Origin of the sequence: Pseudomonas danubii, from assembly GCF_042980055.1 — a bacterium.
GTDB classification, from domain to species: Bacteria; Pseudomonadota; Gammaproteobacteria; order Pseudomonadales; family Pseudomonadaceae; genus Aquipseudomonas; species Aquipseudomonas danubii.
This window is the reverse complement of the sequence record NZ_CP116502.1, coordinates 2,461,404-2,576,746: the sequence shown is the minus strand read 5'-3', so window position 1 is coordinate 2,576,746 and position 115,343 is coordinate 2,461,404. Positions and strand designations below refer to the sequence as shown.

General features: G+C 62.2%; 98 protein-coding genes (2 of these 98 cut by a window edge). 29 read left to right on the top strand and 69 right to left on the bottom strand.

Going from position 1 to position 115,343, the window contains the following annotated elements; all coding sequences use genetic code 11:
- The 6 genes from PFZ56_RS11855 to PFZ56_RS11830 all read right to left on the bottom strand — a co-directional run.
- Positions 1-73, bottom strand: the beginning of a protein-coding gene (locus PFZ56_RS11855) for a protein-L-isoaspartate(D-aspartate) O-methyltransferase (RefSeq protein WP_170001073.1). It extends 563 nt beyond the left edge of the window; the window shows 73 of its 636 coding nt (coding positions 1-73); its start codon is at positions 71-73; its stop codon lies beyond the left edge, outside the window.
- 41 nt (positions 74-114) lie between these two features.
- Entirely contained in the window at positions 115-864 is a 750-nt protein-coding gene (surE, locus tag PFZ56_RS11850; RefSeq protein ID WP_102861388.1) for a 5'/3'-nucleotidase SurE, read from the bottom strand.
- A complete protein-coding gene (truD, locus tag PFZ56_RS11845) occupies positions 852-1,910 on the bottom strand; it encodes a tRNA pseudouridine(13) synthase TruD (protein ID WP_170001074.1) in 1,059 nt (352 codons plus the stop codon). Before truD ends, surE begins: the two co-directional genes overlap by 13 nt.
- A complete protein-coding gene (gene ispF, locus PFZ56_RS11840; RefSeq protein WP_102878561.1) occupies positions 1,907-2,380 on the bottom strand; it encodes a 2-C-methyl-D-erythritol 2,4-cyclodiphosphate synthase in 474 nt (157 codons plus the stop codon). Before ispF ends, truD begins: the two co-directional genes overlap by 4 nt.
- Positions 2,381-2,432: 52 nt before the next feature.
- On the bottom strand, positions 2,433-3,278 hold the full coding sequence (gene fghA / locus PFZ56_RS11835) for an S-formylglutathione hydrolase (protein ID WP_110596486.1): 846 nt from the start codon (positions 3,276-3,278) through the stop codon (positions 2,433-2,435).
- A gap of 87 nt (positions 3,279-3,365) precedes the next feature.
- Complete coding sequence (locus PFZ56_RS11830; RefSeq protein WP_102861385.1) at positions 3,366-4,478, bottom strand: S-(hydroxymethyl)glutathione dehydrogenase/class III alcohol dehydrogenase; 1,113 nt, start codon at positions 4,476-4,478, stop codon at positions 3,366-3,368.
- A 104-nt stretch (positions 4,479-4,582) separates the two neighbouring features.
- On the opposite strand from PFZ56_RS11830, the gene PFZ56_RS11825 reads away from it, so the two are divergent.
- The gene (locus tag PFZ56_RS11825) at positions 4,583-5,482 is read left to right on the top strand and encodes a LysR substrate-binding domain-containing protein (protein WP_170001075.1); all 900 of its coding nucleotides are present in this window, start codon (positions 4,583-4,585) and stop codon (positions 5,480-5,482) included.
- A gap of 117 nt (positions 5,483-5,599) precedes the next feature.
- Here PFZ56_RS11825 and ispD read toward each other — a convergent pair whose 3' ends face one another.
- The 23 genes from ispD to rpsB form a co-directional block, all read right to left on the bottom strand.
- Positions 5,600-6,307, bottom strand: coding sequence for a 2-C-methyl-D-erythritol 4-phosphate cytidylyltransferase (gene ispD, locus PFZ56_RS11820; RefSeq protein WP_170001076.1), 708 nt, complete (start codon positions 6,305-6,307; stop codon positions 5,600-5,602).
- Entirely contained in the window at positions 6,304-6,582 is a 279-nt protein-coding gene (ftsB, locus tag PFZ56_RS11815) for a cell division protein FtsB (protein WP_102861382.1), read from the bottom strand. The genes ispD and ftsB overlap by 4 nt, the downstream gene beginning before the upstream one ends.
- Positions 6,583-6,755: 173 nt before the next feature.
- On the bottom strand, positions 6,756-8,045 hold the full coding sequence (gene eno, locus PFZ56_RS11810) for a phosphopyruvate hydratase (protein ID WP_102878558.1): 1,290 nt from the start codon (positions 8,043-8,045) through the stop codon (positions 6,756-6,758).
- Between the two features lie 157 nt (positions 8,046-8,202).
- Entirely contained in the window at positions 8,203-9,048 is an 846-nt protein-coding gene (kdsA, locus tag PFZ56_RS11805; RefSeq protein WP_011059542.1) for a 3-deoxy-8-phosphooctulonate synthase, read from the bottom strand.
- A gap of 5 nt (positions 9,049-9,053) precedes the next feature.
- The gene (locus PFZ56_RS11800; RefSeq protein ID WP_102878557.1) at positions 9,054-10,685 is read right to left on the bottom strand and encodes a CTP synthase; all 1,632 of its coding nucleotides are present in this window, start codon (positions 10,683-10,685) and stop codon (positions 9,054-9,056) included.
- A 274-nt stretch (positions 10,686-10,959) separates the two neighbouring features.
- Positions 10,960-12,276, bottom strand: coding sequence for a tRNA lysidine(34) synthetase TilS (gene tilS, locus PFZ56_RS11795; protein WP_170001077.1), 1,317 nt, complete (start codon positions 12,274-12,276; stop codon positions 10,960-10,962).
- 115 nt (positions 12,277-12,391) lie between these two features.
- Entirely contained in the window at positions 12,392-13,339 is a 948-nt protein-coding gene (locus PFZ56_RS11790; RefSeq protein WP_016964689.1) for an acetyl-CoA carboxylase carboxyltransferase subunit alpha, read from the bottom strand.
- 139 nt (positions 13,340-13,478) lie between these two features.
- Positions 13,479-17,000 carry a DNA polymerase III subunit alpha gene (gene dnaE / locus PFZ56_RS11785; protein WP_170001078.1) on the bottom strand — a complete coding sequence of 1,174 codons (3,522 nt, stop codon included), beginning with the start codon at positions 16,998-17,000 and terminating at the stop codon, positions 13,479-13,481.
- A 69-nt stretch (positions 17,001-17,069) separates the two neighbouring features.
- Complete coding sequence (rnhB, locus tag PFZ56_RS11780) at positions 17,070-17,702, bottom strand: ribonuclease HII (protein ID WP_102861377.1); 633 nt, start codon at positions 17,700-17,702, stop codon at positions 17,070-17,072.
- Positions 17,703-17,713: 11 nt separating this feature from the next.
- A complete protein-coding gene (gene lpxB / locus PFZ56_RS11775; protein WP_102861376.1) occupies positions 17,714-18,844 on the bottom strand; it encodes a lipid-A-disaccharide synthase in 1,131 nt (376 codons plus the stop codon).
- A 2-nt stretch (positions 18,845-18,846) separates the two neighbouring features.
- Complete coding sequence (lpxA, locus tag PFZ56_RS11770; RefSeq protein ID WP_102861375.1) at positions 18,847-19,623, bottom strand: acyl-ACP--UDP-N-acetylglucosamine O-acyltransferase; 777 nt, start codon at positions 19,621-19,623, stop codon at positions 18,847-18,849.
- A complete protein-coding gene (gene fabZ / locus PFZ56_RS11765) occupies positions 19,620-20,060 on the bottom strand; it encodes a 3-hydroxyacyl-ACP dehydratase FabZ (RefSeq protein WP_007924058.1) in 441 nt (146 codons plus the stop codon). Before fabZ ends, lpxA begins: the two co-directional genes overlap by 4 nt.
- Positions 20,061-20,169: 109 nt before the next feature.
- Positions 20,170-21,225 (bottom strand): UDP-3-O-(3-hydroxymyristoyl)glucosamine N-acyltransferase, encoded by a 1,056-nt coding sequence (gene lpxD / locus PFZ56_RS11760; protein ID WP_170001079.1) that lies wholly within the window; start codon positions 21,223-21,225, stop codon positions 20,170-20,172.
- Positions 21,226-21,228: 3 nt separating this feature from the next.
- The gene (locus tag PFZ56_RS11755; protein ID WP_102861373.1) at positions 21,229-21,732 is read right to left on the bottom strand and encodes an OmpH family outer membrane protein; all 504 of its coding nucleotides are present in this window, start codon (positions 21,730-21,732) and stop codon (positions 21,229-21,231) included.
- Between the two features lie 44 nt (positions 21,733-21,776).
- Complete coding sequence (gene bamA, locus PFZ56_RS11750) at positions 21,777-24,167, bottom strand: outer membrane protein assembly factor BamA (protein ID WP_102861372.1); 2,391 nt, start codon at positions 24,165-24,167, stop codon at positions 21,777-21,779.
- A gap of 74 nt (positions 24,168-24,241) precedes the next feature.
- On the bottom strand, positions 24,242-25,594 hold the full coding sequence (rseP, locus tag PFZ56_RS11745) for a sigma E protease regulator RseP (RefSeq protein WP_110596481.1): 1,353 nt from the start codon (positions 25,592-25,594) through the stop codon (positions 24,242-24,244).
- 48 nt (positions 25,595-25,642) lie between these two features.
- On the bottom strand, positions 25,643-26,833 hold the full coding sequence (gene ispC, locus PFZ56_RS11740) for a 1-deoxy-D-xylulose-5-phosphate reductoisomerase (protein ID WP_102878550.1): 1,191 nt from the start codon (positions 26,831-26,833) through the stop codon (positions 25,643-25,645).
- A complete protein-coding gene (locus tag PFZ56_RS11735; protein WP_102878549.1) occupies positions 26,830-27,636 on the bottom strand; it encodes a phosphatidate cytidylyltransferase in 807 nt (268 codons plus the stop codon). The genes ispC and PFZ56_RS11735 overlap by 4 nt, the downstream gene beginning before the upstream one ends.
- On the bottom strand, positions 27,636-28,391 hold the full coding sequence (uppS, locus tag PFZ56_RS11730) for a polyprenyl diphosphate synthase (protein WP_011059528.1): 756 nt from the start codon (positions 28,389-28,391) through the stop codon (positions 27,636-27,638). The genes PFZ56_RS11735 and uppS overlap by 1 nt, the downstream gene beginning before the upstream one ends.
- Before the next feature lie 15 nt (positions 28,392-28,406).
- On the bottom strand, positions 28,407-28,964 hold the full coding sequence (gene frr, locus PFZ56_RS11725; protein WP_102861367.1) for a ribosome recycling factor: 558 nt from the start codon (positions 28,962-28,964) through the stop codon (positions 28,407-28,409).
- Complete coding sequence (gene pyrH / locus PFZ56_RS11720) at positions 28,961-29,704, bottom strand: UMP kinase (RefSeq protein WP_011059526.1); 744 nt, start codon at positions 29,702-29,704, stop codon at positions 28,961-28,963. The genes frr and pyrH overlap by 4 nt, the downstream gene beginning before the upstream one ends.
- Before the next feature lie 208 nt (positions 29,705-29,912).
- On the bottom strand, positions 29,913-30,779 hold the full coding sequence (tsf, locus tag PFZ56_RS11715) for a translation elongation factor Ts (protein WP_016962579.1): 867 nt from the start codon (positions 30,777-30,779) through the stop codon (positions 29,913-29,915).
- Between the two features lie 203 nt (positions 30,780-30,982).
- Positions 30,983-31,720 (bottom strand): 30S ribosomal protein S2, encoded by a 738-nt coding sequence (rpsB, locus tag PFZ56_RS11710; protein WP_011059524.1) that lies wholly within the window; start codon positions 31,718-31,720, stop codon positions 30,983-30,985.
- A gap of 407 nt (positions 31,721-32,127) precedes the next feature.
- On the opposite strand from rpsB, the gene map reads away from it, so the two are divergent.
- From map to dapC, 3 genes are read left to right on the top strand one after another with little or no spacing between them, the layout of a single operon-like run.
- The gene (gene map / locus PFZ56_RS11705) at positions 32,128-32,910 is read left to right on the top strand and encodes a type I methionyl aminopeptidase (protein WP_102861366.1); all 783 of its coding nucleotides are present in this window, start codon (positions 32,128-32,130) and stop codon (positions 32,908-32,910) included.
- A gap of 48 nt (positions 32,911-32,958) precedes the next feature.
- Complete coding sequence (locus PFZ56_RS11700) at positions 32,959-35,661, top strand: [protein-PII] uridylyltransferase (protein WP_123393597.1); 2,703 nt, start codon at positions 32,959-32,961, stop codon at positions 35,659-35,661.
- A gap of 38 nt (positions 35,662-35,699) precedes the next feature.
- Positions 35,700-36,899 (top strand): succinyldiaminopimelate transaminase, encoded by a 1,200-nt coding sequence (gene dapC / locus PFZ56_RS11695; protein WP_110596478.1) that lies wholly within the window; start codon positions 35,700-35,702, stop codon positions 36,897-36,899.
- Between the two features lie 72 nt (positions 36,900-36,971).
- On the opposite strand, the gene PFZ56_RS11690 is transcribed toward dapC, so the two are convergent.
- Positions 36,972-38,618 (bottom strand): Na+/H+ antiporter, encoded by a 1,647-nt coding sequence (locus tag PFZ56_RS11690; RefSeq protein ID WP_102861360.1) that lies wholly within the window; start codon positions 38,616-38,618, stop codon positions 36,972-36,974.
- Between the two features lie 291 nt (positions 38,619-38,909).
- On the opposite strand from PFZ56_RS11690, the gene PFZ56_RS11685 reads away from it, so the two are divergent.
- From PFZ56_RS11685 to PFZ56_RS11670, 4 genes are all read left to right on the top strand, one after another.
- Positions 38,910-39,218 (top strand): arsenate reductase, encoded by a 309-nt coding sequence (locus PFZ56_RS11685; RefSeq protein WP_240322076.1) that lies wholly within the window; start codon positions 38,910-38,912, stop codon positions 39,216-39,218.
- 33 nt (positions 39,219-39,251) lie between these two features.
- On the top strand, positions 39,252-40,286 hold the full coding sequence (dapD, locus tag PFZ56_RS11680; protein WP_102861358.1) for a 2,3,4,5-tetrahydropyridine-2,6-dicarboxylate N-succinyltransferase: 1,035 nt from the start codon (positions 39,252-39,254) through the stop codon (positions 40,284-40,286).
- Between the two features lie 76 nt (positions 40,287-40,362).
- Positions 40,363-41,568, top strand: a complete 1,206-nt coding sequence (locus tag PFZ56_RS11675; RefSeq protein ID WP_170001080.1) for an aminotransferase class V-fold PLP-dependent enzyme — start codon at positions 40,363-40,365, stop codon at positions 41,566-41,568.
- Positions 41,565-41,975, top strand: a complete 411-nt coding sequence (locus tag PFZ56_RS11670) for a SufE family protein (protein WP_102878545.1) — start codon at positions 41,565-41,567, stop codon at positions 41,973-41,975. The genes PFZ56_RS11675 and PFZ56_RS11670 overlap by 4 nt, the downstream gene beginning before the upstream one ends.
- Positions 41,976-42,098: 123 nt before the next feature.
- Here the strand turns inward: PFZ56_RS11670 and tcdA are convergent, their stop codons facing one another.
- Complete coding sequence (tcdA, locus tag PFZ56_RS11665; protein WP_372851759.1) at positions 42,099-42,908, bottom strand: tRNA cyclic N6-threonylcarbamoyladenosine(37) synthase TcdA; 810 nt, start codon at positions 42,906-42,908, stop codon at positions 42,099-42,101.
- Positions 42,909-43,125: 217 nt separating this feature from the next.
- On the opposite strand from tcdA, the gene PFZ56_RS11660 reads away from it, so the two are divergent.
- From PFZ56_RS11660 to PFZ56_RS11645, 4 genes are all read left to right on the top strand, one after another.
- Positions 43,126-45,717 carry a glycosyltransferase gene (locus tag PFZ56_RS11660; protein ID WP_110596474.1) on the top strand — a complete coding sequence of 864 codons (2,592 nt, stop codon included), beginning with the start codon at positions 43,126-43,128 and terminating at the stop codon, positions 45,715-45,717.
- Between the two features lie 185 nt (positions 45,718-45,902).
- A complete protein-coding gene (gene dapE, locus PFZ56_RS11655; protein WP_102878542.1) occupies positions 45,903-47,054 on the top strand; it encodes a succinyl-diaminopimelate desuccinylase in 1,152 nt (383 codons plus the stop codon).
- Entirely contained in the window at positions 47,054-47,863 is an 810-nt protein-coding gene (locus PFZ56_RS11650; RefSeq protein ID WP_170001081.1) for a putative RNA methyltransferase, read from the top strand. The genes dapE and PFZ56_RS11650 overlap by 1 nt, the downstream gene beginning before the upstream one ends.
- An 88-nt stretch (positions 47,864-47,951) precedes the next feature.
- Entirely contained in the window at positions 47,952-48,329 is a 378-nt protein-coding gene (locus PFZ56_RS11645; protein ID WP_102861352.1) for a hypothetical protein, read from the top strand.
- Positions 48,330-48,429: 100 nt separating this feature from the next.
- On the opposite strand, the gene PFZ56_RS11640 is transcribed toward PFZ56_RS11645, so the two are convergent.
- Positions 48,430-48,639, bottom strand: coding sequence for a cold-shock protein (locus tag PFZ56_RS11640; RefSeq protein ID WP_011059510.1), 210 nt, complete (start codon positions 48,637-48,639; stop codon positions 48,430-48,432).
- A 253-nt stretch (positions 48,640-48,892) separates the two neighbouring features.
- Between PFZ56_RS11640 and plsB the strand changes: the two genes are divergently transcribed.
- Genes plsB through PFZ56_RS11625 form a run of 3 tightly spaced genes read left to right on the top strand, consistent with a single transcriptional unit; the run spans position 48,893 to position 52,561 of the window.
- Positions 48,893-51,397, top strand: a complete 2,505-nt coding sequence (gene plsB / locus PFZ56_RS11635; protein ID WP_102878541.1) for a glycerol-3-phosphate 1-O-acyltransferase PlsB — start codon at positions 48,893-48,895, stop codon at positions 51,395-51,397.
- Between the two features lie 51 nt (positions 51,398-51,448).
- On the top strand, positions 51,449-51,847 hold the full coding sequence (locus PFZ56_RS11630) for a YbaY family lipoprotein (RefSeq protein ID WP_102861350.1): 399 nt from the start codon (positions 51,449-51,451) through the stop codon (positions 51,845-51,847).
- Positions 51,848-51,871: 24 nt separating this feature from the next.
- Complete coding sequence (locus PFZ56_RS11625; RefSeq protein ID WP_102878539.1) at positions 51,872-52,561, top strand: DUF4197 domain-containing protein; 690 nt, start codon at positions 51,872-51,874, stop codon at positions 52,559-52,561.
- 367 nt (positions 52,562-52,928) lie between these two features.
- On the opposite strand, the gene PFZ56_RS11620 is transcribed toward PFZ56_RS11625, so the two are convergent.
- Positions 52,929-55,985, bottom strand: coding sequence for an efflux RND transporter permease subunit (locus tag PFZ56_RS11620; protein WP_110596471.1), 3,057 nt, complete (start codon positions 55,983-55,985; stop codon positions 52,929-52,931).
- A gap of 6 nt (positions 55,986-55,991) precedes the next feature.
- Positions 55,992-57,080 (bottom strand): efflux RND transporter periplasmic adaptor subunit, encoded by a 1,089-nt coding sequence (locus PFZ56_RS11615; RefSeq protein WP_102878537.1) that lies wholly within the window; start codon positions 57,078-57,080, stop codon positions 55,992-55,994.
- A gap of 94 nt (positions 57,081-57,174) precedes the next feature.
- On the opposite strand from PFZ56_RS11615, the gene PFZ56_RS11610 reads away from it, so the two are divergent.
- Positions 57,175-57,810 (top strand): TetR/AcrR family transcriptional regulator, encoded by a 636-nt coding sequence (locus tag PFZ56_RS11610; protein WP_102861347.1) that lies wholly within the window; start codon positions 57,175-57,177, stop codon positions 57,808-57,810.
- Between the two features lie 148 nt (positions 57,811-57,958).
- Here the strand turns inward: PFZ56_RS11610 and PFZ56_RS11605 are convergent, their stop codons facing one another.
- Positions 57,959-58,741, bottom strand: coding sequence for a class I SAM-dependent methyltransferase (locus PFZ56_RS11605; protein WP_102861346.1), 783 nt, complete (start codon positions 58,739-58,741; stop codon positions 57,959-57,961).
- A gap of 93 nt (positions 58,742-58,834) precedes the next feature.
- Between PFZ56_RS11605 and PFZ56_RS11600 the strand changes: the two genes are divergently transcribed.
- Positions 58,835-59,452: an energy transducer TonB gene (locus tag PFZ56_RS11600; protein WP_110652338.1), complete on the top strand. Its 618-nt coding sequence runs from the start codon at positions 58,835-58,837 to the stop codon at positions 59,450-59,452.
- Between the two features lie 9 nt (positions 59,453-59,461).
- On the opposite strand, the gene PFZ56_RS11595 is transcribed toward PFZ56_RS11600, so the two are convergent.
- The 7 genes from PFZ56_RS11595 to ppc all read right to left on the bottom strand — a co-directional run bounded on the left by PFZ56_RS11595 (position 59,462) and on the right by ppc (position 66,716).
- Positions 59,462-60,160, bottom strand: a complete 699-nt coding sequence (locus tag PFZ56_RS11595) for an extensin family protein (RefSeq protein ID WP_102878534.1) — start codon at positions 60,158-60,160, stop codon at positions 59,462-59,464.
- Positions 60,161-60,173: 13 nt separating this feature from the next.
- Positions 60,174-61,004 carry an oxaloacetate decarboxylase gene (locus PFZ56_RS11590; protein ID WP_102878533.1) on the bottom strand — a complete coding sequence of 277 codons (831 nt, stop codon included), beginning with the start codon at positions 61,002-61,004 and terminating at the stop codon, positions 60,174-60,176.
- 33 nt (positions 61,005-61,037) lie between these two features.
- A complete protein-coding gene (locus PFZ56_RS11585; protein WP_170001234.1) occupies positions 61,038-61,898 on the bottom strand; it encodes a DUF72 domain-containing protein in 861 nt (286 codons plus the stop codon).
- Complete coding sequence (locus PFZ56_RS11580) at positions 61,895-62,197, bottom strand: hypothetical protein (protein ID WP_102878532.1); 303 nt, start codon at positions 62,195-62,197, stop codon at positions 61,895-61,897. Before PFZ56_RS11580 ends, PFZ56_RS11585 begins: the two co-directional genes overlap by 4 nt.
- Positions 62,198-62,383: 186 nt before the next feature.
- Positions 62,384-63,058: a tRNA (adenosine(37)-N6)-threonylcarbamoyltransferase complex dimerization subunit type 1 TsaB gene (gene tsaB / locus PFZ56_RS11575; RefSeq protein WP_102878531.1), complete on the bottom strand. Its 675-nt coding sequence runs from the start codon at positions 63,056-63,058 to the stop codon at positions 62,384-62,386.
- A 90-nt stretch (positions 63,059-63,148) separates the two neighbouring features.
- Entirely contained in the window at positions 63,149-63,796 is a 648-nt protein-coding gene (gene adk / locus PFZ56_RS11570; RefSeq protein ID WP_102861340.1) for an adenylate kinase, read from the bottom strand.
- A 289-nt stretch (positions 63,797-64,085) separates the two neighbouring features.
- Complete coding sequence (ppc, locus tag PFZ56_RS11565; RefSeq protein WP_102861339.1) at positions 64,086-66,716, bottom strand: phosphoenolpyruvate carboxylase; 2,631 nt, start codon at positions 66,714-66,716, stop codon at positions 64,086-64,088.
- Between the two features lie 204 nt (positions 66,717-66,920).
- Here ppc and PFZ56_RS11560 point away from each other — a divergent pair, with 204 nt between their 5' ends.
- The 3 genes from PFZ56_RS11560 to PFZ56_RS11550 all read left to right on the top strand — a co-directional run bounded on the left by PFZ56_RS11560 (position 66,921) and on the right by PFZ56_RS11550 (position 68,803).
- Positions 66,921-67,265 carry a pilin assembly protein gene (locus PFZ56_RS11560; protein WP_102878530.1) on the top strand — a complete coding sequence of 115 codons (345 nt, stop codon included), beginning with the start codon at positions 66,921-66,923 and terminating at the stop codon, positions 67,263-67,265.
- 285 nt (positions 67,266-67,550) lie between these two features.
- Positions 67,551-67,964: a DUF4398 domain-containing protein gene (locus PFZ56_RS11555; RefSeq protein ID WP_016967758.1), complete on the top strand. Its 414-nt coding sequence runs from the start codon at positions 67,551-67,553 to the stop codon at positions 67,962-67,964.
- A gap of 50 nt (positions 67,965-68,014) precedes the next feature.
- A complete protein-coding gene (locus tag PFZ56_RS11550; RefSeq protein ID WP_110596467.1) occupies positions 68,015-68,803 on the top strand; it encodes an OmpA family protein in 789 nt (262 codons plus the stop codon).
- A gap of 127 nt (positions 68,804-68,930) precedes the next feature.
- Here PFZ56_RS11550 and PFZ56_RS11545 read toward each other — a convergent pair whose 3' ends face one another.
- The 14 genes from PFZ56_RS11545 to PFZ56_RS11480 all read right to left on the bottom strand — a co-directional run bounded on the left by PFZ56_RS11545 (position 68,931) and on the right by PFZ56_RS11480 (position 84,920).
- Positions 68,931-69,257: a hypothetical protein gene (locus PFZ56_RS11545; RefSeq protein WP_102878528.1), complete on the bottom strand. Its 327-nt coding sequence runs from the start codon at positions 69,255-69,257 to the stop codon at positions 68,931-68,933.
- Entirely contained in the window at positions 69,254-70,168 is a 915-nt protein-coding gene (locus tag PFZ56_RS11540; protein WP_170001235.1) for an alpha/beta hydrolase, read from the bottom strand. Before PFZ56_RS11540 ends, PFZ56_RS11545 begins: the two co-directional genes overlap by 4 nt.
- Before the next feature lie 53 nt (positions 70,169-70,221).
- Positions 70,222-71,499, bottom strand: a complete 1,278-nt coding sequence (locus PFZ56_RS11535) for a flavohemoglobin expression-modulating QEGLA motif protein (protein WP_102878527.1) — start codon at positions 71,497-71,499, stop codon at positions 70,222-70,224.
- 243 nt (positions 71,500-71,742) lie between these two features.
- A complete protein-coding gene (locus tag PFZ56_RS11530) occupies positions 71,743-72,459 on the bottom strand; it encodes a TetR/AcrR family transcriptional regulator (RefSeq protein ID WP_102878526.1) in 717 nt (238 codons plus the stop codon).
- 105 nt (positions 72,460-72,564) lie between these two features.
- A complete protein-coding gene (gene lysS / locus PFZ56_RS11525) occupies positions 72,565-74,067 on the bottom strand; it encodes a lysine--tRNA ligase (protein ID WP_102861335.1) in 1,503 nt (500 codons plus the stop codon).
- A 92-nt stretch (positions 74,068-74,159) separates the two neighbouring features.
- A protein-coding gene (prfB, locus tag PFZ56_RS11520) for a peptide chain release factor 2 (protein ID WP_102861334.1) occupies positions 74,160-75,255 on the bottom strand; the annotation gives its coding sequence in 2 pieces (ribosomal slippage) (positions 74,160-75,182 and positions 75,184-75,255; 1,095 coding nt in all).
- 237 nt (positions 75,256-75,492) lie between these two features.
- Positions 75,493-76,494, bottom strand: coding sequence for a PleD family two-component system response regulator (locus tag PFZ56_RS11515; RefSeq protein ID WP_102861333.1), 1,002 nt, complete (start codon positions 76,492-76,494; stop codon positions 75,493-75,495).
- Positions 76,495-76,542: 48 nt separating this feature from the next.
- On the bottom strand, positions 76,543-77,553 hold the full coding sequence (locus PFZ56_RS11510; protein WP_102878525.1) for a chemotaxis response regulator protein-glutamate methylesterase: 1,011 nt from the start codon (positions 77,551-77,553) through the stop codon (positions 76,543-76,545).
- Positions 77,550-79,868 carry a hybrid sensor histidine kinase/response regulator gene (locus tag PFZ56_RS11505; RefSeq protein ID WP_102878524.1) on the bottom strand — a complete coding sequence of 773 codons (2,319 nt, stop codon included), beginning with the start codon at positions 79,866-79,868 and terminating at the stop codon, positions 77,550-77,552. Before PFZ56_RS11505 ends, PFZ56_RS11510 begins: the two co-directional genes overlap by 4 nt.
- On the bottom strand, positions 79,865-80,551 hold the full coding sequence (locus PFZ56_RS11500) for a chemotaxis protein CheW (protein WP_102878523.1): 687 nt from the start codon (positions 80,549-80,551) through the stop codon (positions 79,865-79,867). The genes PFZ56_RS11505 and PFZ56_RS11500 overlap by 4 nt, the downstream gene beginning before the upstream one ends.
- Positions 80,548-81,825 (bottom strand): protein-glutamate O-methyltransferase CheR, encoded by a 1,278-nt coding sequence (locus PFZ56_RS11495; protein ID WP_110596465.1) that lies wholly within the window; start codon positions 81,823-81,825, stop codon positions 80,548-80,550. The genes PFZ56_RS11500 and PFZ56_RS11495 overlap by 4 nt, the downstream gene beginning before the upstream one ends.
- Positions 81,822-82,358: a chemotaxis protein CheW gene (locus PFZ56_RS11490; RefSeq protein WP_110652332.1), complete on the bottom strand. Its 537-nt coding sequence runs from the start codon at positions 82,356-82,358 to the stop codon at positions 81,822-81,824. The genes PFZ56_RS11495 and PFZ56_RS11490 overlap by 4 nt, the downstream gene beginning before the upstream one ends.
- Positions 82,358-83,980: a methyl-accepting chemotaxis protein gene (locus tag PFZ56_RS11485; RefSeq protein WP_110596463.1), complete on the bottom strand. Its 1,623-nt coding sequence runs from the start codon at positions 83,978-83,980 to the stop codon at positions 82,358-82,360. The genes PFZ56_RS11490 and PFZ56_RS11485 overlap by 1 nt, the downstream gene beginning before the upstream one ends.
- 214 nt (positions 83,981-84,194) lie before the next feature.
- Positions 84,195-84,920, bottom strand: a complete 726-nt coding sequence (locus PFZ56_RS11480; RefSeq protein ID WP_102861326.1) for a tellurite resistance TerB family protein — start codon at positions 84,918-84,920, stop codon at positions 84,195-84,197.
- 402 nt (positions 84,921-85,322) lie between these two features.
- Between PFZ56_RS11480 and PFZ56_RS11475 the strand changes: the two genes are divergently transcribed.
- The 3 genes from PFZ56_RS11475 (at position 85,323) to PFZ56_RS11465 (ending at position 88,169) form a co-directional block, all read left to right on the top strand.
- Positions 85,323-85,733: a hypothetical protein gene (locus PFZ56_RS11475; protein ID WP_170001083.1), complete on the top strand. Its 411-nt coding sequence runs from the start codon at positions 85,323-85,325 to the stop codon at positions 85,731-85,733.
- Positions 85,734-85,768: 35 nt separating this feature from the next.
- A complete protein-coding gene (locus PFZ56_RS11470; protein ID WP_262379200.1) occupies positions 85,769-86,791 on the top strand; it encodes a hypothetical protein in 1,023 nt (340 codons plus the stop codon).
- A gap of 184 nt (positions 86,792-86,975) precedes the next feature.
- Positions 86,976-88,169 (top strand): DUF418 domain-containing protein, encoded by a 1,194-nt coding sequence (locus PFZ56_RS11465; protein WP_170001084.1) that lies wholly within the window; start codon positions 86,976-86,978, stop codon positions 88,167-88,169.
- On the opposite strand, the gene PFZ56_RS11460 is transcribed toward PFZ56_RS11465, so the two are convergent.
- Positions 88,166-88,699, bottom strand: coding sequence for a GNAT family N-acetyltransferase (locus PFZ56_RS11460; RefSeq protein WP_102861323.1), 534 nt, complete (start codon positions 88,697-88,699; stop codon positions 88,166-88,168). The two genes, PFZ56_RS11465 and PFZ56_RS11460, sit on opposite strands and share 4 nt — an antisense overlap.
- A 199-nt stretch (positions 88,700-88,898) precedes the next feature.
- Between PFZ56_RS11460 and PFZ56_RS11455 the strand changes: the two genes are divergently transcribed.
- Positions 88,899-90,518 (top strand): glucan biosynthesis protein D, encoded by a 1,620-nt coding sequence (locus PFZ56_RS11455; protein ID WP_102878516.1) that lies wholly within the window; start codon positions 88,899-88,901, stop codon positions 90,516-90,518.
- 164 nt (positions 90,519-90,682) lie between these two features.
- On the opposite strand, the gene PFZ56_RS11450 is transcribed toward PFZ56_RS11455, so the two are convergent.
- From PFZ56_RS11450 to PFZ56_RS11440, 3 genes are all read right to left on the bottom strand, one after another.
- On the bottom strand, positions 90,683-91,789 hold the full coding sequence (locus PFZ56_RS11450) for an NADH:flavin oxidoreductase/NADH oxidase (protein ID WP_102878515.1): 1,107 nt from the start codon (positions 91,787-91,789) through the stop codon (positions 90,683-90,685).
- A gap of 394 nt (positions 91,790-92,183) precedes the next feature.
- Positions 92,184-93,893 (bottom strand): single-stranded-DNA-specific exonuclease RecJ, encoded by a 1,710-nt coding sequence (gene recJ, locus PFZ56_RS11445; protein ID WP_110596457.1) that lies wholly within the window; start codon positions 93,891-93,893, stop codon positions 92,184-92,186.
- Positions 93,894-93,950: 57 nt separating this feature from the next.
- Positions 93,951-94,493, bottom strand: a complete 543-nt coding sequence (locus PFZ56_RS11440) for a YaeQ family protein (protein ID WP_011059467.1) — start codon at positions 94,491-94,493, stop codon at positions 93,951-93,953.
- Positions 94,494-94,712: 219 nt separating this feature from the next.
- On the opposite strand from PFZ56_RS11440, the gene PFZ56_RS11435 reads away from it, so the two are divergent.
- Positions 94,713-96,449, top strand: coding sequence for a hypothetical protein (locus PFZ56_RS11435; protein WP_123393623.1), 1,737 nt, complete (start codon positions 94,713-94,715; stop codon positions 96,447-96,449).
- Between the two features lie 139 nt (positions 96,450-96,588).
- Positions 96,589-98,319 carry a hypothetical protein gene (locus PFZ56_RS11430; RefSeq protein ID WP_170001085.1) on the top strand — a complete coding sequence of 577 codons (1,731 nt, stop codon included), beginning with the start codon at positions 96,589-96,591 and terminating at the stop codon, positions 98,317-98,319.
- Positions 98,320-98,348: 29 nt separating this feature from the next.
- Here PFZ56_RS11430 and PFZ56_RS11425 read toward each other — a convergent pair whose 3' ends face one another.
- From PFZ56_RS11425 to PFZ56_RS11400, 6 genes are all read right to left on the bottom strand, one after another.
- Positions 98,349-99,038 (bottom strand): phospholipase D-like domain-containing protein, encoded by a 690-nt coding sequence (locus PFZ56_RS11425; protein ID WP_102878510.1) that lies wholly within the window; start codon positions 99,036-99,038, stop codon positions 98,349-98,351.
- A 39-nt stretch (positions 99,039-99,077) separates the two neighbouring features.
- Positions 99,078-104,222: a DNA repair ATPase gene (locus PFZ56_RS11420; RefSeq protein WP_170001086.1), complete on the bottom strand. Its 5,145-nt coding sequence runs from the start codon at positions 104,220-104,222 to the stop codon at positions 99,078-99,080.
- A 192-nt stretch (positions 104,223-104,414) separates the two neighbouring features.
- Entirely contained in the window at positions 104,415-106,490 is a 2,076-nt protein-coding gene (locus tag PFZ56_RS11415; RefSeq protein WP_170001087.1) for a flotillin family protein, read from the bottom strand.
- 36 nt (positions 106,491-106,526) lie between these two features.
- Entirely contained in the window at positions 106,527-107,168 is a 642-nt protein-coding gene (locus PFZ56_RS11410) for an OB-fold-containig protein (protein WP_102878508.1), read from the bottom strand.
- 66 nt (positions 107,169-107,234) lie between these two features.
- Positions 107,235-107,930: a PspA/IM30 family protein gene (locus tag PFZ56_RS11405; protein ID WP_102861313.1), complete on the bottom strand. Its 696-nt coding sequence runs from the start codon at positions 107,928-107,930 to the stop codon at positions 107,235-107,237.
- Positions 107,931-107,945: 15 nt separating this feature from the next.
- Positions 107,946-108,566, bottom strand: coding sequence for a YjfI family protein (locus tag PFZ56_RS11400; protein WP_123393630.1), 621 nt, complete (start codon positions 108,564-108,566; stop codon positions 107,946-107,948).
- A 318-nt stretch (positions 108,567-108,884) separates the two neighbouring features.
- Here PFZ56_RS11400 and PFZ56_RS11395 point away from each other — a divergent pair, with 318 nt between their 5' ends.
- Both PFZ56_RS11395 and PFZ56_RS11390 read left to right on the top strand, forming a co-directional pair.
- Entirely contained in the window at positions 108,885-110,084 is a 1,200-nt protein-coding gene (locus PFZ56_RS11395; protein WP_102861311.1) for a CaiB/BaiF CoA-transferase family protein, read from the top strand.
- Positions 110,085-110,160: 76 nt separating this feature from the next.
- Positions 110,161-111,012, top strand: coding sequence for a TIGR02285 family protein (locus PFZ56_RS11390; RefSeq protein ID WP_372820911.1), 852 nt, complete (start codon positions 110,161-110,163; stop codon positions 111,010-111,012).
- Between the two features lie 168 nt (positions 111,013-111,180).
- Here the strand turns inward: PFZ56_RS11390 and PFZ56_RS11385 are convergent, their stop codons facing one another.
- Entirely contained in the window at positions 111,181-111,468 is a 288-nt protein-coding gene (locus tag PFZ56_RS11385; RefSeq protein ID WP_102861309.1) for a DUF3509 domain-containing protein, read from the bottom strand.
- Between the two features lie 218 nt (positions 111,469-111,686).
- Between PFZ56_RS11385 and PFZ56_RS11380 the strand changes: the two genes are divergently transcribed.
- Positions 111,687-112,340, top strand: coding sequence for a response regulator transcription factor (locus PFZ56_RS11380; RefSeq protein ID WP_170001088.1), 654 nt, complete (start codon positions 111,687-111,689; stop codon positions 112,338-112,340).
- An 18-nt stretch (positions 112,341-112,358) separates the two neighbouring features.
- Here the strand turns inward: PFZ56_RS11380 and PFZ56_RS11375 are convergent, their stop codons facing one another.
- On the bottom strand, positions 112,359-113,624 hold the full coding sequence (locus tag PFZ56_RS11375; RefSeq protein WP_102878504.1) for an EAL domain-containing protein: 1,266 nt from the start codon (positions 113,622-113,624) through the stop codon (positions 112,359-112,361).
- Positions 113,625-113,714: 90 nt separating this feature from the next.
- Positions 113,715-115,343 carry the final stretch of an ATP-binding protein gene (locus PFZ56_RS11370; protein ID WP_170001089.1) on the bottom strand. 1,986 nt of this gene lie beyond the right edge of the window, so 1,629 of the gene's 3,615 nt are visible here — the last part of the coding sequence; its start codon lies beyond the right edge, outside the window; it ends in the stop codon at positions 113,715-113,717.

The following is a 115,343-nucleotide window of genomic DNA, read 5'->3' as shown; positions in this document are numbered from 1 at the left end:
ATACCTGGGGATTGGACAGGCCCTCATCGTAAAGCCGTTGGATCAGGCGCTCGCGGGTTCGCTGGGAAGTCATGCCTATTCCCCGTCGTAGCAAATCGTCCTGCTCACGAGCCATCAGCGCAGCCCCTCCAACCAACCATCCAGACTCCTGAACGCCTCATTGAAGGTGCGATCGAGCTGCAACGGCGTGATCGACACATAACCTTGCATGACAGCATGGAAGTCAGTACCCGGACCGCCATCTTCGGCGTCCCCTGCGGCGGCAATCCAGTAACCCGACTTGCCACGGGGATCGACGACCTTCATGGGCGCCGCTGCGCGCGCGCGATGGCCCAACCGGGTCAGCTGTATGCCACGGATATGATCAAGCGGGAGGTTGGGAATATTCACGTTCAACACCGTCCGTGGTGGCAAATCCAGCAAGCCCTGAGCCTGTACCAGCTTGCGCGCGAAATGGGCAGCAGTGGCGAGGTTTTCTACCTGCCTCGACACCAGCGAAAAGGCAATCGCCGGGCGCTGCAGGAAACGTCCTTCAAGCGCAGCGGCGACGGTTCCGGAATACAGCACGTCATCACCGAGGTTGGCCCCCAGGTTGATTCCCGACACCACCATGTCCGGCTCATGCTCCAACAGGCCGTTAAGCCCCAGGTGAACGCAGTCGGTCGGTGTGCCATTGATACTGATGAAACCATTGCCGAGGGTATGCGGATGCAACGGACGGTCGAGCGTCAGCGAACTGCTGGCGCCGCTTTTGTCTTGATCCGGTGCGATAACCACACACTCGGCGTAATCCGCCAACGCAGCATGCAGCGCGGCGATACCGGGTGCAGTTACCCCATCATCGTTAGAAATCAGAATACGCATGAGCTGTCCGTCTGCCCCACCGGCACCAGATCGACGAGTTCACGCACCAATGCGGTGGCGAAACACCCGGCCGGCAGGACGAATTCCAGTTGCAGAATGTCAGGCTCGGGATAATGCCACGTCAAACCGCCAATGGGCAGCCGCAGGATGCGTCGTTCGTGGCTCATGCCGGCTTTAATCAGCCAATCGCACAGTGCCGCCTCACGACCGGCAATCTGTTGCTCAAGCTCATGGGATACACCGCCCGCCGGAGAAACACCCTCCCCCCACAGCGGACCGGTGGGGTGCAGGTCGAGAATCGCCAGGCGTGGGTCCGAGCATTCATCAGGCCCGGCCATGAAAAAGCTGCGACTGTCGGTAAACGCCAGCAGGTCACCTATCTGCGCCTGCTGCCAACTACCGTTCGCCACCCGTGCTGCCAGCACCTGGTTGAACAAGTAGCTGCGGGCCGTAGACAACAACCGCGAACGCACATTGCGCTGCTCTGGTAGTGCCTGGCGCGCGGCCCAGCCGCGGGCATCCACTAGATTGCCGCCGTCGTGGCCAAAACGCTGGGCGCCAAAATAGTTGGGAATCCCAAACTGGGCAATCTGCCGCAAACGCTCATCAATGGCCGAATGGTCCGCCGTAAGCTCTGTCAGACGCAGGGTAAAACCGTTGGCCGCATGGGCTCCACGCTGTAGCTTGCGCTTGTGGCGGGTGGCCTTGAGGATTTTCAGGGTGTGGTTTTCCGCCGCGCCAAGATCCGGATCAGCCTTGCCCGGCAGTTGCACACTGAACCATTGGCGAGTCAGCGCCTGGCGATCCTTGAGCCCGGCGTAGCTCACGGTGCGCAACGACACTCCGGCGGCCTTGGCAATCCGCCGCGCGGCCTCTTCGGTATTCAAGCCACGCTTTTCCACCCACAGCCACAGGTGCTCGCCTTCACCGCTCAGCGGGATATCGAGCACTTCATCGACCTGGAAATCTTCGGCAGTGGCCTTGAGCACCGCACTGCCCAGGGCATCGCCATAGGCCCGCGGGCCCAACAGTTGCAGTTCATTCATGGGCGCAGCAACAAGGCCACGGAGTGCACCGCGATACCTTCCTCGCGACCGACGAAACCGAGTTTTTCGGTGGTGGTGGCCTTCACGTTCACTTGATCCAGTTCGACTTGCAGGTCCTCGGCAATCAAGGCCCGCATGGTTTCAATATGAGGCGCCATTTTTGGGGCCTGGGCGACGATGGTGTTGTCGACGTTGCCGACCTTCCAGCCTTTGGCATGGATCAGCGCGACAACATGACGCAGCAGGACGCGGCTGTCGGCACCTTTGAACTGCGGATCGGTGTCCGGAAAATGCTTGCCGATATCCCCCAGCGCCGCGGCGCCCAGCAGGGCATCACTGAGTGCGTGCAACAACACATCACCGTCGGAGTGGGCGAGCAACCCAGAATGATGGGCGATACGCACACCGCCCAAAGTAATGAAGTCGCCCTCAGCGAAACGGTGCACATCGTAGCCGTGGCCAATACGCATAAAAAAACGCCCCGAAAAAGTCAGGGCGTGATTCTACCTGCTTTGGCGGGTATTAGGCGTTAAGAGCACGTGCATGGTGCTGCAAGTGATCGTCTATAAAGCTGGCGATAAAGAAGTAGCTGTGGTCATAACCGGGCTGCATGCGCAGCGTCAGCTCATGCCCGGCATTCTTTGCCGCTTGCTGCAGAACTTCAGGCTTGAGCTGGCCGGCGAGGAAATCGTCGCGATCCCCCTGATCCACTAGCAACGGCAGCTTCTGCGTGGCCTCGGCGATCAATACGCTGGCATCCCACTCGCGCCAGCGTGAGCGCTCTTCCCCCAGATACCGGGAAAACGCTTTCTGCCCCCAAGGACAATCCATGGGATTACTGATAGGAGCGAACGCCGAAACCGACTGATAGCGACCGGGATTACGCAACGCGCAGACCAACGCCCCATGACCGCCCATGGAGTGGCCGCTGATCCCACGTTTCTGCGACGCGGGAAAGTGCGCCTCCACCAACTCCGGCAGTTCGTTCACCACATAGTCATGCATCCGATAATGCTGGGCCCAGGGCTCCTGTGTCGCGTTCAGATAGAACCCCGCGCCCAGGCCAAAGTCCCAAGCGCCCTCCGGGTCACCGGGCACGCCTGCGCCGCGAGGGCTGGTGTCCGGAGCGACGATGATCAGGCCCAGTTCCGCCGCCAGGCGCTGGGCGCCGGCCTTTTGCATGAAGTTCTCGTCGGTGCAGGTCAGGCCGGACAACCAGTAAAGCACCGGCAGCTTGCCCCCCTGCTCCGCCTGGGGCGGCAAGTACACGGCGAACACCATGTCACAGCCCAACACCTGGGAATGATGCTTATAGCGTTTGTGCCAGCCGCCGAAGCTCTTCTGGCAGGAAAGGTTTTCCAGACTCATGGCAGACCTCCAGCCACAAGCCGCAAGCTACGAGCCGCAAGTGGGAATCCCTTCTTGGTGCTTGTGGCTTGCCGCTTGCCGCTACTCTTAGAAATGAATGACCGAACGAATGCTCTTGCCTTCGTGCATCAGGTCGAAAGCCTTGTTGATATCTTCCAGGCCCATGGTGTGAGTAATGAAGGTATCCAGCGGGATTTCGCCGGTCTGGGACATTTCCACGTAGCTTGGCAGCTCGCTGCGACCACGCACGCCACCGAATGCCGAACCGCGCCAAACGCGGCCAGTCACCAGCTGGAAGGGACGGGTCGAAATTTCCTGGCCGGCACCGGCCACACCGATGATCACCGATTCGCCCCAGCCCTTGTGGCAGCATTCCAGCGCGGCGCGCATCAGTTGCACGTTGCCGATGCATTCGAAGGAGAAATCCACGCCGCCGTCGGTCATGTCGACGATGACCTCCTGGATCGGACGGTCGAAATCCTTGGGGTTGACGCAATCGGTGGCGCCCAGTTGCTTGGCGATCTCGAACTTGGCCGGATTGATATCGATAGCAATAATGCGCCCGGCCTTGGCCTTGACCGCACCGATTACCGCCGACAGACCAATGCCGCCCAGGCCGAAGATAGCCACGGTATCACCGGCCTTGACCTTGGCGGTGTTGATCACCGCGCCAATGCCTGTGGTCACGCCGCAACCCAGCAGGCAGACCTTCTCCAGAGGCGCGTCCTTGGGAATCTTGGCCACGGAGATTTCCGGCAGAACGGTGTACTCGGAGAATGTCGAGGTACCCATATAGTGGAAAATGGGCTGACCCTTGTAGGAAAAACGGGTAGTACCATCAGGCATCAGGCCTTTGCCCTGGGTAGCGCGAATGGCCTGACAGAGGTTGGTCTTGCCCGACAGACAGAATTTGCACTTGCCACATTCCGGGGTGTAGAGCGGGATCACATGATCGCCGACGGCCACCGAGGTCACGCCCTCGCCCACCGCTTCCACCACTGCACCACCTTCATGGCCGAGGATCGCCGGAAAGATACCTTCCGGGTCAGCACCGGACAGGGTGTAGGCGTCGGTGTGGCAGACGCCGGAAGCGACAACCCGCAACAGCACTTCGCCGGCCTTGGGCATGGCAACATCCACTTCGACGATTTCCAGGGGCTTCTTGGCCTCGAAGGCTACGGCAGCACGTGACTTGATCATCCTGACTCTCCAGCGAATAAAAACGAGGCAGTGAGTGTAAAACAGCGCAAGGCGATGAATAATCCAGGCAAAAGCAAAACATTATTGCCATGCAGGGATAATCAATGAGCGAAAACCGTTGGGAAGGCATCGACGAATTTGTCGCAGTCGCCGAATGCAGCCAGTTCACTGCCGCTGCGGAACGCTTGGGGGTGTCCTCATCTCATATCAGCCGCCAGGTGGTGCGCCTGGAAGAGCGCTTGCAGACCCGCCTGCTGTATCGCAGTACCCGCCGCGTCACCCTGACCGAGGCCGGGCAGACCTTTCTCCAGCATTGCCAACGCTTGCAGGACGGGCGCGAGGAAGCGTTGCGAGCCGTGGGGGACCTGACCAGTGAGCCCAAGGGCATGCTGCGCATGACTTGCGCAGTGGCCTATGGCGAGCGTTTTATCGTGCCGCTGGTCACGCGTTTCATGGGCCTCTACCCGCAATTGCGGGTGGACATCGAATTGAGCAATCGTCCCCTGGACCTGGTGCACGAGGGGCTCGACCTGGCCATTCGCCTGGGACGCCTGCAGGACTCACGCCTGGTCGCCACTCGCCTGGCACCACGCCGCATGTACCTATGTGCATCGCCGTCCTATCTGGAACGCTATGGCCGCCCTCACAGCCTTTCGGAATTGAGCCGGCACAACTGTCTGATCGGCAGCTCGGATATCTGGCAGTTGGAGGTCGACGGGCGCGAATTTTCGCAAAGGGTGCAGGGCAACTGGCGCTGCAACAGCGGACAGGCAGTGCTGGACGCGGCGTTACAAGGCGTCGGACTCTGCCAACTGCCGGACTACTACGTTCTGGAGCACCTGCAGGACGGTACGCTGGTTTCCTTGCTGGAAGCTCACCAGCCGCCCAACACCGCAGTCTGGGCGCTCTATCCACAGCAACGGCATCTGTCGCCGAAAGTGCGCAAGCTGGTGGATTATCTCAAGCACGGCTTGGCCGAACGTCCGGAATACCGCGATGTGTAGCCGCTGCCGCAGGCTGCGACAAGGCCCACAAGGCCTTCGGGGTTTCAGGAGCGGCGCCTCCTTCGGAGTCGTTCGCAGCCTGCGGCAGCGGCTACAAGGTTCAGCGCCCGCCCGCGATCAGCGCCGATTGGACCAACGCTGGCGCAGCCACTCAAGATCCTCGGGGCGAGTGACCTTGAGGTTGTCGGAACGGCCTTCGATCAGGCGTGGCGCCTGCCCGGCCCATTCCATGGCCGAAGCCTCATCGGTGATCGCCACATCGGCCACCAGGCTGTCGGCCAAGGCGCGGTGCAGCGCGCCAAGACGGAACATCTGCGGTGTGTAGGCTTGCCAGATCAGGCTGCGATCCACGGTTTCCAAAACCCTTCCGTGCTTGTCGATCCGCTTCAGGGTGTCCCGGGCCGGCACCGCCAGCAGCCCGCCCACCGGGTCATGCGCCAATTCACTCAGCAGCTTGTCCAGGTCATCTCGGGAAAGATTGGGGCGTGCGGCATCGTGAACCAGAACCCAATCCTCATCGGCCGCGCCCTGAGCATGCAGATGAAGCAAGGCATTGAGTACCGACCCGGAACGCTCAACGCCGCCTTCGACCCGCTGAATCCGCGAGTCATGGGCACAGGCCAGGGTTGGCCAGTAAGGATCGTCCAGCGCCAGGCTGACCACCAGCCCCTTGAGGCCAGGATGGTCGAGGAAACAGCCGAGGCTGTGTTCGAGAATTGTGCGTCCGCCCAGTTGCAGGTACTGCTTGGGACGATCCGCGGCCATGCGGGCACCGACGCCCGCGGCAGGAATCACGGCCCAGAAGGCCGGCAATCTATCGCTCATTGGGCCAACTGGTAGAGGGTTTCACCCTCCTTGACCATGCCCAACTCGTGGCGAGCCCGTTCTTCAACGGTCTCCATGCCCTTCTTCAGTTCCATGACTTCCGCATCGAGTACACGATTTCGCTCCAGCAAACGCTCGTTTTCAGCGTGCTGGTCGGCAATCTGCTGAGTCAGGTCAGCTACCTGGGCCAAGCTGCCGCTCCCCACCCACAGGCGGTACTGCAAGCCAGCCAGCAGCAAGAGCAAGACCAGGAACAACCAATTGGGACTGCGCATCGAATATCGGGTATCCAGTGAAAAAAGACAGCCATGCCAACAACTTCGGACCTACTGATAGCACGAAGCCTGGAAGAACCAGGCTTCGTGCTCTTAAGGCATCAGATTAGTGGCAAAAAACTCGCTGTAGCGATTTTCCCGACACAATCCGGTGTCTTTTTACCATCTACGGCTTAGCCGCGAAACTCGCTGCGACCGTTGTACTTGGCCTTGCCGTTCAATTGCTCTTCGATACGCAGCAATTGGTTGTACTTGGATACGCGGTCGGAACGGCACAGGGAGCCGGTCTTGATCTGGCCAGCCGAGGTGCCCACAGCCAGGTCGGCGATGGTCGAGTCTTCGGTTTCGCCGGAACGGTGCGAAATCACGGCGGTGTAACCGGCAGCCTTGGCCATCTGAATGGCTTCCAGGGTTTCGGTCAGGGTGCCGATCTGGTTGAACTTGATCAGAATCGAGTTGGCGATCTTCTTGTCGATGCCTTCTTTCAGGATCTTGGTGTTGGTCACGAACAGGTCGTCACCGACCAGTTGCACCTTGTCGCCGATCTTGTCGGTGAGGATCTTCCAGCCAGCCCAGTCGGACTCGTCCAGGCCGTCTTCGATGGAGATGATCGGGTAGCGCTGAGTCAGGCCTTTGAGGTACTCGGCAAAACCTTCGGCGGTGAACACCTGGCCTTCGCCGGACAGGTTGTACTTACCGTCTTCGTAGAACTCGCTGGCGGCGCAGTCCAGAGCCAGGGTCACGTCGGTGCCCAGGGTGTAACCGGCATTGGCCACGGCCTCGGAGATGACTTTCAGTGCATCTTCGTTGGAAGCCAGGTTGGGCGCAAAACCACCTTCATCGCCCACAGCGGTGTTCAGGCCACGGGCCTTCAGCACGGCTTTGAGGTGATGGAAAATCTCGGTGCCCATGCGCAGACCTTCCGAGAAGGACTTGGCGCCAACCGGCTGCACCATGAACTCCTGAATGTCGACGTTGTTATCGGCGTGCTCGCCACCGTTGATGATGTTCATCATCGGAACCGGCATCGAGTAGACGCCTGGAGTACCGTTGAGGTTGGCGATGTGAGCGTACAGCGGCAGGTCCTGGTCCTGGGCGGCAGCCTTGGCCGCGGCCAGGGACACGGCGAGGATGGCGTTGGCGCCCAGGGTGGCCTTGTTCTCGGTACCGTCGAGCTTGATCATCGCCTGATCCAGCGCTTTCTGGTCGATCGGGTCTTTACCCAGCAACAGGTCGCGGATCGGACCGTTGATGTTGGCTACCGCCTTGAGCACGCCCTTGCCCAGGTAACGGCTCTTGTCGCCATCACGCAGCTCCAGCGCTTCGCGCGAGCCGGTGGAGGCACCGGACGGCGCGCAAGCACTGCCGATGATGCCGTTGTCGAGAAGCACGTCCGCTTCGACAGTGGGGTTGCCACGGGAGTCGAGAACTTCACGACCTTTGATGTCGACGATTTTTGCCATTGTTGTAAACACTCCAAAGTTGACGAAAACGCTGAGTACCGCTCGATTTATAACTTGTGGGTCAAATTGCATTCTTGTAGGAGCCGGCTGGCTGGCGAACGGGCCCGCGAGGACACCTTCGCCGGCCAGCCGGCTCCTACAGAGGAAGTCGCCGGTTTTACGCGGTTTCTACCGTGGGGAAACTCTTGACCAGCTCGTCCAGAGCCTTGAGCTGAGCCAGGAACGGCTCAAGCTTGTCCAGGCGCAAAGCACAAGGGCCGTCGCACTTGGCGTTGTCAGGATCCGGGTGGGCTTCCAGGAACAGGCCGGCCAGGGACTGGCTCATGCCGGCCTTGGCCAAGTCGGTGACCTGAGCCCGACGACCACCCGCGGAGTCGGCGCGACCGCCCGGCATCTGCAGGGCATGGGTCACGTCAAAGAACACCGGGTACTCGAACTGCTTCATGATGCCAAAGCCGAGCATGTCCACCACCAGGTTGTTGTAACCGAAGCTGGAACCGCGTTCGCAGAGGATCAACTGATCATTACCCGCCTCTTCGCACTTGCTCAGGATGTGTTTCATTTCCTGAGGCGCGAGAAACTGGGCCTTCTTGATGTTGATCACCGCGCCGGTCTTGGCCATGGCCACCACCAGGTCGGTCTGCCGCGAGAGAAACGCCGGCAACTGGATGATGTCGCAGACTTCGGCGACCACGGCGGCCTGGGCCGGCTCATGGACATCGGTGATGATCGGCACGCCGAAGGCCTGCTTCACGTCTTCGAAAATCCGCATGCCCTCTTCAAGGCCAGGACCACGATAAGAAGTCACCGACGAACGGTTGGCCTTGTCGAAGCTGGCCTTGAACACGTACGGAATACCGAGCTTCTCGGTAACCCGTACGTACTCTTCACAGACCTGCATCGCCATGTCGCGGCTTTCCAGCACGTTCATGCCGCCGAACAGCACCATCGGCTTGTCGTTGGCGATCTCGATGTTGCCTACGCGGATGATCTTCTGCGCCATCAGGTTCAAGCCTTCTTCTGGTGTTGAGCCAATGCTGCTTTGACGAAACCGCTGAACAGTGGGTGACCGTCACGTGGCGTCGAGGTGAACTCAGGGTGGAACTGGCAAGCGACGAACCATGGATGATCCGCAGCTTCGACCACTTCAACCAGCGCGCCGTCGCCCGAGCGACCAGAGATCTTCAGGCCAGCCTCGATCAGCTGTGGCAGCAGCTTGTTGTTCACTTCGTAACGGTGACGGTGACGCTCGATGATCACGTCCTTGGCGTAGCAGTCGTGGACCTTGGAGCCCGCTTCCAGCAAGCATTCCTGGGCGCCCAGACGCATGGTGCCACCCAGATCGGACGCTTCGTTACGCACTTCGACAGCGCCGGTGGCGTCTTCCCATTCGGTGATCAGACCGACGACCGGGTGACCGCTGGTGCGATCGAATTCGGTGGAGTTGGCATCTTTCCAGCCCATGACGTTACGGGCGAACTCGATGACCGCCACTTGCATGCCCAGGCAGATACCCAGGTACGGCACCTTGTTCTCGCGAGCGTATTGCACTGCAGTGATCTTGCCTTCCACGCCACGCAGGCCGAAACCGCCCGGGACCAGGATCGCATCAACGCCTTCCAGCAGCGCGGTGCCTTGGTTCTCGATGTCTTCGGAATCGATATAGCGCAGGTTGACCTTGGTGCGGTTGGTGATGCCGGCGTGACTCATCGCTTCGATCAGCGACTTGTAGGCATCCAGCAGTTCCATGTACTTGCCGACCATGGCGATGGTGACTTCATGCTCAGGGTTGAGCTTGGCGTCTACCACCTTTTCCCACTCGGACAGATCGGCGCCGTTGCATTGCAGGCCGAAACGCTCGACGACGAAATCGTCCAGACCCTGGGCGTGCAGTACGGCCGGGATCTTGTAGATGGTGTCGACGTCTTCCAGGGAGATCACCGCACGCTCTTCAACGTTGGTGAACAGCGCGATCTTGCGACGCGAGGACACATCCACCGGATGGTCGGAGCGGCAGATCAGCACGTCAGGCTGCAGACCGATGGAGCGCAGTTCCTTCACCGAGTGTTGGGTCGGCTTGGTCTTGGTCTCGCCAGCGGTGGCGATGTACGGAACCAGGGTCAGGTGCATCAGCATCGCGCGCTTGGAGCCGACTTCGACCCGCAGTTGGCGGATGGCTTCGAGGAACGGTTGCGACTCGATGTCGCCCACAGTACCGCCGATTTCCACCAGGGCCACGTCGGCATCGCCGGCGCCCTTGATGATGCGACGCTTGATCTCGTCGGTGATGTGCGGAATCACCTGGATGGTGGCGCCCAGGTAATCACCACGGCGCTCCTTGCGCAGCACGTGCTCGTACACGCGGCCGGTGGTGAAGTTGTTGTTCTGGGTCATGGTGGTGCGGATGAACCGCTCATAGTGGCCCAGGTCCAGGTCGGTCTCGGCGCCGTCGTGGGTGACGAACACTTCACCGTGCTGGAACGGGCTCATGGTGCCCGGGTCGACGTTGATGTACGGGTCCAGCTTGAGCATGGTGACCTTAAGCCCCCGCGCCTCCAGGATGGCCGCCAATGAAGCCGAGGCAATGCCTTTCCCCAATGAAGAAACAACACCGCCCGTGACGAATATGTAGCGCGTCATGAAAAACCCTAGAAGTCTGCGTTAAAGCGGTCAGTGCCGCCGGGGAAAGCGAAGGAAGGCCGAAGCCCCCGATCACCTGCATTAATCACAGTGCACCTTTCAAAAAAACCGCCGCGTGGTGACAGACCGGATGCAAAAACACCGGTAGGTTGCTCGCTACACATTTTTTGGAATCGCCCAGCAAAGACTGCTTGGTAATCGGCAACTCCTGCAATTCAGGCGAATCCACAGAAGTTGTATCAAGAAGGGAGCGTAGTCTACCGGAAAGCCCCTTTCAGCTCAAACCTTGATCGCTGGTCAGTGGTCGCCAATACAATTGCCAGCCTGCCTGGGGATTTGCCGCAAGCGCCGGCAGGTTTGCCACTGCCAGCAACCGCTCATCCTGGTACAGCAGCGGCAATCTGCCACGGACGAAGCTCGGTAGTCCGGCCTCGTTGAGCAGACGCTTCAGGTCACGATGACCACGTCCGGCCACTTGCATGACTTCCCCACCCTGCCGATAACGGATGTGCAACGGGCCCTGGGGCACCGAGCCGACGAAAAACACCTGGCCATTGTTCGGCAACTGCAACGGACTGCCCGGATCCTGCCATTCGATCCCGCTTTTCACCTGCTGCAACCAGGCACCAGACAGCCACCAGATTCGCCCTCCCGCGCGATGCACTTCGCCGTCGGCCAGACGCCATTGCGGGCGCGCCTCGGCGCCGGCATCCCGCAGGTTTTCCCAGCCGGTCCAATGATCGGTATCCGGCAAACGGCCAAGTTTGCTCAGCCAGTGGCTCAAGGCATTGCGCTGCCGGGCCGGGGACAACTGCTGCAGAGGAGCAAGGGCCAGTGACGGCAAGTCCAGCCAGGGAAAGTCGCTCTCCCCCTCGGCTGTCGCCAGATCCATCATCGCCAGTTCATCGAGCAGCCCCTGTGCTTCTCTCAGGTGGGCGGCGCTGCGACTTATGCTGGTCGCGGCCTGAGGCCAGCGAGCAATCAACGACGGCATCACCTGATGCCGCAGATAATTGCGCGAATATTGATGATCGGCATTTGAAGGGTCCTGGACCCAGCTCAGGCAATGCTCGGCGGCGTAACGTTCAAGTTCGGCACGGGACACGCCAAGCAAAGGCCGCATCAGGTGCCCTGCGCCCAAAGGTCGGCTTTCCGGCATTGCCGATAGCCCCCTGACGCCAGCACCGCGCAACAGTCGAAACAACAGGGTTTCGGCCTGATCATCACGATGCTGCGCTGTCAGCAGCAACTCATTGGCTGCGGTCAAGCGCTCGAATGCCCCATAACGCGCCTCCCGGGCAGCCCCTTCGAGACTGGAACCGGCCCGCACCTGGACATGAATCACCTGCAACGGCACACCCAGGGCAGCACAGATCGCCTGACAGTGGGCCGGCCAAGCATCCGCCGCCGCTTGCAGCCCATGATGAACATGCACAGCCGTGAGCCGTGGAAGGCCATGTTGATGCGCCAGATCGACAAGGAGATGCAGCAGGACAGTGGAATCAAGTCCACCGGAGAAAGCGATGCGCCAATGAGCGGCTTCACGCCAGGGCGCCAGGCTTTTTAGGAGTTTGGCGGAGAGAGAGTTCATGAAGCTTCAAGCCCCGCAGGAGCATGTGCTCGAGAAAGGACGACGCCGCAATCTGATCGATTGCGGCGCCTGGGTCGCGAGCAAGCGTACCCCTACAAGGGGGAACAGTGCTCGATCAGAGACCGTAGCTCATCAGGCGGTCATAACGACGGGCCAGCAGGGTGTCGTTATCCATTTCCTTGAGCATTGCCAGCTGCGAGCTGAGTTCGGCACGGATCGAGGCAGCCGCGGCGGCTGGATCACGATGGGCGCCACCCAGCGGCTCGCTGATGACCTTGTCGACAATGCCCAGGCCTTTCAGACGCTCGGCGGTGATGCCCATGGCCTCGGCTGCATCGGCGGCCTTTTCCGAGGTTTTCCACAGGATCGAGGCGCAGCCTTCCGGCGAGATCACCGCATAAGTGGAATATTGCAGCATGTTCAACTGGTCGCAGACACCGATGGCCAATGCGCCGCCGGAACCACCCTCACCGATCACGGTGGCGATGATCGGGGTCTTCAGGCGTGCCATGACCCGCAGGTTCCAGGCAATCGCCTCGCTCTGGTTGCGCTCTTCAGCGTCGATGCCCGGGTAGGCGCCCGGGGTGTCGATGAAGGTCAGGATCGGCATCTTGAAGCGCTCGGCCATTTCCATCAGGCGGCAGGCCTTGCGGTAGCCTTCCGGACGCGGCATGCCGAAGTTGCGGCGTACCTTCTCACGCACTTCACGGCCTTTCTGATGACCGATGATCATCACCGGCTGCTCGTCAAGGCGAGCAACGCCGCCGACGATCGCGGCGTCGTCAGAGAAGTGGCGATCGCCATGCAGCTCGTCGAACTCGGTGAAGATGTGCTGGATGTAATCCAGGGTGTACGGACGACGCGGGTGCCGCGCCAGACGTGCGATCTGCCAGCTGGTGAGCTTGCCGAAGATGTCTTCGGTCAGGGTATTGCTCTTGTCCTGCAGGCGGGAAATCTCATCGCCGATATTCAGCGAATTGTCATTACCGACCAAGCGCAACTCTTCGATCTTGGCTTGCAGGTCGGCGATCGGCTGTTCGAAATCAAGAAAATTCGGGTTCATAGGCGTCCGTCTGGGCTCGACGTCCAAGGGGGCTTGGGCCGGCCGGTTGTCTATTCGCGCCCTACCTTAAGGGACGGACGCGTTGAGGTCGAGATTAAAAATTCATGTGGCGATGAGGCGCAATGATGGCACCTCACCGTCAACGGTATTGGAGGAAGACGTTGTCTCGCCCGAACTGGTCACGCAGGGCTTGAATCAAGCTGTCTGCCGGGTCGATCCGCCAGCTCTCGCCAAACTGCAGCAAGGCCTTGGCGTCGTTACGGGTGTACTCCATGGTGATCGGGCACGCACCGCGGTGACGTTTGAACAAGTCCCCCAGCCAGCGTAGCTGATCGCCCTTGAGGGCATCGGTATGGACTTTCAGGCGCAGGCTTTCCGCCAGGTTGGTCCGCGCGTCTTCCATGCTCATCACCCGCTTGACCCGCAAACGCAGTCCGCCGGAGAAGTCGTCGTTGCTCACCTCGCCTTCCACCACCACCATGGCGTCGGTCTGCAACAGCGACTGGGCCGAATGGAAGGCATCGGCAAACAAGGAGGCCTCGATCCGCCCCGAACGGTCGTCGAGGGTGATGAAACCCATCTTGTCGCCCTTTTTGTTCTTCATCACCCGCAGGGCAATGATCATGCCCGCCACCGTCTGGGTATCCCGGGCCGGTTTCAGGTCAATGATGCGCTGACGGGCGAAGCGGCGGATCTCGCCTTCATACTCATCAATCGGGTGCCCGGTCAGGTACAGGCCGAGGGTATCTTTCTCGCCTTTAAGGCGCTCCTTGAGGGTCAGCTCCTTGGCCTTGCGATGGTTGGCGTAGACATCCGCGTCCTCATCGACGAACACCCCGCCAAACAGGTCGGCGTGGCCGCTGTCGTGGGTACGAGCAGTTTGCTCCGCCGCCTTGATCGCCTCTTCCATGGCTGCCAGCAGTACCGCGCGGTTCTGGTCGATGTTGGCCTGGTAGGCCTTGGGCTCGTCGAAGAAGTGCGGGCCGAGACGGTCCAGGGCACCACTGCGAATCAGACCATCCAGGGTCCGCTTGTTAATGCGCTTGAGGTCGACCCGGGCACAGAAATCGAACAGGTCCTTGAACGGCCCCTCAGCACGGGCTTCGGTGATGGCTTCCACCGGTCCCTCGCCCACCCCTTTGATAGCGCCAAGGCCATAAACGATACGACCTTCATCGTTCACCGTGAACTTGAATTCGGAAGTGTTCACGTCTGGCGCATCGAGGCGCAGTTTCATGGTCCGCACTTCCTCGATCAAGGTCACGACCTTGTCGGTGTTGTGCATATCCGCAGACAGTACCGCCGCCATGAATGGCGCCGGGTAGTGAGCCTTGAGCCAGGCGGTCTGGTAAGACACCAGGCCGTAGGCCGCGGAGTGAGATTTGTTGAAACCGTAACCGGCGAATTTTTCCACCAGGTCGAAGATGTTGCCCGCCAGGTCCGCATCGATGTTGTTGCTGGCGCAACCCTCAATGAAACCGCCACGCTGTTTGGCCATTTCCTCGGGCTTTTTCTTACCCATGGCCCGACGCAGCATGTCTGCACCACCGAGGGTGTAACCGGCCATGACCTGGGCAATCTGCATCACCTGTTCCTGATACAGGATGATGCCGTAGGTCGGCGCCAGAACCGGGCGCAGGCCATCGTACTGATAGTCGGGGTGCGGGTAGGCCAGTTCGGCGCGACCGTGCTTACGGTTGATGAAGTCATCCACCATGCCCGATTGCAGCGGCCCCGGACGGAACAGGGCCACCAGTGCAATCAAGTCTTCCAGGCAGTCGGGCTTGAGCTTCTTGATCAGCTCCTTCATGCCCCGGGATTCAAGCTGGAATACCGCAGTGGTTTCAGCTTTCTGCAACAGGCTATAGGTCGGCTTGTCGTCCAGCGGGATAAAGGCGATATCCAGCGGTTCCTCGCCGACCTTGGCGCGGTCGCGGTTAATGGTTTTCAGCGCCCAATCGATAATGGTCAAGGTCCGCAGACCGAGGAAGTCGAACTTCACCAGGCCAGCAGCCTCGACGTCATCCTTGTCGAACTGGGTCACCAGGCCGCCGCCTTCTTCGTCGCAGTAGATCGGCGAGAAGTCGGTGAGCTTGGTCGGCGCGATCACCACACCACCGGCGTGTTTACCGACGTTACGCACCACGCCTTCAAGCTTGCGCGCCATTTCCCAGATTTCCGCCGCTTCTTCATCGACCTTGATGAAGTCCCGCAGGATCTCTTCCTGCTCGTAGGCTTTTTCCAGGGTCATGCCGACTTCGAAGGGGATCATCTTCGACAGACGGTCGGCCAGGCCATAGGACTTGCCCTGAACCCGCGCCACGTCGCGAACCACCGCCTTGGCCGCCATGGAACCGAAAGTGATGATCTGGCTTACCGCGTTGCGGCCGTACTTCTCGGCCACGTAATCGATCACCCGGTCGCGACCGTCCATGCAGAAGTCAACGTCGAAGTCGGGCATGGAAACCCGTTCCGGGTTAAGGAAACGTTCGAACAGCAGGTCGTATTCCAGCGGGTCGAGGTCGGTGATCTTCTGCACGTAGGCCACCAGAGAACCGGCACCCGAGCCACGGCCCGGACCCACCGGCACGCCGTTGCTCTTGGCCCACTGGATAAAGTCCATAACGATCAGGAAGTAACCGGGGAATCCCATCTGGATGATGATATCCAGCTCGAAATTCAGCCGGTCGACGTAGACCTGGCGCTTGGCTTCATAGTCCTCGGTGGTGTCCTTGGGCAGCAGCACGCTGAGGCGCTCTTCCAGCCCGTCGAAGGAAACCTTGCGGAAATACTCATCGATGGTCATGCCATCAGGAATGGGGTAGTCGGGCAGGAAGTGCTTGCCCAGCTTGACTTCGATATTGCAGCGCTTGGCGATCTCGACCGTGTTTTCCAGCGCCTCGGGCAGGTCGCTGAACAGCTCGGCCATTTCCTCGGCGCTTTTCAGGTACTGCTGATCGCTGTAGTTCTTCGAACGGCGCGGATCGTCCAGGGCCCGACCTTCACCGATGCAGACTCGGGTTTCGTGGGCTTCGAAGTCTTCCTGCTTGATAAAGCGCACATCGTTGGTGGCCACCAGCGGCGCACCGATCTTGTCGGCCAGGGCCACGGCAGCGTGCAGTTGCTCTTCATCATTGGGCCGGTTGGTGCGCTGCACTTCCAGGTAGAAACGGTCCGGGAACACCGCCATCCACTCCCGGGCCAGGGTTTCGGCGACCTCCAGGTCACCGGCGATCAGCGCCATGCCAATCTCGCCCTCCTTGGCCGCCGAGAGCATGATCAGGCCTTCTGCGGCCTCTGCTACCCACTCGCGCTCGATGATGATCTGGCCATTGCGCTGACCATCGATGAAGCCGCGGGAAATCAGCTCGGTCAGGTTGCGGTAACCCACGGCGTTCATCACCAGCAGGCTGATGCGGCTCAGGGGGTTATCCGGGTCCTTGTTCGACAGCCAGAGGTCGGCGCCGCAGATCGGCTTGATCCCCGCACCCATGCTGTTTTTGTAGAACTTGACCAGGGAACACATGTTGTTCTGGTCGGTGACCGCCACCGCAGGCATGCCCATGCCGGTGAGAGCCTTGACCAGCGGCTTGATCCGCACCAGACCGTCGACCAGGGAGTATTCAGTGTGCAGGCGCAGGTGAACGAATGAAGCCGGCATAGTGATCCTGTAATAAGCGCGAAAACAACAAGGCCCGGATTGTACCGGGCCTCGACTAAAACATCAGCCTCAGGACTGAATCTCGCCCTGCGCCTCACGGGCTTCATAGGCCTGCCGTACCGGGGCGAAGGAACGCCGGTGAATCGGCGTCGGCCCCAGGCGGGCCAGGGCCTCCAGGTGCACTGGGGTCGGATAACCCTTGTGGCCACCGATACCGTAACCCGGGTAGATCAGCTCGAAAGCGGCCATTTCCCGGTCGCGGCTGACCTTGGCTAGAATCGACGCTGCAGCGATTGCCGGAACCTTGCTATCGCCCTTGACCACCGCCTCGGCCGGCATCGCCAGCTTCGGGCAACGGTTGCCGTCGATCATCGCCAGCTTAGGCGTCACGCTCAGGCCTTCCACCGCTCGCTGCATCGCCAGCATGGTGGCGTGGAGGATGTTCAGCTCGTCGATCTCTTCGACTTCAGCCCGAGCAATGCACCAGCTCAGGGCCTTCTCACAGATTTCATCGAACAGCTTCTCGCGACGGGCCTCAGTGAGTTTCTTCGAGTCGTTGAGGCCGAGAATCGGCCGTTGCGGATCAAGAATAACCGCAGCAGTGACAACCGCCCCGCACAACGGGCCACGGCCAACTTCGTCGACACCGGCCACCAGGTCCTCAGCATCGGCCACCAGGGTGAAATCCAGGCCCATCTGCATCTTTGAATTACTCACAGGGTTTTGCCGATCAACCCAAGCACCGCTTGCGCGGCCTGGTTGGACGCATCACGGCGCAAGGTTCGGTGGATCTCGTCAAAGCCACGGGTCTGCTCTTCACCGCCATCGATCAGCGGCGACAGCGTCTGAGCCAGGGCCTCGGCAGTAGCGTCGTCCTGCAGCAACTCGGGCACCAGCAAACGCTGAGCCAGCAGGTTCGGCAAGGAAATATACGGACTCTTGACCATACGCTTGAGAATCCAGAAGGTCAGCGGCGCCAGGCGATAGGCCACCACCATCGGCCGCTTGTAGAGTAAGGCTTCCAGAGTCGCGGTACCGGAGGCGATCAGCACCGCATCACAAGCGGCCAGGGCCTTGTGGGACTGACCATCGAGCAAGGTCAGCGGCAGGTCGCGACTGGCCAGCAGCTCTTCCAGCTGGACCCGACGCTCCGGGCTCGCGCACGGCATGATGAAGCGCACGCCGGGGCGCATGGCTCGCAAACGCTGGGCCGCATCGAGGAACAAGGCACCCAGGCGCCCTACTTCGCCGCCGCGGCTGCCGGGCATCAAGGCCACCAGCGGACCATCGGGCAAGCCCAGCTCGGCACGCGCTGCAGCGCGATCGGCTTGCAGCGGAATGGCATCGGCCAGGGAGTGACCGACGAACTTCACCGGTACACCCTGCTCTTCATAGAAGCGAGCCTCGAAGGGAAACAGGGTCAGCATCAGATCGCAGCCTTCGCGGATCTTCAGTACCCGCTTCTGCCGCCATGCCCAGACCGACGGACTGACGTAGTGCACCGTCTTGATCCCGGCCTGACGCAACTTGAGTTCGATATTCAGGGTGAAATCCGGGGCATCGATCCCGATGAACACATCCGGCTTTTCAGCAATCAGGGTCTGGATCAGCTTCTTGCGTCGAGCCAGCAACTCACGCAGCCGCCCAAGCACCTCCACCAACCCCATGACCGCCAAGCGCTCCATGGGAAAGTAGGAAGTGAGGCCTTCGGCCTCCATCAGCGGACCGCCGACGCCAATGAATTCAACGGCCGGGTGCTGAGCCTTGAAGGCTCGCATCAAACCGGCGCCGAGAATGTCGCCGGAGGCTTCGCCAGCCACCAGCGCAATACGCAGAGTGTTCATGATTAACGGGTGATGCCGCGAGTCGAAGACTGGATCGAGTCACGAAACACCGCGACTTCGGGGAACTGTGCAGCCGGCTCGGCCAGTTCGGCTAGGGCCTGATCCACCGTCAGCCCTTGGCGATAGACCGTCTTGTAGGCGCGACGCAGTGCATGGATTGCATCTTCGCTGAAGCCACGACGGCGCATGCCTTCGAAGTTCATGCTGCGGGCTTCGGCAGGGTTGCCGAACACCGTGACGAATGCCGGCACATCCTTGCCGATGGCGGTGCCCATGCCGGAGAAGCTGTGAGCGCCGATATGGCAGTACTGATGCACCAGGGTGAAACCGGAGAGAATCGCCCAGTCATCCACGTGCACATGCCCGGCCAACGCAGTGTTGTTGACCAGGATGCAGTGGTTGCCAATGACACTGTCATGGCCGATATGGGCATAGGCCATGATCAGGTTGTGATCGCCCAGAGTGGTTTCGGAACGGTCCTGGACGGTGCCACGGTGAATGGTCACGCCTTCGCGGATCACGTTGTGGTCGCCAATAACCAGGCGGGTTTCCTCGCCTTTGTACTTCAGATCAGGCGTGTCTTCACCTACCGAGGAAAACTGGTAGATGCGGTTGTGCTTACCGATCCGGGTAGGGCCCTTGAGAATCACATGGGGCCCGATCACTGTACCCTCGCCGATTTCCACACCAGCGCCGATGATCGACCACGGGCCAACCTCAACGTCGTCGGCCAGGATGGCCGTCGGATCGATGATTGCGCGAGGGTCAATCAAACTCATAGTTTGCGTTCCGCACAGATGATTTCAGCGGAGCAGACAGGCTTGCCGTCTACCGACGCCTGGCACTCGAACTTCCAGATCTGACGCTTGCAGCTGATGAACTTGGCTTCAAGAATCAGTTGGTCGCCCGGCAGTACTGGCTGACGGAAGCGCAGCTTGTCGGAACCGACGAAGTAATAAAGGGTGCCGTCGGCTGGCTTCACGTCGAGCATCTTGAAACCGAGAATGCCCGCAGCCTGAGCCATGGCCTCGATGATCAACACGCCCGGCATGATCGGATGCGCCGGGAAGTGGCCATTGAAGAACGGCTCGTTGATGCTGACATTCTTGTAGGCACGAATGCACTTGCCCTCGACATCCAGGTCCACTACCCGATCCACCAACAGGAAAGGGTAACGGTGAGGCAAGTATTCGCGAATCTCGTTGATGTCCATCATTTCGGGGGGAAGCCTGTAGTAAAGAGTGGGAGCGCGCGACTAACGCACGCCCCTCTAGCAAATCAAGGAGGCAGTCTAGCGGCTGTGCACACTTGATATGGAAATGGTATCAGCCATCTGATGAAGCATTGCCGTCAGGGGTCACGTCCCCAACGCGCTTTTCCAACTGGCGCAAACGCCGCGCAAGGTCATCGAGCTGACGGATGCGTGCCGCGCTTTTGCGCCACTCGGCAGCAGGTTGCATGGCCGTACCGGAAGAGTAAGCGCCCGGCTCGGTAATCGAGTGGGTCACCATGGTCATTCCAGTGAGGAATACGTTGTCACAAATCTCGATGTGCCCTACCAGACCCACACCGCCGGCGAGCATACAGTGCTTGCCGATCTTGGTGCTGCCGGAAATCCCCACACAAGCCGCCATCGCCGTGTGATCGCCGACCTGGACGTTGTGGGCAATCTGAATCTGGTTATCCAGCTTCACACCGTTGCCGATGACGGTATCGGCCAGAGCGCCGCGGTCAATCGCCGTATTGACGCCGATTTCCACATCGTCACCGATGGTCACACCGCCAATCTGCGCGATCTTCTGCCAGATGCCTTTTTCATTGGCAAAGCCGAAACCTTCACCACCGAGCACAGCCCCCGACTGGATGACCACACGCTGACCAATGCGCACATCGTGGTACAAGGTCACCCGCGGGGCCAGCCAGCCGCCTTCGCCGATTTCGCAGCGAGCGCCGATAAAGCAGTGGGCACCGATGGTCACTCCAGCCGCAATCCGCACACCAGACTCGATCACTGCAAACGGGCCAATGCTGGCCTCAGGGTGCACCAGCGCATCGGCGGCAATCACCGCTGACGAATGGATACCCGCTGGCGCCTTGGGCTTGGGATCGAACAGATGGGAAATACGGGCGTAGGACAGATAAGGATCAGCCACCACCAGTGCATCGCCGGCATAAGCCTCGGCATCAGCGGCCTTCAGCAATACCGCGCCGGCCTGGCAGTCCACCAGGTACTTGCGATATTGCGGATTTGCCAAAAAGCTCAACTGAGCTGGGCCAGCCTCCTGCAAGGTGGCTAGCCCAGTGATTTCCTTCTCCGCGTCGCCACGCAAGGTGGCGCCGAGGAACTCGGCCAATTGGCCGAGTTTTATGGTCGCGGTCATGGCTTACTTCAGCTGATTCATGCGCTCGATAACTTGGCGGGTGATGTCGTACTGAGGTTTGACATCGATCACTGCGCCACGCTCGAAAACCAGGTCGAAAGCACCTTTCTTGATGACTTCTTCAACGGCGCTGTCCAGCTTCGGCTTCAATTGCTTGAGCATTTCACGGTCAGCAACAGCCTTGGCTTCGTTCAGTTCCTTGGACTGGAACTGGAAGTCCCGAGCCTTTTGCTTGAACTCGAGCTCCAGACGCTCACGCTCGCCTTGCTGCATCTTGTCGCCACCCGCAACCAAGCGATCCTGGATGCCCTTGGCACTGCTTTCCAGAGTCTTCAGCTTGGTCAGTTGCGGGCCGAATTTCTTCTCGGCATCCACTGCGTACTTCTTGGCCGCGTCTGATTCCAGCAGAGCCATCTGATAGTTCAGAACAGCGATTTTCATTTCGGCAAACGCCGGGCTCGCGACCAGTACGGAGGCCAGGAGAACCAATTGAGTCAACTTACGCACGATGCACTCCTACAAAATCCATTGTCGTTATCTTGGGTAGACTATTAGAAAGTCTGACCGAGAGAGAATTGGAACACCTGAGTTTCAGCGTCATCCGGTTTCTTGATCGGCATCGCCAGGGCAAAGCTCAATGGCCCCAAAGCAGTGACCCAAGTCACACCAACACCCACCGAACTGGCCAGATTGCTCAAGCTGATATCGTTGCACTGCGTTTTCACATTCGACGCCGCAATGGTGTTGGACGTGCTTTCACAGCGAGAGTTGAAGACGTTACCCACATCCCAGAACAACGAAGTGCGCAGGGAACGCTGATCTTTGACGAACGGCAGCGGGAACAGCAACTCGGCACCGCCCTGGATCAATACGTTACCGCCGAATGGCAGTGGATCCTGGTCTGGGTCGGCAGCTGTACCGGCGTTACCGGTTACACCAGCACCACGACTCGGAGTACTGCGCGGCCCCAGGGTACTGTCCTTGAAGCCACGTACCGAGTTGAAACCACCAGCATAGTAGTTCTCGTAGAACGGCAAGCCCTTGGTGTCACCAAAGCCGTCGCCATAACCCAGTTCGGTATGGAAGCGCATGGTGTAGTTCTCACTCAGCGGAGTGAACAACTGACCACGGTAGTCGAGCTTGAAGAACGACAGGTCGCTACCTGGAGTAGTGGTTTCCAGAACCAGGCTTTGCGAATGGCCGCGAGTGGCCAGCACACCTTTGTTCAGGGTCGACTCGGACCAGCCGGCCGACGCCTTGAAGTTGAGGTAGCTGTCGCCCTGTTTGTTCACGAAGTCGAAGATTTCATCGACGGTGTACAGGCCGGTCTTGATCTTGTCCTGCTGCGCGGTCAGGCCGAAGGTCAGACGCGAAGTCTCACTGATCGGGTAGCCCACGCTAACGCCGGCACCGAGGCTGTCCACCGCATAGCTGGCCACGTCGACGTCGAGGTCTTTGTAGTCAGTGGTGCGATAGAAAGCGTTGTAACCCAGGCTCACGCCGTCGGCGGTCCAGTAGGGGTCAACGTAGCCGAAGTTGTAGCGGCTCTGGTATTCGCTGCGGGTCAGACCGATGCTGACCTTGTTACCGGTACCCAGGAAGTTGTTCTGGGTAATGGAACCACCGAGGATCAGACCAGCGCTCTGGGCGAAACCGACACTGGCGGTGATCGAACCGGATGCTTGCTCTTCAACCGCGTAGTTCACGTCGACCTGGTCATCAACACCCGGTACAGCCGGTGTCTCGACGTTGACTTCCTTGAAGAAGCCCAGGCGCTCAAGACGGGTCTTGGACTGGTCGATCAGGTAGGTCGAAGCCCAGCCGCCTTCCATCTGACGCATTTCGCGACGCAGCACTTCGTCCTCGGACTTGGTGTTGCCACGGAAGTTGATACGGTTGACGTAGGCACGTTTACCCGGGTCTACCACGAAGGTGATGTCCACGGTGTGGTCTTCATCATGAGGCTGAGGCACGCCGTTGACGTTGGCGAAGGTGTAGCCCTCGTTACCCAGACGGCGGGTAATCAGTTCGGAAGTGGTGGTCATCAGCTTGCGCGAGAACACCTGGCCCTTCTCCACCAGCAACAGTGCCTTGACCTGGTCTTCAGGTACTTTCAGGTCGCCGCTGAGCTTCACGTCACGAACGCTGTACTTCTCGCCTTCGTTGACGTTGACGGTAATGTAGACGTGCTTTTTGTCCGGGGTGATGGACACCTGGGTCGAAGCAATATCCATATTGATATAGCCACGGTCCAGATAGTAGGAACGCAGACGCTCCAGGTCACCGGAGAGCTTTTCACGGGCGTACTTGTCGTCGTTCTTGAAGAACGACAGCCAGTTGGTGGTCTTGAGCTCGAACAGGCCGATCAGGTCTTCGTCTGGAAAGACAGTGTTGCCCACCACGTTGATGTGCTGGATGGCTGCGACCGTACCTTCGTTGATATTAACCTTCAGGCCGACACGGTTGCGTGGCTGCGGAACCACTTCAGTCTCAACGGTGGCCGAGTAACGGCCCTGGGCGACATATTGGCGCTGCAACTCGTTACGAACGCCTTCGAGTGTCGCACGCTGGAAGATCTCACCTTCGGCCAGACCGGACTGTTTCAGGCCCTTCATCAAGTCTTCGGTGGAGATCGCCTTGTTGCCTTCGATCTCGATACTGGCAACCGACGGCCGCTCGACTACCGTAATGACCAGGACGTTGCCATCGCGGCCCAGTTGGATGTCTTGAAAGAAACCGGTTTTGAACAGCGCACGAGTGGATTCCACCAGGCGACGGTCGTCCGCCTGCTCGCCGACGTTCAACGGCAAGGCACCAAAGACGCTACCCGCGGAAACGCGCTGAAGGCCGTTGACGCGGATATCGGAGATAGTGAAGGACTCGGCGTGAACTTCGGCGATCATCAATACGGTGAGAACCGCAGTTAGCAGCAGACGTTTCATGAAGTCCTTTCTTATTCCAACTGGCAATAAACAAACTGCCGCAAAATGCGGCAGATTCGCAATTCAGCGAAGCGTTACAGACGACCCAGATCGTTGACCAGAGCAAGCAGCATGACTCCGACCACCAAGCTGATACCGATCTGTATCCCCCAACCTTGCACCCGATCCGACAAGGGACGACCACGCGCCCACTCGATCAGATAAAACAACAAATGCCCCCCATCCAGTACCGGGATGGGCAACAAATTCAGAACACCCAGGCTAATACTCAGATAAGCAAGGAAATTCAAGAAATCAGCAATGCCCGACTGGGCAGAAGCGCCCGCCACTTTAGCAATGGTTATCGGTCCACTCAAGTTTTTTACCGAGAGCTCGCCGAACAACATTTTCTTCAGTGATTCGAGGGTCAGGACACTCATGGTCCAGGTCCGTCGAGCCCCTTCGCCAATCGCCTCCAGCGGGCCATAACTGACCTCGCGAAGCATCTCCGCAGGCCAGTCGACAGCTTTCACCCCAGCCCCCAGGTAGCCATTGGGCGCTTTGTTTTCGCCACGGCTGGCCAAGGTCACGGGGACGTCGATTTGAGCACCATCGCGCTCGACTTGCAGCACAATTTTCGTATCAGGGTGCACACGGACCCAATCAACCACCTGCTGCCAGTCACTGAGCGATTGCCCATCGAGCGCCAGCAGACGGTCGCCGGTTTTCAGGCCGGCAGCCTGGGCTGGGCCTTTCGGATCGAGTTCAGCCAGCACGGGGGGCAATGCCGGGCGCCATGGGCGAATCCCCAGGGAGCGGATCGGGTCCGGCTCGTCGGCGCCCTTGAGCCATTTGTCCAGCACCAACTGGCGAGAGGAGTCAACCGTCGCACCCTGCTCGCGCACCTGCACCTGCAGCGTTCCACTTTCACCCAGACGGCGCACCAGTTGCAGATTCACCGCCGCCCAACCGGAAGTTGGCTCACCATCGATGGCAACGATTTCCTCGCCGGCACCGAGGCCGGCCTTGGCGGCTATGCTCCCCGCCTCCACGCCACCGATGACCGGTCGCACCTGCTGACTGCCCAGCATCGCCAGGGCCCAGAAGAACACCAGGGCGAGTAGGAAGTTGGCGATCGGGCCGGCGGCAACAATGGCGATACGCTGGCGTACGGACTTGCGATTGAAGGACTGGTCGAGCTCATCGGGGGCCACTTCGCCTTCACGCTCGTCGAGCATCTTCACGTAGCCACCCAGGGGAATGGCGGCGATCACAAACTCGGTACCGCGACGATCGTGCCAGCGCAGCAACGGCATACCAAAGCCCACGGAGAAACGCAGCACCTTGACGCCACAGCGACGCGCGACCCAGAAGTGACCGAATTCATGGAAGGTGACCAGCACACCCAGGGCTACCAGGGTGCCGACAATCATATAGAGCGCGCTCATCTACTTTCTCCGCAATCCTATTCGCCGCCACTCGCCCGGTCGCAAATCCTATCGCCCGTTACGCTGCAACCATTGTTCTGCCAGGCTTCGGGCCTTGGCATCCGCCGCAAACACTGCATCGAGCTCATTGACTGCAACTACAGGCTCAAGGACCAAAACTTCTTCGATGATACTCGCGATCTCCGGGTAACGGATGCGCCGATCAAGAAAGGCCGAAACAGCCACTTCATTGGCCGCATTGAGCATCGCCGGAGCGCTGCCCCCCGCCTCGGCAGCTTGACGCGCCAGACGCAGGCAAGGGAACCGCTGCTCGTCGGGTGCCTGGAAGTCCAGACGGGCGATCGCGAACAGATCCAACGGGGCTACACCGGAGTCGATACGCTCCGGCCAGGCCAGGGCGTTGGCGATAGGCGTGCGCATATCCGGATTGCCCAACTGGGCAAGCACCGAGCCGTCGACATAATCCACCAGGGAATGGATCACGCTCTGCGGATGCACCACCACCTCGACCTGGGAAGGCTTGGCATCGAACAGCCAGCAGGCCTCGATCAACTCCAACCCCTTGTTCATCATGCTCGCCGAATCCACGGAGATCTTGCGCCCCATGGACCAGTTCGGATGGGCACAGGCCTGTTCCGGCGAAACATGTTCGAGCTCGGCCAGAGGCGTCTGACGGAATGGACCGCCCGAGGCGGTCAACAGAATCCGTCGCACCCCGACCTGACTCAAGCCCCGAGAAAAATCCCCAGGCATGCATTGGAAAATCGCGTTGTGCTCACTGTCGATAGGCAGCAGCACCGAGCCACTCTTGCCTACCGCCTGCATGAACAGTGCGCCGGACATCACCAGCGCTTCTTTATTGGCCAGGAGGATCTTTTTGCCGGCCTCCACCGCCGCGAGGGTCGGACGCAGGCCCGCCGCCCCGACAATAGCCGCCATCACCGCATCGACTTCAGGCGCCGAGGCGACTTCACACAACCCCTGCTCCCCCACCAGCACCCGAGTCGACAGGCCAGCGGCTCGCAGATCGTCCTGCAAAGTCCTCGCCGCAGCGACCTCAGGCACCACGGCAAAACGCGGCACATGGCGTACGCACAACGCCAGCAACTCGGCCAGACGGCTGAACCCGCTAAGGGCAAACACCTGATAGCGATCCGGATGACGAGCAATCACATCCAGCGTACTCAGGCCAATGGAGCCCGTAGCCCCCAGAACCGTGATCTGTTGCACACGACTCACAGCGCAGCCATCCACAGCAGTACCGCAAACACCGGAATCGCCGCCGTCAGACTGTCGATCCGATCGAGCACACCGCCGTGCCCCGGCAACAGATTACTGCTGTCCTTGATGCCGGACTGACGCTTGAACATGCTCTCGGTCAGGTCACCGACCACCGAAATGAAGACCACAATGGCCGCACCCAACAGCCCCAACAGGATCTGTCCGAAGGACCAATCACGCACCAGCCCGACCACTGCCGTGATCACCAGGCTCAATGCCAGGCCGCCATAGACGCCCTCCCAGCTCTTGCCAGGACTCACCTGTGGCGCCAACTTGCGCTTGCCGAAGGCCTTGCCGGAGAAGTAGGCACCGATATCTGCCCCCCAAACCAGCACCATTACCGCCATGATCAACCAGTTGCCCAGCGGCAGCTGCTTGATGAACACCAAGCCCTGCCAGGCCGGCAACAGGATCAATAGACCGATCAGCAGCTTGGGGGCCGCCCCGGACCATTGCTCACTGGTGCGCGGATAGGTCAGCACCAGGAAAGTCGCCAACCCCCACCACAACACCGCGGCACCCAGCACCCAAGGCGCAACACCCGGGACCAGATGCATCAAGAACAGCAGCGCCGCCACTACCAGCGCGTAAGCCACCCGAGCCGGCTGCGCCTCGAAACCCGCCAGACGCGCCCACTCCCAGGCCCCCAGGCTCACCACCAAACCGATGAACAGGGCAAACCCTGAACCTTCGAGCAGGAAAAACCCGCACAAGGCGATCGGCAGCAGGATCAGCGCAGTAATGATTCGTTGTTTAAGCATTAAACCCGGGCTCCAGCCTCGACCTGCTCGCTCGTTTTACCGAAGCGCCGCTGTCGAGATGCGTAATCGGCCAGCGCGTTGCGCATGGCTTCGTGTTTGAAGTCCGGCCAGAACAGGTCGGAGAAATACAGCTCGGCATAGGCCAGCTGCCACAGCAGGAAATTACTGATGCGATGCTCACCACCGGTGCGGATGCAGAGGTCCGGCAACGGCAAGTCGCCGGTTGCCAGACAGGTCTGCAACAGGCCCGGAGTGATGTCCTCGGGTCGTAGATGACCGGCCTGAACCTCACGCGCCAGGCGCTGGGCAGCCTGGGCGATATCCCATTGACCGCCGTAGTTGGCAGCGATCTGCAGAATGAAACGATCACTGCCCGCGGTAATCGCTTCCGCCTCGCGCATCGCCGCCTGCAACTCGGGATGGAAACGCGAACGGTCGCCAATGATCCGCAGACTGATGTTGTTCTCGTTAAGACGCTTGGCCTCACGCCGCAGCGCCTTGAAGAACAGATCCATCAAGGCACTGACTTCGTCGGCCGGGCGCTGCCAGTTTTCACTGGAAAAGGCAAACAGGGTCAGGACTTCAACCTTGGCCTCAGCGCACACTTCGATCACTGCACGTACCGCGTCAACGCCCGCTTTATGCCCGGCAACACCCGGCATAAAGCGCTTTTTTGCCCAGCGGTTATTACCGTCCATGATGATCGCCACATGGCGCGGCACCGAGGACAACACGGACTGCTTGGTCTTTTCCATGAAAACGCCTGACCCTTATACGGCCATCAAGTCCTTTTCTTTTTCCTCAGTCGCCTTGGCGATCTGAGCTTCAAAGTCCTTGATCAACTTGTCGATTTCGGCGCTGCCACGACGCTCTTCGTCTTCGCTGATTTCCTTGTCCTTGGTCAGCTTCTTCAACTCGCCCAAGGCATCGCGGCGAATGTTGCGTACAGCAACCCGCGCATCCTCGGCGGCGGCACGCGCCTGCTTGGTGAAGCCCTTGCGGGTTTCCTCGGTCAGCGGCGCCATCTTGATCAGCAGCAACTCGCCCAGGTTGGTCGGATTGAGGTTAAGACCGGCACTGCCAATGGCCTTGTCGATGGCTCCGAGCATGTTGCGCTCGAACGGCACGACCTGCAGGGTCTGGGAGTCCTTCACGGTCACGTTGGCAACGCCGCTCAACGGCGTGTCGGTACCGTAGTAAGGCACCATCACGCTGCCCAGAATGCTGGGGTGCGCCTTGCCGGTGCGGATCTGGCCGAATGCATGCGCCAGAGACTCCAGGGTTTTCTTCATGCGCTCTTGAGCGTCTTTCTTGATTTCGTTGATCATTGCTCGCCTTCCTCGATCAGGGTTCCTTCAGCGCCACCATGCACGATATTCAGCAGGGCGCCGGGCTTGTTCATGTTGAATACCCGCAGCGGCATCTTGTGGTCGCGGCACAGGCAAATGGCCGTCAGGTCCATCACTCCCAGCTTGCGATCCAGCACTTCATCGTAAGTCAGATGATCGAACTTCTCGGCATGCGGGTCTTTGAACGGGTCTGCAGTGTAAACACCGTCGACCTTGGTTGCCTTGAGCACGACATCGGCATCGATCTCGATGGCGCGCAGACAGGCTGCGGAGTCGGTAGTGAAGAACGGGTTGCCGGTACCGGCCGCGAAAATCACCACTTCTTTGGAGTTCAGGTGGCGCATGGCCTTGCGACGGTCATAGTGATCGGTCACACCCACCATGGAAATAGCGGACATCACGATGGCCGAGATATTCGCACGTTCCAGCGCGTCGCGCATGGCCAGGGCGTTCATCACAGTGGCCAGCATGCCCATGTGGTCGCCTGTGACCCGATCCATCCCGGCAGCGCTCAAGGCGGCGCCACGGAACAGGTTGCCACCACCGATCACCAAACCTACCTGGACACCGATGCCAACCAGTTGGCCGACTTCCAGCGCCATGCGGTCCAGCACCTTGGGGTCGATCCCGAACTCTTCCGAGCCCATCAGGGCCTCGCCGCTAAGCTTGAGTAGAATGCGTTTATAGCGAGCTTGATAACCACTGCCCTGCTGAGCCATTGCGAATCTCTCCTGCGGCGTATTTTAAAAATTCTTTGCGGGCTGTTTGCAGCCTGCGTTCACTCTAGCTTGACGCTGTCACAGCGCCATCAGAACACGACTTTGTAAACCGGTTCCGAGGTAAAGCAACAAAATTGCCCTGCCCATTTGAAAAGAGGCTGCGCGCGTGAGCGGGCAGCCTCTTCTGGGCGACAGTTGAAAAACCGTCTTACTGTTGCTTGGCAGCAGCCAGTTGTGCAGCAACTTCTTCAGCGAAGTTGTCTTCTTTCTTCTCGATGCCTTCACCTACTGCGAAACGAGTGAAGGAAACGATTTCAGCGCCGCCTTTCTTGGCCAGAGCACCTACGGTGACTTCTGGATCCTTGACGAACGCTTGCTCAACCAGGCTGGCTTCAGCCAGGAACTTGCTGATACGGCCAGCGATCATTTTCTCGACGATTTCGGCTGGCTTGCCTTTCATCTTGTCTTCGTTCAGCTGCAGGAACACAGCTTTTTCGCGCTCGATGGCTTCGGCAGAAACCTGCGAAGGCAGCAGGAACTCAGGGTTGCTTGCCGCTACGTGCATGGCGATGTCTTTGGCCAGCTCAACGGAGCCGCCCTTCAGGACAACCGCAACACCGATCTTGTTACCGTGCAGGTAAGTACCGACCACGTCACCTTCAACGCGAGCCAGACGACGGATGTTGACGTTCTCACCGGTCTTGCCCACCAGGATCAGACGGTCAGCTTCTTGAGCTTCGATCAGTGGAGCGGCGTCGGTCAGTTTGTCAGCGAACGCTTTTTCAACGCTGGCAGCAACGAATGCCTTGAAGTCGTCCTGCAGAGCCAGGAAGTCGGTCTGCGAGTTCACTTCCAGCAGGACAGCGGCTTTACCGTCGTCCTTGATGGCGATAGCGCCTTCAGCAGCCACGTTGCCTGCTTTCTTGGCAGCCTTGATGGCGCCGGAAGCACGCATGTCATCAATGGCTTTTTCGATGTCGCCGCCGGCCTTGGTCAAGGCCTTTTTGCAATCCATCATGCCTTCGCCGGTACGCTCGCGCAGTTCTTTGACCAACGCTGCAGTAATCTCTGCCATTTTCAAAATCCTCTTGGATAGGTTTTCAACCATTCCACCCGATCGAACGGGCGTTCAATTCTTGGGCGCTGCCCCGAATTCACTTCATAACAGCCCCGCATTACAGAAACTGTCGGGGCGCAACGACGAAATGATTTTCGAGTTGGCAAAAAGGGGGCCAAGCCCCCTTTTTGCGTACTGAGTAAACGCTAAGCGTCAGTTACTCAGGCTTCAGCCGCCGGTGCTGCAGCTTCTTCGAACACTTCGGTGCCGCCAGCAACGTTGTTGCGACCACGGATCACAGCGTCAGCCATCGAACCCATGTACAGCTGGATGGCGCGAATGGCGTCATCGTTGCCTGGGATGATGTAGTCAACGCCTTCCGGGCTGCTGTTGGTATCGACAACGCCGATGACCGGGATGCCCAGCTTGTTGGCTTCGGTGATCGCGATGCGCTCGTGATCAACGTCGATCACGAACAGTGCGTCAGGCAGGCCGCCCATGTCCTTGATACCACCCAGGGAACGATCCAGCTTTTCCAGGTCGCGAGTGCGCATCAGCGCCTCTTTCTTGGTCAGCTTGGCGAAGGTGCCGTCTTCTGCTTGCACTTCAAGGTCACGCAGACGCTTGATGGAAGCACGGATGGTTTTGTAGTTGGTCAGCATGCCGCCCAACCAGCGGTGATCGACGTACGGCGAACCGCAACGTGCTGCTTCTTCAGCAACGATCTTGCCAGCGGAACGCTTGGTGCCGACGAACAGAATCTTGTTTTTGCCCTGGGCCAGACGCTCTACGAAAGTCAGAGCTTCGTTGAACATTGGCAGGGTTTTTTCAAGGTTGATGATGTGAATCTTGTTACGCGCACCAAAAATGTACTTACCCATTTTCGGGTTCCAGTAACGGGTTTGGTGACCGAAGTGCACACCGGCCTTCAGCATATCGCGCATGTTGACTTGGGACATGATAGTTCCTTAATAAGTCGGGTTAGGCCTCCACGTATCCCAATGACCAACCAACAGCATGTGCTGAGGGCACCCAGGTCATCGTGTCGACACGTGTGTGGGTTTGAGCTTTTCGGGGCATCCCCGGAAAGCGGCGCATTTTATACCACAGCAAGGGCCAAAACGGAACCCGGATTCACATCCGTCGATCCTTGCAGTTTTCGCCCTGACCTTGGAAACAGCCCAGAATGCACCATTGTATGGAGACAAGCGCCAGCAGAACCTCAGATTTACGCTGAGCCTCTGTTAGAATCGCACCTTTGCGGCTTCCGAAAACCTCACCGGTTCCATCCCGGTTCCAGCCTTGCAGGGGCAGGTTTTCAAGCCATTCCGTGTATATCGCGCCATTGAGCGTCAAGAGAGCCTGTATGACCGTCACCCTCAAAACTCCCGAGGACATCGCCAAAATGCGTGTCGCCGGCAAACTGGCCGCCGAAGTCCTGGAAATGATTGCCGAGCATGTCAAACCCGGTGTCACCACCGAAGAACTGGACCGCATCTGCCATGACTACATCGTCAACGTGCAGGGCGCTATCCCGGCCCCGCTGAACTACAAGGGTTTCCCCAAGTCCATCTGCACCTCGATCAATCACGTGGTGTGCCACGGCATTCCCAACGAGAAGCCCCTGAAGGACGGCGACACCCTGAACATCGACGTCACCGTCATCAAGGACGGCTACCACGGCGACACCAGCCGCATGTTCCACGTCGGCACCGTGCCAGTCTGGGCCGAGCGCCTGTCGCAGATCACCCAGGAATGCATGTACAAGGCCATCGAACTGGTGAAGCCGGGCTGCCGCCTGGGCGACATCGGCGAAGTGATCCAGAAGCACGCGGAAAAGAACGGCTTCTCGGTGGTTCGCGAGTTCTGTGGTCACGGCATCGGCAAGGTGTTCCACGAAGAGCCGCAGATCCTGCACTACGGCCGCGCCGGCACCGGCATGGAACTCAAGGCCGGCATGACCTTCACCATCGAGCCGATGATCAACCAGGGCAAGGCCGACACTAAGGTACTGGGCGACGGTTGGACCGCCATCACCAAGGACCGCAAGCTCTCGGCACAGTGGGAACACACCCTGCTGGTGACCGAAACCGGCTACGAGATCTTTACCCTGCGCAGCGATGACACCATCCCCCGGGTATCTGCCTGATCCACAACGCCGCGTCCCGACCTTATAGATAGAAAGGAAAGCCAATCGATGCCGCAGGTGGATCCCGAACTCTTCGACCGTGGCCAGTTCCAGGCGGAACTGGCACTGAAGGCCAGCCCCATCGCCGCCTTCAAGAAAGCCATCCGTCAGGCACGGGAAGTGCTCGACAACCGCTTTCGCAGCGGACGGGAAATCCGCCGGCTGATCGAGGACCGCGCCTGGTTCATCGATAACATCCTGCAAAAGGCCTGGGACCAGTTCACCTGGAGCAACGAAGCCGACATCGCCCTGGTGGCGGTCGGCGGCTACGGCCGCGGCGAGCTTCACCCCTATTCCGATATCGACCTGCTGATCCTCCTGGACAGCGCCGATCATGAGATCTTTCGCGACTCCATCGAACGCTTTCTCACCCTGCTCTGGGACATCGGCTTGGAAGTCGGGCAAAGCGTGCGTTCGGTGGATGAATGCGCCGAGGAGGCCCGGGCCGACCTGACGGTCATCACCAACCTGATGGAAAGCCGCACCATCGCCGGCCCCGAGCGCCTGCGCCAGCGCATGCTGGACGTCACCAGCACCGCACATATGTGGCCGAGCAAGGACTTCTTCCTGGCCAAGCACGCCGAGCAGAAGGCCCGCCACCACAAGTACAACGACACCGAATACAACCTGGAGCCCAACGTCAAAGGCTCCCCAGGCGGCCTGCGGGATATCCAGACCATTCTCTGGGTCGCCCGCCGCCAGTACGGCACCCTGAATCTGCGAGCCCTGGCCGGCGAAGGCTTCCTGGTGGAAAGCGAAAACGCCCTGCTGGCCTCCTCCCAGGAGTTCCTGTGGAAGGTCCGCTACGCCCTGCACATGCTCGCCGGCCGCGCCGAAGACCGCCTGCTGCTGGATCACCAACGCTCCATCGCCGAGCTGCTGGGTTTCAGCGGTGAAGACGTCAAGCAGTCGATTGAAAGCTTCATGCAGCAGTACTACCGGGTGGTGATGAGCATCGCCCAGTTGAGCGACCTGATCATCCAGCACTTCGAAGAGGTGATCCTCGCCCCCGAGGACGAAGCCCCGCCACAGCCGATCAACGCCCGCTTCCAACTGCACGACGGCTACATCGAGGCAATCAACGACAACGTGTTCAAACGCACGCCGTTCGCCATGCTGGAAATCTTTGTGCTGATGGCCCAGCACCCGGAGATCAAGGGCGTACGCGCCGACACCATCCGCCTGCTGCGCGAGCACCGGCACCTGATCGACGACGACTTCCGCCACGACATCCGCAACACCAGCCTGTTCATCGAGCTGTTCAAATGCGAGATCGGCATCCACCGCAACCTGCGGCGGATGAACCGCTACGGCATCCTCGGCCGCTACCTGCCGGAGTTCGGCTTCATCGTCGGACAGATGCAGCACGACCTGTTCCACATCTATACCGTGGACGCCCACACGCTGAATCTGATCAAGCACCTGCGCAAGATGCAGTACACGCCGATCTCCGAAAAATTCCCCCTGGCCAGCAAGCTCATGGGCAAGCTGCCCAAGCCCGAGCTGATCTACCTGGCCGGCCTGTATCACGACATCGGCAAGGGCCGCCACGGCGACCACTCGGAGATCGGCGCGGTGGATGCCGAAGCCTTCTGCGTGCGCCACCAGCTGCCTCTGTGGGACACCCGGCTGATCGTCTGGCTGGTGCAGAACCACCTGGTGATGTCCACCACCGCCCAGCGCAAGGACCTGTCCGACCCACAGGTGATCCACGATTTCGCCCAGACTGTGGTCGACCAGACCCGCCTCGACTACCTCTACGTACTCACGGTCGCCGACATCTACGCCACCAACCCGACCCTGTGGAACTCCTGGCGCGCCAGCCTGTTGCGCCAGCTCTACACCGAGACCAAGCGCGCCCTGCGCCGCGGCCTGGAAAACCCGGTGGACCGCGAAGAGCAGATCCGCCAGACCCAGAGCGCCGCCCTGGACATCCTGGTGCGCAACGGCACCGATCCGGACGAGGTCGAGCAGCTCTGGTCGCAACTGGGAGACGACTACTTTCTGCGTCACACCGCTGGCGATGTGGCCTGGCACAGCGACGCGATCCTCCAGCAGCCGGCCGATGGCGGGCCACTGGTGCTGATCAAGGAAATCACCCAGCGCGAGTTCGAGGGTGGCACCCAAATCTTCATCTACGCCCCGGACCAGCACGACTTCTTTGCGGTGACCGTGGCCGCCATGGACCAGCTCAACCTCAACATCCATGACGCGCGGATCATTACCTCCAGCAGCCAGTTCACCCTCGACACCTACATCGTCCTGGACAACGACGGCGAATCCATCGGCAACAACCCGCAGCGGGTCGAGCAGATCCGCAAGGGCCTGACCGACGCCCTGCGCAACCCCGACGATTACCCGACCATCATCCAGCGCCGAGTGCCGCGCCAGCTCAAGCATTTTGCCTTCGAGCCCGAGGTGACCATCCACAACGACGCCCAGCGCCCGGTCACCGTGCTGGAACTCAGCGCCCCGGATCGCCCGGGCCTGCTGGCGCGGATCGGCAAGATCTTCCTGGAGTTCGACCTGTCGCTGCAGAACGCCAAAATCGCCACCTTGGGCGAGCGCGTGGAAGACGTGTTCTTCATCACCGACGCGCACAACCACCCTCTTTCCGACCCACAGCTGTGCAGCCGCTTGCAGGATGCGATCGTCGAACAGTTGAGTGTCAGCCATGAACCAACTATCGAAATGACCCGCCTGAGCATCTGAAGGGTCCGAACCGCCGCTTTGAGTGAGAAAACGCACCGATGAACAACGCTCTGAACCAGTTGCAGCCCTACCCGTTCGAAAAGCTGCGGGCCCTGCTCGGCACCGTGACCCCCAACCCGGACAAGCGCCCGATCGCCCTGTCCATCGGCGAACCCAAGCACCGCTCGCCGAGCTTTGTCGCCGAAGCCCTGGCCAGCAACCTCGATCAGATGGCGGTGTACCCCACCACCCTGGGTATCCCGGCCCTGCGTGAAGCCATCGCTGGCTGGTGCGAGCGACGCTTCGGCGTGCCGACCGGCTGGATCGACCCGGCGCGCAACGTCCTGCCGGTCAACGGCACCCGTGAAGCCCTGTTCGCCTTCACCCAGACCGTAGTCAACCGCGGTGACGACGCCCTGGTGGTCAGCCCCAACCCCTTCTATCAGATCTACGAAGGCGCAGCCTTCCTTGCCGGGGCCAAGCCGCACTACCTGCCGTGCCTGGATGAAAACGGCTTCAACCCGGATTTCGACGCCGTACCGGCCGAGATCTGGCAGCGCTGCCAGATCCTCTTCCTGTGCTCCCCGGGCAACCCCACCGGCGCGCTGATCCCGCTGGACACCCTGAAGAAACTGATCGCCCTGGCCGACGAACACGACTTCGTGATCGCCGCCGACGAGTGCTACAGCGAGCTGTACTTCGACGAACAGACCCCGCCGCCGGGGCTGCTCAGCGCCTGCGTCGAACTGGGCCGCAAGGACTTCAAGCGTTGCGTGGTATTCCACAGCCTGTCCAAGCGCTCCAACCTGCCGGGCCTGCGCTCCGGCTTCGTGGCCGGCGACGCCGACATCCTCAAGGGTTTCCTGCTGTACCGCACCTACCACGGCTGCGCCATGCCGGTGCAGACCCAACTGGCCAGCATCGCCGCCTGGAACGATGAAGTGCACGTGCGCGCCAACCGCGCCCTGTACCGCGAGAAGTTCGACGCGGTGCTGGCAATCCTCGCGCCAGTAATGGACGTGCAGCGCCCGGACGGCAGCTTCTACCTGTGGCCCAACGTGGCCGGGGATGACGCCGCCTTCTGCCGCGACCTGTTCGAGCAGGAGCACGTGACCGTGGTTCCGGGTTCCTACCTGTCGCGGGATGTGGACGGCACCAACCCGGGCGCCGGACGGGTGCGCATGGCGCTGGTCGCGCCGCTGGCGGAGTGCGTGGAAGCCGCCGAGCGGATTCGCGATTTCGTTCTGCGTCGCGCGTGAGCCCCTTCGCCGGCAAGCCGGCTCCTACACCCTCCCAGTAGGAGCCGGCTTGCCGGCGAAAGCGTTATTCGCTCACTTCACCTGCCCCAAATTCGCCTCGCTCAAATCCAGGTCCGCCAACACCTCTCGCAGCACATCGTCACCGATCTGGTGATGCCGGCTCAGGCGGTACAGCTCAAGCCGTTGCGCGCGCAGGGCCTTGAGCCGCAGGCGGCGTTCCAGCAAGTCCATCTGCAATGCCAGGGCCTGGGCCTCCGCGGAATCGTTGTAGACCTCCAACTGATGCCGGTACTCAGCCATCAAACGGCCCTTGAGCTCGGTGGCCAGTGCCGCCTGGGCCGCATCGGGGGCCTCACTGGTTTCAGCCACTTCCTCGGCTTCCAGGGCATGGATCGCCGCCTCGGCGGTCTTGCGCCAGGCATCGCGGACTTCTCCACGGCGTTTGTCGTCGGGGCTTTTGACGATACCGCGCAACAGCAGCGGCAGGGCAATGCAGGCCGCCACCAGGGACAGCAGGATCACTCCAGCGGCGATAAAAATCAGCAGATCACGTTCGGGGAAGGCCTCCCCGGCGCCCAGGAACAAGGGCACCGACATCACGCCGGCCAGGGTCACCGCCCCACGCACCCCGCCCACCGTCAGCAGCCAGCAGGAGCGCGCCGTGGGCACCAGGGTCAGCTCGCCCTTGCCGCGCCAGCGCCGCAGCAGCCCGGACAGGCGCCAGATGCTCTGCACCCAGATAAAGCGCAACACCAGCAGCACCAGGAAGATCGCCAACACATCCAGGCAGCGGTAGAACAGGGTCGGCCAGAGTGAAGTTTCATGACTGACCACGGCCTTGATGATGTCAGGCAATTGCAGCCCCAACAGTAGGAAGATCAGGCCATTGAAGGCGAACTCCAGCAGCGACCAGACACTGCGATTGAGCAGTCGGGTGCTGGTCTGGCGCGGCAGCAGGTCGAGCCAGCTCTGCATCATTCCCGCCGCCACCGCCGAGAGAATGCCCGAAGCCCCCAGGCGCTCGGCCAGGACGTAAGCCGCGAACGGCAATAGCAACATGAACACCACATGGGTCGCCGGATCGTCCCAGCCGCGGGCGATCATCCAGGCCCGCAGGCGCCCGACCAGCCAGCTCAGGGCCACGCCGACCGCCAAGCCACCCACCGCCACCAGGACAAAGGTCAGGCTGGCATTGGCCAGGGAGAACACCCCGGTAACGGCGGCCACCAGGGCGAACTTGAAAGTCACCAGGCCCGAGGCATCGTTCATCAGCGCCTCGCCCTGGAGCATGTGCATCAGCGGGGTTGGCAGGCGGTTCTGGGAAATGGCCGACACCGCCACGGCGTCAGTGGGCGACAGCACCGCAGCCAGGGCGAAAGCCACCGGCAACGGGATAGTCGGCAACAGCCAGTGAATGAAATAACCGGCCCCGACCACGGTGAACAACACCAGACCCACCGCCAAGGTCAGGATCGGGCCACGCAAGCGCCAGAACTCGCGCTTGGGCATGCGCCAACCGTCGGAAAACAGCAACGGCGGCAGGAACAGGAAAAGGAACAATTCCGGGTCCAGGGCCACATGCAAACCCAGGGTCGGCCAGGCCAACAGGGCTCCGGCGGCGATCTGTACCAGAGGCAAGGGCAGCGGAATCACCCGTCCGACCAGTCGCGAAAGACTCACCAGCATCAGCAGGATGAGGACGGTATAGGCGGTTTGCATAAAGCGAAAATCCAAGGCTCAACAGGAAAAATCGTACGCATCTCAGCTGAGAATCGCCGACGAAGTGCCATATTAGCCGCTTAAACTCGGTACTGACCGCTGCACAAAAGTCGCAAGCCCCATGACCTGCCATGCAACAACCTGCGACAAAGCCGATTTCAGGCCGACGCTGAAGCGCTGCGGTCGTGGCATAATCCGTGACCTTTCATCTCCAGCATCTCCAAAGGGGGCAATTCCTTGACCGCTTCAAGCAAAACGTTGCACCTTTTCGGCATCAAAGCCTGTGACACCATGAAAAAGGCGCGCACCTGGCTCGATGAACACGCTGTCAGCTATGACTTCCATGATTACAAAACCTCCGGCATTGACCGTGAGCACCTGAATCAGTGGTGCAACGAGCACGGCTGGCAGGTGGTGTTGAACCGCGCGGGCACGACCTTTCGCAAACTCGATGACGAAAGCAAAGCCGATCTCGACCAGGCGAAAGCCGTTGAACTGATGCTCGCGCAACCTTCGATGATCAAGCGCCCGGTGCTCGACCTCGGAGACAAGACCCTGATTGGCTTCAAGCCAGACCTTTACGCAGCGGCGCTCAAGTAAGCCTGCTCACTCTATTTCGCAAGAGGTAACTGCATGTCCACTACTCTGTTCAGCCTGGCATTCGGTGTCGGCACCCAAAATCGTCAAGGCGCCTGGCTGGAAGTGTTCTACGCATCGCCACTGCTCAATCCTGCCGCCGAAATCGTTGCCGCTGTCGCACCGATCCTCGGCTACAGCGAAGGCAACCAGGCCATCACCTTCACCACCGCCCAGGCCGCGCAAATGGCCGACGCGCTGAAAGGCATCGACGCCACCCAGGCTGCCCTGTTGACCCGCCTGGCCGAAAGCCACAAGCCGCTGGTAGCCACCCTGCTGGCCGAAGACGCTCAATTGACCTCCACCCCAGAGGCTTACCTGAAGCTGCACCTGCTGTCCCACCGCTTGGTCAAGCCGCACGGCCTGAGCCTGGCCGGGGTGTTCCCACTGCTGCCGAACGTAGCCTGGACCAGCCAGGGCGCCATCGATCTGGGCGAGTTGGCCGAGCGGCAACTGGAAGCCCGCCTGCGCGGCGAGCTGCTGGAAGTGTTCTCCGTGGACAAGTTCCCGAAAATGACCGACTACGTGGTGCCGAGCGGCGTGCGTATCGCTGACAGCGCGCGGATTCGCCTGGGCGCCTACATCGGCGAAGGCACCACCGTGATGCACGAAGGCTTCGTCAACTTCAACGCCGGCACCGAAGGCCCGGGCATGATCGAAGGCCGTGTATCGGCTGGCGTGTTCGTCGGCAAGGGTTCGGACCTGGGCGGTGGCTGCTCCACCATGGGCACCCTGTCGGGTGGCGGCAACATCGTGATCAAGGTCGGCGAAGGCTGCCTGATCGGCGCCAATGCCGGTATCGGCATTCCCCTGGGCGACCGCAACACCGTGGAGTCGGGTCTGTACGTGACCGCTGGCACCAAGGTGGCGCTGCTGGACGAAAACAACCAGTTGGTCAAAGTGCTCAAGGCCCGTGAACTGGCCGGCCAGCCGGACCTGCTGTTCCGCCGCAACTCGGAAACCGGCGCCGTGGAGTGCAAGACCCACAAGTCGGCCATCGAGCTGAACGAAGCGCTGCACGCTCACAACTAAGCAGCGATTCGGTTTCACTGGAACCGGCCGGGCGCTTATCATCGGCGCCCGGCCTGTTCAAACGAGTTCTGCCACCATGCTTGTAGCCTCCCCCTGGCGCGCCGACTTCCCGGCCATCGCCGCCCTGCATCGCCAGGACCAGACGTACCTGGACAACGCCGCCACCACGCAAAAACCCCAAGCCCTGCTGGACGCCCTGGCCCACTACTACGCCAATGGCGCGGCCAATGTGCATCGCGCGCAGCACCTGCCCGGCGCCCATGCCACCCAGGCCTTCGAGGACAGTCGCCGCAAGGTCGGCCAATGGCTGAATGCCGGTGACAGCGGACAGATCATCTTCACCCACGGCGCCACCAGTGCGCTGAATCTCCTGGCTTATGGCCTGGAGCAGCAATTTGAAAGCGGCGATGAGATCGTCATCAGCGCCCTTGAACACCATGCCAACCTGCTGCCCTGGCAACAGTTGGCCCAACGTCGTGACCTCAAGCTGCTGATCCTGCCCCTGGATGCCGACGGACTGATCGATATTGATGCGGCAAGCCGTCTGATTGGCCCGCGCACTCGCCTGCTGGCAGTGAGCCAGTTGTCCAATGTGCTCGGCGCCTGGCAACCCTTGACGCCACTGCTGGCCATGGCCAAGGCCCAGGGCGCACTGACGGTGATCGACGGCGCCCAGGGCGTGGTCCATGGCCGTCACGATGTGCAGGCCCTGGGCTGCGACTTCTATGTGTTCTCCAGCCATAAACTCTATGGTCCGGACGGCGTCGGCGTGCTGTTCGGCCGTCATGCCGCGCTCAAGCACCTGCGTCATTGGCAGTTCGGCGGAGAAATGGTCCAGGACGCCGACTACCAGCACGCCAGCTTTCGCCCGGCGCCCCTGGGATTCGAGGCCGGCACCCCGCCGATTGCCGGAGTCATTGGCCTGGGGGCGACCCTGGATTACCTCGCTGGCCTGGATCAGCAGGCAGTGGCCACGCACGAAGCCGCGCTGCATGCCTATCTGCTGCAGGGCTTGCAGGCACGCAATGGCATCCGCCTGCTGGGCACGCCGCAACTGGCCCTGGTCAGCTTCGTCGTGGACGGCGTGCACAACGCCGACCTGGCCCACCTGCTGACCGAACAGGGCATTGCCGTGCGGGCCGGTCATCATTGCGCCATGCCGCTGATGAAAAGCTTCGGCCTCGTCGGGGCGATTCGCGTATCCCTGGCGCTGTACAACGACTCCGAGGACTTGGAGCGTTTCTTCGAAGCCCTGGATCAGGCCCTGGAGTTGCTGCGATGAGCCTGCCGGCGGACGCCGTGGCCGCCCTTGAAGTTTTCCAGGGGGCTGCCGGCTGGGAACAGCGGGCCCGCCTGCTGATGCAATGGGGCGAGCGCCTGCCGCCCCTGAGCGAGGACGACAAGGTAGACGCCAATCGAGTCCATGGCTGTGAAAGCCAGGTCTGGCTGGTGGCGGCCCTGGAAAATGGTCATTGGCAGTTTGCCGCCGCCAGCGACGCACGGCTGATTCGCGGTTTGGTGGCCTTGCTGCTGGCCCGGGTCAACGGCCTGACGGTGCAGCAATTGCAGGAAGTGGACCTGGCGGACTGGTTCAACCAGCTGGGCCTGTCGCGCCAGCTCTCGCCGTCGCGCAGCAATGGCCTGAACGCCGTCTTGCAACGCATGAACGAACTGGCCGGCGCACTGTAGCCGCTGCCAAGCCTGCGAGGCTGCGAAAAGGTCCGCAGGACCTTGCTTGGCGATCTCCCGCCAGACCTCTAGCGGCCTCAAGCCCCCACGGCCCGCCGGGCCGCTCGCAGCCTGCGGCAGCGGCTACAGGGGCTTGCTGCGTTCAGATGGGCGACGCACGCCGGCAACGATCTTGTCCACCGCCTTGGTCGCCGCCACCATGCCAAAGGTCGCGGTCACCATCATCACCGCGCCAAAACCGCCGGCACAGTCGAGCTTGACCCCGTCGCCGACAAAGCTCTTCTGCAGGCAGATGCTGCCATCGGGTTTCGGATAACGCAGTTGCTCAGTAGAAAACACACAGGGCACGCTGTAATGGCGGGTCACGGTGCGCGAGAAGCCATAATCGCGGCGCAAAGTGGAACGCACCTTGGAGGCCAGTGGGTCATTAAAGGTGCGATTCAGGTCGCAGACCTGGATCAGCGTCGGGTCGATCTGCCCGCCGGCACCGCCAGTGGTGATGATCTGGATCTTGCGCCGCTTGCACCAGGCAATCAGCGCCGCCTTGGCATTCACGCTGTCGATGCAATCGATCACGCAGTCGATGTCGGGGGTAATGTATTCGGCCATGGTGTCGCGGGTGACGAAATCCGCTACCGCGTGCACCTTACAGTCTGGGTTGATGCCCCGCAGGCGCTCGGCCATGACCTCGACCTTGGGCTTGCCCACGGTGCTGTCCAGGGCGTGCAACTGACGGTTGCTGTTGCTGACGCAGACATCGTCGAGGTCGAACAGCGAGATCTCCCCGACCCCGCAACGGGCGATGGCTTCCGCCGCCCAGGAACCGACTCCGCCGACGCCAACGATCGCCACATGGGCCGCCCGCAGCCGCTCCAGGCCTTCAATGCCATACAAACGGGCGACGCCGGCAAACCGTGGATCTTCTGTACTCATGACCATCACCTAAAAAACCGGCGCGCATTATAGAGCTGGGAAGCGACAAGTTTTAAGCCGCCAGCTACAAGTAAAGAACTTAAACGCAATTACAGTGCCCAAGGTCTGGCTTTCCTCTGTGCGCTGTACGCTCAGTTGAGGGCCGGTGTAGGATGCCCGCCGTTTGGCGCCTGCCAACCCTTCCCTCGTTCCACACCTTTTGGAACCCGAAATAGCTATGTCATCGCGTAAATTTGGACTCAATCTGGTGATAGTGCTGGCCATTGCCGCGCTGTTCACCGGTTTCTGGGCGCTGATCAATCGCCCGGTCTCGGCCCCCGACTGGCCGGAACAGATCTCCGGTTTTTCCTACTCGCCTTTCCAGCAGGGCCAGTTCCCGCAGAAGGAGCAGTACCCGTCCGACGATGAAATGCGTCGTGACCTGGAGATCATGAGCAAGCTGACCGACAACATCCGTACCTATTCGGTGGACGGCAGCCTGCAGGATATTCCCAAGCTGGCGGAAGAGTTCGGCCTGCGAGTGACCCTGGGGATCTGGATCAGCCCGGACCTGGAGCGCAACGAGCGGGAAATCATGCGCGCCATCGAGCTGGCCAACAGCTCACGCAGCGTCGTCCGCGTAGTGGTGGGCAACGAAGCGATCTTCCGCAAGGAAATCACCGCCGACCAGTTATCGGTGCTTCTCGACCGGGTCCGCGCTGCGGTGAAAGTTCCGGTGACCACTTCAGAACAGTGGCACGTCTGGGAAGAACACCCAGAACTGGCCAAACACGTCGATCTGATCGCCGCGCACATCCTGCCCTACTGGGAATTCATCCCGATGGACAAGGCCGGGCAGTTTGTCCTCGACCGCGCCCGGGACCTGAAGAAGATGTTCCCGAAAAAGCCGCTGCTGCTGTCCGAGGTGGGCTGGCCGAGCAACGGCCGCATGCGCGGTGGCGCTGACGCCAGCCCCGCGGACCAGGCGATCTACCTGCGGACCCTGGTCAACAAGCTCAATCGCCAGGGCTACAACTACTTTGTCATCGAAGCCTTCGACCAACCGTGGAAGGCCAGCGACGAGGGTTCGGTAGGCGCCTACTGGGGCGTGTTCAACGCTGCGCGCCAACAGAAATTCAACTTCGAAGGCCCTGTGGTGGCGATCCCACAATGGCGGGTGCTGGCCATCGGTTCGGTGGTGCTGGCGCTGCTGTCGCTGACCCTGCTGATGATCGACGGCTCGGCCCTGCGCCAGCGCGGCCGCACCTTCCTGACCTTCATCGCCTTCCTCTGTGGTTCAGTGCTGGTGTGGATCGGCTACGACTACAGCCAGCAATACAGCACCTGGTTCAGCCTGACGGTGGGCTTCCTGCTGGCCCTCGGCGCGCTGGGGGTGTTTATCGTGCTGCTGACCGAGGCCCATGAACTGGCCGAGGCGGTGTGGGTCCGCAAACGCCGGCGCGAGTTCCTGCCGGTGGAAGGAGACTCCAGCTACCGGCCGAAAGTCTCGATCCACGTGCCCTGCTACAACGAGCCGCCGGAGATGGTCAAACAGACCCTCAACGCCCTGGCCAACCTCGATTACCCGGACTTCGAAGTCCTGATCATCGACAACAACACCAAGGACCCGGCGGTCTGGGAGCCGGTGCAGGCCTATTGCGAGACCCTGGGTCCACGCTTCAAGTTCTTCCACGTCGCGCCCTTGGCCGGTTTCAAGGGCGGCGCCCTGAACTACCTGCTGCCGCACACCGCCAAGGATGCCGAAGTGATCGCGGTGATCGACTCCGACTACTGCGTCGACCGCAACTGGCTCAAGCACATGGTGCCGCACTTCGCCGATCCGAAGATCGCCATCGTGCAATCGCCCCAGGACTACCGCGACCAGAACGAAAGTACCTTCAAGAAGCTCTGCTATGCGGAATACAAGGGCTTCTTCCATATCGGCATGGTCACCCGCAACGACCGTGACGCGATCATCCAGCACGGCACCATGACCATGACCCGGCGTTCGGTGCTGGAAGAATTGGGCTGGGCCGACTGGTGCATCTGCGAAGACGCCGAGCTGGGCCTGCGAGTGTTCGAGAAAGGCCTGTCGGCGGCCTACCATCACGAAAGCTACGGCAAGGGCCTGATGCCCGACACCTTCATCGACTTCAAGAAGCAGCGCTTCCGCTGGGCCTATGGCGCGATCCAGATCATCAAGCGCCACACCGCCAGCCTGCTGCGTGGCAAGGACACCGAACTGACCCGTGGCCAGCGCTACCACTTCCTGGCGGGTTGGCTGCCGTGGGTCGCAGACGGCATGAACATTTTCTTCACCGTCGGCGCCCTGCTGTGGTCGGCGGCGATGATCATCGTGCCGCAACGGGTCGACCCGCCGCTGCTGATCTTCGCGATCCCGCCGCTCGCGCTGTTCGTGTTCAAGGTGGGCAAGATCATCTTCCTCTACCGCCGGGCAGTGGGGGTCAACCTCAAGGATGCGTTCTGCGCGGCCCTGGCCGGCCTGGCCTTGTCCCACACCATCGCCAAGGCGGTGCTGTACGGCTTCTTCACCAGCAGCATCCCGTTCTTCCGCACCCCGAAGAACGCCGACAACCACGGCTTCTGGGTAGCCATCTCGGAAGCCCGGGAAGAGTTGTTCATCATGCTGCTGTTGTGGGGCGCGGCGCTGGGGATCTTCCTGGTACAGGGGCTGCCCAGCAACGACATGCGCTTCTGGGTGACCATGCTTCTGGTGCAGTCGCTGCCCTATGTGGCGGCACTGATCATGGCGTTCCTGTCGTCACTGCCAAAACCTGCGGAACACCCCGAGCCGGCTCCAGCCGCCTAAATCGATGCAAAGCACTAAACGGCGGCCTCAGGCCGCCGTTTTGCTTTAAGATATCCGCCATTTTGCGCGCCCCGCCCAACCCTGTAGGCGCTGGCTGACCAGCAAACCACGCGACGCGGTGTAACCAGTAAACCGCCATCGCCGGCCAGCCGGCTCCTACACAATGCCTTGCACCGGAGTTCCCCATGACGGCCCCTGCCGAGCTTTCGCCGACCCTGCAACTTGCCTGTGATCTGATCCGTCGCCCCTCGGTGACACCGGTCGACGCCGACTGCCAGAAGCTGATGATGCAGCGCCTGGGGGATGCCGGCTTCAAGCTGGAACCGATGCGCATCGAGGACGTGGACAACTTCTGGGCCACCCATGGCCAGCATGAAGGCCCGGTGCTGTGCTTCGCCGGCCACACTGACGTGGTGCCCACCGGCCCGGTCCAGGCCTGGCAGAACGACCCGTTCGAAGCCCTGATCGACGAGCACGGCATGCTGTGTGGCCGTGGCGCGGCGGACATGAAAGGCAGCCTGGCCGCCATGCTGGTGGCCGCCGAGCGCTTTGTCGCCGATTACCCGGACCACAAGGGCTCGGTAGCCTTCCTGATCACCAGCGACGAAGAAGGCCCGGCGCACCACGGCACCAAGGCAGTGGTGGAACGCCTGGCGGCACGCAAGGAGCGCCTGGACTGGTGCATCGTCGGTGAACCTTCGAGCACCAGCCTGGTGGGCGATGTGGTCAAGAACGGCCGCCGCGGCTCCCTCGGCGCCAAGCTCACGGTGCGTGGAGTGCAAGGCCACGTGGCCTACCCGCACCTGGCCAAGAACCCGATCCACCTGGCGGCTCCGGCCTTGGCGGAACTGGCGGCCGAACACTGGGACGACGGCAATGCCTTCTTCCCGCCCACCAGCTTCCAGATTTCCAACCTCAATTCAGGGACCGGCGCCACCAATGTGATCCCCGGTGATCTGGTGGCGGTGTTCAACTTCCGCTTCTCCACCGAATCCACCGTTGAAGGCCTGCAACAACGGGTTGCAGCGATCCTCGACAAGCACGGCCTGGACTGGCACGTGGACTGGGCCCTGTCCGGCCTGCCGTTCCTCACCGAACCCGGCGCCCTGCTGGACGCGGTCTCGGCCAGCATCAAGCAAGTCACTGGCCGCGAGACCCAGGCATCCACCAGCGGCGGCACGTCCGACGGTCGCTTCATCGCCACCCTGGGCACCCAGGTGGTGGAATTGGGCCCGGTCAACGCCACCATCCACCAGGTCAACGAGCGGATCCTGGCCAGCGACCTGGATGTGCTGACCGAGATCTACTATCAGACTCTCGTCAAGTTGCTTGCCTGATGCTTGCCTGTCCTCTTTGCAGCGCCCCGCTGAATGCCGTGGACAACGGCGTGGTCTGCCCGGCCGGGCATCGCTTCGACCGTGCCCGCCAGGGCTACCTGAACCTGCTGCCGGTGCAGCACAAGAACAGCCGTGACCCGGGCGACAACCAGGCCATGGTCGAGGCCCGCCGCGACTTTCTCAACGCCGGGCACTACGCCCCGGTGGCCCGGCGCCTGGCAGAGCTGGCGGCAGAACGCACGCCCCAGCGCTGGGTCGACATCGGCTGCGGCGAGGGTTACTACACCGCGCAGTTGGCCGACGCCCTGCCCGACGCCGACGGCTACGCCCTGGATATTTCCCGGGAGGCCGTGAAACGCGCCTGTCGTCGCGCGCCGCAACTGACCTGGATGGTCGCCAGCATGGCGCGCATCCCGTTGGCCGATGCCAGCTGCCAGTTTCTCGCCAGCGTCTTCAGCCCCCTCGACTGGCAAGAGGCCAAGCGCCTGTTGAGCCCGGGTGGCGGCCTGATGAAAGTCGGCCCTACCAGCGGCCACCTGATGGAGCTGCGCGAACGCCTGTACGACGAAGTGCGTGAATACACCGACGACAAGCACCTGGCCCTGGTGCCGGAGGGCATGGCCCTGGCCCACAGCGAAACCCTGGAGTTCAGGCTGCGCCTGGAACGCCCGGAAGATCGCGCCAACCTGTTGGCCATGACGCCCCACGGCTGGCGCGCCAGCGCCGAACGCCGGGCCGCAGTGATCGAGCAGGCCGAGCCTTTCGAGGTCAGCGTGTCGATGCGCTACGATTACTTCGTGCTGCAGTAACCCCCCACTTAACCCAACGACCGCGGGCATGGGCCCGAGGTCGAAGAAATCCGCGAATGGATTTTTCAGACCGGCAATGAGGACATCCATGCGCCAGCCCGATATCGAGATTTACCTGAAAGACGCCGACGTCGACTACAAGGCCATCGCCACCTGGCTCGGCGCCGTGCTCGGCCCGTGCAGCGACTGGGTGCAAAAGGGCCAGACCTACAAATGCACCGCAGGCTCAGTACCCGTGACCTGGCTGCCCAAGGCCGTGGGCAAGTGGAACAGCCTGTACCTGGAAAGCGACCAGACTCCGTGGGATGACGACATTGCCTGTGCCCGCGCCGCCTTTGCCGCGCTGAATGTGGAAGTGCGCTGCGCACCGGGCAGTTGGGTCGAGGAAGAAGGTGAAGAGACCGCCGATCGCTGGATTCGCATCAGCACCGACGGCGAAGAAGAGATTACCTGGCGCACTGCCTGAACAGCGCAATCCGGTAGGAGCCGGCTTGCCGGCGAAAAGGCCCCTGAGCCTTGCATCGCCAGCGCCCCGTTCGCTGGCAAGCCAGCTCCTGCAGGGTTGGTTACAGGCCGACGACGTCTTCGGCTTGCAGACCTTTCTGACCTTCGACCACGGCGTATTCCACCTGCTGGCCTTCGGTCAGCGAACGGTGGCCTTCGCCACGGATCGCTCGGTAATGGACAAACACGTCCGCCCCACCTTCACGCTGGATAAAGCCGTAGCCCTTGGCGTCGTTGAACCACTTCACGTTGCCGGTCTCACGAGTAGTCATGAATCCACACCTCATTTTTTTATTATTGGCTGGGCGCACTGCCACCCTGCCTTGAGAACTTTCCCTCGAGCTGCCTCTCTATGACTGGAGGCAATACGACCGCGGGAGAGTCGGCCGAGTATATGACAGGCGTAAAAACTCTCAACTCAATCTTGTTTGGGTGCTTTTTTGCCGATTTTCGGCGAATCCGGCACACTACCGGCCCCGAGCAGGTGCTCGGTTTTGATTTCTTATTCACTCACGCAGAAGCCGTATGACCCGCTCCCCGATCCGTCGTCTTGTGTTTGGCACCTTGCGCCGCCTGCTGTACCTCTGGGTGCGCTCGGAAACCATCAACCAGTCGTCCTTCACCCTCGACCTCGACCGCAGCCGGCCGGTGTTCTACGTCCTGCAAAACCCATCCCTGACTGACCTCGCCGTGGTCGATACCGAATGCACCAAGGCCGGCTTGCCACGCCCGGTACTGCCGGTGTCGGTGGGCAACCTGCTGGAGCCCGCGGCGTTCTTCTACCTGACCCCGGAACCCGACTGGCTCGGTCGCCAGGACAAACGCGGCGCACCGCCAACCCTGACCCGACTGGTCAGCGCCCTGACCCAGAACGCTGCCGAAGATGCGCAAATCATTCCGGTCAGCGTGTTCTGGGGCCAGTCCCCGGACAGCGAGTCCAGCCCCTGGAAGCTGCTGTTCGCCGACAGTTGGGCGGTCACCGGACGCCTGCGCCGGCTGCTGAGCATCATGATCCTGGGGCGCAAGACCCGGGTGCAGTTCTCGGCCCCGATCAACCTGCGCGAACTGATCGAGCACAACAAGGGTCACGAGCGCACCGTGCGCATGGCCCAGCGCATCCTGCGGGTGCACTTTCGCAACCTCAAGGCCGCGGTCATCGGCCCGGACATTTCCCACCGGCGCAACCTGGTCAAGGGCCTGCTCAACCAGCCCTTGGTGAAACAGGCGATCCTCGACGAAGCCGAGCGCGAGAAGATCTCCCCGGAAAAGGCCAAGGCCCAGGCCCTGCGCTACGGCAATGAGATCGCCTCGGACTACACCTACACTGCAATTCGCTTCCTGGAAGTGGTGCTGAGCTGGTTCTGGAACAAGATCTACGACGGGATCAAGGTCAACCACCTCGAAGGCGTGCAGAAAATCGCCCAGGGCCACGAAGTGATCTACGTGCCCTGCCACCGCAGCCATATCGACTACCTGCTGCTGTCCTACCTGCTGTTCCGCAATGGCCTGACCCCGCCGCACATCGCCGCCGGGATCAACCTCAACATGCCGGTGATCGGCAGCCTGTTGCGCCGCGGCGGGGCCTTCTTCATGCGCCGCACCTTCAAGGGCAACCCGCTGTACACCTCGGTGTTCAACGAGTACCTGCACACCCTGTTCACCAAGGGTTTCCCGGTGGAGTACTTCGTCGAAGGCGGCCGCTCGCGCACCGGGCGCATGCTGCAGCCCAAGACCGGTATGCTGGCCATCACCCTGCGCAGCTTCCTGCGTTCCTCACGCATGCCCATCGTTTTCGTACCGGTGTACATCGGCTACGAGCGGGTTCTGGAAGGCCGCACCTACCTGGGCGAACTGCGCGGCGCGAGCAAGAAGAAGGAGTCGATCTTCGACATCTTCAAAGTCATCGGCGCCCTCAAACAGCGCTTTGGCCAGGTGGCGGTGAACTTCGGCGAACCGATCAAACTGGCGGAATTCCTCGACCAGGAACAACCGGACTGGCGCACCCAGGAACTGGGCCCGCAATACCGCCCGGCCTGGCTCAACGAAACCACCAACCGCCTGGGCGAGCGGGTGGCTCAGCACCTCAATGAAGCCGCGGCGATCAACCCGGTGAACCTGGTGGCCCTGGCCCTGCTGTCCACCAGCCGCCTGGCCCTGGACGACCGAGCCATGGCCCGGGTCCTGGACCTGTACCTGGCGCTGTTGCGCCGCGTGCCCTACTCGCCCCACACCACCTTGCCGGAAGGCGACGGCCAGGCGCTGATCCAGCACGTCAAGGACATGAACCTGCTGGCCGAGCAGAACGACGCCCTGGGCAAGATCCTCTACCTGGACGAGCAGAACGCCGTCCTGATGACCTATTACCGCAACAACGTGCTGCACATCTTCGCCCTGCCGGCACTGCTGGCGAGCTTCTTCCAGAGTTCGTCGCGCATGAGCCGCGAACAGATACTGCGCTACACCCGCGCGCTGTATCCCTACCTGCAGTCGGAGCTGTTCATTCGCTGGTCCCTGGAAGAACTGGACGGCGTGGTGGATCAATGGCTGGAGGCCTTCGTCGAACAGGGCCTGCTGCGCTTCGAGAAAGACCTGTACCTGCGCCCGGCGCCCAGCTCGCGGCATTTTGTTCTGCTGACCCTGCTGTCCAAGAGCATCGCCCAGACCCTGCAGCGCTTCTACATGGCCATTTCCCTGTTGCTCAACAGCGGGCAGAACAGTATCAGCGCCGAAGAACTGGAAGACCTGTGCACGGTCATGGCCCAGCGCCTGTCGATCCTGCATGGCCTCAATGCCCCGGAGTTCTTCGACAAGAGCCTGTTCCGCCACTTCATCCAGACCCTGCTGGATCAGGGCGTACTGCGCCGCGACGAAGCCGGCAAGCTGAGCTATCACCCACTGCTGGGGGAACTGGCCGAGGGCGCGGCCAAACGGGTGCTGCCGGCGGAGATTCGCCTGTCGATCCGCCAGGTCGCCCTGCACCGCAGCGAAGATGCCGCCGACCAGCTCGCGGCACCGGCGCAAAGCGACTAGATTCTTATCGGCGCCGCAGAACCTGCGGCGCCCTCGATACGGAGATCCGTCATGAAAAAACTCACCCTGCTGGCAGCCACTGCGCTGCTTGGAGCCTGCCAGGCCATGCAACCCGCAGCCAAGGCCAGCCTCGATGGCGAAGTCTTCTATCTGCAACGCATCGCCCTGCCGCCTGCCGCCACCTTGAGCGTGAGCCTGCAGGACGTCTCCCTGGCGGACGCTCCGGCGGTGGTCCTGGCCGAGCAGAGTGGCCCGGTCAAAGGCCAGGTGCCGCTGCCCTTCCACCTCAGCTACGACCCGGCCCAGGTCAAGCCCGGCCACCGCTACGCGGTCAGTGCGCGGATCGAACTGGACGGCAAGCTGATGTTCATCACCACCGAACACAACGGGGTCAACCTCGACGGCAAAGATCCCCAGCCGTTGAAACTCCGTGTCGACGCTGTACGTTAATTTTCATTGCCCAAGGAAGCCGCCATGCTCCGTACCTCGCTCCGTTTCACCAGCCTGTGCGCTGGCCTGCTGATCTCCGCCAGTGCCCTGGCCCTGTCCCTGAGCGACCTGTCCCAGGGTGACGCCAGCGGTGGCCTCAAGGACGCCCTGACCCAAGGCGCACAGATCGCCGTCAAACAGCTGGGAACACCCGGCGGGTTCAGCAACAACCCCGATGTGCGTATCGAACTGCCGGGCAACCTCGGCAAAGTCGCGAAGAAGATGAAACAGTTCGGCATGGGTGATCAGGTCGATCAACTGGAAACCAGCATGAACAAGGCCGCTGAGGCCGCCGTGCCGCAAGCGCAGGCTCTGCTGGTGGACGCGGTGAAGAAGATGACCGTGGCCGACGCCAAGGGCATTCTCGCCGGTGGCAAGGACTCCGCCACCCAGTATCTGGACAAAAGCAGCCGCGAACAGATCCGCGCCAAGTTCCTGCCTATCGTCAAGCAAGCCACCGATCAGGTCGGCCTGGCCAAGCAGTACAACTCCTTCGCCGGCCAGGCCGCGACCCTGGGTGTGCTGGATGCCAAGAGTGCCAACATCGAAGGCTACGTGACCGAGCAAGCCCTCAATGGTCTGTTCGAAATGATCGGCAAGCAGGAAGAAACCATTCGCCAGAACCCGGCGGCTGCGGCCACCAGCCTGGCCAAGAAAGTCTTCGGCACCCTCTGATCCGCCCTACGGCCTTGCCCACTGTTTAGCGGGCAAGGCCGCGAGTGCCGGCGAAAGTACAGCAGGTTGCCCTGACGGTGCAGGTCCCATTGGCTCTTGGGCAAGCCCCGCAGCTCCTACTGAAGGCAGACTCCCTGGCTAGAGGGCAGCCCCCGGATGAAATGCCAGAGCTGGCGGTCCGGTCATGCCCCCCCCCTGCGGACTGCTGTCCATTGACGACCTTGCGGTCCTGGCCTGCTCCCCCTAAGTCCCAGGCAGCAAATGTTCGAAGAGCACGCTGCCCAATTGCTGGAAAACCTGCACTGCGGAAAAACCAGGCCGGGTAATCTCTACCCGGCCCAGGTTGATGCCTTGCGAGTTGCCCGGATCAGTCCTTCCTGACCCGGAACCAGGCCGCATACAGCGCTGGCAGAAACAGCAGGGTCAAGACCGTGGCGATAATCAGGCCGCCCATGATGGCCACCGCCATCGGCCCGAAGAACACACTGCGCGACAACGGAATCATCGCCAGTACTGCCGCCAGGGCAGTCAGCACGATGGGACGGAAACGCCGCACAGTGGCTTCGATGATCGCATCCCAGGGACGCAGGCCAGCCTTGATGTCCTGTTCGATCTGGTCCACCAGGATCACCGAGTTGCGCATGATCATCCCGGACAGGGCAATGGTGCCGAGCATGGCCACAAAGCCGAAGGGCTGGCGGAACACCAGGAGGAACAGGGTGACCCCGATCAGCCCCAGGGGCGCAGTGAGGAACACCATGGCGGTGCGCGAAAAACTGCGCAGCTGAATCATCAGCAAGGTCAGCACTACCACGATGAACAGCGGCACGCCGGCCTTCACCGAGTTCTGGCCACGGGCCGAATCCTCGACAGTGCCGCCCACCTCCAGCAAGAAGCCGTCCGGCAGTTCGGCGCGAATCGGCTCCAGGGTCGGCAGAATCTGCTGCACCAACGTCGCCGGTTGTTCCTTGCCGTAGATATCGGCACGCACGGTGACGTTGGGCAAGCGGTTACGGTGCCAGATCACCCCTTCCTCGAAGCCGTACTCCAGGGTCGCGACCTGGGACAGCGACACGCTCTGGCCGTTGTCGGTGGGCACTGCCAGGCTTGGCAACAAGGCCAGCTCAGTGCGTTCCTGCTGGGTTCCGCGCAGGAGAATCTCGATCAGTTCGTTGTCCTCACGGTACTGGCTGACGGTGGAACCGATCAGCGAGCTCTGCAGGAACTTCGACAGGTTGGCGGTGCTGACACCCAGCGCCCGGGCCCGGTCCTGATCGATATTCAGGTAGACCACCTTGCTCGGCTCCTCCCAGTCCAGGTGAACGTTGACCACATGGGGGTTCTCCCGCACCTTGGCCGCCACCTTGCGCGCCAGGGCGCGAACCTCCTCGATGTGCTCGCCTGTGACCCGGAACTGCACCGGGTAACCCACTGGCGGACCGTTCTCCAGGCGCGTGACCCGAGAGCGCAAGGCCGGGAACTGTTCATTGAGGGTCGCGATCAGCCAACTGCGCAGGCTCTCCCGCTCCTCGATGGTCTTGGCCAGCACCACGAACTGGGCAAAGCTGGTGGCCGGCAGTTGCTGGTCCAGCGGCAGGTAGAAACGCGGTGAACCGGTCCCCACATAAGCCACGTAGTTGTCGATGCCTGGGTGGTCCTTGAGCATCGCCTCCAGGCGCTTGACCTCATCGGCGGTGTTGCTCAGGGAAGCACCTTCCGCCAGTTTCAGGTCGACCATCAATTCCAGGCGGCCCGAGGCCGGGAAGAACTGCTGCGGGACAAAACGGAACAGCATCACCGAACCGACGAACGCCAGGATGGTCAGGACGATCACGGTCTTGCGCCGCTCCACGCACCAGCCCACCACCCGGCGCACGCGCTGGTAGAAAGGCGTGCCGTGGGGATTGGACTCGGCGCCGTGCTTGGCGGCGTGGATCTTGGCCAGGTCCGGCAGGAGCTTTTCCCCCAGGTAGGGAACGAAGACCACGGCGGCAATCCACGAAGCCACCAGGGCGATGGTCACCACCTGGAAGATCGAGCGGGTGTACTCGCCGGTGCCGGACTGGGCCGTGGCAATCGGCAAAAAGCCCGCTGCGGTAATCAGGGTGCCGGTGAGCATGGGAAAGGCGGTACTGGTCCAGGCAAAGCTGGCGGCCTTGATCCGGTCGAACCCCTGCTCCATCTTGATCGCCATCATCTCCACCGCAATGATCGCGTCATCCACCAACAGCCCCAACGCCAGCACCAGGGCGCCCAGGGAAATCTTGTGCAGGCCTATCCCCAGGTAGTACATGGTGGCGAACGTGATCGCCAGCACCAAGGGAATCGCCAGGGCTACCACCATGCCGGTGCGCACACCCAGGGAGAAGAAGCTCACCAGCAGGACAATGATCAGGGCCTCGGCCAGCACCCGGACAAACTCGCCGACCCCGGTTTTCACCGCCGCCGGCTGATCGGACACCTTGCGCAACTCCATCCCCGCCGGCAGGCTTTTCTGCAGGCGGGAGAACTCGCCTTCCAGGGCCTTGCCCAACACCAGGATGTCGCCGCCGTCCTTCATCGCCACGGCCAGGCCAATGGCGTCTTCCCCCATGAAACGCATGCGCGGTGCCGGTGGATCATTAAAGCCGCGACGCACATCCGCCACATCACCAATGCGGAAGGTGCGATCGGCGACCCGGATCGGGAAATTGCGAATCTGCTCCACCGTCTGGAAGTTGCCGGATACCCGCAATTGCACCCGCTCGCTGGGGGTCTCGAAGAACCCCGCAGTAGACACCGCGTTCTGCTCCTCCAGCGCCTTTTGCACCGCTGCCAGGGGCAGGCCCAGGGTTGCCAGCTTGACGTTGGATAGCTCGATCCAGATCTTTTCGTCCTGCAGGCCCAGCAGATCGACCTTGCCCACGTCCTTGACCCGCTGCAGCTGGATCTGGATACGGTCGGCATAGTCCTTGAGCACGGCGTAGTCGAAGCCCTGCCCTGTCAGCGCATAGATATTGCCGAAGGTCGTACCGAATTCATCGTTGAAGAACGGTCCCTGGATGCCCGGCGGCAGGGACTGGCGAATGTCGCTGATCTTCTTGCGAACCTGATACCAGAGTTCGGGAATCTCGTTGGAGTGCATCGAATCCCGGGCAATGAAGGTCACCTGGGATTCCCCGGGGCGGGAGAAGGAAACGATGCGATCGTACTCGCCGGTTTCCATGAGTTTCTTTTCAATGCGCTCGGTGACCTGGCGCGACACTTCCTGGGCCGTGGCCCCCGGCCAGTTGGTGCGGATCACCATGGCCTTGAAGGTGAAAGGCGGGTCTTCGCTCTGGCCCAGCTTGGTGTAGGACAGCGCACCGACAATGGCCAGCAACAGCATCAGGAACAGGACGATCTGGCGATTGCGCAACGCCCATGCAGAAAGGTTGAAACCCATCGGGGACTACTCCTTGACCGCCAGATTGACCACACGGTTGGAGCGATCCACCGGGCGCACCTGCAAGCCCTCATGGAGCACATGCACCCCGGCTGCCACCACCCAATCGCTGGCGCTCAAACCTTCGAGCACCGGCACTGTCTTCTCACCGAAGGCACCGACCCGTACCGGCGTCTTGTGCAAGGTGTTGTTGGCATCGACTCGCCAAACGTAGGTCGCGCCCCCTTCGGCAGTCAGCGCCGACAACGGCACCGACAGCGACAGCGCATCAGCGCTCTGGATGAACACCCTGGCGCTCTGGCCCAACTCCGCCGGAACCTTGCCGGCACTGAAGGCAATGCGTGCGGCAAAGGTCCGGGACTTGGGATCGGCAGCCGGGGACAGCTCGCGGATGCGCCCGTCGAAACGTTGGCCCGGCTGGGTCCAGAGTTCCACCGAGACTGGCTGGCCGACCTTGAAGCGACCGTAGTTCTGCTCGGGGAAGCTGATCAGCACCTCACGCTCACCGTCAGTGGCCAGGGTAAAGACTGTCTGCCCGGCCGCCACCACTTGCCCCACTTCCACTGCGCGCTTGGCCACCACGCCATCCTGCGGGGCACGCAGCACGGCATAACCGGCCTGGTTGTTGGCCACGTCAAACTCGGCCTTGATCTGCTTCAGGCGTGCTTCACCAGCACGGTAGAGGTTTTCGGCGTTGTCGTATTGGGAATGGCTGACCATCTGCCGCTCCAGCAGGGTCTTGTAGCGATCACGCTCGGCGCGCACCAGATTGAGGTTGGCAGTGGCCGCCGTGACCTGGGCCCGAGTGGCCTCCAGTTGCAGGCGAACATCCTGGGGATCGAGTTCGGCCAGGGGCTGATTGGCCTTGACCCGCTCGCCTTCTTCCACCAGTCGTCGACTGACCTTGCCACCGATACGGAACGCCAGGTCGGGTTCGTAGCGGGCTCGCACCTCGCCCGGATAACTGTCCGAAACCCGCGCCGAAGGCTCTGGCTGGACCACCATGGCCGGTCGGACGCCAATTTGAACGGGCTCTTCGTGCCCACAAGCAGACAGAAAAAAAGCCAGGCTGACTGGCAAGGCATAGCGGAACATGGCGGCGACCTTTCGCTAATGGTGCTTGGAATAATTATACTGGCCGGTATGTTATTAATAGCAAACTCACCAGTCCAGTATTAACAGCGAAAAAATGTCCGACAATCACTCCGCAAACGTTGGGCCAGGCAGGCCCAAGGATCTGGCCAAGCGCCAGGCCATTCTCGAAGCAGCGAAAAACCTGTTTCTGAGCAATGGCTACGCCAGTACCAGCATGGATGCGGTCGCCGCCGAAGCCGGCGTTTCAAAACTCACGGTCTATAGCCATTTCAACGACAAAGAGACCCTGTTCACCGCCGCCGTGGTGGCCAAGTGCGAAGAGCAGCTGCCCACGCTGATCTACGAACTGACGCCCGACACACCGGTGCGAGGCGTCCTGTTGAACATCGCACGAGGCTTTCATCAGCTGATCAACAGCGACGAGTCGGTGAACCTGCATCGCTTGATCATGGCCCTAGGCAATCAGGATCCCAAGCTCTCGCAAATGTTCATTGAGGCCGGCCCCGAACGCGTACTGCAGGGTATGGAGCGGCTGCTGGGGCGAATCAATCAGTTGGGCACCTTGCACATCGACAAGCCGCGCAATGCCGCCGAGCATTTCTTCTGCATGCTCAAGGGCGGGGCGAACTTCCGCCTGCTCTATGGTTGCGGCGAGCCCTTGAGAGGCCCCGCTGCGGAAGAGCACGTGCAAGAAGTGGTGGATCTGTTCATGCGCGCCTACCGGCCATAGAAACCGGCATGTGCGGGAGCAGGCTGTTGTAGGAGCTGGCTTGCCAGCGAAGAGGCCCTGAGATCGCCTTCGCCGGCAAGCCGGCTCCTACAACCAGGAGCCCTCCCCTGAAACCGCTTTTGCCAGCAAGCCGGCGCCTACATCGGGTTCAGGCCTTGAGGGCCTTCTTCGGGTAGATATCGTAGCGACTGGATTTGCCTTCCAGTCCGTGGCTTGGCTTCGGCCCTTCAATGCACGGTGCCTTGCGCGGGCGCTTGACCACCACTCGATGGCTGGCCAGGGCCAGGGCTGCGGCCAGCAGTGCCGGAGCGTCATTGTCGTCCCCCACCAACGGCCGGAACAGACGCATTTCCTTTTTCACCAAGGCGCTTTTCTCCCGATGGGGAAACATCGGATCGAGGTAAATCACCTGAGGCGGCTCGCCCTCCCAGTTGCGCATCAGCTCGATAGAGTTGCCCTTGAGCAAGTGCATGCGGGCAACGATAGGCGCCACCTCGGCGTCCAGCGCCCCCCGGGCCAACCCGTCCTCCAGCAGCGCACCAATCAATGGCTGGCGCTCGATCAGACTCATTTCACAGCCGAGGGTAGCCAGGACAAACCCGTCCTTGCCCAAGCCTGCCGTGGCATCCAGCACCCGTGGCCGCACGCCCTGAGCAACGCCCACCGCCTTGGCAATCATCTGCCCGCTGCCACCACCGTACAGCCGCCGATGGGCCGCTCCGCCTTCAACAAAGTCCACCCGCACCGGCCCTGGTGCATCGGCGCCCAGCTGTTGCAATTGCAGCCCCTGCTCACCCACCTGCAGGGCAAACTCGGCCTCGTCGATCTGCAACGGCAGTCCCAGGCGTTGTGCCCATTGCTGAGCCTGCGGCGCGAATCCAGCGTCCAGGGCCTCGACTTTGATGCGGCAGGCCGCGGGTTGCTCATTCATCTGAAAACACACTCAAAAAATTAATGATCGGCAAAAACTGCCGATAACAGAACTATCGGCCATTTTGCCAGAGCTCAGCGTCGACCGAGAGCAATGTCAGACATTCAACGCACATCGATAGGTTATATCTCTCGCCACGGCGACTATGGCCTACGCAACTCCCAGGCACTGAGCGGCGTCAGCCATCTGTGGCAGGACTTCTTTGCCCAGGCCCTGGCCGAGCAACAGGGAGAAGGCGCGAGCGTTGACGGGCTACCCGCGGTGGCCATTGATGGTCCCGTGGAACCGGTTGGCGGCACCGATGTTCTGACGCAGATCGTCAACCAGCGCCATTGCGATGTTCAGGACACCGAGATTCGCCCCCCTGAGCCGCTGTTCCTGCCGATCGCCGAATTCGAAATGGAACTGCTGGACAAGCCGGCTCCGCCCTTCCCGCCGGAAGAAATCGTTGCCCAGCAACGTCAGCAGGACTTTGAGAGTGGCTGGGTCCGCCCGATCGTGCTCAATGCCGGTCAGCCGCTGCCGGCCCCCGGCCCGGCACCGGAACCACGTCCGCTGCACCTGCCCATCGCCGAATTCGAACTGGACCTGCTGGATAAACCGGCCGAACCGTTCCCGCCGCAGGAGCTTATCGAGCAACAGCGGCAGATGGACTTCGACATCGGCTGGGCACGCCCACTGATTCTGCAGAACCTGCGCATCGCCGCCTGAGCCGGCTCCTCAGCGACATATCCACCAAGGCCCTACATCCAGATGAAAATGGTTGCGATGGGCGCTGTTGTAATCCGGCCCCAGTACCACATTGAATGCATCGCAGGCACCGTCCCGGGCCAGTCGCAAAAAACGTCCCGCATCGCTGTCCTTCGGCCAATCCTTGAGCACACTGATGCTGCGCCCGTCCGCCAGTCGAAAACCGGCAATATCCAGGGCGTTGGCACTGGCGTGCTGACTGCGAGCACCATTCTCACGACTGTACATATTGCGGCAGGCAAAACTGCCCAGATGATCGACCCGCGCCACGCGCTGCCCATACACCGCCTGTGCCGCGGGCTGCAGCCCGTGGCGCTCATAAAGGGCAAAGGCCACCGCCAGTGGGCAACTGGCAAGGAAGCTGCTGCTCAAGGCGACATCGCCACCTTGCACGCGCAAGGTATTGCTCAATGGGCAGGCCACATCACCACGACTGTCGGGCTGGCGACTGGTGCGCAAGCCGGAACGGCCAAGCACCTCGTCGCACAGTTGCGGATCGTCCCGCAGCCGCGCCAGCTTGAAGCGGGTCAACAGATTCGGCTTGGCCCTTACATCCAGCGGCGCCCAAGGGTTCCAGGCATCCGCCAGCGGCACCCAGCCCAGGCGTATACCAATCAACAACAAGGCGCCCAGCAACAACAGGACGCCCAGAATTCTCACCACCCGCACAGAATGTCCCGCTTTATGGCTGTTTGAACAATTGATTGATCTGCCGAAACGGCATCGCACGATCGGCAAAATCAAAGCGACCATGCTCGCGGATATCCTCCGCAGCCCGGTAGAAAGCACCATAGGCGGCCCGGGCCAGGGCCGAACCGACACTGATGCGCTTGACCCCCAGCTCCGCCAGTTGCGCCACGCTCAGGTTGAGGCCACCAGACATCAGCACGTTCACCGGCTTGGGCGCCACAGCCCGCACCACCTGCACAATCTCCTCGGCGCTGCGCAGGGCCGGAGCATAGAGTACATCGGCACCGGCTTCGGCAAAGGCCTGCAAGCGGCGAATGGTGTCTGGCAGATCATCACGACCGTGGAGCAGGTTCTCCGCCCGGGCAGTCAGGATGAACGGGAATGGCAAGCTGCGCACGGCGGCAGCACATGCCTCGATACGCTCCACCGCCAGGTTGAAGTCATAGATAGGGTCGTCGGCGCGACCGCTGGCGTCCTCGATCGAGCCTCCAACCACACCACTGGCTGCCGCCAACAACAGGGCTTGGGCGCAACCTTCAGGACTGTCGGAAAAGCCGTTTTCCAAGTCCACCGCCACCGGCAGGCTGCTGGCACCGACTATGACCCGCACATTGTCCAGGGTGTCTTCCAGGCTGACGGCGCCCTCGGCATCCGGACGCCCCAGGGAGAAGGCATAACCGGCGCTGGTGGTGGCCAGGGCCTCGAACCCGAGACCGGCCAGCATCTTCGCGGAACCGGCATCCCAGGGGTTGGGAATGACAAAGGCGCCGGCACGTTCATGCAGGGCTTTGAAGGCATTGGCTCGAAGGGTTTGCGCGTCCATTTGCTCGCTCCGGAAGAAGGCAATGAAGACGCCTCAGAGCAAGCCGAGCTGCTCCGCGGCGGGCTCTCTGTATAACTCAGGCAACGCGGGCAAGCCAGGCAAACGTTGCATCAGCTGGCTATGAAAACGGCGGGCCAGTTCAGCGGCCAGTCGGTTGTCCGAGGTATGCAGGAAGACATAAGGGGTACGCCCCTCTTCGATCCAGCCGGCGACCTTGTCGATCCAGGGCACGAGAAATGGATCGTTGGCCTCAAGCTCCGGATGACCGATGAAGCGCACTTGCGGAAACTGGGTGAACGCCGCAGGTCGCGGCGGCACCTTGGGCTTTTTCGACTGGGCGTGCAGCACCGCGGGAGCAGTGGACGTGCAACTGAACAGGGCCCGTGGATCAAGGCAGATACGCTCGACGCCACGCTCACGCAACAGTCGGTTGAGCATGCGCTCCGCATCGCCCTTGGCAAAGAACTCCGGATGCCGGACCTCCACCGCCAGCGGCCGCTCCAGACCCTCGATAAAGCCCGCCAATTCCCCCAGACGCTGCGGTGCGAAGCTGGCCGGCAATTGCAGCCACAAGGGCGACACACGTTCCCCCAGGGGGCTGAGCAACTGGATAAAGGTCTGGGCAGCGCTCAGTTGTTCGCGCAGGTCACCGCCGTGGCTGATGTCACCGGGAAACTTGGCGGTGAAACGAAAGTGCTCGGGCATGATCTGGGCCCAGCGCTGCACAGTGCCGGGCGCGGGCCGTGCATAGAAGGTGGTGTTGCCTTCAACGGCATTGAAGACCTGGGAATACAGGCCAAGGAAATCAGTGGGTCGCGCATCCTCCGGGTACAGGTACTCACGCCAGGCGTTTTCGCTCCAGGAAGGACAACCCAGGAAATAAGGCAGCATCAGATGTACAGGTCGAGCCCCACCACTTCCAGATCCCAATCGACAAAGCCGGCGGTGGTCAGGTAGCTGGCCAGGGCATTGGCCACGCTCTTTTTCATCGCGCGCTGAAAGATCATGTCCTGAGGACGGGCGGGGAGATTACCGGTGCGAGGGGCAGATGCCTGGGAACGGCTTTGAGTCGCAGGTTCGGACTGGACTTCAATGGCGTCGTCATCATCCAGAGACTCGTCTACCAGCGCCAGGCCTTTACGAGGCTTGCGCTTGATGGGGTAGGACTGAGAGGAGATGCCGTCTATGCGCATACTGAAAAGCCCGGGGTCAATGATGGCAATTTAGCGGCACCGCTTCGACTTAGCAAATGCCCAAGTGATAACTAGAACACAGAAAAGCCAAAAGGTTTAAACCCGAGCAGAATCGACTCCGAAAACCAGACGATTGGCCGGTTTACACCGGAAAAATCTGAACCCCCGCAAACACTTGGACCACCCTCAACGGGCTTTGGGCGTGGCCACCTTGTCGCGCAGATAGACCGGTTGTGCGTCATCGGCAACTATCGCTTCGCCCCGCTCCCAGGCAAATTTCGCCAGGGTCAGCAGGTCTTCGGCGTGGGGCAGCATGCCCGCGTCCTGACCACTGAGAGGGACCGCGATGCGCTCGCCATAACCCCAGCCGGTGCCCGCGCCGAACCAGTCGCCGCTGGCCCCCTCCGGCAAGGCCGCGACTTCCGGCGGCAGCACCGCTTCGGCGCCCACCAGACGCATCTCGCCAGCCGTTTCCCGGTAGCAGCCCCAATAGACTTCATCCATGCGCGCATCGATGGCCGAGGCCACCTGGGTCGCACCGTGCTCACGCAAGGCGCGCTGGGCCAGCACCGCCAGGTTGGACACCGGCAGCACCGGACGCTCCAGGGCGAAGGCCAGCCCTTGCACCACGCCAATGGCGATCCGCACGCCGGTGAAAGCGCCGGGGCCACGGCCAAAGGCAATCGCATCCACCGCCTGCAAGGTGGTGCCGGCATTGGCCAGCAGCTCCTGGATCATCGGCAACAGCTTCTGTGCATGCAGGCGGGGGATCACCTCGTAATGGCTCGTAACCTTGCCGTCATGCAGCAAAGCAACGGAGCAAGCTTCAGTCGCGGTGTCCAGGGCCAGCAAGGTGCTCATCGGGGGTTCCATCGGCATTGAAAAAAGTGACGCATTATAAACAGCAACGGCCCGCAAGCGGGCCGTTGAACGATCAAACGATCAGGCAACTCAGCTCAGGGCTTCGAGCACCTTGGCGGTGATCACTTCCACCGAACCCACGCCAGGGATATGGCTGTACTTCGGTTTGCCTTGAGCCGCGGCCAGTTGCTGGTAGAACTCCACCAGCGGCTTGGTCTGGGAGTGATAGACCGACAGGCGATGACGCACGGTTTCTTCGGTGTCGTCCTTGCGCTGCACCAGGTCTTCACCGGTGATGTCGTCCTTGCCGGCAATCTTCGGCGGGTTGTAAACGGTGTGGTAGACCCGGCCCGAAGCTTCGTGCACCCGGCGGCCGGCAATACGCTGGACGATCTCTTCGTCGTCAACAGCGATTTCTACTACGTTGTCCAGCTCAACACCGGCTTTGACCAGCGCTTCGGCCTGAGGAATGGTGCGCGGGAAGCCGTCGAACAGGAAGCCATTAACGCAGTCGGCCTGGCTGATGCGTTCCTTGACCAGGTTGATGATCAGGTCATCGGACACCAGGCCACCGCTGTCCATCACGCTCTTGGCCTTCAGGCCCAGCTCGGTGCCGGCCTTGACCGCAGCACGCAGCATGTCGCCGGTGGAGATCTGTGGAATGCCGAACTTTTCGGTGATGAACTTTGCCTGAGTACCTTTACCGGCCCCGGGAGCTCCCAGCAGAATTACGCGCATCGATGTGCTCCTCAATTTTTTATTTAGAAACGCTCGGATTCGCCTCGTGGGGCCAATCTCAAAAATAGGATAGTGGCCGCCCAAACGGCCAAAGGCTGATCAAGATACACAGCCGACACAGCGCACACAAGCAGTCGAAAGTCGGAGGAACCCGGCCCTTTTGTGCCCCATCGGCACGGTAGAACAAGTCGCAACCCCATAACAAAGTGTCGCCAGATGAATCTGAGCGACACCTTGGGATTGTCCCGATCAGGGCCGTGCCAAAGCAGGCCGACAGCCCTCTGCAACCTCAGCCGGTATTGCGCAAACCGGCGGCGATACCCGCTACGGAGACCAGCAGCGCCTGTTCCAGGGGGCTTCCTTGCGGCGCCTCCTGTTTGCGCGAGCGTGCCAGCAACTCCGCCTGCAACAGATGCAGCGGGTCGAGGTAGGTATTGCGCAGGCGGATGAACTCCAGGGTGTCGGGGCTGTGGGCCAGCAGTTGCGACTGCCCGGTCAGGCCCAGGACCACCGCGCAGGCCTGCGACAATAGGTCGCGTAAATGCGCACCCAATGGCAGCAGTTCCGCTTCCACCAGGCGCTCGTCATAAGAACGGGCAATGTCGGCATCGGCCTTGGCCAGGACCATCTCCAGCATGTCGATGCGAGTGCGGAAAAACGGCCATTGCTCACGCATCTGCCCCAGCAACTCACCCTCGCCTCGGGCCAGCGCCTTGCTCAAGGCCGCTTCCCAGCCGAGCCACGCCGGCAGCATCAGGCGCGTCTGAGTCCAGCCGAAGATCCATGGGATAGCCCGCAGGCTTTCAATGCCACCGGCACGGCGCTTGGCTGGCCGACTGCCCAGGGGCAGGCGGCCCAGCTCCTGCTCCGGGGTGGACTGGCGGAAGTACTCGACAAACTGCGGGTTGTCCCGCACCACCGCGCGATAGGCCTGGACCCCGTCGCTGGCCAGCTCGTCCATCAGGTGACGCCAGGCTGGCTCCGGAGGCGGCGGCGGCAGCAAGGTGGCTTCCAGTACCGCAGCCAGATAAAGGTTGAGGTTCTGCTCGGCAATGTCCGGCAGGCCAAATTTGAAACGGATCATTTCCCCTTGCTCGGTGGTGCGGAAGCGCCCCGCCACCGAACCCGGAGGCTGCGACAGAATCGCCGCGTGGGCCGGACCGCCGCCGCGCCCCACAGTACCGCCGCGGCCATGGAACAACAGCAGTTCCACCTGCTGTTCACGGCAGATATCCACCAGCCGTTCCTGAGCCCGATATTGCGCCCAGGCCGCAGCGGTGGTCCCGGCATCCTTGGCCGAGTCGGAATAACCGATCATCACTTCCTGAGGCCCTTGCAGGCGTGAGCGATAGCCCGGCATGTGCAGCAGTTTTTCCATCACCGGCCCGGCGTTGTCCAGGTCCGCCAGGGTTTCGAACAAGGGCACCACACGCATCGGCCGCAGCACCCCAGACTCCTTGAGCAGCAACTGCACCGCCAGTACATCGGAGGCCGCGCCCGCCATGGAAATCACGTAGGAACCCAAGGAAGCCGCCGGGGCGACGGCGATCTCGCGACAGGTAGCGAGCACCTCCGCCGTGTCAGCCGAGGGTTTGAAATAACCCGGCAGCAAGGGACGGCGACTGCTCAGCTCGCGCATCAGGAAGCTGATGCGATCTTCCTCGCTCCAGTCCTCATAGCGGCCCAGGCCCAGATAGTCGGTGATTTCGGTCATGGCCGAGGTGTGCCGACTGGAGTCCTGACGCACATCGAGACGCACCAGGAACAGGCCGAACGTCACCGCCCGCCGCAAGCAATCGAGCAATGGGCCATCGGCGATCACCCCCATACCGCATTCATGCAGCGACTGGTAGCACAGCTGCAGCGGCTCCAGCAGGTCGCGGTTGTTCTGCAATACCTCGGCACCCGCCGGCACCGGAGCGCCAAGCGCTGCATGCGCCCAGTTACGGGTGGCCCGCAGACGCTCGCGCAATTGCTTGAGCAGCGCCCGATACGGCTCGGCACTGTCCCCGGCCCTGGCCAGCAAGGCCGCGTTGGCCTGCTGCATGGACAGTTCGGCGGCCAGGTGATCGACGTCCCGCAGGTACAGGTCGGCAGCCATCCAGCGCGCCAGCAACAGTACCTCCCGGGTCACGCTGGCGGTGACATTGGGGTTGCCGTCCCGGTCGCCGCCCATCCACGAAGCGAAGCGGATCGGTGCCGATTCCAACGGCAGGTGCAGCCCGGTAGCCTCGAACAACGCCTTGTCGGCCTTGCGCAGGTAGTTGGGAATGGCCTGCCACAAGGAGTGCTCGATCACCGCGAAACCCCATTTGGCCTCATCCACCGGCGTCGGCCGAGTACGGCGGATTTCCTCGGTGTGCCAGGCTTCGGCAATCAAGCGCTGCAGGCGTTCCTGGATCTGCCCGCGCTCGGCGCTGGTGAGATCGCGATGGTCCTGGGCCGCCAGTTGCCCGGCGATGGCATCGTATTTCTGAATCAGGGTGCGGCGCGCCACTTCGGTGGGGTGAGCGGTGAGCACCAGCTCAATCTCCAGGCGCCCCAACTGCCGGGCCAGAGCATCGGCAGAATGCCCAGCAGCCCGCAGCCGAGCCAGCAGCTCCGGTAGTACCCGGGCCTCGAACGGCGCCGGCTGCGACTCGTCGCGGCGGTGGATCAACTGATACTGCTCGGCGATGTTCGCCAGGTTGAGGAACTGGTTGAAGGCCCTGGCCACCGGAAGCAGTTCGTCCTCGCTCAACTGGTCGAGGCTGGCACTCAATTCGACCCCGGGCGAGCCCCGTCGATCGGCCTTGGCGCCCTTGCGAATCTGCTCGATCTTGTCGAGGAAAGCCTCCCCGTACTGATCACGGATGGTATTGCCCAACAGTTCTCCCAAGAGGTGAACGTCTTCGCGCAAGCGCGCATCAATATCGGTCATCGAGGTGTTCTCCAGCAGACTCAAGGCGGCACGGAAGGCTCAAGAGTGCCGCTTGCAGGCATCCCTTAGCAAGCACGTGGCAAACCGGCGCCCAACCTTCGGCGATGGAGCTAGTCTCAACAGTAGACCGCACAAGGGCCACGCACCGGCCCGTGCCGGTCACTCAACCCAACTTGCCACAAGCAGGTGTTCATTGAGGTCATCATGAAAATCCGTGAACTTGCGCAACACTGGGAAGAAAACGCCAAGGGTCGCCTGACCAAGACCGGCTACCGGATTCACCTGGATGTGGAAGCCGCCGCGCGCCTGGCCGCACTCTCCGAGATGTACCCCAAACGCCAGACCGAGGAACTGCTCGGCGAACTGATCGGCGCCGCCCTGGAAGAGCTGGAAGCCAGCTTCCCCTACATCCAGGGTCAGCACGTAGTGGCCACCGACGAGGAAGGTGATCCGCTGTACGAAGATGTCGGCCCCACCCCACGCTTTCTGGCCCTGTCACGTCAACATCTGCAGTTGATCTCAAGCCAGGCCGACAAGCCCAAACACTGAGTCCACCGTCTCTCGTTTCCCTTGAGAAAACCATCGCTCCCGGTCCTGAAAAGGGCCGGGGATACCCCTGCGCACAGCAAAAGTTCCCGATTTAGAGCCCTGACCAAGGCGTCAGATTTTTTTCCGGCCAATCGCCATCTTTCTCTGAACTATTCAAAAAAGCCTCGGGTCACACCCATTAGCCATCACTGGAACGGCCGTTTCAAATTTTGCCATCAGCGCCCGTCACTCAGCGTCACGGCGCCAGGACCGGGATGGATATTGATGTTTTTCAGGAGTTACCCAATGGAGTTGAAGACCATGAAGATCAGCACTGCCAAATCCTCGTTCACCTCTCTGCGCGGGCTGAAACTGGCCGCGCTGGCCCTCGGTAGCAGCATGGTACTGGCCGGTTGTGCCGGTAACCCGCCTTCCGAGCAGTACGCGGTCACGCAATCTGCGGTCAACAGCGCAGTGAGCGCAGGCGGCACCGAATTCGCCGCCGTGGAAATGAAATCGGCCCAGGACAAGCTCAAGCAAGCCGAGATTGCCATGCACGACAAGAAGTACGACGAAGCCCGTCGCCTGGCTGAACAAGCCGAGTGGGATGCCCGTGTCGCCGAACGCAAGGCCCAGGCCGCCAAGGCCGAACAGGCGCTGAAAGATTCGCAGAAAGGCGTTCAGGAACTGCGTCAGGAAGGTATGCGCAGCGTGCAGTAAGCCGCCGCCGATTCCCACGTACTCGTATTTGATTGAAAGGACGAACCATTATGCGCAAACAACTGATGATCCCTGCCCTGTTGGCCATGAGCGTAGCCCTGGCGGCCTGCTCCACCCCGCCTAACGCCAACCTGGAAAACGCCCGGACCAACTTCTCCGGCCTGCAAGCCAACCCGCAGGCGAGCAAAATCGCGGCCCTGGAAACCAAGGATGCCGCCGACTGGATGGACAAGGCCGACAAGGCTTACCTGAACAAGGAAGACGAGAAGAAAGTCGACCAACTGGCCTACCTGACCAACCAGCGGGTTGAAGTGGCCAAGGAAACCATTGCCCTGCGCACTGCCGAAGCCAAGCTCAAGGACGCCGGCGACCAGCGCGCCCGCGCCATCCTCGATGCCCGTAACGCGCAGATCAAGCAACTGCAGGACAGCCTCAACGCCAAGCAGACCGATCGCGGCACCCTGGTGACTTTCGGTGACGTGCTGTTCGCCACCAACAAGTCCGACCTGAAATCCAATGGTCTGGTGAACATCAACAAGTTGTCGCAATTCCTCCAGGAGAACCCGGACCGCAAGGTGATCGTCGAAGGCTACACCGACAGCACCGGTAGCGACTCCTACAACCAGTCCCTGTCCGAGCGCCGTGCCGGCTCGGTGCAGATGGCCCTGATCCGCATGGGCGTCGATCCGGCGCGGATCGTCAGCCAGGGTTACGGCAAGGAGTATCCGGTGGCCGATAACGGCAGCGTTTCCGGTCGTGCCATGAACCGTCGTGTGGAAGTGACCATTTCCAACGACAACCAGCCGGTAGCGCCACGCTCGGCCATCAGCCGCAACTGATGGAGCGCCCTGCTTATATAGGCAGGTAAAACTATAGGCAGGTAAAACCAAACACCGCCGACCTCTTCAGGTCGGCGGCGTTTTTTATGCGGTTATCCAGACGGGAACCGGCTGGCCGGCAAATCGATCACTGCTGCAGTTGCGGCGTCTCTTGCCCCATGCAGCGCACGGCCTGCTTCTTCTTGTTCACCAGCACCCCGGTCAAGCCCTTCTGCTGGGTGTCGAACAACACCAGCACGCCATCGATGCACTGGGCCACTTCATCGGCCGGTTGCAGGGAGATCTTGTAGTCCTCGCCGGGCACGGTCTTGAGCATGGTGAAGTCGCTGAGCAGCAGCGCGTCCTCCGGTTTGGCGAAGTGCAGGTAACCGTAGTACCACAGGCAGGCCACGGTGCCGATGATGCTGCAGATACCGGTGATGATCATTGGAATGGCGTTACGTTCTTCACTCATTGCGGACTCTCTGGAGGTTCAACTGCTGAATTCGGCGTCGCCGGATAGTTGGGGATTTCCCCCAGGCGGCGCAACCCGTCGAAATGCTGCGGATCATCGAGGTAGCGCAGCATCACGCGGCGCCAGGTCGGATCGGCAAAGGTTTGCACATGGCCGCCGCGGGTCAGTTGCAGGACCCGCGGCGGCGGCGCAGCTTGATACACCCGGATGCCATTGGAAAGGGGCACGATCGGATCATCGATGCTGTGATAGATCAATTTCGGCACCCCGGTCAGACGCGGCAGCAGGTGAACCGCGCTGTCGGTGTCCGGCACCAGCCACGACAAAGGCACCTGCAACGGCCAGGTCAGCCAGGACGTGCTCAGGGCATAACGCCCGACATCACGGTAGCTGGCCGGCACGCCGTCGAGGACGATGGCCTTGAGCTGGGCCTGACGCTCGGGGTGCTCCACCAGATAATGAATAGCCAGGGCGCCGCCAAGGCTTTGTCCGAGGACGATCAAGGGTTTGCCTTGAACCTCAGGGGCCTGGTCCAACCACTTGAACGCGGCATCGACGTCCTGGTAGATCGCCGGCAGGCTCGGCGCACCTTCGGACAAGCCATAGCCGCGATAGTCCACCAGCAGCACCTGATAGCCCTGCTCCGGCAACCACCAACTGCCCCCCAGGTGCCAGGCCAGGTTGCCGCCGTTGCCGTGCAGGTGCAGCACCGTGCCCTTGACGGCCACCCCCGGTTTGGCCGGCAGCCACCAGCCGTGCAGCTTGAGGCCATCGGCGCTGGTCAGGGTAATGTCACGGTATTCGAGCTTGGCCCGTTCGGGGGTAAAGGGCAGCCCGGGCTCGGGATAGAACAGCAACGAGCTGCAGCCGGTGAGGCACAGCAGCAACGTCAGTGCGGCCAACAAACGCATCATCGGCCACCCCGTGTATCTATGAATACGTCCATGTGCGCCCCCGGAAAAATTCAAAGGATATTGGAGTAGTCCGCCTCGATCCGATCCAGGCTCAGGTGGTTGAGGAAGTTGGAGAAACACATCCACGCCGACAGCGCATTCATGTCGCGGAACTGGTCGGGCAGGTACTTGGGCGGCACCACCAGGCCTTCATCCACCAGTTGGCGCAAGGTGCGCATGTCTTCCAGGGTGGTCTTGCCGCAGAACAGCAAGGGGATCTGTTCCAGCTTGCCCTTGCGCACAGCCAGCTGAATGTAGTTGTAAACCATGATGAAGCCCTTGAGATAGGACAAGTCTTTGGTAAACGGCAGCCCGTTGGGCACCGAACCGCGGAACACCCGGCTGGCGTTGCCGTAGCTCTCGGCCATCTCGAAACCCTGCTCACGGAAGAACTCGAACACCTGCAGAAAGTCCGCGCCCTCCTCCACCATGTGGATGGCTCGGGTGCGGTTGGTCAGCTTGCGCAGGCGGCTCGGGTAGGAGGCGAAGGTGATGATCTCCATCAGGATCGCCAGGCCTTCCTGGGTCACCGTGGACGAGGGCGGGCCCTTGGCCAGGAAGGTGCAGATGGGCTGGTTCAACCCGTTGAGGGTGGTGCCCACATGCACCAACCCCTCATGGACTTCCAGCGCCCGCACGTCCCGGTTGTTGAACATCGCATCGCTGCGGATCTTGATGTAGTCGGCACCCGCCGCCGCGTCGGCGACAATGCCGTCGGACTCGAATACGCGGATGGTTTCCTCGGCCTCGCCGAACACTTTGTTCAACCGGCTTTGCAGCAGGCTCACCGCCTCCTTGGCGCTGAGAATCTTGGGTTCGTCCTTGAGATCGCCACGCCCGTCGATGTTGTTCAGGTAGTCGGACATCATCAGCCCGAGGTCTGCCAGAGTCGGATCACCGGCGTGGAAGGCATCGGACGCGGCGCCATAAAGCTCCTGGGAAATCAGCCCGAAATCAGCGGTCCCCCGGGCTTCGAGCATGCGCACCACCATGCGGTATTCCTTGCACATCCGGCGCATGATCTGCCCCACCGGGTTGAACTGGCCCAACTGGCGGGTGATGTCGCGCTCAATGTTCTGGAACTCCAGTTTCACCGCGCCAGAGTCGAAGGACAGCGGCCGCCCTTCGTAATAGGCGCGGTCCACCGCCGGCATTTCCTTGCCCTTGGCCTTGAGAAAGCCCTTGCGGATGTTCTCGTCCCACTTCACCGCATCCAGCACCCGGATCGGTGTCTGGGCCAGCACTATGCGATCGGACAAAGTGCGTATCGTCTGCTGGTAATCGTCCACCCGAAACTCCTATTGAATGGGTCTGTAGCGCGGGGTCACTTGCCCAGCAATTGGGTAGGCGCCGCCTGTTTAGCCGGCAGCGGGTCCTTGAAGAGCATCTGGCAACCGCTGAGCAGCGGGAACGACGGGGCAATCAGAATGCGCCAGGCTTGCATGCAACTCTCCTTTGAACACCAGAATGACTGTAGCCGCTGGCGTGGGCCTCGGCCGACAGGCCGCAGCCGGTCAGCCGTGTGGGGCGCGTCAGACCGAAGCCAGAACCAGATGCATGTAGCGCGTGAGGATACCGAGCATCTCTTCCTCCGCCAGCGGCTCAGCGCCGTTGAGCAGGCCCTGATACTCCATCCGGCCGATTATAGACGTCAACACCTTGGCATCCTGCTGCGGCTCCCGCGAGCCCAAGACCTGAAAGAACTGACAGGTGCCGTGGAGCAGGATCTGCTGGTGCGAGCGCACCAACTGCGCCAGGCGCGGGTTGAGCAAGGCTTCCTGGCGGAAGGCCTGCTCGGCCATCAGGTGCTCACGGCGGGTGCTCAACTGGCGCTGCACATAGTCGGCGGTCAGCCGAGCGATGTCGTCGGCCAGCTGCGAGCGAGACGCCGGACTGCCATCACCGTAGGCGACCATTTCCCGCAGCAACCCTTCGTTGTTGGCCCACAGCTTGCCCATGAACGCCGCGCTGCGTTCCACATACTGAGCGAAGGTATCGGTGAGCAAGTCATCGATATCCTTGAAGTAATAGGTGGTGGCCGACAAGGGCACGCCGGCTTCGGCGGCCACCGCGCGATGGCGCACGGCCCGCACACCGTCACGTACCACAATGCGCATGGCGGCATCAAGAATGTCCTGTCTACGCTGCTCACTGCCCTGCCGGCTGGCCTTGCGCCCCTGGTACTGAACACTTTCAGCCACCGCAGTGGCGATGCCGGCTGCACCTTCTTGAGCAATTGCGCGGTTCACGACAGATATTCCCTCTTGAAAATCACACAGAATTAGAAGCGGTACGTCAGTTCCAACCAGACAATAAAAAGCCGCCTGTTAAAGGCGGCTTCTTATTCACAACACTTAAGCTTGCGGCCGCATGTGCGGGAACAGGATCACGTCGCGAATCGACGGCGAGTTGGTCAGCAGCATCACCAGACGGTCGATACCGATACCTTCACCGGCGGTGGGCGGCATGCCGTATTCCAGGGCACGGACGAAGTCGGCGTCGTAGTGCATGGCTTCGTCGTCACCGGCGTCCTTGTCGGCCACCTGGGCCATGAAGCGCTCGGCCTGATCTTCCGCGTCATTGAGCTCGGAGTAGGCGTTGGCGATCTCGCGGCCGCCGATGAACAGCTCGAAACGGTCGGTGACGTTGGGGTTCTCGTCGTTGCGACGGGCCAGTGGCGACACCTCGAACGGGTACTGGGTGATGAAGTGCGGCTGCTCCAGCTTGTGCTCCACCAGCTCTTCGAAAATCATCACCTGCAGCTTGCCCAGACCTTCGAAACCCAGCACCTTGGCGCCGGCCTTCTTGGCGATGGCGCGAGCCTTGTCGATGTCATTCAGGTCATCGGCCGTCAGCTCAGGGTTGTACTTGAGGATCGAATCGAACACCGAGAGACGGGCGAACGGCTCGCCGAAGTGGAACACCTTGTCGCCGTAAGGCACGTCGGTGCTGCCCAGCACCAGCTGCGCCAGTTCACGGAACAGTTCTTCGGTCAGGTCCATGTTGTCTTCGTAGTCGGCGTAGGCCTGGTAGAACTCCAACATGGTGAATTCAGGGTTGTGACGAGTCGAAACGCCTTCGTTACGGAAGTTGCGGTTGATCTCGAACACTTTTTCAAACCCGCCAACCACCAGCCGCTTGAGGTACAGCTCGGGCGCGATACGCAGGAACATTTCCATGTCCAGGGCGTTGTGGTGAGTCTCGAACGGCTTGGCCGCGGCGCCGCCAGGAATGGTCTGCAGCATCGGCGTTTCGACTTCGAGGAAGTCACGCTTCATCAGGAAGCTGCGGATGTGGGCAATGACTTGCGAACGCACGCGGAAGGTCTGACGCACGTCTTCGTTGACGATCAGGTCAACGTAGCGCTGGCGGTAGCGCTGCTCGGTGTCGGTCAGGCCGTGGTGCTTGTCCGGCAGCGGACGCAGCGACTTGGTCAGCAGGCGCACGTGGGTCATTTCAACGTACAGGTCACCCTTACCGGAACGGGCCAGGGTGCCTTCGGCGGCAATGATGTCGCCCATGTCCCAGGTTTTCACCGCGGCCAGGGTTTCTTCGGACAGGGTCTTGCGGTTGACGTAGACCTGGATGCGACCGGTCATGTCCTGGATCACCATGAACGAGCCACGGTTGAGCATGATGCGACCAGCAACCTTGACCGGGATCGCCGCCTCTGCCAGCTCTTCCTTGGTCTTGTCGGCGTACTTTTTCTGCAGATCTTCGCAGTAGTTTTCGCGGCGGAAGTCGTTCGGGAAGGCATTGCCCTTGGCGCGCTCGGCAGCAAGCTTTTCCTTGCGCAGGGCGATCAGGGAGTTTTCTTCCTGTTGCAGGGCTTGCGGGTCGAGTTGTTGGTCGCTCATGTCTTTAAATTTTCCATCAGGTTCGTTGCCCCCGGCCTGCGGCCGGGGGGCGCCGGGCAAGGACTCGTCGTCCCCCCGGCTCCTACAGGGTTTTACAGGCCGGACTTCAGGCTGGCTTCCAGGTACTCGTCGATGTCGCCGTCGAGCACCTTGTCGCAGTCGCTGCGTTCGATGTTGGTGCGCAGGTCCTTGATCCGCGACGCGTCGAGCACGTACGAGCGAATCTGATGACCCCAGCCGATGTCCGACTTGGTGTCTTCCAGGGCCTGGGAAGCCGCGTTGCGCTTCTGCATTTCCTGCTCGTACAACTTGGCCCGCAGCATTTTCATGGCGGTGTCCTTGTTGGCGTGCTGGGAGCGTTCGTTCTGGCAGCTGACCACGGTGTTGGTCGGTACGTGGGTAATACGCACGGCCGAGTCGGTGGTGTTTACGTGCTGACCACCGGCACCGGAGGAGCGATAGGTATCGATCCGCAGGTCGGCCGGGTTGATCTCGATTTCCACCTTGTCATCGATCTCTGGCGAGACGAACACTGCCGAGAACGAGGTGTGGCGACGGTTGCCGGAGTCGAACGGGCTCTTGCGCACCAGGCGGTGCACGCCGATCTCGGTGCGCAGCCAGCCGAAGGCATATTCGCCCTTGATGTGCACGGTCGCGCCCTTGATCCCGGCGACTTCACCGGCCGACAGCTCCATGATGGTCGCCTCGAAACCGCGCTTGTCGGCCCAGCGCAGGTACATGCGCAGCAGGATGTTGGCCCAGTCCTGGGCCTCGGTGCCGCCGGAGCCGGCCTGGATGTCCAGGTAGGCGTTGTTCGGGTCCATTTCGTGGCTGAACATGCGGCGGAATTCTAGCTTGGCGAGGTTTTCCTCGAGACGGGCCAGCTCGGCGACGACATCGCCCACTGCACCTTCGTCGTTTTCTTCGACGGCCATGTCCAGCAGGTCGCGGCAATCGGCCAGACCGCCGTTCAGCTCGTCCAGAGTCTCGACGATCTGTGCCAGCGCAGCGCGCTCGCGGCCCAGTTCCTGGGCGTATTCGGGTTTGTTCCAGACACTCGGATCTTCAAGCTCGCGATTGACCTCGGTCAGACGCTCATGCTTTTGATCGTAGTCAAAGATACCCCCGAATAGTTTCGGAGCGCTCGGACAGGTCCTTGATGGTGTTAAGGATCGGGTTGATTTCCATGGGGGGCGGCACTCGTTGGCGAACTTTTGAAAGCCGGAGATTATAACGGAATCACCGAATCACGGCAGCCCGCTTAGCGGCTTTAGCGGCCAATCGGCCATCTAATTTCAGTGAGCGAACCACTGAGATTCGCGCGCAGGCGCCATTTTACCGCCCTGATCCATCTGCGCCCGGGTCCGAAAGGCAGCCGGGGCCAACCCGCTACCCGCAGGCCATGAGCCGCCCCCCCCAGAGCCGCTACTCGATCCCTACCTGGTTGCGACCATTGTTTTTTGCCAGGTACAGCCCCTTGTCCGCCGCCGAAATCAACTGTCGACAATGGCTGTTGGGCTGCGGCGTTACGGTGGAAAGACCGATGCTGATGGTCAGGCTGGCGCCCTCCACCGGCACGATATGAGGGATTTTCAGGGCTTCCACGGTCTGGCGCAGCTTCTCCGCCACCAGTCGCGCCCCGCCCGGCGAAGTATTGGGCAGCACCAGCACGAACTCTTCGCCGCCGTAACGCGCCGGCAGGTCGGAAGGCCGGCTGCTGGCCTCGCGTATCGCCGTGGCCACCTTGCGCAGGGCTTCATCCCCTTCCAGGTGGCCGAAGGTATCGTTGTAGGTCTTGAAGTAGTCGACGTCGATCATCAACAACGACAGCTGGCTCTGCTCTCGCATCGCCCGACGCCATTCCAGTTCCAGGTATTCGTCGAAGTGCCGACGGTTGGACAGCCCGGTCAGGCCGTCGGAGTTCATCAGTCGCTGCAGCACCAGGTTGGTGTCCAGCAATTGCTGCTGGCTGACCCGCAACGCACGGTAGGCCGCATCGCGCTGCAACAGGGTCATGTAGGAGCGCGAGTGATAGCGGATGCGCGCCACCAGCTCGATGTTGTCCGGCAGCTTGACCAGGTAGTCGTTGGCCCCGGCGGCAAAGGCCGCACTCTTGATCAGCGGGTCTTCCTTGGTCGAGAGGACAATGATCGGGATGTTCTGGGTCGCCGGATGATTACGGTACTCGCGCACCAGGGTCAGGCCATCCAGCCCTGGCATCACCAGGTCCTGGAGGATCACCGTGGGCTTGATGCGGATGGCCTGGGCGATGGCCTGGTGAGGATCGGCGCAGAAGTGGAAGTCGATGTTTTCCTCATTCGCCAACCCACGCCGAACGGCCTCGCCGATCATGGCCTGGTCATCCACCAGCAACACCATCGCGGCGTTTTCGTCGGTCTTGAATTCGTCGAGCTGTAAATCATTCATGGGTTGTCACCTGAGTTGCTACCTGGCCAGGACAGCTGCGTTTTTCAGTCATTTGGCAAATATCTCCAGCAAACGTGGAGCAATCTTGTCCAGTGGGCGAATCTCTGCGGCGGCATCGATGGCAGCGGCCGCCTTGGGCATGCCATACACCGCGCTACTGTTCTGGTCCTGAGCGATGGTCAAATAACCCTGATCGCGCATCAACTTCAAGCCCTGGGCACCATCGCGACCCATGCCGGTCAGCAGCACCCCCACCGCATCGCCATTCCAATAGCTGGCGACACTCTCGAAAAACACGTCGATGGAGGGCCGGTAGATTTCATTCACCGGTTCGGCGGTGTAGGCCAGGGTGCCGTTCTTCAACAAGCGGATATGGTGGTTGGTGCCTGCCAGCAATACGGTGCCGCTTTGCGGCGGCTCGCCTTCCCGGGCCAGCCGTACCTGCAAGCCGGACGCGCTGCTGAGCCACTCGGCCATGCCGGCGGCGAACACTTGGTCAACATGCTGGACCAGCACGATGGCGGCGGGAAAGTCCTTTGGCAAGCCCTTGAGCAGCACTTCCAGGGCCGCCGGGCCACCGGCGGAAGAGCCAATGGCCACCAGGCTCTGGCGTGGCGCCCCACTGCGCAGCGGCACCGGCGCCGAGCGCACCCGACTGCCGCGCTGGCCGATCAGCCAGCCGATATTGAGGATCTTGCGCAGCAGCGGTGCCGCCGCCTCCTGGGCATTGCCCGCGCCCAGGGCCGGGGTGTCCACCACGTCCAGGGCGCCATGGCCCATGGCCTCGAACACTCGGTGCACATTCTGCTGGCGGTCGACGGTGACGATCACGATGGCGCAAGGCGACTCGGCCATGATCCGCCGCGTGGCCTCGACACCATCCATGACCGGCATGATCAGGTCCATGAGAATCAGGTCCGGCGTCAGTTCGGCGCAGTATTTCACCGCCTCGGCGCCATTGGTGGCGACCCACACCACCTCGTGGCTGGGGTCGAAGGCCAGGGCCCGGCGCAACGCCTCCACGGCCATGGGCATGTCGTTGACTATCGCTATCTTCATGCCCGCGCTCCTCCAATCAGCTCAACCACTGCGTCGAGCAGGGCGTCGTCATGGAAACTGGCTTTGGCTAGATAGTAGTCGGCGCCGGCATCCAGTCCACGACGCCGGTCTTCCTCACGATCCTTGTAGGACACCACCATCACCGGCAGGGACTGCAGGCGATTGTCGCGACGCAAGAGTGTGACCAATTCAATTCCATCCATTCGCGGCATATCGATATCGGTGATCAGCAAGTCGAAGCTTTCCGAACGCAAGGCATTCCAGCCATCCATGCCGTCCACTGCAACGGCCACATCGTAGCCGCGATTGATCAATAGCTTGCGCTGCAACTCTCGCACCGTCAGTGAGTCGTCCACCACCAGAATACGCTTGCGCGCAGCCTGTGCATGCTGCTGGTGATGACGTGCGATGCGCTCCAGGCGGCCGGTATTGAGCAGTTTGTCCACCGAACGCAGCATGTCCTCGACATCCACGATCAGCGCCACCCGACCATCATCGAGCAGGGCCCCGGCGGAAATATCCTGGATCTTGCCCAGGCGGTCATCCAGCGGCAGCACCACCAGGGTGCGCTCGCCGATAAAGCGTTCCACGGCGATCCCGTACACCGCATCACGCTCGCGAATCACCACCACCTTGAGAGTCGGCGCGTTGGTCTCGGTCGCCGGCCGCTGCAACAGCTGACTGGCGGCCACCAGCCCCACATGCCGCCCCTCGTGCCAGAAATGCTGGCGCCCCTCCACCTGGACGATGGACTCAGGCTCCAGGTCGCACATGCGTTCGATATGGGCCAGCGGAAAGGCGTAGGCCTCGTCGCCGACCTCCACCACCAGGCTGCGCACTACCGACAGGGTCAAGGGCACTTCCAGGTGGAAACGGCTGCCCTGGCCGCTGGTCTGCTCCAGCTCCACCGCGCCACGCAGCTGCCGCACCATATGCTGCACGGCATCCAGGCCGACGCCGCGTCCGGAAACCTCGGTGACTTTGTCCCGCAGGCTGAAACCCGGCAGGAACAGGAAAGTCAGGAGTTCTTCCTCGCTGAGCTGGGCGGCGGTCTGGGCCGGCGACAGCTGACGCTCGACAATGCTCTGGCGCAAGCGCTCAAGATCCACGCCGTTGCCGTCATCACTGAGTTCCAGCACCAGAAGACCGGCCTGGTGCGAGGCCCGCAGACGAATCACCCCTTCGGCCGGCTTGCCCGCCAGCAGGCGCTGCTCGGGCAGCTCGATACCGTGGTCAACGGCATTGCGCAGCAGGTGAGTCAGCGGTGCTTCGAGTTTCTCCAACACATCGCGGTCGACCTGGGTTTTCTCGCCTTCGACTTCCAGGCGTACCTGTTTACCCAGGCTGCGCCCCAGATCGCGGACCATGCGCACCTGACCGGTGAGGACATCGGCAAAGGGCCGCATGCGACAGGCCAGGGCCGTGTCATAAAGCACCTGGGCCCGTTGACTGGCCTGCCAGCCGAACTCATCGAGCTCGGCGGTCTGCAGCGCCAACAGTTGCTGGGACTCGGCCAGCAAGCGTCGCGCGTCGGCCAGTGCTTCCTGGGCCTCCAGGCTCAGCGCATGCTCCTTAAGGTGCAGGTTGAGGTTTTCCAGGGCGGCCAGGCTGTTGCTCTGAATCCGTTTGAGGCGCTGCATCGTGACCAGGTAGGGCTTGAGCCGCTGGGTTTCCACCAGGGATTTGCTCGACAGGTCCAGCAAGCTGTTGAGGCGCTCGGCGGTCACCCGCAGCACCCGCTCGCCGCCCTCGGTCATGCGCTTGCCTGGGCGCCCGCTGCTCACTGCCGGCTCCAGGGCCGGATCGCTCGGTGGCGGCAAGGGCTCCAGTTCCTTCGGCAACTGCGCCATGGGCGCCACTGGTGCTTCCAATTGCGGCTCTGGCGGGGCGCTGGCCTGGGCCGGCACGCTTGGCGTTCCCGGTCCTTGAGTCAGCAGGCGCTCCATCAAGGCCACATAGATCGGAATATCCGGCGCCACGGTCTCGGCGCCCCCGGGACTGGCAATCCGCATCAACAGGTCGGTGCCCTGCAACAGGGCGTCGATATGCTCGGGCTGCAAGTACAGTCGCCCTTCCTGGGCACTGACCAGGCAATCCTCCATCACATGGGCAACGCTGACCCCGGCATCGACCCCGACAATCCGCGCCGCGCCCTTGAGCGAGTGGGCGGCGCGCATGCAGGCTTCCAACTGGTCGGCCTGGGTCGGATTGCGCTCCAGGGCCAGCAGCCCGGTACTGAGTACCTGGGTCTGGGCCTCGGCTTCCAGGCTGAACAGTTCCAGCAACGAGGCATCGCGCATTTGATCGGGGGTCATGTCAGGCTCCGGGTCACGGCCAAGAGCAGTTGCTCTTCATCCAGCAAGCGCAGGCTGCGTCCCTGCCATTGCAACACGCCACGGGTGTACTTGGCATTGGCCTGTTCTCCGGAGAGCGAGGCAGCGTTGAGAAGGCGTTCGTCGATGGCATGGATACCGTGCACCTCATCCACCGGCACCACCACCGGGCCGCCCTCGGCCCCAATGATCAGCATCCGCGGCATGACCCGCCCCGCGGCAGCGACCACCGGTGTGCCATCCAGGCCCAGCAGTTCGGTCAATGACAGACAGGCCACCAGGGCCCCGCGCACGTTGGCCACCCCCAGCAACGCCCGGGAACGCTGGTGAGGCAAGGAATGGATTTCCTGCAGCGGTGCCACCTCCAGCAGGCACCGGGTCGCCAGTCCCAGCCACTCCTCGCCGAGACGGAACATCAGCAGCGAACGGGTGACCACATCGCTGTCGGCCTCCAGGTTCAGCGCGTGTTCCCGGTCCTCCTGACGCAACGAATAGCGGTCCAGCAGGCGCGTAGCAGCGGCGGAGTAGACCGCGCAGTTACGACAATGGATATGCTCGGCGAGCAAAGGGCAGGACTTGTCGCCGTGGATGCCGATGCGGTTCCAGCAATCGTCGATGGCCTGCGCATCTTCACGGGTCACGTCCAATGAGTAGGAATGGCTCATCGTTTCAACTCACTGTCGGCAGTGCGAGTGCTGCGGGCAGCGCGCTCCTGCAATCGTTGGGCTCCGGCGACATCGCCCTGGGATGCCAGCAGCGCCGCCAGGTGCGCCAGGGCTTCAGGGTGCTGGGGAGCCAGGTACAGGGCCTTGCGGTAGAAACCCTGGGCTTCCATGGCGTTGCCGGCCACATCGCTGAGCAGCCCCAGCCAATAGAACACCTGGGCCACAGGTTCATGCTGCTGCAGATAGCGCTCGCAGGCGGCACGGGCTTGCGCGCTCTTGCCCTCATTGGCCAAAGCGGCAATGTTGGCCAGCAGGCTCGCGGCATCGCTGTCCGGCGGCGTGCTCTCGGCCACCGGGGCCGGGGCTGCACGGACGGCAAAGGGGCGCTGGCGCGGCGCCGCAGGCACCGAGCTGCGCGGCGGCAGGGGCAAGGACAAGGGCTGAGGCAAGGCCACGGGAGCCGGTGCAGGCTCGGGCTCGCTGTGCCGGCTGAAGGCAAAGGACTGGGGAATGCCAATCGAACGCATGCCCAGCCGCCCCAGCAGGCTGCCCTCGGCAGGCCCGATGAACAGCACCCCCTCTTCATGGGTCAGGCGCTTGAGCACCTCGAACACCTGACGCTGGGTCGGCTGGTCGAAATAGATCAGCAGGTTGCGACAGAAGACAAAGTCGAAAGGCGGCTCGCTGGCCAGCAAGCCCGGGTCCAGGACATTGCCCACCTGCAGCCGTACCTGCTCGCGAACCCGCTCGCTCAAGCGATAACGATCACCCTCGGCGCAAAAGTGCAGCTCGCGGAACTCGGTGTTCTGGCCACGAAAGGAATTCTTGCCATAGACCGCCCCCCGGGCCCGCTCCACTGACAACGGGCTGACGTCCAGGCCGTCGACCTTGAACTGATGGGGAGCCAGGCCGCCATCCAGCAGAGCCATGGCAATCGAGTAAGGCTCCTCACCGGTGGAACAGGGCAGGCTCAACAGGCGCAAGGCGCGCATGCCCTTGATCTGTGACAGACGTTCCTTGGCCAGCTTGACCAGGGTGGCAAAGGATTCCGGATAACGGAAAAACCAGGTTTCCGGAACGATCACCGCCTCGATCAGGGCCTGCTGTTCGTCCCGCGAGCCTTGCAGCTTTTGCCAGTATTCATCGCTGCTGCGGGCATACAGGGCATTGCTGCGCTGGCGCACCGCGCGTTCGATGATCGCCGGGCCCACCGAGGCGACGTCCAGGCCGATTCGCTCTTTGAGAAAGTCGAAAAACCGTTGTTCGTCGCTCATCGAAGCTCCTCAAGCGACGCCGGGTCCAGAGGCTCGGCCGGAAACAGCAACTCCCGCACCTGCGCGCTCAGCAAGTCATCGACCCGCACCCATTGCAAAAGCCCCTGGGCGTCTTCACGCACCGGCCCCAGATACGGCGCCTGGCGGTTGTCCAGGCCATAGGGCTGGAATTCCTGGGGGTCGCAGCGCAACGTGTCGTTGGCCTGCTCCAGCAACAAACCCAGCACTCGGGGTGGCTGGGAGCCGTCGCCACGGTAGTGCACCAGCACCAACCGGGTACTGGTACGCAACTGCGCCGCACGCCCGAACGTCAGCTCGCACAGGTCGATGACCGGCACCACCACCCCGCGATAGGCAAAGACCCCGGCGACCCAGGACGGTGCCTGGGCAATGGGCTTGAGCTGCAGGCGCGGCAACACCTCCACCACGTCAACGGCCTGTAGTGCATAGCGCTCCTGACCGATGCGGAACACCAGGAACAGAGCACTGCGCGCCCCGGCTGCGGCGCTGCGCTTGTGCGCGAACTCATCCATCAGACTTTGAAACGCGAGACGCCGCTGCGCAGGCCCACGGCCACCTGGCTCAGCTCATCAATGGCAAAGCTGGCCTGGCGCAGGGACTCGACGGTCTGGCTGCTGGCATCCCCCAGTTGCACCAGGGCATGGTTGATCTGCTCGGCGCCGGTGGCCTGGGCCTGCATCCCTTCATTGACCATCAGCACCCGAGGCGCCAGCGCCTGGACCTGATGGATGATCTGCGACAGCTGCTCACCCACCTGCTGCACCTCGGCCATGCCGCGACGCACCTCTTCGGAAAACTTGTCCATGCCCATCACCCCCGCCGACACCGCCGACTGGATCTCGCGGACCATCTGTTCAATGTCGTAGGTGGCGACGGCGGTCTGATCCGCCAGACGTCGCACTTCAGTGGCCACCACGGCAAAGCCGCGACCGTACTCGCCGGCTTTCTCCGCCTCGATGGCGGCGTTCAGCGACAGCAGGTTGGTCTGGTCGGCAACCTTGACGATGGTCACCACCACCTGATTGATGTTGCCGGCCTTCTCATTGAGGATCGCCAGCTTGGCGTTCACCAGGTCCGCGGCGCCCATCACCGAATGCATGGTGTCTTCCATGCGCGCCAGGCCCTGCTGGCCGGAACCGGCAAGCACCGAAGCCTGATCGGCGGCGCTGGATACTTCAGTCATGGTGCGCACCAGATCCCGGGATGTAGCGGCGATTTCCCGCGAAGTGGCACCAATTTCCGTGGTGGTGGCGGCGGTCTCGGTGGCGGTGGCCTGTTGCTGCTTGGAGGTGGCGGCAATCTCGGTCACCGATGTGGTGACCTGCACCGACGAACGCTGGGCCTGCGATACCAGGGCGGTGAGCTCGGTCATCATGTCGTTGAAGCCGGTTTCCACCGCGCCGAACTCGTCCTTGCGCTCCAGGTTCAAACGGCCGCTGAGGTCACCGGTGCGCATGATTTCAAGAATGCTCACGATGCGATTCATCGGCGCCATGATCGCCCGCATCAACAGCAGGCCACATAGACCAGCGACGAAAATCGCCACCAGCAACGACACGCCCATCCCAACCTTGGCTGCGGCCACGGCATCGTCGATGGCATGGGTGGCAGAATCAGCTATGCGCTTGTTGAAACTGATGAGCTCGTTGAGCTTGATGCGGCCCTTGATCCAGAGCGGGGTCAGTTGCTCGTTGAACAAGCGGATCGCCTCAGCACTCTGGTTCCGCAGGTGCAGGTCCAGCACCTGGGCCATGACGCGATTGAACTCTTGATGGTCTTTCTCGAAGGCCGCGAACGCAATCCGATCCTCCTCAGTGGTGATGGACTTCTGGTAACCGGCCATCTGAGTCTGCAGGTTTTCTTCATATTTCTTGAAGTTTTCCTGGTCTTGGGCGCTGATGCCCTGGTCCCGCTTGAGCCCGATGATTTCCATCGTCTGTCGGTAGCTGTCGACCCAGGCTCCGCGAATCATCGAACTGAAATAAACCCCGGGCACTGCGTCATTGCGCATGCGCTCTTCACCGGCTTCGATCTTCAACAGGCGCGAGTACGAGACGACGACCATCAACAACATGATGGCAATAATCACCGCAAAGCTCGCCAAAATGCGTTGGCGCAACGTCCAGTTCTTCACAGTCAGTCCTCGAAGCCATTCAAAAATGGAAGGAGTATAGCCGAGGACGATGCAGGTTTTATGGGTGGTTTAAGAACCCGAATGGCACTTTCGGCATCTTTGTGCGCCCGCTCTGGATGGTGGCTTAGCGGGCACTTCCAGGCTTGCAGAAGGTATTTCGGCAATACCTTCCGGCAGAACCGCCATCCTTGGCAAACGACAGGTCCCAGGTGCTTCAGAGAACGCTCTGGCGCACCTGGCTTTCCAGTTCGGCCTTGAGCCCCGGCGCCAGTTTTAACTGACGCGCCAGTTCGTCCAGGTAGGCCTTTTCCATGAAGTGTTCTTCATCCACCAGCATCACGCTGGCCAGGTACATCTCGGCCGCCATCTCCGGGGTGCTGGCAGCACGGGCCACGTCCGCCGGGTCCAGGGGTTTGTTCAACTCGCTGTGCAGCCAGTTCTGCAATTGCGGATCGTTGTCCAGCTTGCGGAACTCGCCTTCGATCAGTGCCCGCTCACGCTCGTCCACGTGACCATCGGCCTTGGCTGCCGCCACCAGGGCCTTGAGGATCGCCTGGCTGTGCTGCTCCACCTGCTGCGCCGGCAGCCGGTCAAGGGTCTGCGGCTCGTTGCGAGGAGCAGTGCCCTGTTGCGCTTGCCAGTTGCCGTAGGCTTTGTAGGCCAGCACTCCGAGAGCCGCCAGGCCGCCATAGGTCAGGGCCTTGCCGCCAAACTTGCGGGCCTTCTTGTTGCCCAGCAGCAAGCCCATGGCGCCGGCCGCCAGGGCCCCGCCGCCCGCTCCGGACAGCAGTCCGCCCAGGCCGCCTGCCTTGCCGCCGAGCAAACCGCCAAGACCACTGGAATCGGGCCTGGCCTTGTCCGTTGGCGCCGCGCCTGCCTTGTTCTGCAGCAACTCCTGACCGGACCTGAGTAATTGATCGAGCAATCCACGGGTGTTCATCTGCCGCCTCCGGAAAATTGGGTGTCACATCGACACATAAGGCCGTAAGCCTAGAGAGAAGTGCCCAGGTTCAGGGGGACGATAGTGCTTCTGAATGTTGCTTTCCCAGGAACCGGACAAAGGACCGGACAACGGGCCAGACACATGACCTGCACCACGACCAAGATCCCCTTGCAGGAGCCGGCTTGCCAACGAAGCCCCCCACGCGCGCGAAATGCCTGCATCAAGGGTCCTCGATCAGCACCCACCCTGGCTGCCAGACTGGATTAGCGCCCCGAGTTACGGCACTATCGCCCGCCTGAAAAAACCCGGCGCCACCGACCGGAATCGCTGAAGACCTTCCGGCAGCAAGGATGCGCCCATGCCCCGACAGAACTGCGCCACCGCCCACGAGTGCCGCCCATGAGCCTGGACGCCGTAGGCCGTTATCACCTGATACGCATCATCACCGGCCTCGTGCCCCTTTCGCTGCCGGCGCCGCTGTTCTATCTGGCACATGTCTGGGGCATATCGGTGTATCGCAGCCACTTCGGTTCCATCGCCAAGGGCTTCGGCCTGGGAATGATGGTGGAATTCCTGCTCCAATTGCTGATCCTCGTCAGCGTGCTGGTGGCCCTGGTGCCCAACCTGAAGGCCAAGCTGGGCCTGGTCGGCGCCCTGGTGCTGTTCACCGCCTGGGCGATGTTTCCCGACCATCCGATACGTGGCTACGTCTATTGCTTCCTGATGAGCGTGCCGCTGCTGCTGGCAATCTGGCTGGCGCAGTGGCTGTGCCGCTGCTGCGTGCCGACACCCCCGCCGGACACGCCATGAACCGCGCTCCGCCTCCAACCTCGATGAGTTCGCCGATGCCCGCCCTTCGTCATCTCTTGCGCCCGTTGCTCGCCGCCCTGTTGCTTGGCGCCGCCACCCAGGCGGCCCAGGCCGCTGCCCCCGCCTGCCCGTCCAGCGACCTGCCGACCTTCCTCAAGGCCTTTGCCAGCAGCCCGGAGCTGCAGCAGGCGTTCACCGATTCGCCGCTGATCGAACAGCGCCCGAGCCATGACGAGTACGGCCGCGAGATCACCACCCGGCACAAGCTGACGGGCGATACCCGCCACCTGCTGACCCTGCTCGATCCACAGGCCCAGGCTCGGGCCGGACTGCAAGCCTTCTGGGAGAGCCAGACCCTGGTGGTGCATGATCCGCTGGGCGACGTGGTCCAGGCCTTCGTCTTTCAACAGGGCGCCTGCTGGCAACTGGTGCGGGTGGAGCAGTGGTCCATGGACGGCCTGCTCAACCAGGACGCCCCGGCCAATGAAACCGCCCTGCAGCGACAGATGCGCAAGGCCGATCTGTTCCTGGGCTACGGCGGTCGCGAGCAGTACCTGTTGACCCAGTACTTCTTCGAGCTGGGCCAGCAGCTTCTGCTGGACGCCGCCCGGCATGGCTCGGCCACGGCGGCGGTGCGGGCAGTGAGCCTGGGTTACTCGGGCATGGCACCGGAGCTCAAGCCCGGGGAGCCGGAAGAACTGCTGCTGCCTTACGCCCAGGCCGATGCCGAGGCGGCGTTGATGCTGTCGATGTACTACTGCGACCCCCGCGGCGATGGCTCCGTCAATGAGTGCCAGCAACCGCGCAAGTCCGAAGAGCTGGTGCAGCGCACCGCCCGGGAACTGGACTCGGCCGACGCCTACTACTACCTGGGCAGCGGCTACGCCGAGGGCAAGTGGGGCACCACCGATGGCCCCCGGGCCCTGGCCTGCTATCGGGAAGCGATCAAGCGCGGCGACCTGAACAGCCTCCGGCCCCTGACCTGGTGGACGAAAAAAGGCCAAACACCCGCCGGTGAAGCCCAGTGCCTGCCAGCCACGGCGCCGGCGGGGAGCTGACCCCGGAGCGGCGTGCCGGCCCCGGGGCGGACACGGCGCCGCAGGTTTGTTGACTTTTTTTCACAAGAGTTTGATTGCCCGCACACCGCCTGATCGCGTTAATTGAGCCTTCACTCCATTCACCGACAGGCCCGCCCATGCACCTCGCCGCTCTGGAACACGCCCCGCAGCCCAGGTCCCGGAAATGAACGCGCCGTTGCCGCGCCAGGCGTCACGCCTGCAGCAGGTCGACGCCCTGCGCGGCTTCGCTCTGCTGGGCATCCTGGCGGTGAACATCTGGTCTTTCGCCGACCCCTACTACGCCTCGCCGGTCAGCAACCCGGCCTACGCCAGCGACCTCGACCACCTGATCCGCTGGCTGGTGTCGGTGCTGTTCGAGGCCAAGTTCTACCTGCTGTTCTCCTTCCTGTTTGGCTACAGCTTCACCCTGCAGATGGCCTCCGCCGAGCGGGCGGGCGAACGCTTCGTGCCGCGCATGCTGCGGCGGCAACTGGCCTTGCTGGCCATCGGCCTGGTGCACGGCGCACTGCTGTTCTACGGCGAGATCCTCTCGCTGTACGCCCTGCTGGGCCTGGTGCTGCTGGCGCTGCGCGGGTTGTCGGCAAGGTGGGCCGCGACCCTGGCGCTGGTGCTGATCACGGGAACCGCCGGGCTGATCCTGCTGTTGGGTGTCCAACTGCTGAGCGCCGGTCTCTACACCGGCGCCGCCGACGGCGCAGCGCTGCTCAAGGACATGGCCCTGGGTGGCGATGCCCTGGATACCCTGGCCTACAACGCCTCTCACCTGCTGGAGACCGCTTCTGCCCTGTGGCTACTGCAGGGCCCCAGCACCCTGGCGATGTTCCTGCTGGGCTATGTCGCCGGGCGCAAAGGCCTGCTAGTGGCGCCTTACCGCTTTGAACGCAGGCTGCCAGGGCTGCTGGCCCTGACCCTGCCCCTGGGCCTGGGTGGCGCCCTGCTTTACGGATACTGGGCAGCCTACGCCCCCGGTGGTGGTCTGGAAGTCATCGGCTACGGCATCAGCCAACTGACCGCGCCACTGCTCTCGGCCAGTTACGCCATGCTGCTGCTCAGGGCCTTTCATTCCCCTCTGGGCCAGCGTCTGTGCCAACGCCTGGCCCCTCTGGGCCGGATGTCCCTGAGCAACTACCTGCTGCAATCACTGATCCTCTGCCTGCTGTTCACCGGCTACGGACTGGGGCTGATCAACCATCTGTCGCCGCTGTGGATGCCCGTCCTGGTAATCGCCATCTACTTGTTGCAGATGCAACTCAGCGCCCTGTGGCTGCGTTCTCATCAGTACGGCCCTTGCGAGTGGCTGCTGCGGGCGCTGACCATCGGTGCCTGGCCGAGCTGGCGCAAGCCCCTCCAGGCTTAAACCAGACGCAGATAGAGGTGGATATCCTCGGGCTCCAGGCGCAGCAGCTCGGGGTCCGGGATGGCCAGCAGCTCACAGCCCAGGCCGGTGTAAAAATCCACGGTGTGCCGCGACGGCGTGGCCGACACGTACAAGCCCTGGGCGCCCATGAACAGGGCCTGCTCCCGAGCCAGGGCGAAGAGTTGCCGGCCCAGGCCAAGGCCGCGATAAGCCCGGCTCACATGCAGGAACTTCAACTGCCGCAAGTCCAGCCCAGCAGCCTCGATAGGCAGGCAATCCACCACCGCCGCGGCCACCAGAGCCGGGCCATCGAACACCCCGTACAACCAGCCGCCGCGTTGGTAACACTGCTGCAAGATCAGCGCGTCATGCTCGGCCTCGCCCTCCGGCCAGCCCTCCACCACTTCATGCTGGGCATAACGCAGCAGAACCCCCTCCTGCAGGCGGTAGAACTCATCGATGACCTCGGCACGGTCGATCAATTTGAGCCGTTGGATATCGTCTTCGCTGAGCAGGCGCGGGTGCAGCATGGGACAGGTTCCTGGAGCTGATCAGTGGTTACCAATGGACACAAGCTAATCATTTTTCTGCCCCTGGCGAACCGTTTATTCTATCCGCCGTCTGTTTACATTCAGTTGCGTTTGGCCGATGGCTTGACCGAACCTCACCTCGCGATCCCCTCATACAGCCAGGAACGGCTGGGGATCTTTCCCCGTATAAGGTTCATCTATGCACCGCAGGAATCTCCTCAAAGCCTCCATGGCCCTGGCGGCCTACACCGGCCTCTCGGCCAGCGGTCTGCTGGCAGCCAGGGCCTGGGCCGGCGCCGCTGATGGCCAAGCCCAGGCATTCGACTTCGAGCGTCTCAAGGCCCAGGCCAAGCAACTGGCCGGCCAGCGATACGTGGACACCAAGCAGGTGCTGCCACCGACCCTGGCGCAGATGACGCCGCAGAACTTCAACGCCATCCAGTACGACAGCCAGCACTCGCTGTGGAATGACCTGAACGGCCAGCTGGATGTGCAGTTCTTCCATGTGGGCATGGGCTTCAAGCAACCGGTGCGCATGCACAGCGTCGATCCCAAGACCCGCCAGGCGCGGGAAGTGCACTTCCGTCCCGCGCTGTTCAACTACCAGAACACCAGCGTCGACACCGCCCAGCTCAAGGGCGACCTGGGCTTTGCCGGCTTCAAGCTGTTCAAGGCTCCGGAACTGGACAGGCATGACGTGGTGTCCTTCCTCGGCGCCAGCTATTTCCGTGCAGTGGACGCCACCGGCCAGTACGGCCTGTCGGCCCGGGGCCTGGCCATCGACACCTACGCCAAACGCCGCGAGGAATTCCCCGACTTCACCCAGTTCTGGTTCGAGACTCCGGACAAGGACAGCACCCGCTTCGTGGTCTACGCCCTGCTGGATTCGCCAAGCGCCACCGGTGCCTACCGCTTCGACATCGACTGCCAGGCCGAGCGCGTGGTGATGGAGATCGACGCCCACATCAATGCCCGTACCGCCATCGAACAACTGGGCATCGCACCGATGACCAGCATGTTCAGCTGCGGCACCCATGAACGGCGCATGTGCGACACCATCCACCCGCAGATCCACGACTCCGACCGCCTGGCCATGTGGCGCGGCAATGGCGAATGGATCTGCCGCCCGTTGAACAACCCGGCCAACCTGCAGTTCAACGCTTTCGCCGACAAGGACCCGAAGGGCTTCGGCCTGGTGCAGACCGACCACGAGTTCGCCAGCTACCAGGACACCGTGGACTGGTACAGCCGTCGTCCGAGCCTGTGGGTCGAGCCCACCACCGCCTGGGGCGAAGGCAGCATCGACCTGCTGGAAATCCCCACCACCGGCGAAACCATGGACAACATCGTGGCCTTCTGGACCCCGAAAAAACCCGTGGCCGCCGGCGACTCCCTGAACTACGGCTACAAGCTCTACTGGAGCGCCCTGCCGCCGGTAGGCACGCCACTGGCCCGGGTCCACGCCACCCGTTCCGGCATGGGCGGCTTCGTCGAAGGCTGGGCCCCGGGCGAGCACTACCCGCCAGTCTGGGCCCGACGCTTTGCCGTGGACTTCACCGGCGGCGGCCTCGATCGTCTGCCCGCCGGCACTGGCATCGAACCGGTGGTCACCGCCTCCAACGGCGAGGTCAAGGACTTCAGCATCCTGGTGCTGGACGAGATCAAGGGCTACCGCATCCTCTTCGACTGGTACCCGACCAACGACAGCGTCGACCCGGTGGAACTGCGGCTGTTCATCCGCACCCAGGACCGCACCCTGAGCGAAACCTGGCTGTACCAGTACTTCCCCCCGGCGCCGGACAAGCGCAAATACCCCTGATCGGCTGACAGCCCCCGGCACGCCCTAGGGGCCTCTTCGCCGGCAAGCCGGCTCCTACAGATCGCACCGCCTCCGTAGGAGCGGGCTTGCCCGCGAAGGCAGCCAGCAGTCAGACACAAAAAAAACCGGCCTACACGGGCCGGTTTTTTTACATCGGCACAACCTTAATCGCGCAAGTCCGACTCATGAATCGGCTGGTCCCTGTGGGTCGCCCGCTGATACTGCGCCGGCCAGATTGCCTTGCGCCCGCCCAGGTCATCATCGGCATGCAGCGGCCAGTAAGGATCGCGCAGCAGCTCCCGGGCGAGGAAGATGATGTCCGCCTGACAGGTGCGCAGAATGTGCTCGGCCTGGGCCGGCTCAGTGATCAGCCCCACGGTGCCGGTGGCCATGCCCGACTCCTTGCGCACCCGCTCGGCAAAACGCGTCTGATAACCCGGCCCGGTGGGAATCTCGGCATTGGCCGCGGTGCCCCCGGACGACACATCGATCAAATCCACCCCCAGATCCTTGAGGCGCCGCGCCAACTCCACGGTCTCATCCGGGTTCCAGCCATCTTCCACCCAATCGGTGGCCGACACCCGCACGAACAGCGGCAGCTCTTCGGGCCAGACTTTTCGTACCGCCTCGGTCACTTGCAACACCAGGCGAATGCGATTTTCGAACGAGCCGCCGTACAGGTCCTGACGCTGATTGCTCAGGGGCGAGAGGAACTGGTGCAGCAGGTAGCCGTGGGCGGCATGCACTTCCACCACCTTGAAACCAGCTTCCAGGGCGCGTTTGGCGGCCGCGACGAAGGCCTGGATGATTTCGTCGATCTGCCCTTGGTCCAGTTGGGTGGGCGGCGTGTGCTGCGGATCGAAGGCAATCCGCGATGGCCCCACCGGCACCCAGCCGCCGTCCTCGGGCTTGACGCTGCCAGACTTGCCCAGCCAGGGCCGATGGGTACTGGCCTTGCGCCCGGCATGGGCCAGCTGGATACCCGCCACCGCGCCCTGGGCGGTAATGAAACGGGTGATGCGCTGCAAGGGTTCGATCTGCGCGTCGTTCCACAGGCCCAGGTCCTGGGCGGTGATCCGGCCCTCGGCGGTGACCGCCGTGGCCTCGGTGAAGATCAACCCGGCGCCGCCGACGGCGCGGCTGCCCAGGTGCACCAGATGCCAGTCGTTGGCCAGCCCGTCCACCGACGAGTACTGGCACATGGGCGACACGGCGATGCGGTTGAGCAGGGTCAGTTGACGCAAGGTATAGGGTTCAAGCAGCAGACTCATGGGGCACCTCTCGATCAATGGTCAGGCTCCAGGGTTCTGTTTGAACGGTCGACGAGTGACTGCGAAGTGAAGCGCCCGCCCCCGCGGGTAGAAGAATGACAAAAGGTCACAAGGCCAATCAGACAGTGCTTAGAGACTAGTCGACAACACTGCCGCCGACAGAGTGCCCGAGCAAAAAACTGCCCCACCGGCCCTTGTAGCCGCTGCCGCAGGCTGCGACCGGCTTGGGCGGCATTCCGACGCAGCAGACGCGGGATTTGAAGTCTGCCAGAGGTTCGGCGGGAGATCGCCAGGCAAGGCCCTGCGGGCCTTTTCGCAGCCTCGCCATAGGCTCGACAGCGGCTACAGGGGCAGCGGGAGGGCGCCGGGCACGGCTCGGCGGCCCTTTCGCAGGTTAGCGCGGTTCGATATGGGCAATCATCAACTGCACGGTTTCCTGGCCACGGAACTCGTTGAGGTCGAGCTTGTAGGCCAGCTCCACCCAGCGGATGGTCGGGTTGGGCCAGACTTCGCGGTCGATGCCGAAGGCGATGCCGTCCAGCTTCAGTGAGCCGCATTCGCTGCGCAGCACCACTTTCAGATGACGCTCGCCAACGATGCGTTGCTCCACCAGTTCGAACACCCCGTGGAACATCGGCTCGGGGAAGTGCTGGCCCCAGGGACCGGCGTGGCGCAGGGCGCGGGCCAGTTCCAGGTGGAACTCTTCCACCGCCAGGGTGCCGTCCGACAGCAGGCGCCCGGTGAGGTCTTCTTCGCGCAGCTGGCGCCGCACCTCTTCGTCGAAGGCCTCGGCAAAGGCCGGGAAGTTCTGCTCCGGCAGCGACAGGCCGGCGGCCATGGCGTGGCCGCCGAACTTGCTGATCAGTTGCGGATGGCGCGCGGCCACGGCGTCCAGGGCGTCGCGGATATGGAAACCCGGCACCGAACGCGCCGAGCCTTTGAGCATGCCCTCGCCAGCGTCGGCAAAGGCGATGGTCGGGCGGTGGTAACGCTCTTTCAGGCGCGAGGCGAGAATCCCGATCACCCCCTGGTGCCACTCGGCGTCGAACAGGCACAGGCCGAACGGCATGGATTCCACCGGCAGCTCCTTGAGCTGGGCCAACGCTTCGCGCTGCATGCCCTGCTCGATGGACTTGCGGTCCTGATTCAGCTCGTCGAGCTGGGCGGCCATGGCCCGGGCGGCGGAAACGTCGTCGCTGAGCAGGCATTCGATGCCCAGGCTCATGTCGTCCAGGCGTCCGGCGGCGTTGAGCCGCGGGCCGAGGATAAAGCCCAGGTCGGTGGAGGTGATGCGCGAGTGATCGCGCTTGGCCACTTCGAGAATCGCCTTGAGCCCCGGCCGCGCGCGACCGGCGCGAATCCGCTCCAGGCCCTGGTGCACCAGGATGCGGTTGTTGGCGTCCAGGGGCACCACGTCTGCCACGCTGCCCAGGGCCACCAGATCCAGCAGCTCGCCGATGTTCGGCTGCGGCCGGGTTTCATAGCGACCCAGGCTGCGCAGGCGCGCACGCAGGGCCATCAGCACATAGAAGATCACCCCGACCCCGGCCAGGGCCTTGCTGGGGAACTCGCAGCCCGGCTGGTTGGGGTTGACGATGGCGTCCGCCGCCGGCAGTTCATGGCCGGGCAAGTGGTGGTCGGTGACCAGCACTTGCAAGCCTGCTGCCTTGGCTGCGGCCACGCCTTCGACGCTGGAGATGCCGTTGTCCACGGTGATCAGCAGCTGCGGCTCGCGCTGCAGGGCCACGGCGACGATTTCCGGGGTCAGGCCGTAGCCGTATTCGAAGCGGTTGGGCACCAGGTAATCGACGTGGGCCGCGCCCAGCAGGCGCAGGCCCAGCACGCCCACGGTGCTGGCGGTGGCGCCGTCAGCGTCGAAGTCGCCGACAATGAGGATGCGCTGGCGTTGGTCCAGGGCGGTCACCAGCAGGTCCACCGCGGCGTCGATGCCCTTGAGCTGCTGATACGGGATCAGCCGCGCCAGGCTCTTGTCCAACTCCTCCACCGATTGCACGCCACGGGCGGCATAAAGGCGGGTCAGCAGTGGCGGCAGATCGCCAAGAAAGGGCAGGACGGCGGGCAACTCACGGGGTTCGATACGCATGGGCTAACAGCAACTTCTCTTGGAGGACGGTGGATCGTTCAGGGGCAGAGCAGGCGATCAGCCGCGCTCCCCCAGCAGCCATTCCAGCTGCACTTCGTGCTGGCCGCGATCGTCGGTGACGAAGATCGTGCCTTCGCTGATCATCACGTCCCACTTGATGACGCGTGGCATGTCCTTGGCCAGGGTCTCAAGGACCTCCTGGGGCACGCCGGCGATGTTGAGGTTCTTCAGGTTCTTCACCGCGTCCAGCACCCGGGTCTGCCAGACCCGCAGGCTGCCGTAGGCCAGCAGGCTGGTGCGCTCGGTGCGGCGCGAGCACCAGGTCAGGCGATCGGCGTCCGGCTGGCCGACTTCGATCCAGTGCAGGACGCGGTCATCCAGGCTCTTTTCCCACAGGGCGGGTTCATCCACATCCGACAGACCCCGACCGAACGACAGGTGCTCGTTGTACCAGAAGGCGTAGGCCAGCAGCCGCACTGTCATGCGCTCTTCAGTTTCCGAAGGGTGACGGGCGATGGTCTGCTTGACGCTTTCATAGACCCCGCGGTCGAGGTCGGTCAGGTTCAGTTCGAATTTGTAGGTGGTGGACGGCTGGGCCATGTGCGGGCTTCTTGAGTGTGCGAAAAGGCGGCAAGTCTAACCCGAAACCTGCCGCCCTGCCCGACCACTGACCGGGCCAACCCTGCTCTGGATGACATCCGCTGAAACGCATTGGCTGGGTAAAGTCGGTTGCCAGCCTGTAGCCATGGCTTTATAACCCCGCGCAAACCGGCTGGCGCGTAACGCGCCAGAGCCGCAGTTCAATAGAAAAGGACGTCCATGACCCTCTTTGTCATCCTGCTTGTCATCGCACTGGTGTTCATCGCACTGATTCTGTACTCCCGCCGGAAAATCGCCGAACAGAGCGAGGGTCTGGTAATGACCAGCAACCTCACCGCCCAGATCAATCAGACCCTGCTGCTGAGCAAGGCCGAGCCGCTGCTGGCGCTGAAACTGGCAGAGACGCTACCCGGCGAGGCCCGGGAACTGGCCTTGCAACTGGTGGCCAGCGAGCTCTACCTGGCAGGACACAAGGCCCAGGCCCTGGCGATCTACCAGCAACTGCCGCCCCACGCCCGGGACTACGTGCTCAATACCCTGATCGAAACACTGCTCGACACCGACGATACCCAAGCCTGCCTGGAACTCCTGGAGAACTGGGGTGAAGCCCTGCCCAGCTGGCCGCTGCTGCAAGTGCGTATCCTTCAGGCCCGCGGCGAACAGGACCAGGCCCTGGCCGTACTGGGCGAACTGAGCGACCCGCGCCAAGCGGCCGCCCAGGAACGCCAGAGCATCGGCAACCTGCTGATCCTGGCGCGCCTGCAGCATCAGGCCGGGATGCAGGATGCGGCGCTGGCCAGCGTCGAGCAGGCGTGGTCGGCGTTTGAAGAAACCGAAGAGGGCCATCGCCAGTCGACGCTGCGCAGCCTGTTCGAAGCCTGCGCAACCCTGGGTCAGTTCGACACGATCCTGACCCGGGCCGCGCCATTGCCGGCAGAAGAACAGGCCCAGGCAGTCGCCGCCCTGATCAAGGCCGCTCAGCTGGACTCAGCCCTCAACCTGCTGGCCCCCATCAACGAGGCGCTCTACTCCACCACGTACAGCGAACTGATGGACCTGACCCTGGCCCTGCCGCCGATCGATAACGCCCTGCGCCTGCTGGACAAAGCCCCCGACCGGGATCGCTACAGCCTGCTGCTGAGCCTGCTGAACCATCTGGCAGCACAAGGCCAGACCGCAGAAGCCGAAGCACTGCTGCTGACTCTGGAACCTGAACCGAGCCAGCATCCCGGCCTGATGCTCAGCCTCTGTGAGCAGCACCACGCCACGCAGCCGCAATGGGCCGAGGCACTGCTGGCCAAGGCGCTGCAACAGATCGACGGTTACAAGAATGACCATGAGTTCTGGAGCGGCATACGCATGCAGGCCCTGCGCACCCAGCTCCAGCTGCAAAGCCGGCTGCCGGCCCATCGCCGGGACAGCTGGCTGGTACGCAGCAGCCTTGAGGAGTTGCACCGCCTGCACCAGCAGCAAGACGGCGAACAGCAATTGCTGTGCATTCGCGAGCAGACCACGTTGCTGCACGACCTGGGTCAGACCGCCCAGGCCAGGACCCTGTTGGAGCAGGCCCTGGCATTGCTGGACAGCGACAGCCTGCCGGAGGTCGATGAGATGGACACAACCTTCTACCTGGAGGACATCGCCAGCGCCTACCTGAGCATCGACGAAGCAGAGCAGGCCCAGGCCCTGCAGGATCGATTGCACAGCCTGGAGGCCGGTAGTCGCGACCTGGAAGAGGACCTGCTGCTCAATCACATCGAGCACCAGCGTTACGCCCAGGCCATCGAGGCCCTGACCCTGAGCGTCTTGCTCAGCAACAAGAAGCCTCTGTCACGCCTGTATCAGGCCCTGGAGGAGCTGCAGCAACGGGCCCCCGAGCGGGCCAGCGAACTCCAGCAACAGCTGCTGGAGCGGTTTAGCAGCGGGATGGCCTGGCGCGCCTTCCAGGCGAACTGACCCAGCGGCCTTTTGCGCGCCCCCAACGGGGCGCTATTGGCGTCCAAGGGCTTGACCATCGGCTCCAGCCGTTTCAATGCCGGCAGCACATTGCCGCGGTCCGCCAGGCTCAGTTCTCGCCCCCAAGGAAAACCGAATCATGGAAGTGTTTATCATCCTGCTGCTCATCACCGGCGTGATCTCGCTGCTGGTGGTCTATGCCCACAAGGGCAGCGGCAATGACCAGGGCACCAGCCTGGGCATCAACCTGGACGAGGAGGCGCAGATCTATCGCTCGGCGTACCTGAGCGCCGTCGAACCGCAGGTGGCCCTGCAACTGGCCCAGCGCCTGACGGGCAAAGCCCGGCAACAGGGGCTGCTGCAGATACCCGCCGCGCTGTACCGGCAAGGCAACCAGGCCCAGGCCCTGGAAGTCCTGGCCGAGCTCGATGAAACCTACCAGCCCATGGCGCTGTACCGACTGCTCGAAACCCTGCTCGACAAGGACGGCCCGCAGGCGGTGCTGAGCCTGTTGGAGCGCCTGCATCAGCCCCTGCCGTCAGCGCCCCTGCTGCGCATCCCGCTGTTGGTGGCCCGCGGTGAACTTGAGCAGGCCCGCGCCTTGCTGGTGACCTTCGGTGTCGAGCAGTTGAACCAGGGCTGTGCCAGTGAGCACCGAAAGTTGGCGACCCTGCAACGCAGTGTGGGCCTGGCCGAGCAGGCCGCCATCAGCCTCGGCCTGGCCTGGCAACTGCTGCTCAAACAGCCGGCCGACGAACTGGACCCGTATGAAGTGGAACAGACCCTGCGCGAGTTCCGTGCCCAGGGGCAGGACGCGCAGTTCCCGGCCATGGCCGCGCAATTGCCCGCGTCGGCCCAGATCATCGTTGTGGTCTTGCTGATACAAGCCGGGGAATTCGACGCCGGATTCGAACTGCTGGCGCAGAACCCCGAGCCCGATGACTACTGCGGCTACCCACCGCTGCTCAAGCTGATCCTGGACGCCAGCCGCCCGGATCTGGCGGCACCGCTGATCGCCCAGGTGCCAGTGAGACACGCCAGCGAGATGCTGCTGAGCCTGTTGCACTGGCATGTCGCGCGCCATGAGCTGGCCGAGGCCGAGGCGGCCTTGCAGGCCTGCGCGATCGCGCCCTCGCAGCGTCTCTGGTGCCTGCTCTCTCTGTGGCGCACCTACCTCGAGGAGCACCCGCATTGGTGCGCCCACCTGCTGGAGCAGGCCCTGCTGACACTGGAGACCTGGCGTGGCGCTGAGCAATGGCCGTGGCATCGCCTGCTGATCGTGGAAACCCAGTTGTGGGTGCAGGCTGCCCTGGCGCCCCAGCGCCGCGACAGCGAGCTGATCCGCAACGGTCTTGAGGAAGTGGCGCTCCTCAACACCCAGCTCGAATACGCCGATCGCCCGGTGAAACAGGCAGCACAGGCCAAATTGCTGCATGACCTGGAACAGACCCGGCAAGCCATCGAACTGCTGGACCAGACCGTGCAAGCGCTCGACGACGAAGCTCAGAATACGGCGATGGACCCTGCGGAAAAAAACTACCACCTGGCACAGCTGGCACTGGTCTACCTCTACATCGACGAGCAGGCAAAAGCCGCCGAGCTCAAGAGCCGCCTGGAACAGAACCTGTCCTATGCCAGCCAGTTGAGCCACGCCACGCTGCTGAACCATATCCGTCAGCAACGTTTCGAAGAAGCCATTGCCGGCCTGGAACTGGGCAGCCTGTTTAACAGCGAAAACCCGCTGCAGCAGTTGCACCTGGCCCTGGAAACCCTGAGCCAGAGCGCCCCCGAACAGGCCCATAGGTTGCGCCAGAAACTCCTCGACAGGCTGGCCGACGACAGCCTCTGGAGTCAGCCGAGCGCCGCCTGAGGCCGAGTACTGGCCCGCCGCGGCACGCCTTAACGCGGCGCGTAGCGGGCCCAGAGTTCGTTGAACTCCTTGAGGTAACTGACCACCAGTTGCGGGTGGTCGATCACCAGCAGGTTTTCCTCGTTGCCGGTGGTGGCGCTGCGGGTCCAGTTGAAGCTGCCGTTGAGCAAGGTTCGGCCATCGAACACGGCGAACTTGTGGTGCATGTGGAACGGCGTGTCGTCGATCCGCACCGGCACCCCGGCCTCGCGTAGCACGGCGATATCGCTGCCGACATCGAACTGCTTTTCACTGTCGCTGATCACCCGCACGGCCACGCCGCGCTGGTGGCAGGCGCGGATTTCGTCGCTCAGTTGATCGTCGGAAATGGTGAACACGCAGATATCCACCGAGATCCGGGCCTGGCGGCACAGGTCGCGGATCTTGCGTCGGCAGTCTTCACCGGGGCTGAAGTGGGCGCTGGCCATGTCGCGCACCGGGGCGCTGTTGGCGTCCAGGGTCTTGACCACCTGCTCCAGCCATTTCAACGCCGGCAACACATTGGCGCTGTCCGCCAGGCTCAGTTCCCGTACCAGATCGAAAGCCCGATTGCGCAGGTAACGCACTTGATCGGCACTGAGTTCGCTGCCCAGTTGGCGCAGCTCGTCCCGCTCTTCGTTGCTCAGTTTCAGGTCCTGCAGGCTGTCGCGCAGCTGCTGGTCCAGGTGGGCAAAATCCATGTTGTGATCCTTGGCTGTTCGCCGGCAAGCCGGCTCCTACTATTGGGAGTCCTTGAGGGTGGGCACATCGCCGTGGCTGAGCATGCGGCTCAGTTCGTCCACACGCGTGGCGATGTCGCCGATGCGCTGGTGGCTGTGCAGATCGACGTCGATCTTCTTGTGCATGACCTTGATCAGCGGCAGGAAGCTATTCTCCAGGTGCTCGGAGAGGTTTTCCAGCACCGCGCGCAGGTCATGCTGCTGTGCGGGCCGGGCCAGGCCGCGTACGCCTTCCACCAGATCGTTGAGCTGGGCCACGACCCGGGTGCCGACATCGCTGTCGCTGCCGCCCATGGAGCGGTTACGCACGAAGTCGCGCTTGATCTGGGTCCAGCGTTCGCTCTGCTCCGGGGTCTGGTTACCGCGCAGTTCGGCGAGCTTGAGCAGGTTTTCCTCGGCGCCGGTGGTCAGCAACTGGGATTCGCCCTGGTAGTGGTCGGCCAAGAGTTGCAGGAGCTCGGCATCGTTCATCACCGCCGAGATCTTCTCGGCCATCTTGTTCATGTTGCGGTAGCTGCCCTGCAGCTTGAACGGTGGCTCGCTGCGGTACTGGTCGGCCTGGGCGGCGCTGGCGATGTACTGCTGGTTGACCCGCAGCACCACGTCGCGCACTTGCATCAGGCGTTGCAGGGTGGTGGTGATCTCGTTGATCTCGGCGCCGCTGTAGCTGTGGCTCAGTTCGTTGCTGGAGAAGGCCTTGCCCTCGGCCTTGGCGACGAAGCGGTAGACGTCGGCCATGTCGCGGGTGGCCAGGGGCGCCAGCACCGGGTTGGAAGTCAGGCCGTTCTCGATGTAACTCAGGGCGAAGGCTTCCTGCATGCCGCCCAGGGTGTCGCCGAGGTTATAGATGTCGGCCCGGTTGGCCAGCATGTCGGGGATCTTGAACACCTCGCCGGACTCGGTGTACGGGTTGCCCGACATCACCACGCAGAACTTCTTGCCGCGCATGTCGTAGGTCTTGGTGCGGCCTTTCCACACGCCTTCGATGCGCCGGGTGCCGTCGCACAGCGAGATGAACTTCTGCAGGAATTCCGGGTGGGTATGCTGGATGTCGTCGACATAGAGCATCACGTTGTTGCCCATCTCCAGGGCCAGGTTGAGTTTCTCCAGTTCCTGGCGCGAAGTAGCGTCCGGTGCCTGGGCCGGGTCCAGGGAACGCACCTGGTGACCCAGGGCCGGGCCGTTGATCTTCATGAAGATCAGGCCCAGGCGGTGCGCCACGTATTCCATCAGGGTGGTCTTGCCGTAGCCCGGTGGCGAAATCAGCATCAACAGGCCCATCAGGTCAGTGCGCTTGTTCTCGCCCACGGTGCCCATCTGCTTGGCCAGGTTGTCGCCGATAAAACCCAGGTACACATCGTTGATCAGCTTGTTGCGCACGAACGAGCTCAGCGGCCGCGGCTTGAATTCGCTCAGGCGCAGGGCCGAGCGCTCACGACTGATGATGCCCTGGCGCAGCGCCTGGTAGCGCTGCAGGCCGGGCAGGAACTGTTCGCGGTGGGCCCGCAGGCGAGCGAAGAAACCATCCACGGTGAGGGACAGGCTGCGCTCGTGAATGCGTGGGTGTTCGCCCATCAGGTTGTCGACCTTGAACCGCAGGTCGACTTCAGTGATGCGTTTGGCAAAGTCTTCCCGCAGCAGCGACAGGGCCACCGCCTCGGGCACGTAGTCGGCCCACTCGGCGAACTCGCCCTCGGCGCACAGGGCCGAGAGCCAGTTCTCGGTCAATGCCCACTGAGCAGCAGGCCGCTCCACCAGCCGCGCCAGGGCCTGCTGGTAGTCGTCCCACATCCGCGCGCCCTGCAGACGCAAGGTCAGGGCTTCCTGCAGTTGCTTGGCGTATTTGCTGAAGGTGAATTCGATGCGTTCTGCGGCCAGTTCCTGAACCAGGTACTCGGCGGCCTCCGGCAACAGCTCGGCGGCCAGGGTGAAGGCGTGCTGCTGATGCCAGTCACTCAGTGCCGCGAGGATTTCCTCCTGCAACTGCAGCAAGCCTTCACGACGCCCGAACAGCTGCTGAATATGCCGGCTGGTGCGCGCCCGCTCGACCCATTGCTGCGGTTGCGGCTGGTGCTGCTGGCGGCCCCAGAACAGCGTGGCGAAGGCCCGCGCCGCCGCGCCGAAGCGCAGCAGGCCGGCGCTGTCGCGCAGCGGTAGCAGTTGCAACAGGATCGCCGCCGCATCGTGATCGTGAATGCCCTTTTCGTAACCTTCCTTGTAGCGCGGCGCGGCGAAGTCGCGGATCACCCGCGCCAATTCCTCAGGCTGCGCCAGCAAGGGTTTCAGGCTTTCCAGGCTCAGCCCTTCCACGCCCCGGTCGGCAGCGTCCAGCACTTGTCCGGCCAGGTACTCGGCGCGGTACAGCTGGGCCGATTCCGACTCCAGAGCCACCTGCCAGAAGTCGCGCAGGGCTTCCAGCTCGGGGTCGCGCAGAGGTTCGAGGAAATCCGTGCCGGTGAGGTGCAGGTGCAGTTCGTCGCCCCGGGGCATCAGGGTCAGGTCCAGCTCCTGGGTGTTGACGCTGAAACGGTGGCGCGGCCCCAGCTTGATGATGTTGCCGCCCTCTTCGAACAGCTCGGTCTTGTCGCGCAGGGCCCGTACGGCCTGATCCCGGGCGCCCTTGAGGCGCGACTCGACGTCGTCAGCCTTGACGCTGTCCTTGAGCTCGCGCAGGCGCTCGGCCAGCTCCCGCAGCTTGAGGATCAGCGGGTCGGCGGCGAAGAACGCATTGAGCTCCTCGGCCTGGGTGAACTTGGCGGTGCGCCGGCCGAGGCTGTCGAGAATCCGCCGCGCCGCATCCAACAGGCCCTGGGCCTTGCGCTGGCGCTCGTCGAGCAGCGATTGCTTGTGGGCCTCGAAGGTTTCCAGCAACTCCTCGCGCTTGCCGAGGATGTCGCCGAGGAACTGTTCGTGATCACCGAAGCGGCTCTCCAACTCCTCCAACTGCACCAACAAGCGCGACAGTTGCTCGTCACAGCGCTCGGGGTCCTGGGCCTGGGCCAGGGCATTGGTGATGCCCTGGCTGAAGAGTTTGAACTGGGCCCCGAACTGGGCCACGGTTTCGGTCGAGCCCAGGCCCTTGCGCCGCTGTTCGGCACGGGCCTTGGCCTGGTTCAGGCGGGCGTAGATCTGCGAGATGGATTCGATGATCCGGGTGCGCTGGGTGGCGTCGTCGATCTGCAACGAGGCCATCAGGCTCGACAGCATATCCAGGTCGCCAGCCATGGATTGCAGAGCGCCCAGGGGCTCGCTGAGCTGGGCCACGGTTTCGGCTTTCTGCGCCTGGGCGTCCAGGGTTTCCAGCTGAGTGACGAAGGGCTGCAGGGCCTGATCGCTGGCCAGGAAGGTCGCGGTGCCGGCGGCGGTGCGCTCCTGGGCCTTGAGCAAATCGGCTTCCATGGCGTCGATGCGCGCCACGTCGATGTAGCGGTAGTCGCGAATGGTCAGCAGCAGACCGCGCTGGGCGGTGATGCCGTTAAGGGCATCGACAAAGCTCTGCACCTGATCCCAACTGTCCACCAGCAGGCTGTCGAGCAGGGTTTTCTGCTTGGCCTCGGCGGCCACCATGGCCTGGTCCGACTGACGGCGGATGCTTTCGACTTTCTCGTACTCATCCAGCACCAGCTCAGAGGTGGAAGCCACCTCGCGCAGCAGCGGCGCCAGGCCATCCAGCTCGGCACTGCCCAACCAGTGGTACACATCGAACAGACGCCGGGTGTTCTGGCACAGCAACGAATAGCGCTGCACCGACACCGCCGGGGTGTCGATCTCGCGGCACAGATCGTAGAGATCGGAGACGCTGCGCACCAGTTCGGCATTGCCGATGCGCCCCAGGAAACCGCTACGGGTCGGTTGCCGCGCGGCGTATTCCTCGGTGAAGAACGGCGTCTGCCAGATCTGCATCGGATGCACCCGGGTCGGCTCTTCGCCCTCGGCAGCGAAGATCACCATGCGCCCGTCTTCCAGGCGTGCGTAGCCGTGGCCGAACAGCGGGTTCTGCAACTGGCGGTTGATCATGTTGTAGGTCAGCAGCACCGAGCGTCCCTGCTCCGGGTGGTAGAAGATGTACTGCACATCTTCACCGTTGGGCGAGCGCACCGAGCGCTTGAAGCGCATGCCTTCCATGGACTGTTCGAAGGTCTTGTACTCGCCGCTTTGCAGGTAGTAACCGCCGGGGAAGATGATCCCGTGGTCTTCCGGCAACTGCACGCAGGCCAGGCCGATGGCGTCGATGCGCTCTACCTGGCGAGTCAGGCTGTTGAACACCAGGTAGCGCCACTGCTCTTCACGGTACGGCAGGACCTTGAGCAGGATCAGGCTGCCCAGGCGGGCGAATTCGATCTGCGAATCGTCCAGGGACTGGGTCTTGTCCAGCACCTCTTCGCGGTAGATGCCCAGGCCCGACTCGGTGTTGTTCTCGACCTTGATGGTCAGGTCACCGCCGATGGTTTCGACGAACACCGTGTCGAGGATGTTCAGGTGCGGGAAGCGGCCTTCGACCACCATCTCACGGGTGGCCTTCTTCCATTCGAAATCGAAGGGCGCCGGCAGGGCGATATCCCGCTCGCCGCGGTTGTCGATGTACCGGACATCCCGTCCGTCCACCGAGATCGACCAGCGGAACACCCGCACATCGGTGACGCGCTCGCCAATCTGGAAACTCGCCAGCAGCTTGCCGTCACGGATCGCCAGTTGCAGCAGGCGGGTGTTCTTGTAATAGGTGTAGAGCTCGTTGAAATCATTGAGGAAGCCCTGGGCAGAAAGGAAGCTGCCTTCCAGGGGCACGGGCTCGGCTTCGTAGCCTTCGCCCTCTTCCACCAGCCGGTAGAGGGAAAACACGTCGGCGACGCTGGTTTCCTTCTTCAGGCCGATAAATACGTTGTAGCCGAACAACAAGCAGTCGCCGACCTGGACGATGTCCCGGGCGATGCAGTTGTTCTCGGTACGGATGCGCACCCGCCCGACCACTTCCATGCGGCTGTTGCCGAACTCGTCGAGACGCCTCTGGTTGAGGTCGTCGGTGGTGGCCCGCAGGCGCTGGCCCTGGTCCAGCAGGCGCTTGTGCAGCACCTCATAGGCGCCGCCTTCGGCGACGGCCTTGTCCAATACGTCCTGCGGGGGAGTTGCGACTTGAGCGTCCGACATCGTGGCCTTCCTGGATCTACGGCGGTGTGCAAAAAAAGCGGGCTCCTCAAACCTGGAGCCCGGTACCCGACACAAGGCCGGTAGCCGCTGCCGCGGGCTGCGTGCTTGAGGGCCCGAAGGCCCTCAAGGGCTGCGCCTCCTACGGAGTCGGTCGCAGCTTTCGGCAGCGGCTACAGGTGTGTCAGGTGTGGGTCAGGCTTCGGCAGACGGCGCGTCGGCCTTGCGCGAGACGGCAGCGGCGGCCAGTTCAGCGGCAACGGCCGGGGCACCCTTGCCATTGAGCAGGCGTGCCAGGACGTCCTGGACCACCGGGCTCTTGCCCACCACGCCCTCGATGGCCTTGCCCACCGACAGCGATTTGGCGAAGGAATTAAAGAAGTCGCCTTCGCCGCCGACGATTTCGATCTTGGCCTTGCTGAGGGCGGCGGACAGCACTTCGGCCTGGTCCTTGGCGATGTCCTTGTTGGCGGCGATGGCGGCCATCGCTTCCTCGAAGTTCTTCTCCAGTTGCATGCGGAACTCTTCGTGCTGGCGAGCGCTGTCGCTGAGGGAATCCAGGGCACCGAACTTCTTGCCCAGGCCTTCGGCTTCGGCGTTCAGACGCTGCAGCAGCACTTCGGCTTCGGCCGAACCCAGGTCCTTGGTGGCCTTGGCCTTGGCCGCGCCCAGTTGCTCTTCGCCACGGGCTTGAGCACCGAGTTTCTCTTCCATGACCTTGGCTTCCGCCAGGCCGTCCTTCTCTTTGGCAGCCGCCTGGGCTTCCATGACGCGGGCGTCGGCCAGGCCTTTTTCCTGCTCGCCGCGAGCTTCGGCAATCAGCTGCTCGGTGCGTACGCGGGCTTGAGCCAGGCCTTCTTTTTCCTGGGCCGCTGCGGTGATTTCCAGCACGCGGGCATCGGCCAGACCAGGCGCGGCGCGCTCGGCTTCCAGGCCTTCGGCCAGGCGCTTCTTGGCTTCGGCCTGTTTGGCCGCCGCTTCCAGTTCGGCCTGGGCCAGGTTGTTGATCTCCACGGCCTTGTGCTTGGAGCGAGTCTCGTCGGCTTCGGCCTGTTTGACCTGACGCACCAGATCCTGCTCGGCTTCGGCCTGGGCCTGGATCACCACCACTTGCTTGGCGCGTTCGGCTTCGGAAATTTCGCGCACCTCCTTGATCCGCTCTTCTTCCTGGGCCACGGTCTTCTCGACCGCTACCCGCTCACGAATCACGGTGGCGATGTTCTTGCGCTGCTCTTCCAGAGCCTTTTCTTTCTCGATGCGCTGCAGTTCCACTTCACGCTCACGGGCCACTACTTCCAGGTCCTTGGCGCGGGTGACTTTCTCCACTTCGATGACCACCGCACGCTGACGGTTCTGCTGGGCCACTTCGACTTCGCGCTGATGGTTCTCGGTGCGCACGTCGATTTCCTGCTGGGACTGAATGCGTGCTTGCTCGGCCTTCAGGCGCTCTTCTTCCTTGACCTTGGCGGTCTCGGCTTCCTCGCGGGCGCGGATGGTTTCGATCTCGCGCTTCTGCCGCGCTTCGGCGTCGGCCTGCTGGCGTTCGAGGGACAGCGAGGCTTCGCGGGTCTCGACGTTTTTCTTCTGGATCGCCAGTTCCTGGTTGCGCTCCAGTTCGTTGGTGATGACGTTCTGCGCCGCGGTCAGCTCGGTGATCTTGCGGATACCTTCGGCGTCGAGGATGTTGCTCGGGTCCAGGGAGTGCTTGGCGGTCTGCTCCAGGTAGTCGATGGCCACGTCTTCCAGCACGTAGCCGTTGAGGTCGTTGCCGATGATCTCGATGATGCGGTCGCGGAAGTCCTGGCGGTTCTCGAACAACTGGACGAAGTCGAACTGCTTGCCCACGGTCTTCAGCGCTTCGGAGAACTTGGCGTTGAACAGCTCGTTGACCGCGGCGCGGTCGGAGGCACGGTCGACACCGATGGCCTTGGCCACCTTGAGCACGTCTTCCTGGGTTTCATTGACCCGCAGGTAGAAAGCCACGGTGATGTCGGCGCGCATGTTGTCGCGGCAGATCAGACCATCCTTGGCCCGACGGTCGACTTCCAGGGTGATCAGCGAGATCCGCATGAACTCCTTGAGGTGGATGACCGGGTACACCAGGGCGCCGGTGAAGTGCACCTTGGGCGTCGAGGACATGTCGTTGACGATCAGCGCCGTGCCTTGGGGGACCTTGATATAGAAGGCCTTGAACAGGGCCAGCAGGCCGAAGACCACCAGAACGACGAGGCCGATCCCGAGCAGGATGGGCAGCAGCGACGGTAAATTCATGCAATCAATCTCCTTTGATTCTGAGGAAGCCCGGGCTCAGAGGCCGCGAAACTCGTCCTCGGTAATGACCCGATAGGCGTGTTGCGCCTCCAGATACTCCAGTAACACGACGCGATCGCCGCGTTTGAAAGCTCGCGCCTCATCGGCACGCACACGCAGGATCAGGCCCGCGCCGCCGTTCTCGAGCACGGCTTCGCCGTGTTCCAGGGTGACTCTGCCGCTGCGTACCACGGCGGTCTGCCCCAGCACCGACTGGCTGCTGGTGGCTTCCATCTTGTGAAACAGCGGACGCAGCGGACGGCAGATGGCCGCGCTGATGGGGGCCGCCAGAAACAGCGCAACCACAGCCAGCAACAGGCCCAGGGGATAGCGCAGCCAACCCAGGGGCAGGTGGCTGAGGACGTAGAGTTCGGCGAAATAGGTCAGGAACCAGCTGAAGAACATCAGCAGGGTCAGCACCAGGGTGACCGGCACCCCGTTGAGCTTGAACTTGATCAGCAGCCCGGCCAGGCCTTCAGTGGCATGGCCGCCTTCGAGCAGCGAATCAGCCTCGAAGTCCAGCAGATCGACCTCGAGCATGCCCATGGCCACCACGGCCCAGTAGATCACCGCCAGGCAGAGCATGAAGCTGAACAGCACTGTGGGGAACGACAACACTGTCTGCAGGAAGATTTCCATTGCTTTCCTATCCCTGAAAAAGCCGGGCAAGGCCCATCGGCCCCGCCCCTACAACACAACGATGAATCAGGACTTGTTGCGATCCTTGAGGCGCGCCAGCACGCTGTCGGCGCTGGTGCTGCCGGCGACGATCCCGGCCTCGCGCAACTTGGCGTCCAGGGCATCGTCGGGGTTGCTGGTGCTGGCCAGCTCCGCTGCGGCTTCCATCTTCGCCGCACGCTCGGCCTGCTTCTGCTTGATCCGCTCCAGGGACTCCACCGCGGTGTGCAGCTTGCTCTGCGAGCCGCCGTAGCGCTGGGCCACGGCCTGCTGAGCCTTCTGCACGCTCTCGGTGGCCTTGACGGTATCCACCTGTTGTTTCAGATGTTTGATATTGCCTTCGGCCTGGGTCACGGCCTTGCGCAACTGGGCCACGCTGGCGGCAAAGCCATCGGCCTGCTCGCGCTCGACCGCCAGGTCATTTTCCAGATTGGCGATCTTCTGCGCCACTTCCTGGGCAAGATTTTCATTACCCGCTTCCAGGGCCTTGAGGGCGTAGCTTTCATACTCGGCGATCTTCGCCGCGCTGCCATTGGCGCGCTCGGCGGCGAGTTTCTGCCGAGCCATGATCTCGGCCAGGGCTTCCTTGGACTTGCGCAGTTCCTGGTCGGCGTCGCGGATTTCCTGATCGAGAATCCTCAGGGCCTGGCTGTCCACCATGGCTTCGCCCGCCTCATTGGCGCCACCGCGCAGGGCGGTAAGCAACTTGCTCCATACGTTCATGTGCATTCCTCCAGGTCAGGCCTGAGCCTTCAGGTAGCCTTCATAGGCCTCGGTAGCCCTGATCACGTTGCTGGCCAGGGTTTCGATCTCGTAAAGCACGTTGGAGAGGATCGAGGTGGCGCTGAGCGCACCGAACATCATGTAGAAGCGCTCGCCGCCCAAGCCGGTTTCCAGACCGATGCTCGACAGCGGGAACAACTGGCGGCTGAGCAGCACTTCTTCATTGAAGGCTTGCACATCGGTGACTTCGCTTTGCGGCCAGAGCAGGGCTTCGACCAGGATCTGCTCGCCGGACAGGGCGACAAACAGCGGCAGGTCGCCGTATTCGCGCATGGTCACGTGCAAGCTCGGTTCGGCGCCTTCAAGCAGTTCAACGCTGGCTTCGCCGCTGCTGAACAACTCGGTGGCCATCAGGGCCTGGCACAGCGATCGGGCATTCCAGATCTGCGGCATGCTCATTTCTCCATCCTTTTCCACAGGAGCCAGCCCCTCGGAGGGCTGACGCAGTTTGCGTTCAACCGCCAGCAACGCCTGGGCGTTCTCGGGCAGTATCCAGACTTCCTTTTTCACCAAGCCCTGATCACGCAGGCGCTGGCGGAATAAACGTTGGTAATGGGCTGAGGATTTGTTTTCCATGGCGCACAGACTAGAGCATCACATGTAAGACTTTCAATTCATCACATGTAATTTTTTAAAAGGGTATTTGTAACAATAGTTTTCTATCGACCAGCTCGGAACAAAACATCGAACCTGTCACGGGGCATAGACCAGATCGAAGGATTTGCAACCGCCCTTCTCATGAAAGGCGCCATTAAACCCGCCACCCCAGAGAATGAGAAGCACAATTATCCCGCCATCGACCTGCAAATAATGAATGAAGGCCACCGTCCAGCGCTGCCTTAATGGCAACCAATGGTCTAGGCTAGGCGGATTTTCCTGCCCAGCGGATGCCCCATGAACAGCCTCAGCAAGCCCCTCGCCGGATTGAAAGTGATCGAACTCGGCACCCTGATCGCCGGCCCCTTCGCCTCGCGCATCTGCGCCGAGTTCGGTGCCGAGGTGATCAAGGTCGAGTCTCCGGACGGCGGCGATCCGCTGCGCAAGTGGCGCAAGCTGTATGAAGGCACTTCGCTGTGGTGGTTCGTCCAGGCCCGCAACAAGAAATCCCTGACCCTGAACCTCAAGCATCCCGAAGGCCTGGCGGTGCTCAAGCAACTGCTGGCCGAAGCCGACATCCTGATCGAAAACTTCCGCCCCGGGGTCCTGGAAAAGCTCGGCCTGGGCTGGGACGTGCTGCACGCCCTCAACCCCAAACTGGTGATGGTGCGCCTGTCGGGCTTCGGCCAGACCGGCCCGATGAAGGACCAGCCGGGCTTCGGTGCGGTGGGCGAATCCATGGGCGGCCTGCGCTATATCACCGGCTTCGAGGATCGTCCGCCGGTACGCACCGGAATTTCCATTGGCGACTCCATCGCGGCCCTGTGGGGCGTGATCGGCGCGCTGATGGCCCTGCGTCATCGCGAGGTCAACGGCGGCCAGGGGCAAGTGGTGGACGTGGCGCTGTACGAGGCGATCTTCGCCATGATGGAAAGCATGGTTCCGGAGTTCGATGTGTTCGGTTTTATCCGCGAGCGCAGCGGCAACATCATGCCCGGCATCACCCCGTCTTCGATCCACACCAGCGCCGATGGCAAGCATGTGCAGATCGGCGCCAACGGCGATGCGATCTTCAAGCGCTTCATGCTGCTTATCGGTCGCGACGACCTGGCCAACGATCCCGCCCTGGCCAGCAACGACGGACGCGATACCCGCCGCGATGAACTCTATGGCGTGATCGACCGCTGGGTGGCCTCCCTGCCCCTGGACCAGGTACTGCAGCAGCTGAATCAGGCTGACGTCCCGGCGAGCCGGATCTTCAGCGCCGAGGACATGTTCCACGACCCGCAGTTCCTCGCTCGGGAAATGTTCCTCCAGGCCAAACTGCCCGACGGCAAGCCCTTCAAGATGCCCGGCATCGTGCCGAAACTCTCTGAGACGCCCGGCTCCGCGGACTGGGTCGGCCCCGAGCTCGGCGAGCATTCGACAGAAGTCCTGGCGAGCCTGGGCTACAGCAGCGAACAGATCCAACACTTGCGCAACTCTGGGGCGATCTAAGCTGAAAAACCGGTTTTCCATCAGCGCCCTGTCCGGCGCCCATCCACCCTTCCTACGCCGTCGCCTTAGGTGCTGCGTGACGTTTCTGCTCGCCCTGCTGTGGCTGCCGAACGCCTTCAGCGAACCCAAGGAGACGCTGTTCTGGCTGCTGCGAGACCTGCCGCCACTGAGCATTTTCGAGGGCGAGCAGAAAGGACAAGGGGTTATCGACCTGCTGATGCCGCAACTGATCGCCAGCCTGCCGGAGTACCAACAACAGATAGTGCGGGTCAATCGCGCCCGGGGCATGCAGATGCTGCGCGAGCCGACCTTCGTCTGCGACCCGTCGCTGATCATGAACAAGGAACGCGAACAGTGGGTGACCTTCTCCATCACCAGCTTCCGGGTCCTGAGCAATGGCCTGGTGATCCGCCGCGCCGACCATGAACACCTGACCCCGTTCGTCCGGGAGGGCAAGGTCGATCTGCGCGCCCTGCTCGCCAGCGGCCAGGAAAAAGTCGGAGTGGTTGCCGAGCGCAGCTATGGCCAGCAAGTCGATAACCTGCTGCATGCAGCCCCCGCGGACTCGGTCAATGCCCACCACGGCAACGACGCCCTGGGCAGCCTGTTGCAGATGCAGCGCCTGGGGCGCCTGCGTTTGTTGCTGGGCTACTGGCCGGAGATTCGCTACCAGGCAATGCAGCAAGGCATGGACCCGCAGGAGCTGGAGTTCTATCCGATCCAGGGCACCCAGCAGTATCAGGAGATCCATATCGGCTGCAGCAAGACCGCCCAAGGGCGACAAGCCATAGCCCGGATCAACCAGGCCCTGCTCAAGCTGCGTGAGGATCGCCTGGTTGAGCTGTATGCCGCCTGGCTGGAGCCGGAGATGCGCGACCCATACCGTGCCGACGCCCGGGCCTATTTCCGCGATCTGCACGACCACTGACAAATCCCGGGCAAAAAGAAACCCCGAGAAGTGGGGAGACGACTCGGGGTTAAACGCGGTCTTTGACGACCGGTATCAGCCGGCTACAAGCACCGGAGCACAATGCCTGATCCTGCTGATACTGAGTCTGACTGACCGGGTGACAGGAAGGTTCCGCAAAAATTTGCATCAGTTGCGCTGATCGAACACCTTGCCTTCAGCTGCATGGCGCAACGCGGCGATCACACAGGGTTCCAGCCGGCCTTCGGCGATCAGCACGTCACGGTGCAGACCATCGACTACGTCGGTAAGCAGGCGCTTGTCGGTGAGCTGGGCCTGATTGACCTCACGCTCCAAGACCATGGCGCCAGCCGCGTTCTTCAGGGTCACCAGGCATTCGCCATGGCCGCCGCAAGGCGTCAGTGTGACCTGGTACGGACTCAGCGACTCGCTCAACAAAAGACTGATACTTTCCATCTAGATCACCACTCAATAGCTCGAATTAGAGGTTCGAAAACAAAAATGCCGGTAGCTTTCTGACATTCAAGTGACCATCGCTCAGAGAAGAAAGTTCGCCACACCTACTGCTGCCGACCTGAGTCATTCGAGCATGCACGGGTAACATGACAGATATAAAACGGCCGACCAGGCGCAAACCACGCCGCCGTTGCATTGGAGCCCAAGCTTTGAAAGCAATGTCGAACAACAAATTGCGCATCATCCTTGCCGACGATCACCCGATCTTCCTGATTGGCTTGCGTGCCGTGCTGGAGCAGGACGACAGCCTGGCCATTGTCGGTGAAGCCCGCTCGCCTTCTGCCCTGAGCCAGCTGATGCAGGAAGTCGAGTGCGACGTGCTGGTAACGGATTTCATGATGCCCGAGGAGCAGCAGAACGACGGCCTGCGCCTGATCGAGCAATTGCGCCGGCATCATCCCGACCTGCCCATCGTGGTGGTGACTATGCTCAATCACGCCGGGCTGTTTCGCTCGATCCTCGACCTGGGGGTGATGGGGTTGCTGAGCAAGGCCAGCCTGGCCGATGAACTGCCGTCAGCGATTGCCCATGCGCGACAGCACAAACGCTATGTGGCCCAGGCCATCAGGCGAGCATTGAGCCTTGCCGGTGAAGTGGGACCGGATCGACTGGTCTCCAAGGATCAGTTGTCGCCCCGGGAACTGGAAGTGATCCGCCTGCTGGCCGCCGGCCATGCGGTGGGAACCATCGCCACTCAGCTCAACCGCAGCAAACAGACGGTCAGCGCGCAGAAAGTCAGCGCCATGCGCAAACTGGGCCTGGCCAGCGAAGCCGCGCTGTACATCTATGTCCAGGAACACGGGCTGTCTTAGGCGCCACGGGCAGCGACCTTAAGCACACAAACCGGCGGCCTGCCCATCCAGGCCGTTGCTGCCCACGCCTGGGGTCTCGGCCAGCCATTGGCGCATCTGGGCGGCACTCATCGGCGGGGCGATGAAACAACCCTGCAGATGAGCCGCCCCCAGGCCCCTGGCCGCCACACAATCGGACTCGGTCTCGATACCGGTCACCACCACCCCCAGGGACATGCGTCGCGCCATGTTCATCGCACCGCCGACCAGCGCCCGCTTGCGCTCATCCGCGGCCATGCCGGCGACAAACACCGGAGGGATCTTCAGCTCGGTGAACGGCAACTCCAGCAAGCGCTGCAGGCTGGTTCCACCGGTGCCGAAATCGCCGATGGACAACTTGCAACCAATCATCCGCAGGCGCAGCAGCGCCTCCACATGGGCGGTATCGGTCTGCAGTTGCGTGGTGTCGATGACTTCCAGGGTCAGCATCCGGGCCGGCACTTCGAAGCGCCTCAGCAACGCCTCCAACTGACGGGGGAACAACGGCCGCTCAAGGATGCCGGTGGGAATGTTCACGGCAACCGGCAGCCAGTAGCCCAGCACCAGTTTCACCCCGGCCACCAGTTCCAGTGCCTGCTCCAGCATGTGCCAGGTGAAGACCTCTTGCAGGCCGGCGAACTCGATCAGCGGAAGAAATTCGCCAGGCATCAGCAGACCCCGCTCGGGATGCTGCCAGCGCGCTAGCGCCTCGACACCTTGAAGCTCGCCATGCTCATGGATGACCGGCTGAAAATGCGCAACCCCACAACCCAGCACCGCCGCCAGCCCCTCATCCTGAGTCACGTCCTCGAAGACAAAGGGCTCAAGGCCCAGCAAGTCCCGGAGCAATGTCTGGTTCAATTCGGGGCCGGCTGCCCTGGCGTGCTGTTGATAGGCACAGAGCAAGTCGCCGAGCACCGCAGCCGAAGCCGGCTTGGGCAGGCATGCGAGCACTTTCAACCCCAGCTCGCGAGCCATGCCGGCTGTACCTTCAAGGACATCCGGCTCTGCGTCGCTGAGAATGATCAGGGCCTTGGCCAGTTGCTGCTGGGCCAGTTCGCGGATCAACTCCAGGCCATCGGTCTGCTCCAGGTACAGATCGCAGATGGCGATATCCACCGGCCCCTTGCTGTCCAGCGAGCGCCGCGCGGACTCCTGGTTCTCGGCGGTCAGCACGTTGAAGACACCATTGGCGTTGAGCATCTGGTGCAAGGCCATCAATTGGAACGAGTTGTCTTCGAGAATCAGCACTTTTAGCGAATGCATGGGGGCAACCTCCGATCGGCGCAGGTGGGAACAGTCCACTACGGGCCGACACGGTAATCAGACAAGTCCTAATCACACATAGGACAAGTCTTATTCGTCCAGAGCCATCTGAATATCGCTGCGCAAAATCCCCATGACCTCAAGCAGCAGCGGCCATTGACGGCCCAGCGCCTGCTCCTGACGCTCCTTGACCAGCACCTCCAGCTCGATACAGGCCTTGGCCAGGGGCAAGGCGTCGATCAGGCAGCACACACCCTTGAGCCGATGCAAGGTGCCTCTCAGGCGCTCCCAATCCAGCACCGCCAAAGCCTCTTCCAGCGCTTGCTGCTCTTGGGCAAGGTTGCGCAACAGCTCCTGCAACATGCGCTGCAACACGTGTTCGTCGGCCTGGGTCATGCCGCGCAAGGTCTGGATGTTGAAGGATGGCGACGGCAGGAAACGGGCCAGAGACTGGGCCAACTGATCCAGGGTCACCGGCTTGACCAGCAACTGATCCATGCCGGCGCGCTCACAACGCTCGCGCTCGTCTTCGAACGCATTGGCCGTGCAGCCGATCACCGGGCAGGGCGAACGCCCTTCCTGCGCCTCGATCTGGCGGATGGCCTCGGTCAGGGCGTAGCCACTCATGCCCGGCATGTTGCAATCGGTCATCAGCACATCAAAGGTCCCGGAGCGCCAGCGCTGCAACGCCTCACGGGCGTTGTCACAGGCCACGACCCGATGCCCGAGGAACATCAGTTGCTGGCTCAGGACCATGCGGTTGGCGCTCAAGTCATCCACCACCAGCACTTCGATGCTGCGGCTCGGTGGACGCTCGGCAGGCGGCGAGACTTGCGGATCGAGATCCTCGCTGACCCGCTCCAGATACAGCTCGATGACAACAACGGTTCCGGCTCCAGGCTCACTCAGCAGGTGAATGCGCCCGCCCATCAACTCGATCAACTGCCGGCAGATGCTCAGACCCAGCCCGGTGCCGCCATAGGTTGAAGAGGTCATGGCATCGGCCTGGACAAAGGGCGTGAATATCCTCGCTTGCTGCTCGGCACTGATTCCCGGGCCGGTATCCGCGACGCTGATACGCAGACACGGGATACCGGACTCATCCGGCTGGCGCTCCACCGTCACCCGCACTTCACCTTCAGCGGTGAACTTCAAGGCGTTGCTCAACAGGTTGTGCAGCACCTGGCGCAAGCGCAACGGATCAAAGAGATAACGCCCCCGGGCTTCCTCGTGGAAGACCAGTTGCAAATGCACGCCCTGGTTGCGCGCAGTCACCTCGAAGAGCTGCCGGACGCTGTCGAAAAAGGGCTTGAGGGCGGTGACCTGCGGCACCAGCTGCATATGGCCGGCCTCGATCTTGGCCAGATCAAGACTGTCCCCCATCAGGCTGATCAACTCCTGGGCAGACTGATAAGCCACCCGCAGAGCCTCGGAAAAAGGCGCGCCACGCACCCTGGCCTGCTCTTTCTCCAGTTCCAGCAAGCCAACGATGGCGGTCATCGGCGTGCGGATCTCATGACTCATGGTGGAGAGAAAAGCGCTCTTGGCGGCATTGGCCTGGTCGGCGGACCGACGCGCCTCCACCAATTGGTTCTCCAGACGCTTGCGCTCGGTGATATCGATCCAGCCACCCAGCAAGCCCTGCAGACGGCCCTCGGCACTGTAGAACGGCACCGTCCATTGATAGGCGTGGATCGATCCGTTGCGCGTCTGCACCTG

Coding starts and splice junctions, on each gene's coding strand:
- PFZ56_RS11800 (WP_102878557.1), bottom strand. CDS start 10,685: ATGACGCGCTACATATTCGTCACGGGCGGTGTTGTTTCTTCATTGGGG.
- dapE (WP_102878542.1), top strand. CDS start 45,903: ATGACGGCCCCTGCCGAGCTTTCGCCGACCCTGCAACTTGCCTGTGAT.
- PFZ56_RS11560 (WP_102878530.1), top strand. CDS start 66,921: ATGAAAATCCGTGAACTTGCGCAACACTGGGAAGAAAACGCCAAGGGT.
- PFZ56_RS11555 (WP_016967758.1), top strand. CDS start 67,551: ATGGAGTTGAAGACCATGAAGATCAGCACTGCCAAATCCTCGTTCACC.
- rpsB (WP_011059524.1), bottom strand. CDS start 31,720: ATGTCCCAAGTCAACATGCGCGATATGCTGAAGGCCGGTGTGCACTTC.
- rseP (WP_110596481.1), bottom strand. CDS start 25,594: ATGAGCGCGCTCTATATGATTGTCGGCACCCTGGTAGCCCTGGGTGTG.
- PFZ56_RS11505 (WP_102878524.1), bottom strand. CDS start 79,868: ATGACCCCCGATCAAATGCGCGATGCCTCGTTGCTGGAACTGTTCAGC.
- tcdA (WP_372851759.1), bottom strand. CDS start 42,908: ATGAGTACAGAAGATCCACGGTTTGCCGGCGTCGCCCGTTTGTATGGC.
- recJ (WP_110596457.1), bottom strand. CDS start 93,893: ATGCGTATCGAACCCCGTGAGTTGCCCGCCGTCCTGCCCTTTCTTGGC.
- PFZ56_RS11375 (WP_102878504.1), bottom strand. CDS start 113,624: ATGCATTCGCTAAAAGTGCTGATTCTCGAAGACAACTCGTTCCAATTG.
- PFZ56_RS11550 (WP_110596467.1), top strand. CDS start 68,015: ATGCGCAAACAACTGATGATCCCTGCCCTGTTGGCCATGAGCGTAGCC.
- PFZ56_RS11460 (WP_102861323.1), bottom strand. CDS start 88,699: ATGCTGCACCCGCGCCTGCTCAGCGAAGACGATATCCAACGGCTCAAA.
- PFZ56_RS11465 (WP_170001084.1), top strand. CDS start 86,976: ATGAACGCGCCGTTGCCGCGCCAGGCGTCACGCCTGCAGCAGGTCGAC.
- PFZ56_RS11495 (WP_110596465.1), bottom strand. CDS start 81,825: ATGAGCGACGAACAACGGTTTTTCGACTTTCTCAAAGAGCGAATCGGC.
- PFZ56_RS11670 (WP_102878545.1), top strand. CDS start 41,565: ATGAGCCTGCCGGCGGACGCCGTGGCCGCCCTTGAAGTTTTCCAGGGG.
- PFZ56_RS11605 (WP_102861346.1), bottom strand. CDS start 58,741: ATGAATGAGCAACCCGCGGCCTGCCGCATCAAAGTCGAGGCCCTGGAC.
- PFZ56_RS11455 (WP_102878516.1), top strand. CDS start 88,899: ATGCACCGCAGGAATCTCCTCAAAGCCTCCATGGCCCTGGCGGCCTAC.
- PFZ56_RS11640 (WP_011059510.1), bottom strand. CDS start 48,639: ATGACTACTCGTGAGACCGGCAACGTGAAGTGGTTCAACGACGCCAAG.
- PFZ56_RS11540 (WP_170001235.1), bottom strand. CDS start 70,168: ATGCGTTTGTTGGCCGCACTGACGTTGCTGCTGTGCCTCACCGGCTGC.
- rnhB (WP_102861377.1), bottom strand. CDS start 17,702: ATGCAGATGGGCCTGGATTTCACCCTGGTGGCCGATGCTGAGGACCTG.
- PFZ56_RS11380 (WP_170001088.1), top strand. CDS start 111,687: ATGTCGAACAACAAATTGCGCATCATCCTTGCCGACGATCACCCGATC.
- PFZ56_RS11545 (WP_102878528.1), bottom strand. CDS start 69,257: ATGAGTGAAGAACGTAACGCCATTCCAATGATCATCACCGGTATCTGC.
- PFZ56_RS11685 (WP_240322076.1), top strand. CDS start 38,910: ATGAAAAAGGCGCGCACCTGGCTCGATGAACACGCTGTCAGCTATGAC.
- PFZ56_RS11690 (WP_102861360.1), bottom strand. CDS start 38,618: ATGCAAACCGCCTATACCGTCCTCATCCTGCTGATGCTGGTGAGTCTT.
- PFZ56_RS11490 (WP_110652332.1), bottom strand. CDS start 82,358: ATGGATGAGTTCGCGCACAAGCGCAGCGCCGCAGCCGGGGCGCGCAGT.
- PFZ56_RS11500 (WP_102878523.1), bottom strand. CDS start 80,551: ATGAGCCATTCCTACTCATTGGACGTGACCCGTGAAGATGCGCAGGCC.
- PFZ56_RS11630 (WP_102861350.1), top strand. CDS start 51,449: ATGAAAAAACTCACCCTGCTGGCAGCCACTGCGCTGCTTGGAGCCTGC.
- plsB (WP_102878541.1), top strand. CDS start 48,893: ATGACCCGCTCCCCGATCCGTCGTCTTGTGTTTGGCACCTTGCGCCGC.
- surE (WP_102861388.1), bottom strand. CDS start 864: ATGCGTATTCTGATTTCTAACGATGATGGGGTAACTGCACCCGGTATC.
- ftsB (WP_102861382.1), bottom strand. CDS start 6,582: ATGCGCAGTCCCAATTGGTTGTTCCTGGTCTTGCTCTTGCTGCTGGCT.
- uppS (WP_011059528.1), bottom strand. CDS start 28,391: ATGGAAAAGACCAAGCAGTCCGTGTTGTCCTCGGTGCCGCGCCATGTG.
- tsf (WP_016962579.1), bottom strand. CDS start 30,779: ATGGCAGAGATTACTGCAGCGTTGGTCAAAGAACTGCGCGAGCGTACC.
- PFZ56_RS11650 (WP_170001081.1), top strand. CDS start 47,054: ATGCTTGCCTGTCCTCTTTGCAGCGCCCCGCTGAATGCCGTGGACAAC.
- bamA (WP_102861372.1), bottom strand. CDS start 24,167: ATGAAACGTCTGCTGCTAACTGCGGTTCTCACCGTATTGATGATCGCC.
- PFZ56_RS11825 (WP_170001075.1), top strand. CDS start 4,583: ATGAGCGAAAACCGTTGGGAAGGCATCGACGAATTTGTCGCAGTCGCC.
- lysS (WP_102861335.1), bottom strand. CDS start 74,067: ATGAGCGACCAACAACTCGACCCGCAAGCCCTGCAACAGGAAGAAAAC.
- PFZ56_RS11610 (WP_102861347.1), top strand. CDS start 57,175: ATGTCCGACAATCACTCCGCAAACGTTGGGCCAGGCAGGCCCAAGGAT.
- PFZ56_RS11425 (WP_102878510.1), bottom strand. CDS start 99,038: ATGGATTTTGCCCACCTGGACCAGCAGCTGCGCGACAGCCTGCAGGAC.
- dapD (WP_102861358.1), top strand. CDS start 39,252: ATGTCCACTACTCTGTTCAGCCTGGCATTCGGTGTCGGCACCCAAAAT.
- pyrH (WP_011059526.1), bottom strand. CDS start 29,704: ATGGCTCAGCAGGGCAGTGGTTATCAAGCTCGCTATAAACGCATTCTA.
- lpxA (WP_102861375.1), bottom strand. CDS start 19,623: ATGAGTTTGATTGACCCTCGCGCAATCATCGATCCGACGGCCATCCTG.
- PFZ56_RS11510 (WP_102878525.1), bottom strand. CDS start 77,553: ATGAAGATAGCGATAGTCAACGACATGCCCATGGCCGTGGAGGCGTTG.
- fghA (WP_110596486.1), bottom strand. CDS start 3,278: ATGAGTCTGGAAAACCTTTCCTGCCAGAAGAGCTTCGGCGGCTGGCAC.
- dnaE (WP_170001078.1), bottom strand. CDS start 17,000: ATGCCGGCTTCATTCGTTCACCTGCGCCTGCACACTGAATACTCCCTG.
- ppc (WP_102861339.1), bottom strand. CDS start 66,716: ATGACCGATATTGATGCGCGCTTGCGCGAAGACGTTCACCTCTTGGGA.
- PFZ56_RS11475 (WP_170001083.1), top strand. CDS start 85,323: ATGAGCCTGGACGCCGTAGGCCGTTATCACCTGATACGCATCATCACC.
- PFZ56_RS11620 (WP_110596471.1), bottom strand. CDS start 55,985: ATGGGTTTCAACCTTTCTGCATGGGCGTTGCGCAATCGCCAGATCGTC.
- PFZ56_RS11515 (WP_102861333.1), bottom strand. CDS start 76,494: ATGAATGATTTACAGCTCGACGAATTCAAGACCGACGAAAACGCCGCG.
- frr (WP_102861367.1), bottom strand. CDS start 28,964: ATGATCAACGAAATCAAGAAAGACGCTCAAGAGCGCATGAAGAAAACC.
- PFZ56_RS11450 (WP_102878515.1), bottom strand. CDS start 91,789: ATGAGTCTGCTGCTTGAACCCTATACCTTGCGTCAACTGACCCTGCTC.
- PFZ56_RS11675 (WP_170001080.1), top strand. CDS start 40,363: ATGCTTGTAGCCTCCCCCTGGCGCGCCGACTTCCCGGCCATCGCCGCC.
- PFZ56_RS11440 (WP_011059467.1), bottom strand. CDS start 94,493: ATGGCCCAGCCGTCCACCACCTACAAATTCGAACTGAACCTGACCGAC.
- map (WP_102861366.1), top strand. CDS start 32,128: ATGACCGTCACCCTCAAAACTCCCGAGGACATCGCCAAAATGCGTGTC.
- tsaB (WP_102878531.1), bottom strand. CDS start 63,058: ATGAGCACCTTGCTGGCCCTGGACACCGCGACTGAAGCTTGCTCCGTT.
- PFZ56_RS11830 (WP_102861385.1), bottom strand. CDS start 4,478: ATGATCAAGTCACGTGCTGCCGTAGCCTTCGAGGCCAAGAAGCCCCTG.
- lpxD (WP_170001079.1), bottom strand. CDS start 21,225: ATGACCGCGACCATAAAACTCGGCCAATTGGCCGAGTTCCTCGGCGCC.
- PFZ56_RS11625 (WP_102878539.1), top strand. CDS start 51,872: ATGCTCCGTACCTCGCTCCGTTTCACCAGCCTGTGCGCTGGCCTGCTG.
- PFZ56_RS11600 (WP_110652338.1), top strand. CDS start 58,835: ATGTCAGACATTCAACGCACATCGATAGGTTATATCTCTCGCCACGGC.
- lpxB (WP_102861376.1), bottom strand. CDS start 18,844: ATGAACACTCTGCGTATTGCGCTGGTGGCTGGCGAAGCCTCCGGCGAC.
- PFZ56_RS11470 (WP_262379200.1), top strand. CDS start 85,769: ATGCCCGCCCTTCGTCATCTCTTGCGCCCGTTGCTCGCCGCCCTGTTG.
- PFZ56_RS11410 (WP_102878508.1), bottom strand. CDS start 107,168: ATGGAAATCTTCCTGCAGACAGTGTTGTCGTTCCCCACAGTGCTGTTC.
- PFZ56_RS11615 (WP_102878537.1), bottom strand. CDS start 57,080: ATGTTCCGCTATGCCTTGCCAGTCAGCCTGGCTTTTTTTCTGTCTGCT.
- PFZ56_RS11405 (WP_102861313.1), bottom strand. CDS start 107,930: ATGAACGTATGGAGCAAGTTGCTTACCGCCCTGCGCGGTGGCGCCAAT.
- PFZ56_RS11580 (WP_102878532.1), bottom strand. CDS start 62,197: ATGCGCATAGACGGCATCTCCTCTCAGTCCTACCCCATCAAGCGCAAG.
- ispF (WP_102878561.1), bottom strand. CDS start 2,380: ATGCGTATTGGCCACGGCTACGATGTGCACCGTTTCGCTGAGGGCGAC.
- PFZ56_RS11700 (WP_123393597.1), top strand. CDS start 32,959: ATGCCGCAGGTGGATCCCGAACTCTTCGACCGTGGCCAGTTCCAGGCG.
- fabZ (WP_007924058.1), bottom strand. CDS start 20,060: ATGATGGACATCAACGAGATTCGCGAATACTTGCCTCACCGTTACCCT.
- PFZ56_RS11790 (WP_016964689.1), bottom strand. CDS start 13,339: ATGAACCCGAATTTTCTTGATTTCGAACAGCCGATCGCCGACCTGCAA.
- PFZ56_RS11420 (WP_170001086.1), bottom strand. CDS start 104,222: ATGTCGGACGCTCAAGTCGCAACTCCCCCGCAGGACGTATTGGACAAG.
- tilS (WP_170001077.1), bottom strand. CDS start 12,276: ATGAACTCTCTCTCCGCCAAACTCCTAAAAAGCCTGGCGCCCTGGCGT.
- PFZ56_RS11645 (WP_102861352.1), top strand. CDS start 47,952: ATGCGCCAGCCCGATATCGAGATTTACCTGAAAGACGCCGACGTCGAC.
- PFZ56_RS11480 (WP_102861326.1), bottom strand. CDS start 84,920: ATGAACACCCGTGGATTGCTCGATCAATTACTCAGGTCCGGTCAGGAG.
- adk (WP_102861340.1), bottom strand. CDS start 63,796: ATGCGCGTAATTCTGCTGGGAGCTCCCGGGGCCGGTAAAGGTACTCAG.
- kdsA (WP_011059542.1), bottom strand. CDS start 9,048: ATGGCGCAGAAGATCATCCGCGTAGGCAACATCGAGATCGCCAACGAC.
- PFZ56_RS11395 (WP_102861311.1), top strand. CDS start 108,885: ATGAACAGCCTCAGCAAGCCCCTCGCCGGATTGAAAGTGATCGAACTC.
- PFZ56_RS11430 (WP_170001085.1), top strand. CDS start 96,589: ATGGAAGTGTTTATCATCCTGCTGCTCATCACCGGCGTGATCTCGCTG.
- eno (WP_102878558.1), bottom strand. CDS start 8,045: ATGGCAAAAATCGTCGACATCAAAGGTCGTGAAGTTCTCGACTCCCGT.
- PFZ56_RS11400 (WP_123393630.1), bottom strand. CDS start 108,566: ATGGAAAACAAATCCTCAGCCCATTACCAACGTTTATTCCGCCAGCGC.
- PFZ56_RS11385 (WP_102861309.1), bottom strand. CDS start 111,468: ATGGAAAGTATCAGTCTTTTGTTGAGCGAGTCGCTGAGTCCGTACCAG.
- PFZ56_RS11735 (WP_102878549.1), bottom strand. CDS start 27,636: ATGCTTAAACAACGAATCATTACTGCGCTGATCCTGCTGCCGATCGCC.
- PFZ56_RS11660 (WP_110596474.1), top strand. CDS start 43,126: ATGTCATCGCGTAAATTTGGACTCAATCTGGTGATAGTGCTGGCCATT.
- truD (WP_170001074.1), bottom strand. CDS start 1,910: ATGAATGAACTGCAACTGTTGGGCCCGCGGGCCTATGGCGATGCCCTG.
- ispD (WP_170001076.1), bottom strand. CDS start 6,307: ATGAGCGATAGATTGCCGGCCTTCTGGGCCGTGATTCCTGCCGCGGGC.
- PFZ56_RS11590 (WP_102878533.1), bottom strand. CDS start 61,004: ATGGACGCGCAAACCCTTCGAGCCAATGCCTTCAAAGCCCTGCATGAA.
- PFZ56_RS11415 (WP_170001087.1), bottom strand. CDS start 106,490: ATGAATTTACCGTCGCTGCTGCCCATCCTGCTCGGGATCGGCCTCGTC.
- PFZ56_RS11435 (WP_123393623.1), top strand. CDS start 94,713: ATGACCCTCTTTGTCATCCTGCTTGTCATCGCACTGGTGTTCATCGCA.
- dapC (WP_110596478.1), top strand. CDS start 35,700: ATGAACAACGCTCTGAACCAGTTGCAGCCCTACCCGTTCGAAAAGCTG.